This is a genomic window from Sphingobacterium zeae, from assembly GCF_030818895.1.
In the GTDB taxonomy this organism is placed as follows: domain Bacteria; phylum Bacteroidota; class Bacteroidia; order Sphingobacteriales; family Sphingobacteriaceae; genus Sphingobacterium; species Sphingobacterium zeae.
Genome location: NZ_JAUTBA010000001.1, coordinates 1,903,159 through 2,018,501 on the forward strand (window position 1 = coordinate 1,903,159; position 115,343 = coordinate 2,018,501).

Sequence of the window (115,343 nt, forward strand, 5' to 3'; positions counted from 1 at the left end):
TATTTCAAAAAAGTTATAATTATACTTTTTAAAAAATAGCTGAATCCATGCCGCAATAAATACACCCATAATGAGGTTTGCATAACCATAATGCCCCTGTACCCACGCAAACAGTACTCCTGTAGTGGATGGCTTAGCTTCGTTGTAATGGACATATTTGTCTTCAAGATGGAAGAAGTGCGTGATAATGGAGTATATCAACGAAGTCACAATAATGAATATAATCGGTTTGACTAGCCGACTTCGATTTTCCGAAATGTATTTTTTTACATTTTGGCCGGGAGTGATAATAAGTTCTTTGATCGTATATAATATACCCCTTTCAAAATGAAGTACATGCTCAATTTCATGAGTAATGTAATGTGCGTCTATTCTTTTGAGAACCGCTGGCTGTCCGCAGTCTGGGCAAAATTTTGAAGCAATGGTAGTTCCGCAGTTTTTACAGTTCATATATCAGTGATTTTTGAGTTAATTGAGCTGGCGAGATGTATTTAGTAGACGTGCAAGAGTTTCCGTATTACTAAAGTAAAACATTGCAAAAAAAAATTAATACGGTTTAAAAGTAGACAGATTAATAGGAAGAGCATCTTGTTTGGTATTTATTTATTTTGCGCGTTTCATTTGGTGTCGGTTGTTATATCCATCAAAAATATTGGAGTTTATACTAAATTGAACTACACCTGAGTGTAGTTTTAGAGTTACTTATGAAAGTTTTTTCTTAGAATCACTAATTACCGTAAGGATGCCATGTTCTCCAAGGAAGTCAAGATTTCTTTGATTGCTAATAATTTCATAAGCTTTTGTTTTTAAATAACTATTGGGGAATACTGTAGCATAGCTCATCTTAAAAAATCTATTTATATATTTGTAGGCACAGTAGAGGGGAGCAAGTGCTTCTATCACGACTGGTTTACAAACAAAGTTAGGATCTAATACCTATGAAAAGTCACATCCCTATCGACGAAATTGCCGAACTATTACTTCGTGTTTCTAATGGAGATGAACAGGCCTTTCGTACTATTTTTGAAGATTACAAAACTCCTATCTATTCTACTATTTTTAACCTGAGTGACGACGAATTCATGGCTGAGGAAGTCCTGCAGGATACTTTTATTCGACTTTGGAACTATAGGAATAAACTCATCGAAGTCGATAATTTTGATGCATGGATCTATCGTGTAGCAAAAAATGTATTTCTGACAAAGATTAAGAAAATGAGTCCGTCACAAGAGCCTTTCGACCTTATCCTACACGATATCTTCGCCACCCCCAAGACCTATAATGATATCGAATACCAGGAGTTGGAAAAAGCATTTGAACAGGCCATACAGTGCCTATCTCCGAAACAACGGATCACTTACCAACTGGTGAAGATCGAAGGCCTTTCTCGTAAAGAAGTTGCAAAGATACTTGACGTCTCGGCCGAAACTGTTAAATGGAATCTGGATGAGTCTGTTAAAAAAATAAGATCCACAATGACCGAAATGCTAAATGACCTCCCATTAGCGCTCATTTTTTTCTATTTGCAAAAAAAATAAATTATTCTCCCCCCCAAAAGGAGCTCTGCGAAAGTCATAGTAATAAAGGGATTCAGGTTTTGAAATTTTCCGGTCCCCAATTATATATGCCCTATGATTGATAATGATAGCTATATAGACTTGTTGATACAACGTTGTTTGGATCGTACAGCGACTGCCGAAGAGCGAAAAGTGTTGATGCGAGTATTGAAATATACAGACAATGAGAAGGTTGAAGAAAAGATTGTTGCTGCATTTCAGCAAGAGCAGATCAGGTTAGAGCCGTCGGATTCTGTTTGGACAGCGATAGTACGGCAGATGGCTAAAGAGGCTCCGATAACACCTATTCGCAAAAATAGTGCTGTATTGCAGTTTGTGAAGTATGCTGCTGCTGTATGCGTGTTTTTAATGATTCCGTTATACTTTTTCAGGGATGCTTTGCCGCCTGCTATTACTAAGTTAAATTTAGGACACAAGGTAAACGAGATTTTGAAAGATAAAACTCTAGAGGCTACTTCGGAAGAACTTGGCGATGAAATTCAGTTGCTTCTCTCTCAGGACAGGAGTGTAAATTTATTGGGTCGGGACTCTGCAGCACTTGCCAATGCCGAGAAATCTATACATATAATCCATAGCGATAACAAGATTAGCTATACACTCGAAGATAGCGCCTCCCACATCATGGCTGGTACTACGATATACCATACGATCAAAGTGCCTTATGGTAAACGTTTTTCTGTTAGGTTGATTGATGGTACCACGGTATTGCTTAATTCAGGCACAGCGTTGCGATACCCTATTAATACCCCGCATAAAGATATGGATTTGTATTTATCTGGAGAAGCCTATTTTGATGTTGCTAAATCGCAGAATAGAAAGTTTAACGTACACGTGCTCGGTAATCGGCTTAAGAAGGAGCATATTGTTCAGGTGTTGGGCACACAGTTCAACATCAGGGCATTCCACAATGAGAAGCAAAGCGTAACTACCTTGTATGAAGGCTCTATTCAGGTGTCGGGACTCACAGCAGTCCCTTTGCACCTAGAGCCATCAAAACAAATTGAGGTGGATCAGCACTTTGTCATATCTGCTGCAGATATGGAGCAGAGTTCGGCTTGGAGAAATAATGTGTTTTATTTCGACAATACCCCGCTAGATGAAGTCTGCCTGGAATTGGAACGATGGTATGGTATAAAGTTTACCTATCGAAAAAATAAAGAAACAAAAAAATTACTTGCTCAAATATCCCGAAATAAGAGTCTAAAAGAAGTACTGGATATGTTGGCCCAAACCTATGATGTTAAATACGAATTCCGTGGAAAGGAGGTTATCTTGACAGATTGACACTTACCAAGTAAATAAAAAATTATGGTTTTAAAAACCAATAATTTTTAACCCTAAACTATAAAGAGCTAACCAGTCTTTACTTATACTATTTATGAAAAAATTTTTTAGTAACACTAGACATAGATGCTGCCTGTTGTTTTTTTGCAGCTTTATTTTCGTGACCAATGTCTTTGGACAACAACCAAAGATAACGATTCAAAAGAAGGGCATTACGGTAGATGAACTTCTTAATGAACTTCGGAAGCAAAGCGGACTTGATTTTGTATCGCTAACTTCCAAAATCAATCATTTCCAAAGAATTGATGCAAATTTTAAAGATGAACCGCTCTATCAAGTGCTGGACAAATATTTTAATGTTCGATCGGGTGTAGTATATGTATTTAAAAATAACAGTATCATTTTGATGGATGAGCAGAAGGCCAAGATGCGCAGAATCAGCGGAGTAGTACACCGCGAAGACACAGATCGTGAGATGGCCGGTGTTTCGCTCACTTTTACCGATAAGGCAATTAAGGCTAACACAGATCTAAATGGAAAGTTTATAATCCAAGTACCTGAATATGCCAAAGCGCTGGATGTCTCTTATTTAGGATTTAAAAAGAAGACAGTGCCGCTAACATCGGCGACCAGTTATGTCATTCATTTATCGCCCACCCTCCAGGAGCTGGATGAAGTCGTCGTGACAGGTATATTCAACCGTTCTGCCGAAAGTTTTACCGGAGCCACTACAACCGTTAGTGGTGAGGAAATAAAAAAAATTAATACCAATTCGGTACTAGCTGCAATATCGGCTATAGATCCAGCCTTTAGAATGGTGGCCAGTAATCAATTCGGTGGGGATATAAATCGCCTTCCAGACGTACAGATGCGCGGACAGAACTCGTTTCCGAACCTCAGTGGCGAGCTTTCCAACAATCCAAATGAACCTCTTTTTATATTGGATGGATTTCAGGTCAACCTGCAGCGTGTCGTTGATCTCGATATGAATCTGATCAAGTCGATCACACTGCTGAAAGATGCGTCCGCTACCGCTATATACGGTTCTAGGGGGGCCAACGGTGTCATGGTCATTACCACAATACCTCCAGCGGCAGGGAAAGTACAGGTAACCTTTACAAACGATTTTAGAATAGCCGCACCTGAATTGGGTGTTTACAATCTGTTAAATGCCAGGGAAAAGCTGGATTTCGAAAAGCGTGCAGGCTTTTACACCAGCACCTTCAACATCGGTCAATTGGGCAAAGATGTACTGTACAATTCACATCTTAAAAATATTCTGGAAGGTGTAGACACTGACTGGTTGAAAATTCCAACTCAGATTGGGCGTAGTAACCGTTCTTCCTTACGTGTTCAGGGAGGTGATGAAATCTTTCGCTATGGATTGCAGTTCACTGCTGATATGCAAGAGGGAGTAATGAAGGGACAGGATAGGGATAATTACAGTGGGCAGGTCGACCTGAGTTACAATGTCGATAAGTTCCGCTTTATGAACTCCCTGCGTGTGTTCCAAAATAAGGCCAATGTTTCTCCCTACGGAAATTTTAGCGATTATGTGAAAGCTAATCCCTATTTTTCACCGTATGATGCTGAAGGAAATATTCCATTATTGCTAGAACAAGTTTATTATCACGAATCATACGAACCTTATACGACGATAAACCCTTTATACAATACGACCTTACATTCTGTCAATAAATCGGCATACTTTGGTGTGACCAATAATTTCTCTGTGCGATATAATATTATTCCTGGATTATTTGTGGAGTCTAATTTCAGTATTACAAAGCAGCACGATGATGCTGATCAGTTTTATTCTGCACAGGATTCCAGGTTTGCCTCTATTGCCGAGCCAAGTCGCCGCGGATCCTATACCGCCCGGACAGGGAAGTCTTTTGGTTATGAAAGTTTGACCACGGCCAATTATAATGTGCAATTCGGAAAAAGTCAGATCTTTTCGATGCTGGGGTTCAATGCTAAAAATGCTACAAGCGAATTTTACCAGATTGTAGCAGAAGGATTTCCGTACGACCGTCTGGACAATTTGCTGTTTGCCAATCAATACCAGATGAATGGCCGACCCACGGGCGATGAAAGTACGACACGCAATATCGGTCTAGTATATTCAGGTAACTATAGCTATGACAACCGTTATCTCATGGACCTTTCGGTACGTCGGGACGGTTCTTCTCAATTTGGCACAGACAGACGCTTTGGTACATTCTGGTCTGCGGGTTTAGGATGGAATATTCATAATGAGCGTTTTTTCAAAGATAGCCCCATTATTAACAAACTCCGCCTAAGGGCAAATTACGGAAGCACCGGATCGCTGAACATTCCAGCATATGGTGCTCAATTTAGGTACAGTTTCGGTGTCGGTTCTTCCTATTACGACCAGCTCGGAGCTATACTGAATAATTTAGGGAATTACGACCTGAGTTGGCAAAGTGTCTATAAGTTAAATATTGGAATGGATGCATCGTTGCTGAACCAACGTTTAGATCTTCGAATGGAGGTTTACAGAGACGATACGAAGAATGCTTTAACTTCGGTTACACTGGCCCCTTCGACCGGTTTTAGCAGCTATTCGGAAAATCTTGGCGAGCTACGGAATACCGGTATGGAATTCTCTGCGCGATATGCCATTATCAATCAAAAGGCAAAGGGTGTAATGTGGTCGGTCAATGTAAATGGATTCACGAATAAAAACATACTTAAGAAATTGTCCAACAAGTTGAAGACGGCTAATGAAGATCTGAATACGGCAAATTCGGGTCAGATTTACCCGAATGTACTGTTGGAAGAGGGCCAGTCTATGAATACAATATTTGCGGTGCGCTCCCTAGGAATTGATCCTGCCACAGGTACTGAAATGTTTTTAAAAAAAGATGGGACGACTACTTACGATTGGGATATTAAAGACAAGGTTCCGGTGGGGATACAGCAGCCGAAATGGAACGGTAACTTTGGATCTAATCTGATCTATAAAGGGTTTGAGCTGAATTTAATCTTTAACTATCAATTTGGTGGGAAACTCTATAACTATACCTTGGTAGACCGGGTCGAGAATGTGGATATTGCGCAAAATGTAGACCGACGTGCCTACGAACTGGGATGGTCCAAGCCGGGGGATGTGTCTCTCTACAAACGTATCGTGGCTACACCCAATACTACGAAAGCTACCTCACGGTTCGTTCAGGATGACAATAACCTGAAACTGACCTCTGCATCTTTAGGGTATAATTTTTATGGCAAGGCATTTCTAAAAAGATTGGGTTTCAATTCCCTTTCTATTACAGCATTGACAAATGATCCGATATGGTGGAGTTCTGTCCAGCTCGAAAGGGGTACGGACAACCCATTCGCCCGCAATTATTCACTATCGCTTCGCGCGAGTTTCTAAATAGAAGAGATTATGAAAATATATGTATTTTTACTAGCATTAACGACTATTTTGTCTCTCTCCAGATGCAGCAAGTATCTGGATGTTGAACCTAAATCCTCCGTTGCTGAGGAACAGATGTTTGCTTCTGAAATAGGGTTTGAACAGGCTTTAGTAGGGGTATACTCCCAACTCAGTAAGCAGAGCATGTATGGAGACCGGCTCTCCCTGGGTTTTGTATCAGCCTTGGCACAAAATTATACCCAATCCAGTTCGACAGCACCTTATTATGAGACACGTTCGTATAATTACAACAGCGACGAGGTCAGAAATATCCTTAGTGAAGTTTGGAGCAGCTCGTATAATGCTATTGCAGGGCTGAATAAAATTATCGAAAAGTCAACTTCTAACAAATCTGTTCTTTCTTCAAAAGGATATAATTTGATCCGTGGGGAAGCGTTGGCGTTACGGGCTTATATCCACTTTGATCTTTTCCGTTTGTTTGGTCCCGACTATCAAGTTGGAAAAGGACAAAAGGCTATTCCCTACGAGACGAAGGTGGATGCTTTTGCCAATGTGCCCGGGACATCGGAGCAGGTATGCAAATTGGTATTAAGCGATATTGCAGAAGCAGCAGCTCTACTTAAATCCGTCGACCCGGTTTTTGAGGATGATACCGACCTGAATACCCGTCGTATCCGATTAAATTATTATGGGGTCAAAGGATTAGAGGCTCGTGTTTACATGTATATGGGAGACAAACCTGCCGCAGCTAAAGCTGCTCAGGAAGTAGTCGATGGCGCGAAGTTTCAATTTGTCTCCAATACCGCAGTTAGTGCAGCGGCCGGATCGAAAGACAGGTTGTTCATGTCGGAGCTTGTATTCGCTCTACGCTCAAGGGATATTCTTAATTGGACACAACAATATTTCAGATTCTATATAAGTTCAGGAAGGGGCCTCACACGTACTTTGGCCAATATAAACACCTTGTATGAGAATTCGACCACCGATGTCCGTAGGCTCTACTTATTCGAACAAGATCAGAGTATATTGTTTCCTTCCAAGTTTTGGCAGACTTATACACCTGTGACGGGAGAAGGATTGACCTCGTCTCAGCGACGCGATCAACTGATACCACTTATACGTCTGTCGGAAATGTACTATATATTGGCAGAAGCTGCAACTAGTCCGGCATCTGGGGCGGTTGAATTGAACAACGTACGCTCTGCCAGGGCAGTAAATAAGCTACCAGAAGACGGGTCGGTTACCGATACACAGCTACAGAACGAAATTCAGAAGGAATATCATAAAGAGTTTTATGCCGAAGGACAATATTTTTTCTATTTGAAGAGAAAAGCAATCACGCGTATGCCTTTTATGTCATCTGATGTCCCACTATCTATTTATAAATTGCCTGTTCCTGACGTGGAATTGGAGTATAATCCTACTTATCAATAAGCCTATGAAAACAATACAATATTTTATTTTTGCTGGACTACTGTTCGCATTGATGGCCTGTAAAAGACAGGATACAATCTTGTTCGAGGGCGAAGAGCGTATTTCATTCTTTATCGGTGAGTATGATGTTGATTCGACCAGTTACACTTTTGCTTTTGACCCGGTGAAAAAAGAGCGGGATACCATTTACCTCAAAATGCGTATACAGGGCAGAACGCACGATAGCGCTAGGGCGATTAAAGTTAAACCAGGTGCTGGTACCACAGCTGTATTGGGGGAAGATTTTCTTTTTCCGGAGGTAATACTTCCAGCAGATTCCATTACCATAAACTATCCGATCATATTGATCAATACCCCGAAAATGGAAGCGCAAGCTTTACGAATCGTGGCCGAAGTCGTAGCCTCCGACGATTTCTTACCGGGTGGTACTGGACAGGTTATCGATGGTACTAAAGCCATTAATTCGTACAAGATCTGGGTGTCTAACAAGCCTGAAAGACCAGTTTACTGGGACGATGCGGAATACTACTTCGGCTCTTTTTCTGCAACCCGTATACGTTTTATGATTAGCGTATTAGGAATCTCCGATTTTTCGTATGATGCTATAGGGGCCTATGGATCGTATACTTATCCCGTAATTCTACGCAATGCTTTAGCAAAATACGAAACGACGAACGGCCCTTTGATCGATGAGTTTGGGCAACGCGTAACTTTTTAATTCAGCACACAATGATAGGAAATAGATTTTTAAAATATACTATAGGCTACTTAAGACTTGGTCTGATAGCTTTACTTATGCAGGGCTGCTCCTCGTTTGAACAGGATTTTGATATAACACCAATTGGTGAAGTGAAAATTCTGATGGACAAGAGCGAATACGATGTGGTACAACTGGAAAAAATACATATCCCGGTTACACTAACTGTGCCACCGGGGAAAATGGGGCGGTACACCTATCGCTGGAAAGCAATGACCAACGAAGCCATCTACATATTGTCGGATAAAAAGGATTTGGATACCATCATTAATTTGCCACCCCAGCAGTATAATATTCAATATACGGTAACCGATCTTGATAACGGTCTGGAATTTAACAAGCAGCTGTTTTTGAATGTAAATGGTGCTTTTTATGAAGGTTGGCTGGTTTCTCATAATCAAGGCGGCAAGGGCAAACTTACATTTATTCGGGCTGACGATGTGGTTTATCCGGATCCGGTAGGACAGGCAAATAACCTATCCTTTCCAGAAAACTTAAAGGCGACGTTTTACACCCAAATACCTTATAAGGCCAAATACGCATCGATAGCCAGCTTTACTGGAACAGAAATATTTCGCTTTGATCCAAATACATTTAAATTGACGGGCAAAAGTCAGGAAGTTTTTATGTCTCCAAGTGGTTATGATCGAATAGCTTGGGATAGTGGGTTAGGTGGTATAGATCAGTATTTCATTAATAAAGGTGAAATTCATGTTGGTATGGGAAGTTTTTACCCCGACGATATATTAAAGCCTTATACACCTGGCCTTGGTGGAGATTACGACTTGTTTCCTGCCGTTATTTCTTCAAACGCCCGAAAAACTTTCTTTTACGACAACAAGTATAAGCGATTTATGGAGATTCCATATTTCGGGCGGGAAATAACTCCTGCAGCCAATAGTTCAAACACAACTTTGAGCATAATGGATATGTCAAATGTAGGCAAGACTATGATAGCTGCCGAGAAAGGAAGGACTAGTTATAGTTCTGGTGTGTTTTATTTTGTATTGGAGGACAACGAAGGACGTTATGTGACGGGGATAAATAATTCGGATCCAAGTTTGTTCCAGAAAGTTCTGGATAGTCGCTGTCCTGAGTTTAGCAAGGCGAAACTGTTTGCGGCATCTGGCTTATTTCAGCATATGTATTATGCGGTAGGTAACAAAATTTATCTATACAATATAGTGGCTAATACCGCCGAGTTACTCTATAGTTTTCCAGGCTCTCAAACGATTACAGACATCGAGATTAAGCAAAAAACAAGTAGAACGCTTGCCGTAGCGACCTTGGATGGTACTACTGGCGCCCTTAACCTTTTTGATATAAACGATTTAGGTCAATTTGTTGATGGAACCCCAAAAAAGGTTTTTGGCAATCTTGGCCATATTGTCCATATAAGTTATAAATAAAATCATGAAAAAAATCAGCATTATACTAGGTCTAGTTGCACTGTTGTGTACAGCACAGGCACAGAATAAAAAAGCAGTTACGCTTCAGGAACGCCTGGCTGCTTTAACGGAGATAAAAGATACCAAAGCATTGCAGTCAGCTTTAAAAAAATTGGAGCGAAGTAAAGAAGAAGCCGACAGAATGGTGGCGTACTGGTATTACTATGGACAGAAAAATGAAGAAAAGATAGACGCGGTTCAGCAGGCAGTTATGCGAGATTTTCCGAACGGTCAACTTTCAATTCAGGAGAAGTTAAAAGAAATTAATAGCATTAAGTCGCTTGCCGAACGCGACTTTCAATTTCAAGCGCTTTTGAAGGAGTATCCCAATGCTCCTGTAAGTTTTGATATGTACAACATGGCCAATGCCTATGCTGCCGAAGGGAATGTTGAAAAGATGATCCAATATGCTACGTCTTATGCGGATAGAGCTTTGGACCGAAACGGCAACCATTTGGATAAAGCATGGGTTTTATCCAACTGTGCGCAAATTTTGAGCAGGAGTAACCCCCAAGCCGCCCTACCATACCTCGAGGATGGTCTTGCCTACCATAGATCCGATCTTTCCAAACCAGAGTTGGGAGATACCGAGCAGATCCGAAAGGAACGCCGTCGTCGAGGAGAGCAGGCATATTATATTTTGCTTAGTAGCTATGCCGATGCTTTAGGAAGAGCGGAAAGAGCAGCCGAAAGCTTACAACTCGTTGCAGCCGTGAGGCAAGAGTTGATGCTCAAACCGTCGACGGAGCAGGGTAATCTGGAGATTATGGATGGAGCCTATTTAAATGCCCTACTGGCCAACAAAAAATATGCAGATGCGCTTCCGTATCTCGAAGAACAGTATATCAAAGGTCATACTGGCGTTGTAACTGTCGATCTGTTGCAAAAAGGATACGTCGAAAGAAAAGGATCGTCGGAGGGATATGAGGAATATCAAGCTGCGTTAGACAAAACCAAAATAGCGAATGCTGAAGCCGAAATGATGAAAAAACTAGTATCAAAAGACGCACCCGACTTTGAATTGAAGGATTTAGACGGTAAAACTGTGCGACTGGCTGATTTACGTGGAAAAGTCGTCGTGCTCGATTTTTGGGCTACTTGGTGCGGTCCATGCAAGGCATCCTTTCCAGCTATGCAGAAAGCGGTAGATCAATACAAAGACGATAAAAACGTTCGCTTTTTGTTCTTGCACACTTGGGAACGAGGTGGGGGGGATGCTACGGTCAATGCCAAGAAGTATGTCATTGACAATAAATACAATTTCGAAGTGTTGATGGATCTGCGTGATCCATCAACGAAGGAGAGTGCTGTAGCGCAAGCCTACAAAGTAGACGGAATTCCAACAAAGATAATCATCGATCCACAGGGACGTATCCGGTTCGAAACATCAGGCTTTTCTGGCGACGAGGCGACCGCGGTGAAGGAACTTTCTGCCATGATTGAGTTTGCGCGAAAGAGTTAATTAAATAGAGTCTTCTAAAAATCCTTTAGGGGACTCTATTTTGTATTAACTATCGACAGCTTTTGCCCTTCCAATCAGAAGGAGAAACTACATTAGGCACTATTTAGCTACATAGAATGTTGTCCGGCTGGCAATATTTTTTTTCGAAAATCGAGCCAGCGACTGAAAATTGGAAGTAAAAAATAATAATAGATAACCTCATCATTAATAATACATATATGAAAATAAAGATAATATTAATCCAGATCGTACTTTTGTGCCCCTTTTTGGGTTTTGCTCAAAAGGAAAAAAAAGAGCATTATATCATTCATGGTCAAATTGATAGTATGCCTCAGGGAAAGCAATATGTTTATCTTTCCTCCATAGTCAGAGATCAGGAGTTCCATACCGATTCAGTACTGATGAAGGACGGAAAGTTTACATTCAGAGGCAGGGTAGACGAGCCTTGTATGGTAAATATTTACATCAATGTACCGGGACGGAAATATCCGGCTACGATGAAATTATTTTTAGAGAATGCTAAGATTAACTTGCGTGCAACTTGGGACAAGTCTGCTCATGAATATGTGAAAAATTTAAAAATTACCGGTTCTAAGGTACATGAAGAAAATGAGGATCTGTTTGATGGAGCTATGAAACGATCCGGAAGAGACAAAATTAGGGAAGCTTATTTGGAAGCCGAAAAACGGCGTGATACCGCTCAGATGCAAGCTTTAACAAGTGCAAATAGGAGCGCGCTGGAACTTTATACAAAAGAGATCAACGATTGGATAGCGGCAAATCCGCACAGTTTTGCGACGCTGCGATACAAGAGCATGATTATTCCTCCGGATGAAGCTGGATTGGATAAGTTTGAAGCTGAACTGGGCCAAATGGATTCGGTTCTCCGTTCATCTTTCCTTGCACGGACCATCTACGCCGACATTAATGAACAACGTAGCCGTCTGAAAATAGCTCCGGGAACCATGGCCATTGATTTCGTACAGCCTGACAAAGATGGAAAGCTCGTACGCCTTTCCGATTACCGAGGAAAGTACGTATTTGTTGATTTTTGGGCAAGTTGGTGTGTACCATGTCGCGCCGAAAATCCACATGTTGTAAAAGCATACAATGATTTTCATAAAAAGGGCTTGGAGGTGTTGTCTGTTTCTGTTGATGATAAGCGAGAAGCGTGGCTAAAAGCGGTAGAACAAGACCAGCTCCCTTGGACGCAAGTTTCGGATTTAAAAGGCTGGGAGAATTCTGCCAGTCGATCGTATTTGATCAAGGCAATACCCGCGAACTTCTTGATCGATCCTTCTGGGAAAATAATAGCATCCGGGCTTCGAGGTGACAATCTTCATAAAGAACTGGAGCGTGTATTCGGAAACATCAAATAATTTTTCTAATTACTTTTTATTGTTGATAAAGGCCTTTTGAACTTCGTCAACAGCTTCAAAACTCTGCTCAAGCAGAGTTTTGGATAATTTTTATTTCAAGATAAATTTGTCGTAAGTTAGTTGCTTGTTTTTCATCTCGAATTTAATACAAAGATCATATTGTATTGTGTGAATATCGGTTTATCTATTGATTTTCTGTGAGTTCTGTGCTTTGGTAGGGTAGCCAAACTGAAAAAACTGCTGCGGTAAACATATATTTTATGCCTTTTCTGTTTATTTTCTTGTCTATTTTCTTGTTTTAACTTCTTTTTCTTGTAATGCCAACTCGTCGTTGTGTTTAATGTTGTTTTTTTCGATTATTGCTGTAAATAATCTTGTATAGATAGTAGCCTTAAGTTGTCAATTAAAAAATTACTTCCAGTTATGAATCGAAAATTTAAAACGATAGCCTTCATTTCGCTATTGTTCATTACTACCGGCATCCAGGCCCAGGTAGGCAAATATGTATGGAAAGATTCCACAGAGGGTGGATATACTTATAAGTATGTGACTAACGACCCTATTCGCACCCGTTTTTACACATTAAAAAATGGTCTCACTGTTATCCTCAGCGTCAATAACAAACAGCCCCGTATTCAGACATACATTGCTACCAAGGCTGGAAGTAAAACAGATCCTAAAGATCATACCGGATTGGCGCATTATCTCGAGCATATGCTATTTAAAGGTACCGATAAGTTTGGTAGTCTCGATTGGTCGAAAGAAAAACCACTGTTGGATCAGGTTGACAATCTGTATGAAAAGTATAATCATACAACAGATGCTAATGAACGGGCGGCGATTTATAAAGAAATTGATCGCGTATCCGGTGAGGCATCTAAATATGCGATTCCTAATGAGTACGACAAGCTGATGAGTAGTATGGGCTCCAAGGGGACCAATGCGTTTACATCTTTTGAACAGACAGTATACGTGGAAGACATTCCTAATAATGTGCTCGATAAATATTTGACAGTTCAGGCCGAGCGCTTCAGGAATCCCATACTGCGTTTATTCCATACTGAACTGGAATCGGTTTACGAAGAGAAAAATATCAGTTTGGATAACGACAATAGAAAATCTATTGAAACTATTTTTGCAGCCATGTTTCCAAAAAATAATTATGGTAAACAAACTGTTTTAGGTTCTGTAGAACATCTTAAAAACCCTTCACTAAAAGCAATACGCGAATATTACAATACGTATTATGTGCCTAATAACATGGGGGTGATTATGTCCGGTGATTTTAATCCCACCGAGGTTGTTCAACGTATTGACAAGGCATTTTCCTCCATGAAACCCAAAGCTGTTCCGGCCTACACTTTTGATAAGGAACAGGCTATTACGAGTCCCATTACTAGAACTGTCATGGGACCGACAGCAGAATATCTGCTTCTGGGGTTCCGTTTTCCAGGGGCTGCCGATCCTGACGCACAAATTCTGAATCTTATGGCCAACGTGCTTACCAATGGCTCCGCAGGATTGATTGATTTGAATCTGGTTAAATCGCAAAAGTTATTGGGTGCAGGTGCATTTCCCTATGTATTGAAAGATTATTCCATGTTGATTCTTCAAGGGAATCCAAGTTCAGGTCAGAGCCTTGATGATGTGAAGAGCCTATTGCTGAGTGAGCTCGACAAATTACGAAAAGGCCAATTTTCAGATGATCTGTTGACCTCTATCGTGAATAATGAAAAGAAAGCGCAGATCAAGTTATTTGATAATTATACCAGCACTGCTGAGCAACTCATGTCAGGCTTCACATCGGAGGTTGATTGGGCAAAAGAATTGGGATATACCGATCGTTTATCAAAAATTACAAAAGAAGATATCATACGTTTCGCTAATAAGTATTTGTCTGATGTCAACTATGTTGCTGTCTATAAACAAAAAGGGCAGGATAGCAAAGTGGATAAAGTAGTCAAACCGACCATTACACCAATTACTGTTAACCGAAATGTTGAATCTGCCTTTTTGAAGCAGATCAACGCGATGCCTGAGCAGGATATCAAACCTAAATGGATTGATTTCTCAAAAGATATGTCAACAGCTAAATTGAAAGATCTAGAAGTGTTGGCCGTTCAAAATAAAAATAATGAGTTGTTTAGCCTTACCTATCATTTTGATTTTGGAAGCTGGGACAATAAATTATTAGGCCTTGCAGTGGGATATTTAGAGTTTTTGGGCACCAAAGATAAGAGTAGCGAAGACTTTAGTAAGGCATTTTACAAATTGGCATCAGACTTTTCAGTCTCTTCAGGAAATGAGGAAAGTAGTGTTTCTGTTTCCGGGCTAAATAGTAATTTCGCAGCAACCGTAGACTTGTTGCAAGACCTTATGCACAATTGTGTAGTCGATGAGCAAGCATTCAAATCTTATATTGAACGCGTCAAAAAGTCGCGGGCTAATGCCAAGGAGAATAAGGCGGCCATCATGGAAGGATTAAAAGCTTATGCACGTTATGGCGGCAAAAACCCATTTAATTATACCTACACCGACCAGGAACTAGATGAGCTGAAGGCATCTGACCTCGTAGCTGTCTTACATAATCTGGCGAACGCTAAACATCGCATATTATACTATGGTCCGCACAGGGTGACTGATCTGGTAAAAAACCTGAAGCCTTTAAAACATCATGATTTGCCTTACTATGCGATTAAGAAAGGGATGAAATTTGCGGAAAAGCCAACAAGCGATAATAAAGTTTTGTTTGCGCAGTATGCGATGAAGCAGGCAGAAGTTTTCTGGATCCGTAATTCAGGATTGTTTGATAAAAACCAAATACCCACAGTGGCCTTCTTCAACGGTTATTTTGGAGGCGGTATGGGAAGTATTGTTTTTCAGACGCTACGGGAGTCCAAAGCTTTGGCCTATACTACTTATGCTTACTATGGACAGTCTCAGAAAAAGGAAAATCACGGTATGGTGGGGGCGTATATAGGCACGCAATCCGATAAGTTTAAAGATGCAGTTGGTGGTATGAATGAACTTTTGAATGAGCTGCCGGAATCGAAAATTGGCGTAGAATCAATTCGTACCAATTTGCTGAAATCATTGGCAAGTGAACGAATTAGTGGGGCAGGAATTCTTTCAAGCTATTTAGCCGCACAAAGACGTGGACTTACAGAGGACTCTCGAAAAATAATTTTTGAGAAGCTTCCTCAGCTGACATTTTCAGATCTCAAATCATTTCATATCGAAAATATCAGTCGTAAACCTTATGTCTACTGTATTGTAGGGGATGAAAAGGACTTAAATGGAGACATGATGTCTGGATTGGGAAATGTCAAAAAGTTAACTCTTGATGAAATATTTGGATATTAATCCAGGTAAAAAAAATGTTTAATGTTTAATGTTTATTGGGGCACATTCTTTGGAATGGCCCCTTTATTTATCTTCATCAGCACTATGTTATGACCAGCTAAAATAGTTACGTTGCCAACTCAAAGCCCAAGATTGAAACGATTAGATGCCGCAGTTCCTTATAACTAGTGCAACATAGTTATAAATGATTTAAAACAAAATCATATCTGCTCTCGACAGAACCGATCGGTACAGTGATTACCTCATATCCCAGATTTATATACGTTTCTTTCATATTACGATAGGTATTAACGGACTCTTCCCAGCTTTGCTTTCGCTCCATATCGGTTTCATAAATTTCAGCCCATGGTGGTAATATGAAAACCTTTCTATTATAAATTGTATCCTTTACAGTTTTAATTTGGTCATCAGTTATAGGTATATTTTCCATTTTCATGTAGCACAACGTATCTGCCAATCCACGATCAAAAAAGACGGTTTTATCGCAAGTAACATTAAAAATTTGATTATAAGCTTGTAGCGATTCCTTAAACATCAGTTGTGCATAGATATATTTGTTTTTCCAGGGGACACCATCACCATTTTTACCCACTTGATCTCTAATGATGGCTCGAGCAGATTCAGGAACAATTAAAAATCCCTTTGTATGAAGATAGTCAACTAATGTTGTTTTGCCAACACCGGGGCCACCTGTGATAATATATAGGTTCATAAATGTCGATTGGATTTTTATTTCATATTATACGCTGTCGAAGAACATTGCGGCATTATTCAAGTATTTTGCCATCAATCTAATGATTTTATTTCTTAAATTAGACCTATGAATACTAATTTTATAACCGTTTTAACTCTTTTAACCATCCTTTTATCATCATGTTCTGGTACCCGAATTGCCACGATGAGAAAATCGAAGATGGAGCAGCTTGAACTTGGAATGTCTAAAGTACAGGTTGTTACTATTCTTGGGCCATCCTATTCAATTTCTCAGAAGGAGGCAAGTGACAAAGATACCATAGAAGTAATTTCTTACAGAAATATTCCTTTTGATGATGAATTCTATTTATTTCGGTTCAAGAATAATAAATTGGAGAAATGGCATCGAGAATTTCAGCCGATATACAAAGAAGTAAAGCCCTAGATTTTTATAATAAAAGTTATTCCTGATTTTAATCTCGCGATATGCCCATATTGCCTAAGCTAGAGGTGCAAAATTTTAAAAGGTTTTATAGCTTTCTTTTCCTTAGCTTTGTCGTTTACCAAGAATTGAAAATAGCCTTCCATGGATAATATCATCGCATCTATACGTAAGCATTTTGATGTAAGAGATGAGTCTTTAGCATTACTGATCAGTGGTTTAAAAGAACTGAATGTACCCAAAAAGACCATGCTGATACAGCCAGACAGAAGTGATAAAAATATTTACTTTGTAGAGAACGGAATCGCCAGGGCCTACACGATACGCGATGGAAAAGAAGTTACTTCTTGGTTTAGCAAAGAAGGGGATTTAACTAAATTGTAAACATCGAATGATGTATACGAATAGAAGGAACAATGATACCGTTGCTCCTTCTTTTCGTTTACCCTACTCTACTGAGCACATCCTATTTAAGGCATCAATACAGCATCTATCACATGGATTACCCCATTCGATTGATTGACGTCAGCAACCGTTACTTTTGCGCTATTACCTTTTGCGTCTTTTACATATACGTCTTTCCCTTTCATCCAAAAAGTAAGGTTGCCACCTTGGACTGATTTGGTTACATAAGTTCCTTTGCCATCCTTAATTGCTTGAACGATCTGTGGCGCGTTCCATTTCCCAGGAATCACGTGATAGGTCAATATTGAAGTTAATTGCGCCTTGTTTTCTGGCAGCATTAAATTATTTAGAGCCTCTTTGGGTACTTTAGCAAAAGCATCATTCGTAGGAGCCAAAACTGTAAAAGGACCTGGTCCCTGTAAGGTTTCCACAAGGCCTGCAGCCTTTACTGCAGTAACCAACGTTGTGTGATCTTTAGAATTGACTGCATTCTCAATAATGTTTTTGGAAGGATACATCGGTGCACCACCTACCGTAACAGTTTTTTCCTTTGTTTGAGCGTGGCTCATATAAGTGCTTCCCAATAATGTTGCTGCTGTGGCAGCCGCCCATAAGATTGATTTCATTTTCATGATCTTTATTTTTTATATGTGGTTTAAAACTTTTATACGATCATTTACGACAAAACGGAAAGTTTGGATTGCGGTGATCGATAAAATTTAAAACAATACGTAGCAAAAGAACACTCTTCTTAGCTCTGATTTTTTTAACTAGGTAATCGAATTAGCATACTAAACTGGACAACCATAGCTATTCCCAATAATTCAAACCTTTATGAATTTGCTGGTGTTTATGTGATGATAACCATTTTGCATGGCATAGTAAATAATAGATGCATCTAAACAAAACATCAGAGATTGTGAGAAGATAATCAAAACGATATTACTCAGTCCTTAAAGTACAGTTATGAAGAATAAAAAACAGAGTTTTTTCTACAGGAACAGCCTGTCCATCGTTTTTATTGCTTTATTTTTTTTAGCGTTCGGCGCCCAAGCTTTTTTTGGATGGAGAGAGCATAACGACGAGTTAAAAGAATTGGGAGGCCAAGAAATTGGATTTTTTGCTTATTTGGAAACTGGTCATTTTTTCTCAGCAACATGTGAGAATTTCCAAAGTGAATTTTTACAGATGGCACTTTATGTGATGCTTACGATTTCACTTCGACAGGTGGGATCAGCGGAATCAAAAGATCCAGAAAAACCTGAACAAGTCGATCGGATGCCCGACCCGGGACGTGAAGGGGCACCTGGTCCAGTAAGAAAAGGTGGTTGGCGTTTAACGCTTTACCAGCATTCCCTTTCAATTGCCTTTATAATCCTATTCATGTTGAGTTGGGCCGGTCATCTGTACGGTAGTTTTAACGACGCTAATCTTCAGGAATCCCTTCGTGGCAGAGCTGAAAAAAGTTTAATTGATTTTATCGCAGAGCCGCAGTTCTGGTTTGAAACTTTTCAAAACTGGCAAAGTGAATTCTTATCGGTTGCATCTATTGTATTGTTGACGATCTTTCTTCGTCAAAAGGGATCGCCAGAATCAAAGCCAGTAGATGCTGCGCATACGGAAACGGGTAAAGGTTAAGTGTTTGCAATACCAAAACTTTCATTTAAGTAGTGGACGCAACACTTCATAAAACATGACGTGAGCAACACATAAGTTATCCAAATTAAGTTTTGAAAAGGTTTTACCACTACTCATATAATTTGTAACAATGGTTTAACTTGCATACTGACGACCGAACAGCGGAGTGGCTGTGATACGATAAAGGCGATAGATCGAGCTATGTCTTCGGCATATAACATTTCCATCGCTCCGATTTTTTCACGCTGCTCTTCGGGTGGATAAGGCTGCATATCGGTTCCAACTGATCCCGGTTCAATAAGGGAAACCTGTATACCCTTCGGATTAACTTCTTTGCGCAAAGATTCGGTAAATGCTTGAATACCGCCTTTTGAACAGACATAAACGGAACTCTGTGCCTCTCGGACATCTGCACTCATCGAGCCTACATTAACGATATGCCCTGATCCGTGGGGTTCCATCCTGTACAGGGCCGCTTGTGAACAGCTCAGATAGGCAAGAACATTAATACGTAATAAATAGGCCTGGTCTGAATAGGTTCCCTCGTTAACCGATTGATAAGCGACGGCGGCATTGTTTATCAATACATCCAACTGATCATACATACGGTCAAACTCCTGAAAGAGAGCCTTTATTCCATCTTCTGTAGCCAAGTCCACAACAATGCCGTTTAACGAGCCAGTACATGTAATCTTATTGAAATCTTCCAGCGTGTCCTCCAACTGGCGTTGGTGATGACCGCATATGAAAACATGATTTCCCATTGAAGCAAGCAATAATGCCGTTGCACGTCCAATACCTGTCGTACCACCGGTTATTAATATATTTTTATTCTTTATCCATTGTGGCAGGACAGAATTTTCATAATTTGTTTGATCTTTTATCATCATTTTATAATTAGTGACTATTTATTTTCAACCGCATCAGGGGAACGTTTGCTTATCTAAATTCGTTTGATACAAGCTTTTAAGGCGTATTTGTTCACTTTTTTGCGTATTTACCGATAAAACGATTCCTCCATAGAATGGTTCATCCCTAACAATAATTCATCGTAATTATACACCTCTGGGGCTTGATATAAGACATCCCGCCTTCAGAATAATCAAAAGTACTATGACACGAGACGGAATCAATAGAAGTTTTTGGCAAAGCGCTGAATCCCCCAACCTTTCATCGGACTTCATCGATCTAGCCTTTGACACCATTATCGTTGGAGCAGGAATTACCGGCGTTACTTTAGCAAAGGAATTACAAGATAGGGGTATTAAGTGCCTGCTTTTAGACAAGGAAAATCCCGGATTCGGTACCACGGGCGGAACTACTGCACATATCAATAATTTTTACGATGCTTCCTATAATGAGATTATCGATAATTTTGGAGAAACAGCAGCGCAACAGCTGCTTCTCAGTACATTTGATACCGTAGATTACATCAGAAATAATATTATTAGAAATAGAATCGGCTGCGATTTTTCTGTATGCGATTTTTTTCTGTTCAGCGCAGAGAAAGAACAAAACGAGCAACTTGATCAAATTTATGCAGCCCATCAACAAATTGGATTGAAGACATCTCGGGTAAATTCGATCCCCTTTAACGTACCTTTTAAAAAAGCGATTCGCATCGAAGGACAAGCCCAATTTCATCCGATTAAATATATTGACGGGTTATTGTCCGCCTATATCAACGGAGGTGGTGCCCTCCTGACCAATCAAATTATTGAGGATTATGACAATGATGAAAACAAAATCAGCATAAAAACAAAGGATAAAAGAATCTTTACTGCCAAAAATTTGGTTTGGGCAACGCATACACCACCAGGAAAAAATAGATTTAATTTTCTATTAGCGCCTTACCGAAGCTATGTCGTGGTGCTGAAACTTTCCGAAGGTTCACCTAAAGCCGGGCAGGCTGCTGATTTGTATGATCCTTATCATTACTTTAGATACCATCATGCTGAGGACGGGCAATATTTAATCGTTGGTGGGTTCGACCACAAAACTGGAGATGAAAAGGATACGGAGAGACATTTTGATGACCTGAAACAATGGGCTGATGAGCATTTTGATTATGATGAATTGGTTGCGCAATGGTCGTCACAGTATTATGTTTCAGCAGACGGTTTACCTTATATCGGAAGAATGCCAGATGAGCGCAATGTTTACATCGCTACGGGTTACGGCGGCAATGGAATGACTTTCGGCTCAATGGCATCTTTGATCATTCCCGATTTGATCGAAGATAAGGAAACCCCTTTATCCAAATTGCTGTCGCCTGCCCGGGTGAAACCGATCGCAAGTGCTAAAAGTGTGGTCTCTGAAGGGGTGAATGTGGTCAAGCATTTTGTTATGGACAAGCTTTCGCCAGAGACAATAAAAGAGCTAGATGACATTTCCAAAGATGAAGGGAAAGTTGTACGTTTTGAAGATAAGGCATTGGCAGCCTATAGGGATAGGGAGGGTACATTATTTTGTTTAAATTCAGTGTGTCCACATATGGGGTGTACGGTAGCCTGGAATCCTTCAGAGCATACATGGGACTGTCCGTGTCATGGATCCAGGTTTGATGTCAACGGCAACATGTTGAATGGGCCTGCGACCAAAGGTCTATCTAAAGTCGATCTACATTTTTAATACAAACCATAAACTATTCTTGATCGTATAAAATGTTCAAAATCGCTATCTTTCGTGCACTTCACTTGGGGGATCTCCTGTGCTCCATACCGGCGATAGGCGCGCTAAAATTTAATTATCCAAACGCAAAACTTTACTTTATTGGCCTGCCGCATATGCGCGCATTAATGAAGCGTTATGATTGCATTGACGAATATATTGATTTCCCGGGGCATCCAGCGCTTCCGGAAATACCATACGACCCTAATGAATTGGCCCGGTTCATCCTTCGCATGCAAGCGGAAAATTTCGACTTGCTCGTCCAGATGCAAGGAGATGGAACTATAGTTAACGATTTTTTAACACAATTCCGTGCAAAGCGATTGGTCGGATTTACACCGTTAGCCGCTGTAGGAGATTCGGATTGGCTTACCTATCCGAACCACCTACACGAGGTAGAGCGACATTTGGCACTCGTCCGTTTTTTAGGTATTCAAGTTGTATCGAGCACGATGTACTATCCCATGTTTCCAGCGGACTGGGCAGCGTATGAGCCCATAAAATCCGAAATGGTACCACCATTTGTTATCGTGCACGTAGGAAGCAGGGACGAGGCGAGGCGTTGGCCGATCGAAAATTTTGCCCATTTAGCCAGGCACATGTACAATAAGGGATATCAGATTATATTGACAGGAGTACCCGCCGAGCGAATACTGGTGGATAAACTACAGCGTTTACTGGAATTTCCCACAGTCAATCTTTGCTCCAAGCTGGATTTAGGTATGTTGGGCTGCCTGCTAAAAGAGGCCTCTTTGTTACTTTGCAACTGTACCGGCATTTCGCATGTCGCTGCGGCATTGCAGACAAGGAGCGTTGTCATTAGTATGGACGGGGAACCAAAGCGCTGGGGGCCGCTCAATAAAAAGCTGCACACCACATTTGACCTAACTGTACCCGTCGCCATGGCACAGATTGAACGTGAAATCAACCGTCTTCTTCCATGAGCTCCTTTTTAGGGCCGCTGCGCCCAAGTAAGGCCTGAAATTTTTTAAGAATGACAGCGGTTGTCAAAGGAACAATTTTAGAATCTCGGTTCTGCTTATCCACAAAGATATTGATGGTGTTTTTTGACCTGGCCGAAGGGCTGACTGGATATAAGATAAAATCGGAGTCACGCGACCAGGGAATATGTTGCGGATTAGTCTGCGCATATAGGACCAATGTGGGCCTTTGTAAGGCGCAGGAAATGTGAGCCACACCGGTATTCACCGTAATTACCGCATCTGCCTGCTGCACCACTAGCAAAAGATCGCGAACGCTAGTCTTCCCAATGAGATTGACCAGTTTCGGCGAGCTATCGACAGACGAACAAGATCTTAGGTACCCATTATTTTCCTTACCGACCAATACCACCTGGAAATTCAGTCCGAGCAGTTTTTCGAGGAGTTCCCGCGCTACTTCAATAGGTATGCGACGCTTCTCTTCAGAGACATCATAATTGAGTATTACACGTTTGAGATCAGGCTTTGGAAGAAAGATTGATAATCTGCCGGAAGGCATTTTTAAAGTCGGCAGGCAACTACTTAGATGGGAGATACCCAAGTATTTCACTAATTCAAGATCCCTTGTGATTTGGTGTTTTACCTGAAACAACGGCTCTTTATCGGGAACCCAGTGCGTGAGCAATGAATAGGGATTTTCACGCATATACGCCGCGCGCTTCGGAATGCCGGCAAGATAGGCTAATAGAATCGCTGCCATTGGATTCTGGCTATAAACATTAAATATGATACAGGAGTCAAATTGTTTTTCCTTAATGTTTGCGACCAACGCCTCAGTGCGGGCGGCGGAATCCTGATTGCTTAACTTCATCCATGGTGCATCGTATTGTATATATGCATCTACTGTACCCAAAAAAGGAATAATAGGAATAGCCATTTCAGATGCTAAAAGTGTAATTTTACAGTGCGGCATATTCGCTTTTATCTGCTGTAATGCGGCATTGTTCATAATGAGATCTCCCATGTTATCTAATCGGATGATCAGCATATTTTTACAATCTTTCCATTTGTCCATATTAGCTGATTTTCTTTAAGAGTTGGCTGCTATTTTCCTGCACGCGTTGTATGATATTAGTTGTCGATTGTTGGTGTACATGCGGAATAAAGACAAGTTGGGTTCCTAGTATTTGAAGCAGCCCCATTTCGGGCATTTCTTCGCTTTCATAAGCCTCACCTTTAACAAATACATGGGGTTTCACTTTTTCGAGTACCGGAATCGGGTCGTCGGAGAGTTCATCACCAAAGGGGACAATGTAGTCGACAGCCGATAAAGCGCGCAGCACTTCGATACGTTCGTTTAGGGTATTTATCGGTCTGGAGGCTCCCTTTAACCGGGCAATGCTTTCGTCTGTATTGATACCGACAATCAGAATATCGCCTTGCGACTTGGCCTCACTGAGGTAATGTGCATGGCCTGCATGAAAGATATCAAAACATCCATTTGTAAACACAATTTTATGGTCGGCGCGTAGCTTATCGCATACTGATCCGAGGCTGCTGAGATCCACGATCACCTTATCATCTTTATGGCTTAGCTCCTGGGCAAGCTCTTCGCAACTACAGCTTGCCGTGCCACTTTTATGAATACCGATTTGAGCGGCTTTGATACCCAATCGTATGGCAATATCTTCTTCCAGTTTGTTATAATAAGCCAGACAGAGCACAGTCAGAAAAGTATCACCGGCACCGGAAAAGTTTCCTTCGTTTAGGGCAGGTACGGGATAATGTTTGGGCTCTTCCTCTTTTTTAAATAAGATTACGCCATCTTTATCCAGGGTGAGCGCTACCCAATTTGCCTTCGAAATAATACACAGACTTTCGGACCATTCTAACGCTTGTGTTACGCGTTCGTTTTGCGGTTTATGTCCCAAAATTTTACACGCCTCCTCATAATTTGGCTTAACCAGATCGGGGCGCAGACAGTTATACCGGTAATAATCTTTGCTGTCTACTGCGATAATTTTAGGATTTTTCTGCTGCTCCTGATAAAGCAACTGAATCAGTTCGTCGGGAATGTTGCCTTTGTCATAGTCCGCTAGAAAAATAATATCGATATGCCGTAGCATTTTTTTTACATCTGCTAGATATTTTTGTAATAGATCAGGGGTAAAATGATAGACACGGCCAATGTCATAACGTATGAGACATTGATTTTCTCTTCGTAGGCGGGTCTTGGTGAGTGTCTGACAGTTAGGATTAAATAGGATGTTGCTGGTATCTATCCCTTGTAACCGCAAGTCACGGGCAATGGTCTGGGCACTGTGATCGTCGCCAAGCATAGTCACTACAGAAACTTTCGCGCCCATGTTGCAGAGATTCGTGATCACATTTCCGGCCCCGCCGAGGCAGCACTGTACAGCATTGACATCCAAAACCGGAACAGCAACATCGGGCGCAAGCCGGTTACACTCGCCGTCCAGATAAATATCCAGCATACAGTCCCCTAAAACAAGAACTCTGGGATTGTTGAATCCTTTTTCGACCAACTTACTTAATGTTATTTCATTCATAATATTCTTTTTCTAATGTGATTACCTGAGTCAATCCATAAAAATTGTCCGTGATGAAATCGGGCATAAATTTCGGGTCTTCCATGCGGTCTTTTTTGCGTTCCTGCTGACTGCGATCCACCAAAATAGTTTTGCAGCCTGCAGCTCTGCCGGCAGCGACGTCATTCAAAATATCGCCTATCATCCACGATTTTTTTAAATCGATATGAAGCTCCGCCGCTGCCTGATATAACATTCCCGGTAGTGGCTTGCGACAAATGCATTGCATATCGCTAGCTCTGTCGCCATGTGGACAGTAATAAATGCCATTCAGGTGGATACCCTCAGTCATAAGCTGTTTTCGAAGCTCAGAAAAAGCGATTTCCAACTCTTCTGCCGTAAAATAGCGCCGCGCTATACCCGACTGGTTGCTAACGACAATGAGTTTATATCCATTTTTTTGCAGCATCCGCAACGGTTTAAATATATCGGGGTAGCATACAACCCGCTTGGGGTCTACATTGTAAGGCACATCTTTAATGAGCGTTCCATCCTTATCTAAAAACAGTGCTTTTTCCATTGGCTATGCAATCAGTTTTTTTTGTATTAAGATACGCTCGTTCCCTTCTGTTTGGGCAACCATTTGCTGTTCTACAAGTGCACAGAGCTGATGGATTATATGGAGTTGAACTTCCTGAATTCGTGCTGTATTATCCGATGGCACAATGAGGTTGTGCTCGCCGTACTGCATTGCTTCGCCACCGTCCTTTCCCAATAAGTTTACACAGACAATGCCTAATTTATTTGCTTCTTTTAGTGCATTGATAATATTTACCGAATTTCCACTGGTACTGAGACATATCAGCATATCGCCAGGTTGCCCAAGCGCCTGAATTTGCCTCGAAAATACCGTGTCGTAGCCAAAGTCATTGGCCCAGGCGGTCATGACCGAAACGTCAGTATTGAGCGATATAACGGGATATCCGGGCCGTTGTGGTATTTCGAATCGCCCCACCAGTTCAGCTGCAAAGTGCTGGCTCTCTGCTGCGCTTCCCCCATTACCACAGATCATGATTTTTCTATTACTCTGTAGTACCGATACCATTTTAGCCGATAATCGAGCAATCCCGCTAGCCATAACTTCTGCTGCCTTTTCAAAGGTTCTTGAGGAGCCTAGGAAATTCTGTTTTATCTGATGAATTGCTTCTTTTTCAGTTGTATTTGGCATACATTGTTCATAGAGTCTGGCAATACTTTCACTAACAGTTTTCCACGTGAAAGATTTGACATGGCGGAGTGCGTTGACGGAAAATTTCATGCGCTTACGGTCATTGCTTATCAATTCGACGATGACCGAAGATAATTGTTGTGGTTGTTGCGGGGATACAAGTAAGCCAGTTTCCTCATGGCGGACGGTGAATGATATTCCGCCGACGTCGGCACCAATCACTGGTGTGCCACAGGCCATAGATTCTAAGGGGGTAATCCCGAACGGTTCGTACCAGGGCGTCGTAATGAAGAGCTCACTTGCAGCATAGAAATATTTCAGTTTATCACGATCTTTTTGTCCCGTAAAAATGACTTTATCTTTGATGTTGAGTGCGTTACAAAGATGTTCCAGATGTTCGTATTCAGTACGGTCATCCGGTGAATCAAAGTTGCCGCCCACAACCAAAAGCCTAAGTTCAGGTAGTGCATGTTGCGCATGTGAGAAAGCCTCAATCACGTTGTCGATTCCTTTTCGTCTCACCATTCGGCCAAGCTGTAAAATATAGGTGAAGGTAGGGTCAAGGCCCAATTTTCCCTTTGCTTCGGTACGGTCTACTGGATAAAAATCAGTAGGATTGTAACCACAGGGGATAATTTCTATCTTATCCTGCGGAGCCTGGTAATGCTGAATAAGATCTTTTAAGTCGTTTGGACATTCGGCTATAATACGCTCTGCCGCCCAAATAATATCTTTTTCAATTTTTTCACGGATTTTCGGAAACTTATCGGAGCAGCCCTGATGCATTCTACGCACGGCGCCTAAGGCATGAAAGGTCATAACAAAAGGTATTTTTAACTGTTTTTTTACCTGCATGGCCACCATTCCCGAGAGCCAGAAATGCGCATGGACCAACTGGTAACTCAGCTGATTATGCTGAATAAATGCAATCATATTGGCGGTAAACTCTTCCATATGATCATAGAGTTGTTCCTTGGGCAGTTCCTGCATTGGCCCGGCTACGATATGAACAACACGAACATTGGGCTTCCAATAGACGATCTGTTGTTGCTTAGGGTTTTCAGCTCTGGTATAAATATCAACCTGATGACCCATTAGAGCAAGCTGGGTGGCTACTTCAGCCACATAAACATTTTGGCCACCACTATCTTTGCCGCCTAGCGTGGCGAGCGGCGAGGCATGATCACTAATAAAAGCTAGCTGTTTTTTCATTATACAATATATTAGTTAATTTTTTTGTTGATTAAATATTCCCATTGTTGCGTAAAGCGGGTGATATCAAAAAGCTCCTGTGCTTTATGTTGTGCATGCGCACTTAACTGTTGCGCATGAATCGGATCGCATAGCAACCTATTCATCTTGCTGATTAGCTCATCGACATCTAGCCCGATATATCCGGTTTTTCCATTTTCGATGACAGTCGATAGCTCCGTCGTGGCTAATCCAATTATTGGGAGACCTACCATCATTGCTTCGCAGATGGCTAAGCCAAGGCTTGTGTAACGTATAGGATTAAAAAAGAAACGATAATCTTTAATAAATTCAGGCAACCGCGGATGCAGCACTTCGCGAATGCCATAGGGCGCGTTACCCATACCGATGAGATCTAATGGTACCTGCTGCTGTACACGTTCAAAGATATCGCTACCTAGCATGCGTCCGCGAGAAGGAAGATTATTAATAACGACGATCCCTTTTTTTAGTCTGCCATTGTACGTAACGCCGTGCGTATCCACGCCGTGGCTGATTACACGGACATCTGGAATGTTGGTCTTCCACATGAGATGGTTAAAATGCGTCACATGGACCAATGTGACTGCCGGATTCGTTACGGGATGGATTTCATCACAGGGATGATGCCATGGCGGATCGTGTTCGATGTAAATCTTGGGCAATAGCTGCTGTAATTCTGACAAGATCATGTATTGATCTTCCAGGTAATTTTCATCACATTGAAACAATATCAGATCGAACTCAAGGTGACGCACTTCATTGGCAGGAACTTCGACTACATTGTCACCAAAGGGAAACGTGCTGCCTCTTCCGACATACCGGGGTCCTCTTTCTGGTGTGTAAGGGATGTACAGCGTATAATCTCCTTGTGACAAATAATATAAATAGGAGCCATGAATATGCCAAGTCAGGATACGGGGTTTTTGTGCCATAATTATTCTGTTATTCAACATTTCCTCGTGCGTACTTGTCGGTGACAATCATAGATAGAGGCCATGTGTTCTCAACCTTTGTCTGATGAACGGGTGCAAGAACAACTTAGTTTAATGGACTAATACCCAATCGTATGTACGAACTACTTTACTATTAGTATTAATCCTGTGAATTTATTTCATGGGACTAAGGGAAATTACATCAAAAGGAAAATTGTTAAAGGACTAATGCGATACATTATATCTAATCCAAAAATGTCCAAAGGATATTAGAGAGTCTCGAGGTTCGTGGACAGCATGATCACTTTCAACGTATAGCTAACATAGATTTAGGTCAATTATAATACGAAAGACATCGGCAGATTAAGTGGTATTTATGTAGTTGTTTACGTAAACAGTAATAGTACCACAGACGACCGATTTTTACCCAAAATTTATCTCAACACAACCATTCCTTATTTTGTACTGTTCAATCTCCGAATGGTTTAATATAAACTGATAGGATATGAAAAAAATTAGTATATTAATATTGACAGTCCTCGGACTTTGGGGATGTGGCAATAGTAGCAACAAAGGAAACCAGGCAAATGGAAGCTATGATTCATCGACTAGCGTCGATGAAGGGCAGACAGGTGTACGTACGGGTGACTCTCTAAGCAGTGACAGTACAGATTCTTTACAAAGACAACCTTCTCCCGCCAAACCAGATTAAATGATTTGCTTTTACTGAGACTAAGTTTTTACCTGAGCTTAGTCTCCATTTTTTTGTTTCGATGTAGCGAAAGAGTAGCTTGCTTTAAATCGAAACATAATCGAGGATAAGTCGAAATATACAATTTAAGGATTTTAGTACATTTATTGCTGTGATGTTGGTTTCGTTTTAGTTATAATTACTTTTTCATGTTTTAATGCTTTTATTTTATTATATAATTTAGGAAAATATATTTTGTTTTATAGCGTTATTGTTAATAATAAACAGATATAGATGTGTAAAATACTTTTAGTTGATGACCATGAAGTGGTTCGTAGCGGAATCAGGCTATTACTTGAGTCTAGCCCCAGCTTTTACATCATTGGTGAAGCAGCCAGTGCAGAGGACGCTCTTTTATTTATAGAACAGCAGGATAAGCCCGATTTTATTTTATCAGATATCAACATGAGTGGTATGGACGGAATTTCCTTAGTTAGGATAATGAAGAAAGTGTATCCGCACATCAAGATAGCCATCCTTTCCATGATAGAGGAAATTGATAAAGTAGCCGAAGCATTTGATGCTGGTGCAGATGGTTATTTATCGAAGAGTACCGAGATTCAGGAACTCTTATTTGGTATAATGCACATGTACGAAGGAAATAAATATGTTACGGCCTTTTTGAGTGTACGTATTTTGGATGGATACCGCAATTTTGTGCCAAATCGTATCGACAGGGCTGCGGTCGCCGATCATTATGGTATCACGGAGCGAGAAATTGAAGTATTGATGCTAATATCAGAAGGGCTTACTAATAGTGAAATTGCAGAACGGATCTTTCTAAGTACCCGTACAGTCGAGGGGTATCGCCAGCATCTGATGGAAAAGACAAAAACCAAAAACACAGCCGATCTCGTCCGCTTTAGCTTTCAGCATATGCTATTACAATAATCCAGGGATACAAAGATTTAAAACCAGTTTTAGTCTTTTGCCCCCGGATCTAATTGCTTAGTGGGTTGTAATTCTTACCAATCCAGTGCCAGTTAATTCGTAAAAACCGCTACTTAATTTATTCACAGGTATATAGGATGATTTTACCTTTTGTTCCACTGTAATTTTGGTTAACATTTCCTTTGAAAAACCCAGCAGACTCATATGGGCCTTGAGCAATGCACTGCCCTCCAGCCTGAAAGTTACCGAGTTTTTTCCGATTCGGAAGTTTGAAATTGGATAATTTATAAATACAGTGCCGCTCAGATTTCCCACTTTGAAGTATTGTCGCGGTATGACGGCGAAGGCCAAGCCAGCGCCATATACTTCCTGCCCAACTTCACCGCTTTTCTCCCAGCCGTCATGTATATCTTCAAGTGGAATCCATAAATCCTTTTGAATTTCGCCCGTTTTGGTATTTTCGGCAATCATTTCTTCCGGGAGAAGCGGAGGGTAATAATACGCCAGTCTGCCTGTTGCATACTTGATAAATTCAGGGATCAGTATTCTTAGGGCTGGTAAAATTGTTATATCTGCTGCCGCCTCAAGATAATGATGCAGGGCAGCAAATACTTCCAGTTCTTCGTATGCTGCTGTGTATGGCGCATCTTTCAAAGGAAATACAGAGAAAAAATACGGAAAATTTTTGCCGTACCCATAACTGCACTCCCACAATTGGCAATTTTCGAATATGCCGGCGAGGCAGCAATAGCTCAGCTCTAAGTAATGAATATCCTCGGTGATCTTATACATTTCCAAAAAGGCACTTGCAGCGAATGCTGTATTGTTGGCCTGATAGAATATATCAAAGGCTAGGCCATCTAAGCTTTTAATTGCTCTGCTTGCTTCCAAAAGAAATCGTTTTTCTTTTGTCAGCTGCCATGCCAGGAGCATAACGTGCGCATATGATCCCGGAACATCCTTTTCGCCACCTTCGCCCGGAGCCGTTTCGGCTTTTAATACTTCTAACGTTGTCATTTTATAAAATACAGGCCATTTATAGTTAAAATGCCTTGCAACCTTTATTGCATAATCGATCGAACCCAAAAAGAGTTCTTTAGCCATCTTATCTCCCCGCAATGCCAGTCGCGCTAGGTTTAACAAGGGATGGTGAAGGTACCAGGAGTCCATTACCATTTCACTCTTTTGCTCCTCGGAATGATCCAAGTCTTCTGTTAACGAGGGGTGCCACCTGACCAAACTCCGTATAGACTTATCATAAAAAGATGGGAGACCATCTGAAAGTTCTTCCAGCATGGGGTGGTGCTCTCCAGTCCAGGCAAGGTATTCATGCAAGGGTAGGATAACGGCAAGCTGTACCATGATCTCTGCAGGAGTTTTGTAGTCACCCACATAAGCATTCAGATAAGGGCTGCCGTCCGTTTGTGTCCAGCAACCCTTATTGTTAGAGATGTTATCGAGTATTTTTTTAGCTGTCGGCAACCAATTATGTTGGCTAGGTTCGGGCTTAGGTAAGAGCAGGTAGACTGATGCGAGCAAATCAAGGTAACTTTCAACGACTTCATTGTCACTTTCAGGTATATTTTCATCCAGCTGAACAAATGCATCCGAAATAATATATTCTTCATTGGCTGACAGTGGCTTTTCTGCATTGACAGGAAACTGGAATCCGAGCTCAGGCCATTCGCCCCCGACTGTTTCCCGAAGGGATACCTGTGTTTCTTGGCAGTAAGGGGACATGGCTGTCAGATTCTGGAAGTAAAACACAGAACCGGCTTTTGGCTTTGTCATACTAAAGTAGAGCTGTCCCGACCGCGAGCCTACCTGCTTGGTATGTACTTTTCCTGCTGTATTCTCCGTCTTACCATTTTGAGTCAAGGGAATAATATCCCGTGGCCAGAAAGGGATGAGCAGCGGTAATTTTGTTCGTAGAGTGGTGGTGTAACGAAAGACGGCACGCTTACTTTCCGGAAAGAACAGAATGATTCGATAATAGGCAAGCCTAGTTGAAGCAGTGATCAGTATCTCATCAGGTGCTTCGGAGATCGTCACTTTTTCAAACCGGCTATTCATTCCAAAGGCAAGTCTAAAGGCAATCTTTGCACCTTTTGGCCAGATAGCTACGAGCCAAATCGAATCACCTGCATTATGGATTTTGAGTTTGTACGCTTTTAAATCTATTTCAAAAATTGGCATAGCGTCTGAAATATCGGACTGGACAGTTGCTGTCCATGGAGTGACAGGATTTATCATCATGCTAATTTCTTAATTGTATAATGTGCTTGTTTTATACATGAAGGCGGGTAACTTGGCAATGGTTTTAATAATCGAATTTTATGTTAAAACTACGTTTAAAAATGTATTTTCCCTGTTTTTCGCGGAAAGGAATAAATAAGTTAGAAGTTGTTAAGATTTGTGGCTAGAGATAGGAAGCGTTTATCTGAGCAGCTATGGAATTAAGGACGGCGGCTGGAGAAACCTTGATGGGCATTCTACGTAAAACAGTAAAATAAAAGCCCGAATTACCGGGCTTTTCAGATTCATTATGCAGACTCGTTTACCGAAGAGACGGCTATCTCTGTTAGTAACACATCGGTTTGTTTTTCCTCATCAAGTGTTTGTTGGAGCATTTGCTCTGCTTCAGTATGATTCATTAGTTTTGCAAATGTAACCAGGCAGCCATAGCTCGCAATTTCATAATGCTCAACTTTTTGTGCAGCAGAAATAAGTGCCGCATCTAACGCTGGATCGCCTTCAAAATTTTCGATGATTTCATCTGCTTCCTCCAGTAGGCCTTCCATAGCTTTGCACTTTTTGGCGCGTGCACGAATGCCCAAAACTGAGAATACCTCTTTAAGTCGCTCGATCTGCCCTTCAGTTTGGCTGTGGTGTTCCTCAAATGCTTGTTTCAATTGTTCGTTTTCTGCTGCTTTGCTCATTTTCTTTAAACCTTTTAAGAGCTGTTTCTCCGCGCCCAGAATATCTTTTAATTCGTCTACAAATAACTCATGTAAATGCTCATTTGGCATTTGTTCCTGATTTTGATTCGATTTTGCCATAATTCTTTTTTGAAGATGTACATGAGTCGTGAGAAGATCGTTTTTAAAATTCTCAATTTTGAATGATCGGTCATCTTACTGCTATGCATACATTGACGTTTTACAAAACGTGCGAATGAGTTTTGTTTTCGTGCATAATCAATATCCCCTTAGATAGAAACTCGGGAATTTTATACACAAGTATTTCACTACTATTTTTTAAATGCAACTAAATTGCTTTTATAGATTATTGTAATTACTTTTGTACTTAAATAGAAGACAATGAATATAATTCCGAAAAACTTTGAAGATTGGAAATGGTGTATTGAGACGCAATGTGGTATTCCCTTAACGGTAGAATTTGCCAAAAGCCGACTGGCTATCTATAACGACTATTTAAATACGGAAACGCAGCGTTTTATAACTAAGTATGGGGAAGAGCATCTTGAGAATATCAAAGCGTGGATGAAAATAATTGCCGACATAGAGGAGGATACAACTAAAATTTAATTTTGATCAAAATGAAAAATAAATTACCGGTTACAGTCTTAAGTGGCTTTTTAGGTGCTGGCAAAACATCATTGTTAAATCACGTGCTACATAATAAGGAAGGTAAGAAGGTTGCCGTGATTGTAAATGATATGAGTGAAGTGAATATAGATGCGCAGTCTGTTGAGCGTGAAAATGTTCTTTCTCGTACTGAAGAAAAACTTGTTGAAATGAGTAACGGATGCATTTGTTGCACATTAAGGGAAGATTTGATGGTCGAGGTTGAGCGCTTAGCAAAAGAAAATCGGTTTGATTATCTCTTAATTGAAAGTACAGGAATATCCGAGCCAATTCCTGTTGCTCAAACATTTAGCTACGTTGATCCTAACAATGGCATTGATCTTTCATCTTTTAGCTATATTGATACAATGGTCACCGTGGTCGATTGTTTCAATTTTTCCAAGGATTTCGGTAGCGCAGAAACTTTGTTAGATAGAGAATTGGCTGATGATAATATGGATAATAGGACAATTGTAAATCTATTGACAGATCAAATAGAGTTTGCAAATGTTATTGTCTTAAACAAAGCGGATCTTGTATCTGAGGAAACAATAGGAACTTTAGAAGCAGTTATTGGTAAACTCAATCCTGGGGCCAAGCTAATAAGAACTCAATTTGGACAGGTCGATCCTACAGAAATTATGGGTACTGATAGGTTCGATTTTGAAGAAGCATCTGCATCAGCAGGTTGGTTAAAGGAGCTTGAGGCAGATCATGTTCCCGAAACAGAAGAGTATGGAATTTCATCATTTGTCTTTCGTTCGCAGCGGCCCTTTCATCCACAGCGGTTACATCGCTATTTAAATGAGCATTATCCCCATAATATAATCCGCGCAAAGGGCCTTTTTTGGTTAGCGTCTAGACCCGATACGGCAATTAGTTTTAGTCAGGCTGGTGGAAGTGTCCGTTTAGAAAGCGCGGGCTCTTGGTGGAGTAGTATGCCCGAAGAAATGCGCTATCAATATCCGATTTATCACGAGGTAAGGGCTGATTTACTAAAGCGTTGGCATCCAGAATGGGAGGATCGTAAAAATGAATTAGTTTTTATAGGACAACATTTGGAGAAGGATAAATATCTTCAGGAGTTGGAAGCGTGTTTGCTGACCGAAGAAGAAGCTGATGATTGGCGCTTCACTTGGTGGAAGGATGAATTTCCTAAAAATCTTTAAAAATACTATCAATATTACCGCTATTTAAATCCTGGAAGCTTGTTCTGTTTTTAAGAACATATTGGCAATCTACGTGGATTCATTCCGAACTGCGGATGGAATACCGATGAAAGACCATTACCTAAAATTTAGCACAAGTTAATTGATTTTGAACATGCTCTAAACATGTTGTATATTTAATTTGTTTAACATGCCCGAAATACATAAAAATGAAAATTAAACCGAATTATAGATTTTACAGTCTCCTTGTTTTATTACTGTTCTCGGTACGGTACTTACCTGCCCAGGCTACTCGTGCCGATTACAATTATTTTATGGAGGAGTTTCAAAGACTTTTTAATGAAAAAAAATCAGACGAGATTTACGGGCAATCGTCCGCCACTTATCAATCTAAAATTTCAAAAGAAAAGTTTTCGTTGGGAATGCGGAAGTTTGTGGCAAATGTGGGCATGATGCAATATTTTTCTTTTGTTGATTCTACTAACAACGGGTATAATTATACCATTCAATTTGAAAACTCCGAACAATTATTTTCTGTTCTGCTTGATAATGAGAAACAGGTTCGAAGGATGAATTTTAAGGAACTGCCATTTTTCATAGAAGATAAGAATTTCAAAGCAGAAAGTAATAATCCGTTAAAAGACTCCATAGATTTGCTGGTGGAAAAAATCGTCAGGCCTTATATTCAAAAGGGTGCTGCCACAGGTATTATGTTAGCGGTAATTGATGGAAAGCGACAAAGAAAATATAGTTATGGAGCTATTGCTAAGACAAGTAAACAACTTCCAGATGCTTCCAAAAGTATTTTTGAGATTGGTTCAGTTACAAAAATTTTCACCTCACTTTTATTGGCGAAAGAAGTAGTTGATGGCAATATGCAATTAGAGGATCCGATCAGTAAATACCTGCCAGATTCCATTCCTCGTTTAGCATGGGATGGTCATCCGATCACACTTGTGCAATTATCAAATCATACCGCTGGATTTCCTCGGCTCCCGGATAATATTTTTACGACTAATGCCGTTCCAGCAGATCCTTATAGTCATTATAAGGTTGATTCACTCTTCCATTTCCTTAAAAAATATCATGTTTCGTCTCAGACCGGAGTCAGATTTTCTTATTCAAATTTAGGCGCTGGGGTTTTAGGTGTAGCATTAGAACGTCATAGTAACAAAAGTTTTGGACAATTGGTCATTGATAATATTTGTTTGCTCTTGGGAATGAAAAATACATCACTAAGGGATACCGACGTGGTACAAGGATACGATGAAAAAGGCAGGCCAACGTCGTATTGGCACTTGGAATCTTTGGCGGGGTCTGGTGCCATAAGATCTACATTGGACGATATGATTATTTTTATGAAGGCACAGTTAGGCTTCAAAAATAAACTGACAAAGGCCATTCATTTAACTCATCAGCTGACTTTTGCAGATAAAGATCAGGTAATGGCATTAGGGTGGCGTGTTAAAAAAGCTGGAAGTAAGGCGATATTTCATCATTCTGGAGGTACAGGTGGATTTAGGTCTTTTGTGGCATTTGATGATAAATCTCAAAAAGCAATTATTATTCTGTCCAATGTTGCCTTGGATGTTACTGCTGTCGGATTTTCGATATTTGAAAATTACCTAGACCAATCTCCTATTGAAAGATAATGGCTTGCGCAATAATCAGAGACGCATTTTCAAATTTTTAAGAAGGCCTCGGTCTATAATTGAAACCTAGCGGCCATTGCTGCGTTGCCGGTACATTTATTTTTTCGAGTTTACACCAGTGTTTGAATATGGACTTTGTCGTTACCTAGTTTTAGAAATCAGCAATAATGATCTTTTTCATTCCCATCATTTTTTTGAATGCGCCCGGTCTTTTGTTGAGTCCCGCCCAATTTTCAGGAGAAACCTGCCAGCTTAATCCGAATTTGTCTTTCAGCCACCCGCAAACGCTCTCCTGTCCTCCATCCGATGTAAGTGCTTCCCAATAGTAGTCTATTTCAGTCTGGTCTTTACATGGGATCATCAGGGAAATAGCCTCGTTAAATTTGAATATTGGTCCGGCATTGATCCCGATGAGGCGCATTCCCAGAATCTCAAACTCAACGGTAAGCACCTTTCCGGCAAAATCCTTCTGGAAATCAGCCAGTCCTTCGGCTTCCGAATTCGGGTAATACGTAATATTGATTATTTTTCCATTTTTGAAAACCGATAGGTAATATGCTGCGGCTTCCTGTACGTTGCTGTCAAACCAAAGGTTTGGAATAATCTTTTGCATAGCTTTATATTTTTGGTTGTTGTCACCCTATTGGAATTTAGATAAATTATAGTCTTGTAAATTTAAAAGATTTGTTCTTCGATTGACTTGGCATAGGATAAGAAATAGAACTGCATATTTAACGCATTGCATCTCGTTAATAGTCTAATAAACAGGATGATTTTTGGAACAAGGTTTTAACCCAACTATATTTCAACTATATTAGCTGAAGGGGAGGTAATATAAATGAACTGGCTTGTCGGACCAATTTTAAATATCAGTAAGTAATATGAATAGACAAATTACGCAAGACAACTTAAAAGACAATACGTTCTTTTGGTATACCTATATTAAATATTTCAATGGGTACGATGACATCAACGAGATCAACATTGACGAAGCACTGGAAGTTATCGGAATTGACAAAGAAAAATTAGCTGAATGGGAAGAACAATTTTTTTCAATAGATAAAGGCGGAGAATCTTTAAAATTTATCGGAGGAAATTTAGAGGAAGATATCACTTTCTTAATTGAATTTCAAGATCATGAAATTATATTTTTTCTTAACGACATTTACTTGGGGAATTTGGGAGGACATTTTGAAGCATGGTTTCTAACTTGGGATGAACTTTTATCACTTCAGCAGTTTGAACACTTATTTCTGCTTATGTTACCAATGACAGCAATTGAAATACATCAAAAAGACAATGCGAAACAGATTATACATGACCATTTAAAAACAATACCAAAGTTTGAACAAAGTGCAGAATATATTTCTAAGTGTATATTAAATGGACTTGTAATTGAAGAGCTCTTTTATGAAGTCGATGAAGTGGGCACCGTAAACAATCAAAATCATAGTGTTCGAAATATTCGAAAATATCCGAGATATCGAGAAAACGTGGTTGAATTAAATAAAGTCTTGAAAAAATTGTGACACTTAATGTTGCAAGTCCTTTTAAACAGTCCTTTTAACTAAATCAACGAATTTATTGATTTGTATTATCAATAGGAGCCAGACACTTTTTTGAACTCCTGTAGAGATTTTTATTTTGGCTAAAAGCTATGTCTTAATAGCTGTATATAGTATATTTGGGTTGTTCTCCCTACAACGTGGCAGAAAACTAACCTACTATTTGTTATCACAAAAAAATGACCAATTGAAAATACAGTTTTATATACCAGAAGATGAAACGTTAAGGAAATACATCGAGGGCTACTATTTTATTGCTGACGATGCTTCGGAAGGAATTGAGGAATATTTTACCTTTCCTAATAACTATTGCATTGTTTCCATAAATTCTGATTCAAGCGTTACATTTAGTGAAAATCAGATTTCAATTATTCCTTCTGCAAAAAAAAACATCTATGCTAACTTGATTTATAACTATACCACACCAATAACAATACATTACGAGCGGCCCATTAAAGAAATCACTCTTTATTTTAAGCCGCTTGGAATTAACCGTTTTTTGGATAATTGGGAGATTATGTTTTCTTCTTTGCAACCTGTGGATTTTGTATCTCATTATGATGATTTTGAGAGGGAAATGAGTCGTATTTTTCATATTTTTGAGAGGCAGATTCAACGAAATGAATTTGAAGCTTATTGGCTTTCGAAGTTTAGATACAAAGATTTTCGAAAAATTGAAAATATTTTGGTTGATCTTGAATCTAATATGAAAATCGCAGACATCGCCCTAAAAAATAATATATCAAGAAAGCACCTTTACAAATTGATATACAAACATCTGGGAAAATCCCCCATGGATTACCGGAAGATATTTAGATTTAGGAATACAATCGATAGCAAAGGAAGAGTTAGAAATTTAACAGAATTGTCCTATAAAAACGAATTCTACGATCAGCCCCATTTTGTAAAAGACTTTAAGGCCCTGACCAAATCGAGTCCGAATTCTTTCTTTAGAAGTGTAGATATCGAAATAAAGAATATTTGGCGCTTCATATAGTCGGTAACATTTTTACAATTTTTAATCTTTTTTTCATTGTTACTTTAAGCTACATTTTGACAATATAAACCATGAAAAAAAGAATATCTGAGTTTGCCTTAATAATAGTGTTGTTATTGATCGCACTTCCACTTTTCTCCCAATTATCGTCTCAAAAGATAGACTCCCTTATGGAAGAAGCTTTGGTTAAATTGAATGTCGCAGGGGCCTCGATTGCAGTTGTGAAAGATGGCCAGGTGATACATCAAAAAGGTTATGGTGTTGCTTCAATTAGCACGAAGGAAAAAGTAACCGAATATACCAACTTCCAAATAGCATCCAACACCAAAGCTTTTACTGCTGCTGCGCTTGCAATATTGGTAGATGAAGGAAAGATAACCTGGGATGATAAAGTGAAAGATTATATTCCAGAATTTAAAATGTACAATGATTATGTGACCGACAATTTTAATATCGTTGATTTACTGACACATCGTAGCGGTCTTGGACTTGGCGCGGGAGATTTAACATTTATTCCCGATGGAGCTGACTTTACAGTGAAAGATCTGTTTGGTATTTTCCAACATTTTAAACCAGTTTCTTCCTTCCGGACAAAATATAATTATGACAATTTATTCTACATCATTGCTGGAGAAATTATTGCCAGGGTGAGTAAGATGAGTTACGAAGGATTTATTCAAAAGAGAATCTTTGATCCTTTGCAGATGAATTCTTCATTTGTCGGAGATTCAAATATTCATAATGTCAAGAATCTGGCAGCACCGCATTCTGCGGCAACCGGTGAATTAAAAAAGATAGACCGGTTTGCTATTGGAATGATTGGACCAGCCGGCGGAATATATTCAAATGTGTCAGACATGTCAAAATGGATGTTAACACAGCTTAATAAGGGGCGGTATGGTGATGATCTAAAAGCATTATTATTTAGTTCTGCCAGTAGCGGAAAGATGTGGACGATTCAAACAGTTCTGCCCAACTTTATTTCAGAGCGGTACAATACGCAGTTTAATGGATATGGATTAGGTTGGGTGTTAAATGATATGAGAGGTCATCTTACTGCTATGCATACCGGTGGCTTACCCGGAATGTTATCACAGGTGATGTTAGTACCGGATATGAAGTTGGGAGTTGTTGTTTTGACCAATACAGAAAGCGGGGGCGGGGGGCTGGCATTTGCTGTTACTAGAGCTATTATTGACAGTTATTTCGGCTTAGATGATGCGGAGTGGATCGACAACAGAGCCCGAAATCTCTCGCGTCACATTGGTGCAACAGATGCGGTAACAAAGAAAGTTTGGGCACAGGTAGATTCTTTGAATGGTATCAAATACAATCGTCAGAATTTAATGGGTATGTATAACGATAAATGGTTTGGACAAATGGAAATTTATGAGAAGAATGGTGAGCTTAGAATCAGGAGTTTGCGTTCGCCAAAATTAAATGGCCGCATGTTCTTTTATGATAAAAATACGTTTGCCGTGAAATGGGATTATCAAGATATGAATTGTGATGCGTTTGTGATATTTGATTATGGTAAAAAAGGTAAAGCACAATCATTTAAAATGAAAGGAATATCACCTTCAATTGATTTTAGTTTCGACTTTCAAGATCTAGATTTAAAGCGAATAAATTAAAGCAGGTGCATAAGATGCTTTAGTTGTTAATCCCAGTAGGTAATAAAGGTATTGATTTTGATATATTTAGCAAATATGGAGAAATAATCCTATTCGTCTGGAATAATAGGTAGCAAAAATATTTTAGACATGCCTACAAAATAAATCAATGATTAGCGTAAATTAGAGCTATTCAATGGTTAAATCCCTTATATATGTGTTTGCTAAAATGTAGTAAGAATATCTCCGTGCTTATTGTTTTATTTGCTTTTCTCGGCGATACAACATTGGTAGCGCAAGAAAAGTTAAATGAGTATTTTGATCATCTTTTCCGAAATAATAAAATGATGGGAAGTGTAGCGGTACTGCACAATGATAGTCTATTTTATACAAGTTCAATAGGCTATGCCGATGTTGATTCTAAAAGAAAAAACGATAGCAGTACAAAATTCCGTATTGCATCCAATACAAAAACTTACACGGCTGTTTTAATTCTCAAGGCTGTAGAAGAACAAAAACTACGTTTGGATACCCATCTTTCTACATTTTATCCCCAAATTAAAAATTCAGAAAAAATCACTATAGAGCAATTATTGAAGCATCGTAGCGGAATAGCTAACTTTACTGAAATCGATGGGAACGAAATATGGGAGCAGGAATTTCATACAGAGGCAGAAGTTTTTACCTATATTAAGGATTTGAAGAGCAATTTTGAACCAAATACTGCCTTCGAATACAGCAATACGAATTATGTGCTATTAGGGTTTATATTGGAGAAAGTATATCAGAAGTCTTACGCTACACTGTTAAATGAAAAGATATGCAAACCACTTAAACTTACCAATACCTACTTCTCTGCAGAGACAGATCCCAATAGACATGAAGCGGTATCGTATAATATTCAAAATAAATATATTAAAAATTCAAATGTAAATTTTTCCAATCATCCCGCTAGCGGTGGTATAGCGACTACAGCTGTAGAACTTAATCGATTTCTTTCAGGACTGTTTGAGGGTAAATTAATCTCCAAGGAGAGCCTTGAGTTAATGTTACCCGAGAGTAAGGGGGAATACGGAATGGGAATAGAAAAAGCACTATTTAAGAATCCAATAGGGTATATTCACGGTGGTAGAATTGAAAATTATTTCTCGGATTATTGGTATTTTCCCGCGGAAAAGCTAGGGATCGTGACTTTGTGTAACGCGGTTAATATTAACCTAGGGGAAGTCCAAAATACACTCATTCAATATGTTTATGGTAGAGATCCCATCTTACCCGATTTCAATAAAACAAAAGACCTGACTGAGGATAAGTTTCGCAAAATAGCAGGAACCTATCGATATAAGGAGGGGAGTCAAACAATGACGATTTCTTCAGATGGCAAGAATTTGATCGGTCAGTTATCAGACAATGGACAGATGTATGTTCCTTATCGCTATAAGTCAGACTATACATTTGTGTATGATGATGAAGGTAGCATTTTAGAGTTTATGCCCGACGAACAACGCTTGTTGTTGAAAGATGGAGACTTGGTGCTTGAATTTACGAGAATATAAAGATTCAATTTGACATTTTCAGATAGAAGACAAAACAATTTTTAGGGAAAGCGGCGTAAAATTATATAGCGTCGTGAAGGAAAAAATGAACCGGCAGGCATACGGTATCTGGCAAACGATGTTGAATGTGGCATTGGTTCGAGCTGCGGTTATTAAATATCAGAAAGATCATAATTTCAGCGCCGAAGAAATCTCAAAAGAAACCAATGGACAGCTAGATAGGGGATTTCTTTGGATTGAAAAACTTGTTTAAATGAATTCTCAGAATTGCTACAAATATGTTTGCTTTATTGGGCATGAAGCTATTTTTAAGTATGGACAAGTTTTAACAATTGTAGAACCTTTCTCTAAAAATACTTGTGATTTTCTATTTCAATTTTTTAACGGATTTATTTTCTACGAGCGACCTCATTTGTGTTACCGCTACTTTATTCAGTTGCATAAGCCGTTCATTTTGTGGTACTCCTTGTTGAATTAATAACGCGTTTATACTTTCCATGTTGCTTAGCACCACCAACTGTTCTATAATCGCGTAGTCTCGAATATTGTCCTTTTTGTCGGGATTAGTATCTCTCCATTGTTTGGCTGTCGTTCCAAATAGTGCGACATTCAATATATCAGCTTCGCTGGCATAAACGGAATTCACTTGCTGCTTGGTAATTTCGGCTGGAATGAGGTTTTCCTTTATTGCATCAGTATGGATGTGATAATTTACTTTGGCTAGTGTCCGTTGTAAATCCCAATTTAATTTTAAACGATTGTTTTCTTCATCTTTTAGACGCTGAAACTTCTTTATTATGTAAAGTTTAAACTCGATTGAGATCCAGGAAGCGAATTCTAGTGCTATGTCCTTATGAGCAAAAGTTCCCCCCTATCTTCCAGCTTTAGAAACTATACCAATTGCATTGGTATTTTCTATCCAGCGTTTGGGAGTCATCACAGAACTATTGAGACCAGCTTGTTTTCTAAACCCGTCGAATTCGACGGGTTTAAAATTGGGGTTATATATATATTCCCAAAAACCTAAGAGTTCAATTGTATTGCGATTTCTCATCCAGTTTTTAATTAAATCGTCAGTATGTGCCGAATCTTTGTGTCTGGCAATATTGGTAAGCGATATGTAATCATTTTGACGTTCTTGATACAGGAGAATATCTACTCCCTGTACATTAAACTTTTTATTCTTTGCCATACATTTAGATTTGATAAATTATTATTTGTCAGTTTGAGAAAACTATACGGAATAATTGGCTATTACAGTTTTTATTTTACTTGAGTAAATATACTAAAAAAAATAGTAAAGTATGGGCCGATGTATATATGGTATCGATTCTAAATGACCATATCAATTCTCATATTGTGATGGGCTTGGGCTCCAGTATTATTTTATTTTTAATACGTGAGATTCTTATACTACATGTTTTATCATTTCCTGATTTGAGCCTATTAGTTCGGCATAACTACATTAGCTTTGGAAAAGTCAATGTTTTTGTACCTATCTTTCATTTTCTTGTCGAGTATGACCTTATCGTTCGTGAATGAAACAGGAGGGGTTTTAAAATGCCAGGTTCCCAGATAGTTTAATGAGTTTTCTGTAATCTTAAAAGTAAAGCGTTCTAATTTGTCTATACTTATCAGGCCAGCATTTACTTTATCTTCAAAACCATCTGTTGTATCCGTATTCTTGAAAATATATTCTGTATACATTTTGCCACCATACCACTTACTATTGGTCCACCAATAGTTTAGAATAGCGTAGTTACCCGGCTCAATGGTATATATGAAGGTGTTTTCCTTTGTTGATTTGAATGTTGGCTTCACCCTAAATGCTTTCGCCACTTGACCTGCCGTTTACATTATCTTTCTTGCCGATGATTATTAGCGGATAAAGTTCTTTAGCTCCTTTTGCACTTAGGAAGAAGTTAAAATGATCAATTAAATAATTTCTGTTCTTGACTCGCGCTCCAAATTCACCCAATGCTTTGTTATAGCTTATCGTTTCTATGCTGTAAAGATCGTCCATAGTCAAAGGACGTAATAGAACTGTATCGTTTTCAAGGATCAAATCAGACGAAAAGAAAGTTTCTAGAGTCATTTTTTTAAAATCTATAGTAATATTTTTTTAATGAAGTTAATTTAAAACAAGTTCCGTATAATTATCGATTATTTTGTGATTGCTTTCAACGGTTTTCTATACAAAGCTAATATAGAGAAAGTTTAAATATCTAAAGGTTTGTCCTTATTTTTCTTTCGAAGTAATCTATCCATTACTTTTTTTATTCAATTAATTTTTTATATCGTAGAATTGTCTGTATTTTGCAGACGAGATTTAGCCTATTTGATCCGATGAATTGTAATCATGTAATTAAGCAAATTACTAGGAGGCAGACTATAGCTTTCCTATGTAGTATTCTTATATTTATAACAGTTTCCTGTGTAAAGGAAGAAACCGTAGTACCTCCCGACAATAATCCCACAGAGGTCGTCATTTTGACACCGGAGAGTAATTCAGGCAATAATTTGATCCTAGCAGCTGAAGTCAGATATTTGAACAATAGCGATGCTATTCAGTCGCATGGCTTTTTAATTGAAAAATATAGCGACGAGACTCCCGTAAAAAAGGAATATGCCATTACCACAAGTTTACAATCAGGTCGTATTACTTTTAAAGTTCCCGACCCTGAGCATTACAAAGAAGGTGATTATTATACTTGTAAATACTTTGTTCGGACGGAAAAAGGGCTTTATTACAGTCAACCCGCTAGGTTTTTGGTAAGTAGCCTTAGGGTAAAGCCCAAGGAAGATCTCACAGTTGTCGTAGGGGAGACCATCACTGTTGATGGCGAGTTTGGCGATGCTGAAAAAAATTACGGTTTATACTACGGTTACGTACCATCCGAAGAGCAGAAAGTGCCATTTGAACTTATCAATTCGGGCAAAAGTATTCGTTTCAAAGTCCCGGCTGGAATAGAGCAGGGCAATAATGCGACCTTTAGATTAATTGGCAAAGAAAAAAATAGCGGACAATTAAGCGTTATTGTCGCTCAAGGTTTTATTCTGGCGACATTAGTTCCCCCTGCGATGTATACATACTATGTCGATGAAAATCTTCAGTTACCCTCATCTATAAGAGAATATAATGACAATGCCAGGCTGCAAGTTTTCGTCGGTAATGTTTTTTTGAAGTACTCCAATTACTTGAGACTTTATGACTTTGTTAAAAGTCAGAAGGGTAAGACTTTTCCGATAGGGTACACGAATGGGCGCGACACGATCACCTTTCCACAGCCTTTGCAGCTTAAAGAAGCTGATCCCGATGAGTTCAAGATGATCCCAGAGTATGTTCATCCGGGGACTAATTTTGAAGTAGTAGGGCCAGATCCTGGTCGATTTGATTTTTATGGTTATGCTACTGTTGGAAATAAGAAAGCCTATTATTTACTTCGGGATAATACATCAAAAAAGGGGGAGTTAGCCATAGACGATATTCCAGACGGTGAGTACTCCTTGGAAATGAAAAATAGTTTCTTCAGCTATACAAGCAACAATAAAATTAAAGTAAAGAGCGTACATATCAGTTCAAGCAGTCATACGGAATGTTATGCTGGAGATAAAATAAAGTTAAAAGGTACATTTATACTAAGGCGGTCTTATGGATTGCGTATTGATCCGGCTCAAGAAAGCTATTTTTCAACCTGTAATACGTCGGGTGAGATCATATTTGAAGTACCTCCTACCAAAGCCGGAAATTACCAAGCTCAGGTGACATATCTCAGCGAGATGGGACAACAGAAAAATTACTATTCCAATGCTATTCCATTGCAAGTCAAGGCTACTGTAATAAATTCGGTCTCTCCATTACGTGCTACAGCAGGAACCCTGATTACGATTGAGGGACATGGATTGAATGGATACAAAGTGCGAATTGCTGATAGGGAGATTCAACATACACTATCCCAGAACGATAAAATACAGTTTAAAGTACCGGATGATCTACCAAAAGGTAAATACCGGGTGAACGCCAGATTTTTTAATTATGTCATTGAAAACGTTGTTTTCGCTAGTGATTACCTTGAAATACTTTAATCGCAAAAAATAAATTATGAAAAAGACCAGGTCTATATATATAGTTGCATTTTTTTTGCTTTGGCTATCTATAAGCAGTTTAAGCATTTTGGTTGGGTGCAAAAAGAAAGAAGTCATCGAGCCTGTCGATTACAGTCCCATTCAACTGGAAACCACTACATTCAGTGATTTGGAAGATAAAACGGTTACCTTAAATGGACATATAGCTCGATTAAATGGGATACCTGTGGAGGATTACGGATTCTTAATCCAAAAGGTAACCACCACAAACGGCGAGAAGGAAACTGTTGTCAGCTTGGGAAAAAAAGCTACAGTCGGGAATGTTACATTGAAATACCAGCACAACAGTAATTTTGAGTTGGGAGATCGTTATCAGTATACTTTGTATGTCAAAACAAAAAATGGTTTCTATCGTGGCGAGCCCAATACGTTTGAAGTGGATGGAATTAAGATCAATCTTTTGGAAGATAAGCTTGTGCCTAATAACAATAAAGTAACCGTTACTGGTGATTTTCAGTTCCTCTCCGAAAATATAAAGTTATATTATCAGAGCCAATATCAGGGTGAGCATGTCATACCCTATCAAGTCGGTAGTGATCGAAAAAGCCTTAGTTTTATTTTTCCAAAATCTGATAACTTCTATCATGGAAATAAGGTGTCTGTTTTTTTACGTGTTAAAGATCAATCGGGTTTTGCAAGCAATAGGACAATAGCTAACATTGAAGTTTTAGGTGTAGCCAATCCACCCGTAAAAACTAAGTTTTATCTAAACGAGCCTATACCCATCACGGGCAACGCAATAAAATGGGATGGAATGCCTATGTCGGCGCCATTTTATATGCTGATCAATGGAAAAAAAGTTGAATGCTATCACCAGGTCAATTTATATGAAATTGAAAGCCTAAAAGGAGGCAAATTTCAATTGGGCTTCCATAATGGGAAGGATTCCGTTATTTTCAAAGATTCCATTGAATTGATCAGACCGCTTGGTAGCAATATCCATTTTACAAAAAAGGTGATCCATTCTCCTTCCTTAATGAGGATCGATGGGATTGATATGTATACCTATCTCATGAATCCAGAAAAAGCTAGTTATTATCTAGGTAAACATAGCATCGCCCATTTTTTTGATAGCAGTACCGGGAGTATAGAGACATTTACCGTACGCGATGTCCCAGATGGCGTTTACACTTTTGGATACAGTAGCCCTTATTATTCAGTCAGTTCTACGGAGCGAGTAGAGGTTAGGACCTTGAAGTGGAATACACCAGCAGATTTGACAAAATTTGTTGGTGAGCCATTTACGATTACAGGCAATTTCATCGAGGGGCAGACTTATTCGGTTATCGGAAATGGAATTTACGAGTATCCTGTTGCTCGAGACGGTAAAATACAATTTGCTTTGCCAGGTTATATCATTGGCAGTACAGAAATTCAGATCGGTTATAGCGTAAATTACAATTATAATGAGAATTATTATTCACCCCAAAAACAGCAGTTATATATTCGCAATTTTGAAGTCACTAGTATTAGTCCGTTAAAAGGGTATCCCGGTGATGTCGTCACGATTAAAGGTCGGGGGCTCAGCCAAATAAATGTGACCATAGGTGGAGCATATGCTACCAGCGTTTTTCGAAGTTCTGAAGAACTTCGATTTATCGTACCGGCATTTGCATCCAGAGGAAAAAGCGAAGTTATCATGACGATGCACGACAAAACCATGAAGTATAAAGATCTTTTTGAAGTTTTATAGCTCGCTGAATCCCCAGAACTTGCTTACTCCTGCAGATCGGGAAAGTTACTAATGTGCTTTGGAAATTACATCAATTGTGTCTAGGGCTTTGAGGTCATCACAAAGCTCCGGGCACTATATTAAAGCATTTCATTAACCTGAGAAGCGAGTGTAGTTTTACTATTTCCTTCTTACAATTCCCAATTCTCCAACTTCGTTTTGCCTTTGAAAAAATCTATTGAAAACCGAAATAATTCTTCCGAATATCCATTGTAATAAACGATATATTTTCCATTTCCAGCTAACTTCACATAGCTTGAACTACCTGTGTCATAAAAGAAAGGTCTTCGATACAGTTCTTTTGCATTGAGGTCATAACAAACGATCCAAGTCGTATATTGTTGGTCCCATGTAATCGCATATATCAACTTGTTTTTCGTATCAGATTGCCAATAGTTGCCTTGGATGGGTTGACCTATTGGTGTTTTTGTTTTATAGTTGATCAATTGATTTCCTAAGAACGTCAGAAAAGCCATTCCATTTTTGTTGAAGACAACCTCTTCCGGAATAACATAAGGGGATTGCGGATGATCATTTGGCTGCGGGGTGAATTGAATCTCCTCTAATACCAATAGCATCTCCCGGAGGATAACCCTCCTTATAAAACGTATGTATCAGATCTTTGGTAAATTTGTTTTCAGTATAAGTCTCAGGTTTTTCAGTTATGATCAATCGATTGATGTAAGTGTCATGGTTAAATATCGCTTCCAGTATTTCCGCATAGTCTTTTTCAAAAGCGGAATAATTGAAAGTTTTTTCTTGAGCTTTTGCTTTAGGAGTTTTTTTAGTTGTGCTTTGACAAGCTAAAGCAAGAAATAAAACGGGTATTAAGAAGTATACTTTCATAAAATGGCGCGAATGATTTAACAGATGATGTCAAAATGTTTTCTTTTCCATAATGCAATTTACTAAATTCATTTATCAGGTTTTTATTTGTGACCTTATTGGTAAATCATTAAATATGAAAGCAGCAATTTTTCTTTTTTTCATTATCGTACTAGTCTCTTGGGATCGGATATATAGGTGTAAATAGCGGTAGGATAGAATTTTGTGTTGGTCATTTTTCTGCTGATATCCCAAATCAAAATTGTTATAAAAGAGTCGCGGATGAATAGCACCTTCCAATTATAAAATTAATACACTTAGAGGTATGCTGCAATTACCTCTTTTGTTTTTTCATTTCTTCTATCTCTCGCTTTAGCTGGTCTCGACCTTGTTTCTTTGAAAATTCTTGTTCCGTTGCAGAATAATCGTACTTGAATAGTCTAGCTTTCATCTTAGTATTATTGACAAAAATACCAAAGTCTATGTTTGCTATCGTAAGCAAACCAAATGCTTCATAGCTAGGCTTACTATAAGGCGGTTTGGATATCCTCTCAAGTGAAGATTTTGATACCGTTGCCTATTCAGTTTCGAAAATCGAAGACCATTCGATTCGGATGATTTTTTCCATTTGAATATTATGCTGAGAATTCAAAAATCAATTTTTACTTAATAATATCCGAAATCTCCATTTTATACGTAAATGCATATAATTTTAAAATAGTCTGCTTAGTTGTATGCTTTTACATATAATGGTGTTGCTTTTTTTTGTTTTATACGTTTTTGCATATAGTTATATCGTATTATTTGATATTATATGTTTTTGCATATAAATGAATATATTTGTTTAAATTTATTATTATGATGACATTAGCGGATTTTGTAAAATCAAAGAGAAAAGAAGTCAACCTAACACAGGAAGAATTTGCTGAGCGAGCTGGTGTGGCATTAACCGTAGTCCGGAAAATCGAGCAAGGAAAGGAAAACCTAAATTTGGAAAAGGTGAATCAAGTTTTGAAGATGTTTGGACATACTTTGGCACCGGTTAGCTCAAGAGAAATAACGAAATCAGAAAATAAAAGAGATTATGAGGCGGGCAGATATATATTATAAAAATGATTTGGCAGGTAAACTTACTGAAACGGATGAAGGACAATATATTTTTGAATATGATGAGATGTACATCAAGAATTACCCAAATCAGTTCCTGACTTTCACAATGCCGGTTGTAGAAAAACCATATATTGATAAAAGATTATTTCCTTTTTTTGAAGGGCTGATTCCAGAAGGCTGGTTATTAGATATTGCTTCCAAAAATTGGAAACTGAATCGAAATGACCGGATGGGATTGCTTTTAGCCTGTTGCCAAAATTGCATAGGAGCGGTAAGTGTGCAACCAATAATACATGATGAAAATGAAGAATAAAAATTGCTTGTACTGTTATCGGGAATTAAATGCAGATACAGAAGGTGACTTTCATGAAAGTTGTAGCTTGGAATTTTTCGGGACCAAACAGCAACCTGTTTTTGAATATTCCATGGAACAAATGGGGGAACTAGCAAAGAATATTGTCGAAAGAAGTGTCGCAGTTCCAGGAGTGCAACCAAAATTGTCTTTATCTGTAGTTAATGATACACTTAATGATCCTGACAGAGGGCGTTTGACAGTCATAGGAGCTTTGGGCGGTAATTATATTTTCAAACCACCTTCCGAAATCTTCCCTGAAATGCCGGCGAACGAACACGTTACAATGCGAATTGCCGAAGCATTCGGGATCAATGTAGTGAAATCAAGCTTGATTAGGATGTCTTCCGGGGAATTGGCCTATATTACCAAACGGATAGATAGGACAGACACCGGAGAAAAAATCCATATGCTGGACATGTTTCAGATTACGGACGCTTCCGATAAGTATAAAAGTTCCATGGAAAAAATAGGGAAGGCCCTAGATGAATATTCAGATAACACCCTGTTAGATAAGAGTTATTTTCTGGAATTGGGGGTGTTTAGTTTTTTGACGGGCAATAACGATATGCATCTGAAAAATTTTTCAATGATCGATGGTGGTAATAGTTGGAAACTAGCTCCTGCTTATGATCTTTTAAATGTCACAATATTAAATCCGGACGATACAGAAGAACTTGCGTTAACTCTTGAAGGAAAAAAGAAAAAGCTTAAGTGGCAGAATTTTGAAAATTTAGGTAAAACAATGGGATTGAATACTAAACAGATATCTAATATGGCCCGGCGTTTTCTGAAAAATAAACCGTTGGCATTCAAATGGATTGATAATTCATTTTTATCTCAGGATTACAAGGACCTGTATAAACAACTGCTTGATCTTAGATATGAGATTCTTAACATGTAGAGAAGAAATTCCTTAAATTATGGATTATTTGTGGGATTTACACACATCGTTTCACTTCGATAATTAGCACGCAAATAATAGCGCCACATTTTTATAACAGGAAAACTTATGATAAAGTATTTCAAAGAACAGCGAGTACCATTTTTTATTGCTTTGGCCTATGTTGGAATAGGTACCTTGTCGGTATGTTCGATTCTTACTGGTGATCCGTTTTATAACGAATGGTTTGTTGTCGGTACGGTATTTACATTTCCGGTATCAATTATAAGTTTTGCATATCGCTATGCGGAAGGAGATCTACTTTACCCTGTATTTATCATTCAGGCAATTATGTTTGTACTTACTTTTTCTATTCTGAGCCATCTATTAAAGGTAAAGAAATAAAAAAGAGCAGTTGAAAATGACGATGAAAAAGCGGTGATAATCTCTATAGCAACAGTGTGATATTAAAATATACATCGCTGTAACGCATAAAATTTTCATAGCTCACACCTAGCGACAATCCCTTCGTAAATGTCCGAATCCCCTATTATATACTGTTTATGTCCATCATAAAAGGCTTGGCAAATAAATATAGCAAAAGTTTGAATTGTTTAAGTGATTATTGATCTTTATATAGATAAATCTTTGATAAGCCAATAGCAGTGAATCCTTCCGGTCCGATATCTGGAGATTTCGGAGGCTTTGATCATATTATTTCGGAAATTACTGATCAATGAAATCGAAATCTCCATGTTAGCTTCGGTATTGTCCGTTTAACAAAGTTTATTTTGCAGCCAGTTTTAGCTGCATACGTTCATAGATCACTTTATCAGCAAGACTCAGTTCAGCTAGATTACGCTGTACAAATTCCCAATAACGATCTTTCTTTGTTAATTTTCCATTCCGTTGATAGACCAGTGCTAAATACATTGCAGACAATAGTGTTGAGCTGTTTACATAATTGAAATCCATTTGTGGGGATAACATTTCCTTGCCCCGATCCCATTCTTCATTTTCGACCAGAATACAGCCCCAAGTGTGACGGATGGGATCGAGTTCGGGTAGCAGCTGAAGTGCCTGTTGTCCCATTGTAGTAGCCTGTTCTATATCACCTTGCACTAGATAGATATTAGCGTAGAGATTATAAAGATAGCCTGCTAAGCGTTCAACTTCTTTTGCAGGCAGCTGATTTTCTACTTCCTTTAGATCGTGTAATGCCTCATCATAATCCCCCAGGTTAAAATGACATATTCCAATATTAAACCGGATAGTACAGGTAATAGCTGGGCCGGATTCTGTAGCAATTTGCAGGCATTGTTTATATTGTGCCAATGCTTTCTCATATTGCTGCGTTGCCACATAATCATCTCCTTCCAGACAGAGATCTATAACCTCGTTGCTCGTTTCTTTTTTGTATTTACCCAGTAGTATGTTTAGGATAATCCGTCCGTCGAAATCCATTGGGAAGCCATTTATTTTTCTTCTGAATGGGGTCAGGTTCCCTAGACCTACCAGCAATTGCAGATAACCAAACCATAGGCTGAAAGCAATCGTTTTTGAAAAATCCATCGAGAATGGTACTACGGTTATTACGATCAAGCCAATAGCAATATTGGTCAGTGGACCACCTAGGACGCCTACAAATGTTTTAAGTCTGTAATATTTGTCATCCTTGATATTGAGCATGACGTAGCCACTCTGAAATTTGGAATACAGATTCAGCTTACTCTTAAAGAAATGTGTACGCATCAGCAGGTGTCCGGTGCCGATGACAATGCGTTTTGGATATTCACCGACTAGCCGTGTGAAAAACCAATGTCCCCACTCGTGTATGATCAAAGAAATAGAAAGCCCCATGAGATAAAAAGCATAATTTATTCCCATCATACCTAAAAAATTAAAGGGCATCGGTAGGAATAATGCAACGGTTCCAAGAACTAGGCTCATCCAACCATACTTGGACATGAATGCGAGTAGTAATTTTTTGATCATTAGAAAGGTTTATATTACAGCAATATCAATTTTATATGCTTTTTAAACTTATAAGTAAGTTTGGTAAATAAATATAGCAAAAGTTTGATTATAACCATCGCCAAGATGTCATATGTAACCAATCATACTTGAATAGTCTCGCTTTTATCTTGATGTTATTGACAATAATACCAAAGTCAATGTTTGCTATAGTAAGAAAACCAGCACTATCTCCATCAATTTCAAGCTTCCGGTAACCATAAAATGGCGTCCTGAGATATTGCCCTCGCATGAACAACTCTATACTTTCATAAAATAGCGCGAATGATTTAAAAGATGATGCCAAAATGTTTTCTTTTCCATAATGCAATTTACTAAATTCATTTATCAGGTTTTATTTATGACCTCATTGGTAAATCATTAAATATGAAAGCAGCAATTTTTCTTTTTTTTATTATCGTACTACTCTCTTGTAGTTACTATACCGGGGAAATGATAGGAACTTACAGCCCTGATAACTATACAAACACCTATGATACTATTCAGCTAGGGACTAATAATATATATTGTCGCAGGGTGTATGATAGGAATAAAAAGCTGGTGCTGAAAACTAAAGGAAAATGGAAAGTAGATCACGATTTGATAGTCTTTGAACCACCTTATTTTTGGAATTTGGATAGAGATTTAGTGCAGTTTCCTGAGCTTTTAAACGATACAATAAGTAATGGGATTGGATATATAGGTGTAAATAGCGGTAGGATAGAATTTTGTGTTGGTCATTTTTCCGCTGATATCCCAAATCAAAATTGTTATAAAAAAGTGGGAGATTAATAGCATTAAATGCTTATTTCTTCATCTAATAGTAACTTCTCGCTTCTTTTTCAGCCTTGTATTGGCAATACTTGTAGCTTTATTTTGCAGTGAGAAGAACTTTTTACGGGTTAGAAGATGAATTAATTAGGTTCATTCCATTGAGGTATACCGATAAACATATCATTTACAAATTTTTCTGTATACCGCTGCATTCCAGTTTCCTCCTTATCAAAGTAGGTCTTTATTTTTGAGCATACTTTAGGGTTGTAGCATAACTTGACGCGGAAGTTTTCGATCCATTCTGCCCGTATAACAATGGTAATTAATTTTTTCGTATCTCTGGACAATCCGATTACGGTAATATCTTGGCACATCCCAGCATACCAATCAATAATATACACTTTGGTGCCCGGGCTAAACTGTTTCGTGCCATAGCGGGTTTCTATTTTCCCTTGACCATAGCTAATTTCCTGTTTGATGTTAGCTACCAATGTCCATAATGGTATAGGTTCTAAATGATCCATATTTATTCAGCGCTATTGTAGATATGACGCCATCGGTGTCTGTCGAAATGTTTTAGTTTTCAATGATAGTGACGTCAAGTCATCAATAATGATTTCATCTATTTGAAAATCGGTGATTATTTTTTCCTGAATGTTTGCATAATCTAAGGAGTCAAATATTTCGCCTGAGAGGATATCGAAAATATATAATGTACCTCCTGCGTACGCATTTTGGCCACTTTCAGGCATAAATCCATGAATACAACCTAAATTGCTCTTAGTTGTTATGATATTGTAACACCAAATTCTCTTATCTTTTTTTAATTTGGAAAAATTTATTGACCATATCGGTTTCACCATGTTGTCGTGTGTAAAGCAGTGCAATGAATTTTTTTGTCACTTATCAATAAATAGGCTTGGGTATTATCAAATTTGATCCAACTCGTACCGCCTACATTTTCAAGTTTTATTTCATCGAAACAGTGATTGTCAAAGTGATACCTCAAAATAGATTTTTTCTCTGTTGGAATATAAATAATATTGCTTTTAAGGTGTAAATCTGCATTGTACAGACTTTTGTCGACTTTATCTTTTTTGAAAACTACCTCACCGTTTTTAATATTTACACAACATAATCCACGATAATATTCAAGTAAAAAATAGTTAGATGATTTATCTATTATGCTTCTATATCCCAGGAACTTTTCTGTAGAAAAGAGTTGTTGTTTAGTCTCAATGTCAAAAGCTGTAATTGTCGTTTTATTTGCATTTCGTATTGTTAGCCAATTTTTGGAATTCAAAAGTATAATATGGCCATTAGGGGCAAAATCTAAGAGGCGGAATTCTTCAAAACCAAGATTATTTAGAATATTTAGGTTTGAATCTGTCAAGATTAAACCTTTTTTATCATCCTCTATAATAGCCTTATTAATTTGTATTCTATTAATAACTCTTTTATTTTCGATTCTCATATTGCAATGCTCTAAGAGTCTTGTTGTTATATTTTATAATGCTTGAGATTCTTACATGACATGTTTTGTCAATTCCTGATTTGAGTTTATTAGTTTGGTATAACTAGATTAGCTTGTGAAAAGTCAATGGCTTTGTACCTATCTTTCATTTTCTTGTCGAGAATGACCTTGTCATCCGTGAATGAAACAGGAGGGGTTTTAAAATGCCAGGTTCCCAGATAGTTTAATGAGTTTTCTGTAATCTTAAAAGTAAAGCGTTCTAATTCATCTATATTTATCAGGCCATCATTTACTTTATCTTCAAAGCCATCTGTTGTATCCGTATTCTTAAAAATATACTCTGTATACATTTTGCCACCATACCACTTACTATTGGTCCACCAATAATTTAGAATAGCGTAGTTACCCGGCTCAATGGTATATATGAAGATATTTTCCTTTGATGATTTGAATGTCGGCTTCACTCTAAATGAAAAAACCTCCTTTGTTTCTGTATTGATCAAACGTATGTCCTGCGGAAAACCTCCACTGCTGAATCCTAATCGTTGGATGAAATTACCATAGATAATTGCTTTTCCACGAGGTATGCCGTCGTTACTTGCGACATCATTAAGGTGTTTAAGATCTTGTGCATTAATCTGCATTGATAAAAAAACTAAGAATACTGTTATTATACGTTTCATTTCTAAAGCTGATATTGGCTGAAAAATATTTCTTGCCGACTTTAATTTAGATTAACTAGCTAGCCATAAAACTATAATAAATACCCCATATTTTATGTATCAATTATGAAATTAACGATTATATAACACACCTATTTTCTCAATGAGTTCTTTGCATTTACTTTTTTCATCCATTTAGTTTGATTTAAAAATCGAATCCCAATTCGGATAAAATCCGTTCCGTGATTATTCATAAAATACCTCATCAATTTATACTGTTCAGTATCCTGGTATGCAATTAACTTTATTCCATTTTCAGCTACCTGATAGATGTCAGCTTCGGGATATGCCATTCCCGCATTTCAGCACTAATTCTTCCTGCAAACGCATCCGGAGATTCATTCGTGTCGTTTATTTTAAATCTTAACGCATGCGACATGTAGTTGTTTGCCTTTGTATACTATTTCGTTTTAAAGTTCGTGAAACTATTTCCTTTATAACGATGCACTCCATTTAAAGTACCAAACCATATACTTCCATCGTTAGCTTCCGTGATTCCAAAAATCAGGGCTTCCCCCGATCTGATTATCTCGGGAGGCGTGGAGGAATCCGATAACGATTTTGAATTGTAACGGGAGAGAATCCAGCTTTTTGTCTTTGTGGGCGGTTGTGAGACATGTTTGAAGTCCCTATTGACAATACTATCCGAACTAGTCCAGATATTCCCATTTTTATCTTCATAGATATAGCCAACAAACTGACGCGTATAATTTGTAAATGTAGTACCGTCGTAGCGCCATAGTCCGTCATTTCCCCCGAGCCAGATATTCCCATTTTTATCCGCTATTATCGAGCGGACATTTTTAAACGATTTACCTTCATGCTTGAGGACTGTGTATGTTTTACCATCATAGACGCAGGCATCATCACTTGTTCCAAACCATAACTTTCCTGTTTTGTCCTCCATAATCGAGTTGACGCTGTTGCTGGATAGTCCATCTTTTGCAGTAAAATTTTTAAAAGACTTTCCATCATATCGGCTAGCTCCAGCATCTGTGCAGAACCAAACATGACCGGCCTTATCCGCATAGATTTCAGTGACCTTGTTACCTGCAAGACCGTCTTTGGTCGTAAAATTGCGGAAGGATTTTCCATCATAATAATACACGCCTGAACCGATCGATGTCAACCAAAAGTTTCCTTTTTTATCTTCCAATACTGCGAAAAAACGGGCAGTACTGACGTCAGCTGTTATATTGGTAAACGATTTTCCATCGTATCGAAAGACACCCTTCCATGAAGCAATCCAGATATTGCCCCTCCGGTCTTGCTTTACCGTACGGACGATTCCATTTGGAGCCTGTGTAGTGTCTGTACGATTGGATAAAGACCTTGAATTATTTATCTTTTGTTGTTTCTGGTTGATCTCGTTACAAGAGCTGGTTAAAAAAGAGAGCAGCAGTAAAATGGAAATGGTCATTGCATTGTTCATATTTTATCAAAGTTGGTTGAGCGAAAATACTTTGATATCTTTATAGCTGACCGTTCAGGATTGTAAATTAAATTGTAAACTTTGTAAATAATGTCCGCTTATGCGATTTGATTTCAAAAATCTTCCCAGTAGAAGACGTAGATACATTATTGGACTAACATTCGTATTCCTATCTATCGCATTGATCGGTCTGGCATTTAGTAAGGACGAGAGGAGTAGCTTTGATGAAGCCAAAGCAGAAATTTTACTCCGTAAACTTGGACACCAGCTGCTCTTACAATCGGGGGATAGTTCATCAAGGGTCCTTCCTATAGAGCGGATTACAACAGATGAATATCGGATTAGATTTGAACAGCATCTTACCTTTCAGCCTGATTCTCTCTTAAATACAGCGAAAGACCTGCTGGGCGAAGATCCTTTCACACGCAATTATATTGTCAACGTTCTTAACTGTGCATCGAATGCTGTAACCTATGGATTTGCTATCGCTGGAGATGAAGAAGATGATATTGTACCTTGTTTAGGAAGAGAGCAACCTAGTGGCTTTTATGCGATTGACATTAAATTCAAACCAATAGAACATAGAGAGAAAGAAGTGTATATATTGGGTAGTCTGTCAGCGTTGGCTTTTATCTGTTTTGTTGTTTTTAGGCCACGTGCAATACAAAAAGCACCCAAAAGTGATCAGCCTGTAGAAGTATTCCGTTTCGGCTCGGTTCAATTTGATCCCATGAAAAGTTATTGAGGATAAATAATGAATGCATAGATCTGACTCGGACGGAAGCAAGGCTAATGCACATTTTTGCACGATCTCCTAATGAGATGATAATTAGAAGCAGGTTGCAAAAAGAGATCTGGGAAGATGAGGGCGTGATTGTGGGGCGCAGCTTGGATATGTTTATTTCGAAACTCAGGAAAAAATTGGAAACAGTTCCCGATATCAACATTGTTGTAGTCCGTGGCAAAGGCTATAAGCTTGAAACTAGATTTTAATGCAAATTGTTTTGAACCCATCTTGCTGGTAGTTCTTTTCTTTTCGTTTGTCAAAATAAAAAGAGCGATTGAAAATAAAGATGAAATAATATGGATGCAATGTCTTGAATAGATTAACAATTAAAGCAGTAAGTCAATGGCTAGCGAAATAATAAAGAGGAAGATTAGTTTAACACAATCTGAATTATTTAAAAATAGTATAAAGCTAGATTTGGATGACGCTCATCTTGATCTACATAACGACTATGGCTGCATTAGATTGGTATATAACGGAACATATAATGAATTTCGCCTTACTTTTAAACGTGTCACTCTAGAAACTGATGTTAACTATAATCTAGTTGATGTAGTGTTTATTGATGCCGTTATGGATACTTGCCTATTTGTTTTTGAGGAGGAGGTTTATAAACGCTACTGGTTCAATATGGGAGAATTTCTAAACAATACTAATAAGATATTGATGGATTTTCGACAAACTTAGTTGGCGTATAGTCAATTTTAATGAAAGAAGAGGTGATAATCGCATAAAAAATCTTATTGTAAAACAAATGAGAAAATTATTGAGTGAGTTATGCGATGATACTATAGCTGCACAACGCCTTAGGATCTTGCAAGGAATTTAGCTATCTCAAACATTTGAGATAGCTAAATGTTCAGCTAGGATGGGCGTTGAAAAATTTAAGCATAGTGGAAAGTGCGTTTTTGGAATGCATCTTCTCGCCATTTTCCAGGGATTTTCGGGTGGCATTTACCGACCTATTATACATGTTAACTTCGAAATCTGAAATAGCCTCCTGTATAGTTTGATAAGTCGCGTTGGTCAAACATTCGCTTAACTCCAACGCGTCCAGCATGGCCATATTTGCTCCTTCTCCTGCAAATGGAGGCATCACATGGGCCGCATCTCCTATCAGGGTTAGGTTGGATTTTGTTTTCCACCGCTGTTCGGGCATCGAATAGATCAGACGTGGAATAAAAGGAGTATATGCATGTTGAATCAATTCATGCCAGAGCGCATTCCATTCTGGATATGCTGTTTTAAACCATTCTAGAATCTGAATATTATCGGAAAAATCAAGACCGCTTTCTGCCGCCCAATTTTCATTTGCTTTAAAACTCGCATAAAATCCAATATCCCCATTTGCTTTCTGGCCGAGCAATATATTTTTAGTATTTCCAAAGGCCATGATTTTACCTCCTTTTACCAGTGCATCAATGTGGGGGGCATATTGTTTGGCAACAGTTCCTTCCAGCATAATCACTCCTGAATAGACGGGTTTGATAGGGGTGAGATAGGGGCGTAACCTTGAATTGGCGCCGTCTGCTGCGATAACCAGGTCAGCATAGACAGAAGAGCCGTTTTTAAAATGAATCGTCCACCCCTCATTATGGGGCTCCATTGAAATAAAATGACTGTCCCATACTACCGTTTCCGGTAGAAGAGCATCCACCAGCATATTCCTTAAGGGACCACGATCTATTTCCGGACGGAAATATTCGGAACCAAAAGCTTCATCAGGTTTTGTGTTATGGTCACTGTAAAGAATTTCTGCCTGTTCATTCATAATAAGCATTTTATCAGCTCCCGGACGAAAAACTTCTTTAAATTGTTTCAGCAAATCAGCTTTCCGTAAAGCTGCCAGTCCTGAGTTTTCATGCATGTCGAGGGGCGATCCCTGGACTCGTGCATTTTTATCAAAATCTCTTTCGTATACTTTTACATGTAAATTTTTTAATTGTAAAAGTCTTGCCAGTGTAAGCCCCGCGGGGCCTGCACCTACGATGGCTATTGATCGATTTTTAATCAGCATTGTCTCTATTTTTACAATGCAAAATTATTTTCCTTTCAACACTGATAATAGTATAAATCGGTCATTTTGATTTTTTAACAATTCTTTTGGCACTACTCCTGAGAATTTTTTTATTTCTTTAATAAAATGATTTTGATCAGTATAGTTCAGCTCAGGGAAGAGCCTTCCTTGTGCAATGTGCTCCAAAGATGCCCTGAAACGTAAAATAGTCGAATAGGCCTTTAACGATAACCCAAACTGTTTTGAAAAATAGCGGTTGATCTGCCTACTGTTCCATTTAACTTTTTCGGACAGTTCTTGCACGGTCATCTCTCCTCTATACCGATAAATAAGATCAAAAAGCTTACATTTTCTTTCATCCGCTTCTTTAGGGAGTAAATTCTTTATTATCTGTGTTGCTTTGTTACAGCAAAGCTCAAAATTCTGTAAGTCTTCGGCTTTAAAACCCCAAAAATTGTTTGGAAGTGTTTTGCCGGTGTTCAGTAGCGCTGCAATCGAAGTGTCTAAAATATATTCCACTGCGAGTGGCTTAAAGCTCACTACAAAAGCGGTTGTGTGGGGCAATATATATCTTTCCTCTGGGTAGGTTTCCAAGCCCATAATCATCGTGTGGAACGGTTCCGCCGAGGACTGAAAAAAAAGAAGATCAACTCGACCATCGGGAATAATGACTACTTCTTTTGGGTTGTCAGACTTGTTTTGAAATGTTCCCAGATTTTCGACAAATTTAGCGATGTCCTTATCAGGTTGGATGAAATTGCAATAGAAGTCATTGTCCATAAGGATGGTTATAAAATCTTTCAGTGATTGAAAATACAAAAAATAATAAATACCATAAAGATTCTAAGCATAAGTTATATTGAGCTCTTTATCATATGCCTTAAGTCTGAGTCAACATACCAAGAATCCGCAGGAGTGTTATTATGGAGTGATAAAAATTGAATACTTCTAAGTATAAAGGGCTTAGAAATCGGTTGAGCATTTTCTTATACGCTTAAAGGACCAGCCGTATCGGCGCAAGTTCAATATACCCCTACGATCACAGATCCTTACAATATTCCAGATAACTATGAAGAGAACGTCACTGTTCCTTGGCAAAAGACAGTCAGCTTGATAGATAACGTAAAAGGCGCGGGTTTCCGTTGCAATTGTTTTCTGTTCGTTTAAATTCGTCTGACCCAAGTAGCGGTTCCGTGGCTTTTTGGATTACGCTCCAAACTGCTTTAAATGGTGGTTGAAATGTTTGTATATGAACTGTCCTAATTGGGCTCTGGACATTCTACCAAAGAACCAATGTACAAATGTATCTTTTTCAAATGTTTCATATTGCTCGATTAATAATTTCCAATTTCGTTTCTCCATTTCTAAATCATGTATGTCTTCATTTACGATAAATACAGCGGATGTGGGTGCGTTTTTGCCAAAACTTGTTGTTTCATCTTTCAATATCCCCTTTATCGCATTTTGACCAAACATTCGCCCTAAAAATGAATGCGTAACCTTTATGGATCCTTGGTAATATTGTTCACATAATATACAATGCCTGACCATTTGCGTTACTGTCATTTTTCCCCAAAGAGCATCGCTGTCCTCGTGTAATAAATTAATTCTTTCGATGACCGCTTCTCTTATGTTTTTCTCAAATATTGATTTCATATTAGGAACATTTATCTATTCTATATGGATTTTGATCATTTGCAGTCTTACAAATCTAACAGATTTGTTCTTCGATCGACTTTGCATAGGATAAGAAATAGAATTGCATATCTAACGCATTGATGATAAGATTTGTTTAAAACTCATCATATTTCCAGTTAGAGGAATGGATAAATAAGACACCTTTCTATTTTAATTTTCTAACAGCCTTATTTTTTACGAGCGACTTCATTTGTGTCACAGCTACTTTATTCAGTTGCATAAGCCGTTCATTTTGTGGTACTCCTTGTTGAATTAATAACGCGTTTATACTTTCCATGTTGCTTAGCACGACCAACTGTTCTATAATCGCGTAGTCCCGGATATTGCCATTCTTATCAGGATTTGCATCTCTCCATTCCTTAGCGGTCATTCCAAATAGTGCAACATTGAGCAGATCGGCTTCATTTGCATAAACGAAACTCACTTGCTGTTTTGTAATTTCTGCTGGAATGAGATTTTCCTTTATTGCATCGGTATGAATGTGATAATTTACTTTGGCTAGTGTCCTCTGTAAGTTCCAGTTTAATTTCAAACGATCATTTTCCTCATCTTTTAGACGCTGAAATTCATTCACTAAGTAAATTTGGAATTCTGGACTTAGCCACATCGCAAAATGGAAAGCAATATCTTTATGAGCAAATGTCCCTCCATATCTTCCAGCTTTTACTATCATCCCTACAGCCTTCGTTCGTTCAATCCATTGGCCCACAGACATAATGAATCTATTTGTCCCTGCTTCCTGTTCAATTACCCCGAATTCGGGGTAATTAAAATCGGAATTGTTTATCTTCTCCCAAACGCTCAGATACTCTAATGTATTTTTATTAGTAATCCATTTTCCAATTAGGCCAACCTGCTTTTTTGTGGCTTTCAGCATTATATTTATCCCATAATATAGGGTATTCCCAATAAGGATATTTGCCTGGTGTTGGAATGTCCTTATTGTTATATCCAATTTCTATTACAGGTATTAATTCGAGTGCCATTTTGTGTCTATTGGATGTTGTACTATACGATAATCTCATAAAGGTATATTAAATATTGTAGAGAATTATTTGGACTAATTAATGTGTCAATTAATTATGTTAAAAAAAATGCTTTTGATACAACCTTTTTAATATCTTTGGTGAGTAACTTCATTTTTATGAAAAGAGCTATTTTTTACCATTGTGCTCAGCTATTTTTCTTAATTCTAATTTTATTAATTGGAGGATGTTCCAAGAAGGAGAATATTGCGAGCAAAACCGATGAATATATTGATCAGGCAGAAATATTAAATCCTTTGAATCTTGTTGTAAGTGCTGCAAACAAAGATTTAATAGAGTTATCTTGGGATAAGGTGAACAGTTCGCATTTTAAGCCAGTATCCTATGCGATATATGTAGATAATAAGCTTGTAGCGAAGGATCTTAGTATAACAAAATACAGCTTAATTAATTTGCTTGGCGATACAAATTATAAGATCCGTGTAATCGCGAGGTCCCAAACGGGCATAACACAAGAACAAAGCATAGATGCAAAAACTGTTGGAGGCAGTACAACTAACGGAAGTACCTATGTTGAATACAAAATTCATACGCAATCACGTATAACAGGCAATAATAGCATCCGTCTTCTGGAAGATGGTGGACATTTAATCTGTACATTTTTGCAGCATGAGGGTGGAGATACAAATTTTAAACTGATTGTATATCGTACAAATAATAAAGGCCAGATTATTTGGTATCGCTTGATCCAGGATCTAAATTATTATGATTTACCACCACATGTAGTGTTGCCTTCTAAGCTAGATGAAGCTTTCATTATTGTTAAACACGATATTTATGTCATTGATCAGACGAATGGTAAACTGAAATTGGAGAAGCCCGTTTCGATAGATTTGTCTCCGAATGATTACGTTTCATCAGTTCAGTTTGACGCGTCACATAACATGATCATGGGTACAGGTGGTGGAGAGCTGTTAAAGGTTACTACCAGCGACTTTAAAGTTGTTTGGAAACGTAAAAATAGCTCCGTTGGCATTTCTTCAATTCAGTTAGACAATGCGCAACAGATCTATTATAGTTTGCTTGATTCGGAAGCAACAAAAATTAAGGTGCAAAAAACAGATCGGGACGGTAATGTGCTGGCTACTTTTGAGTTTGATGGAAAGCTTCCTGGCGATTACGAACGTCAATACCATATGCCTATTTTACTGAAAGATAAAAATGATATTTTTTATCTCTGGGGTTTTGACTTCTATTCCTATTCGTTAAGGTATGTCAAATTTGATAAGAATGGCAATGTCAAGGCAAAATTGGGTGAATACGTCAATTTAAAGCCAGCAGGAGCTTTTTTTGATAATGATAACAATATTGTGGTCTATGGACAGCAAGAGGGTGGTGGAATATCCACTTATGGTACAATAAATAAGTATGACAGTGATCTGAAGCTCTTATCGACTTTACAATATCCTAATTTGGAGATGCATATGTTTAAAAATATGACCCAAAATGTCGATAATTCATACAACCTGTTTTTCTATTATATACAAACCTGGTCCTATGAAAATTTGAATTTCATTTATATTAAAACAAAATCAAATGGGCAACTTTAACAAATACCTTTGTCTACTGGGGCTTGTTTTTCTTATGTCGGCCTGTAAAACTGAAAAAAATGAGGTTTTTCCAAGGATTATAAACGAGGCCATCACTAGTGTCCGGGATAAAGAAATTTCAATGACCTATCAGATTTCCAGTCTAGGATATACAAAATCGGGCGTCAGGTACTATAAAAAAGATAATCCCAGTCAAGGAAAAAGTGTTGAAGCTGTTCGTGAAGGAGATATGTTTCGACTCACATTGAATGAACTGGATTCCGAATCTACTTATATTTTGGTGCCTTACATCGAATATAACGGCAACACAATAGAATCTGAGCGTAAAACTGAAATAACCACAACTGCTCCATTCCCAGAAGATTTCACGCTATTTTGGCCTACACCTGTGGCAACTTATGATGAGACTGGCAGTTTTACCACTGTTGTAGAAGGAAAGAACCTCCAGAATATCAATTTGCGGGATCTCAAATTTCTTAATTGGAAGGACACATTGCACATGGACTATCCGCAAGCGACAAAAAATGGAACTTATCAAATCAACCTGTCGGGGTATTATCCGTACAGAGATGGTAACCATATGATGCGCGTTCTCTACAAAGATAAAGAGATTATTGGACAGGCTATTGATTTTGTTTATACTGGAAAAGCCTTGTCCTTAAAGCTGAAAAAAACGTCGTTGAGGACTACTTATGCATCTATCTGCAATAATCAAATTTATTATTTTGGAGAAAATTCAGTTTCATTATTTGATCCTGAAACAAGCAGATTACAAAATATTGCTCATATTCCGGATTCCATACGATTTCTTCCTGCAAAATCCGTCTCCTTAAAGAATAAGATATTTTTTGTGTCACAACCAGTAAGCCATATACTACCTTCATTGGAGCCGGATGTTTTCCATGGCAATGAGCTTCTTTGTCAGGCTTTTGATGTTGAAAAACGTGAGTTTTCAAAGTATTATTTTAGCCGGCCCCAACTTAAAGAATCGCACGGTTATAATAATCATGGTATCTTTGTGCACAATAATACGGTCTACCAAACCTACACACTTACATTGAATTCGCGAGGCATAAAGAACATCGTTGCCAAGTATAATCCAGAAAAAGACAAATTTGAAGAGATTGCCACTTTCGATATCAATTTTACTAGCGAATGTTTTGTCTCAGTCAATGGCAAATTATATGCACTTGGAGTTTCAAATGTATTTGACCAAGGCTTCAATATCGGGTATACTCTAGCAGTATATGCTGTTGATGCGGGCACTTTTAAACTCACCGAATTATATCGTGCTGGAACAACCAATCAAACCTATCCTTATGCGCCAGTAGGTGCCATAAATTATGGGGGGGATATCGTATTGGCACTAGACGTTAATAATTTTATGTTATACAACGTAGCAAAAAACACGCTTAATACAGTTCATTTAAGCAGTGATGTAGACCATATGTATTTTGGGGGGATGTTCATTTATAAAGACAAGTATTACCTCAATACGGATTTAAACTTTTTAGAAGGCACGATTTATGAAATGTCCATTCAATAAAATTGCTGTAAGCTTGATGTTTGGGGTTCTATTATTCCTGATCAGCTCCTGCAAAAAGGAAACCATATACAACGAAATAGATGCTTTTGCACATATTCAAAATAAAGTTACTTTAGATAAAGGCCAGTACATACTGTCTTTTACACTTGCTTCGTATCCATATAGTAAAGTTGAAGTATATGTACACGATGATCTTGCTGTTATGTACAAACAGACCGGAGGAAAAATCTACAATGCCGTGAGTCAAAGTAACAATAAGTATAGTGTATTCTTTTCCCCTTTAGAAAAATCGAAAAAATACTATTATCAACTGATTGTTAACGACAGCAACGGGAATACAGCGCGTTCAGCAACTTTTAATTTTACAACTCAACCTTAATATCCATGTATAATAAGTCTACATTATTTTGGTGTTCATTTCTTTGTGTTTTTTTTGAAAGCTTTTTATTTGTAGCCTGTTCAAAGAAGGAATACCAGGATGTCCTGAAAACAGTATATGAACCTAAGGTCGAGCCCACTGAACTATATGACGAATTCACCGTCCAGCTAAAGGGTAGTGCCTTACAAAAAGGAGAAACTGGCAATTGGAGTATAACTAAAGGAACAGTGGTAGAAGATTATGTGAAAATAGATGATCCTAGTAACCCTAATTCATTATTTAGGGGAATACCAGGTGAGGAATATGAACTTACATGGACAGTAACACGTGTCACTAATAGTAATACGGCCACAGTGAATGTTAAAATACCCGAGTTACATATCGAGATTAAAGAAAATACACCTTCATCTTTTAGGACGATACTTCACTTTGCAGTGGATCCTAAATATAAAGGTAAATGGTCTTTCGATAAGGCTTATGGTCACCTACATAGTACATATCACGACGGATGGGCTAGACCAGTAGAAGAAAATCCTACTATTGAACTGCATGGTTATTCGAATACCAGCTACCAAGTTACCTATACGATGACTTATGCTGGGAAAAATTATCAGTTTACCAAAAAAGTACAAACCGGCGAATATCAGGAAGACGAGGCATTAAATGAATTGCAAATGGGGCGCGGTGGGCGTGTTGTTGAAGATAAGGACGGGCACATTATTGAAATGAATATGCAGGCTTCAGGTATAGCACATCGTTTTAATGATCCGGGCTCTTTTCCTGCGCTTAAGGCATTTAAATATCTGAGGAAGCTTATTTTAGGTGGATCTTCATTGAAAGATGTTCCGACTATTTTCGGCGATCATTACCTTGCTCTTGAAGAACTTAGTCTGGATCGGGTAGGCTATTATCTTACCATTCCCGATAATTTTGGCAATCTAATCAAATTGAAATCATTTCACCTCACACCGATGCGAACCCCCGATTTGGGATATACCGTGGTATTGCCAAGAACTTTTGGAAATTTAAAGTCGCTCGAAACCCTTATTATGCGGTATGTCGGCGATGTAGATTTCAACGGCACGTTGGGTAAACTGGTCAATTTAAAACACCTCGATTGCTTTGTTACTCAGATCCCTTCAGACTTTGGAAACTTGACTCAATTGGTTTCTACAGAAATTCTAGCTCAGCAAGCCTATATCCCGTCAAGTTTGAGTAAATGCCATAATTTGAGGTTCGCACGGTTCAGTTTCGTATATCCGGGATCATCGCCAGTCACACTGCCATCCGATATTGACAACATGGTCAAGTTAGATACATTAGAAATTTATGGAGAAAGCAGGCTTCAGCAGCTGCCACAATCTTTTGGTAACCTAAAGAGCTTAAAACAACTTTGGATTCAAGGAGAAAGCTTGCAATCTATTCCTGATAATATTGGAAATTTGTCTAATCTTAGATTCTGGTTAGTGGGCGGTAATTTTAAAACTTTACCGGCTTCGATAGGTAACCTTAAAAAATTAGAAGATCTTTGGCTTTCCCCATCTGTGGAGAAGCTTCCAGATGAGTTCGGCGGTTTGAGTAGTTTATCCTACCTGAATATGGAGAATAGTAAACTGACAACTCTACCGGAAACATTCGGAAAACTTAAGAGCCTGAAGGAAATCAATGCAAGGGCATCTTCGATTACTGGTTTTCCAAGCAGTTTTGGACAATTGGATGGTCTGCTAAAACTGGATTTCAATTATAGCAAGCTCAAGAAATTTCCTGTAGAGATTTGTGCTTTGAAGGCCGTGAATAACGTTATTTTGAACGGTACAAATTTGGGTCGACTTCCCGATGAAATTTATTCCATGCGCTCAGGGGTGATTTTTACGCTATATCAATGCCTGAATATGGACTATGATCAATTAAAGGAAATCACTGCGAAAAGAGATGGTCTTGTATTTTATTATTGATAAACGGAGCAATTTCATATGAACATGTATACCTTTGGAAGTTTAGATTCTTTTCAACTAAGTAAGGCTAGATAGATCTAGGTTGCCATATTCAGTCTTGAGCAATTTTAATTTCTTGTTACGTTCTTTCTCTAATTGAAAAATTGTTTGGGAAGCATTTATATTTAATCCTATAGAATATAATTATTCGTGTAGCGAATTATAAAAGTGAAACGTTAAGAGTATTAATAATCCAAATCAATTATGAAATATTCTCTAAAAATGAAAAACTTAATACGCAGTTCAATCAAAAAAATATCTGTATTTTTTACCCTACTATTATTATTTGGGTGCAAAAAGGACGAAAAACAAAGGTTTAACTTTATTCTTACACCAACCGAAGTAGAGACACGTTCAAATTATGTAGGATATATTTCCATCACTAGTGGAAATGGAAGTTATACGATTAAGGTTAAAGATGAAGAAATCCTCGATGCAAATTTTACCACGACAACTAATGCTCCTTTTGGAGCCATAAGTTTAAATGGTAAGAAAAAAGGAGAGACTGTTGTATCAATAACTGATAACATCGTTCAAAGCACACGAGAAGTTAAAGTGAAAATAACAGATTTCTATCTCCCTTTAGTAATCTCAAAATCAAGTCATCCCACTTTCAAGGATCAAATGCGGATATTTCTGGTGAACAATGAGAAAAAAGATGCTTATTTCTTTTTCGAAGAAGGAGACAAGTATAATTTAAAACAAAAGGGTACCTATAAATTCATTTCGGAAATGAAAGGGGGAACTAAAACGCCGTTTCTGTTGTTATCCTATTCATCAGACGAGAATGGAAAATTCACAGATACTGGAAACATACCTACCGAACACAAATTTGATCTAACAGGAAGCAATAGTCGGTTTTATGATGCTGTACATTCATCACTTGGCGTAAATTGGGAATTACCGTCATTTCCAACTACCAAATCATCACCTACAACTTTAATATTTACTACGATGAAAGAAATTGATACTGATTTTAGCTTGGAGGCTTATTTAGGTTTTTCAAGTTCGCTGGATTTTATTCCAAATGGTTATTTGGATTAGATTCTTATAACGAATGGTTTGTTGTCGGTACGGCATTTACATTTCCGGTATCAATTATAAGTTTTGCATATCGCTATGCGGAAGGAGATCTACTTTACCCTATATTTATCATTCAGGCAATTATGTTTGTACTTACTTTTTTTATTCTGAGTCATCTATTAAAGGCAAAGAAATAAAAAAGAGCAGTTGAAAATGACGATGAAAAAGCAGTGATAATCTCTATAACAACAGTGTGATATTAAAATATACATCTCTATAACGCATAAAATTTTCATAGCTCACACCTAGCGACAATCCCTTCGTAAATGTCCGGATCCTTTATTTATACTGTGTATGCTCATCATAAAAGGTTTGGCAAATAAAATATAACAAAAGTTTGATTTGTATAAGTGATTATTGATCTTTATATAGATGAATCTTTGAGAAGCCAATAGAACTATGCGAAATATGAAAAGAAGACTTACCTCTGCAGAAATAAAGCTGATCTCCTATTTGGTGCGGGACACGCCGGAGGGAGTCGGCATTATAACTTCATTGGAAGGCCTATTTGTTGAGGAAATGGACGATGGTGGAATGGGCAGCCTCCAAGTAATTATAGAAGGAGAGGATCATAGGCGTTCAGGCGGTGTGCTAGCCGATATGGATTCTCACGATGTCGACGGAATGTATTTGCTTATCTCTGTTATCGTGGATACTGACGATAATTTTTATGAATTAGATATTTTCAAAGGTGATTTTTCTCCTTTGATACAGTTACCTGGTGTATCAATAAATTTATGATGCGGTATCTAAACAAAGATGAAATTCAATCCAGATTGAGATTAGGAAAATCAGTGGAGCAATGGTTGGGTGTTGTTCAGGAAGCAGATCATACCATACTCAGATGGTTAAGCATTGATAAGAAAAGCGACGAAAGCTTTTCTGTGGCCTATTTTGAATCCTTTGATGAGGGGAATGAAGACCTCTTGGACATCTATGCGTTTTCGTTGGTTGATCCAGATGAGCCATTTGGTGTGATACATACTTTTTCTTCAGTTGCTGATGCGGTAGCATTTGCAGAGGCGACCTACAAAGCCTCTCCTAATAAATATATTTTAGCAGGAGTAATTCAGGAAGAATATAGATATTATATTAATCGATAATTTTGAGTTAATGAGAGCCTTACTAATAATAGATATGCAATTGGGGAGTTTTATACCCTGTTCTTTACTCGCGCTCCAAATTCACCCATTGCTTTGTTATAGCTTATCGTTTCGATGCTGTCAAGATCGTCCATAGTAAAGGGGCGCAATAGAACTGTATTGTTTCAAGGATCAAATCAGATGAAAAGAAAGTTTCTGGAATCATTTTTTTTAAATCGATGGTAATATTTTTTTGAACAAGGTTAATTTAAAACAAGTTCCGTATAATTATCGATTATGCAATGAACACACTACTATTTTATTTGATTAACGCTTGTGATTAGAGAAAAGAGACGTTATATGGCCTATTGGTCCAAATTATTTGTTTAATATGGAGATACGAAATCTATACATCAACATCTGTATGAATAAATATTTTTTTAGGGATACCCTAAGAATTTGTATATTGGATATCAGAACCATATAAACCTTCTAGGTGATATTTTGTCCTAGAATAGTTAACTTTGTATCATGGCTACTACAATACCGGTGAGAGAGAATATGATAACATGGGCGTTAGACCGTGCGGGGTATGATTTAGCCAAATTTTCTTTAAAATATCCAACACTAAATGTAGAGCGTTGGTTACAGGGAGAAAAGCAACCTACAGTAAAACAGCTAGAAGATTTTTCTAAAAAAGTACATATTCCTTTTGGTTATCTCTTTTTACAAGAGCCACCAAATGAGGAGATTGATTTTCCCTTTTTTCGCTCTGGTCAAGCTCGGCCAAATTATACGGTCAGTCCCAATGTTTATGATACTATTCTAGAACTCGGAAGACGGCAGGATTGGTTGAGAGAATATCTTATTGAATTAGGAAGTGAGCCATTGGATTTTATAGGCAAATTTAATAATACAACGACCGTTAATGCATTTGTCAATGATCTGAGAGCTAAATTGGGCCTGGCTGAAAATTGGTATTTGGCTTGTAAGACCTGGGAAGATAGTCTTACAATGCTGATGGATGCGATAGAGAAAATCGGGATTATTGTTGTTCAGAATGGCGTAGTCGGAAACAATACGCACCGTCCCGTACCTGTAGATGAATGTAGAGGTTTCGTTTTGGTAGACGAGTACGTACCATTTATGTTCATCAACAATACAGATGCTAAAGCTGCGCAGTTATTTACATTAATACATGAGTTGGCCCATATCTGGTTAGGTAAAAGTGCCGGTTTTAATCAGGATCAATTACTTCCTGCAGGCGACGATCTTGAATTAATTTGCGATCAGGTGGCGGCTGAGTTTTTGGTTCCCAAAAAGGAATTGCTTTCCCAGTGGAAAAATATCCAAGATATTCAGCTGTTAGCGACTCGCTTTAAGGTAAGTACTATCGTCATAGCGAGGAGGGCGCTTGATTTAAATCTAATTACCAAACCCCAGTTTTTTAATTTTTATAATAACTATATGGAATGGGCTAAAGCAAAACAGGATAGTAAAGGCTCTGGTGGCGATTTTTACAGAACCACTAAAAGGAGAGTCAGTCCGATCTTTGCCAGTTACGTTGATAGTGCAGTGAAAAGTGGAAGATTGACCTATAAAGATGCTTTCAAGCTAACAGGCCTCTTTGGCGATGTATATACCCGATTTATTAACCAAAATGTAATGGGAAGCTGATGAAACAGTATATTTTGGATACAAATTTCTTCGTGCAAGCACATCGGGCGCATTATCCTTTCGATGTATTTCCAAGTTTCTGGTCCAAAATACAAGAACTGGCTGCAATTGGAAGAATAGTCAGTGTTGATAAAGTCAAAAAAGAACTTGATCATAATAAAGATAAACTAAGTGACTGGGTATCGGATAATCTTCCTGATAGTTTTTTTCAGCCGTCGTCAGAGACAATTGAAGCTTATTCACGTATTGCTAATTGGGCTTATTCAAAATCAGGACATTATAAACAAGCTGCATTGAATGAATTTTTAGATGCCGATGAGGCGGACGCTTGGTTAGTCGCTTATGCTTTGACAGATGTCACTAACCGTATTTTGATAACACACGAAGTAAGTCAGCCTGAGGCTAGAAGTAGAATAAAGATTCCCGAACCGTGCAATGAATTTGGGGTAACATTCAAAAACACGATCGCAATGATGAGGGAAATCGGAGTGAGCTTTTAATTATAAAACTTATATGATAGGTGTTAATTACCTGTTACTCTTAAGTTAGTTAATTAAAATTTCAGTCCTAATACTATTATTTCCTCATCAAATGAGTTTACTTCCCAAGAAATCTGAATTAGATTGCTCTTATCTCCCCACGACCTTATAATTTGCCCTTTTTCATACTTTGATAATTCCGTAAGCCTTTCCCGATTGATAATTTCAATTGAAGGCCCAAATGCCTTCGTGCATTTATCTATCAGCAATTGCAACTCTGCATACATAATACCATTTCTGCTATCTCTAGATCTAAACAATTGAATAGTCATTTCGTCTAATTCTACTTGAATTCTGTCGAAATAATTAAAAAACGGATATAAAGATTGGACTATTTGTCTTTTAGAAAAAATATAGTTATCAACTACTAACCCTGTTTTCAAAGAATGTTTTAGCCCCAATTTAAATGAATTTAAATCATCTTCATTTTTCAATAGAAGACAAGCTCTACCAATAAAATCTTTCGATGATAAAACTTGAGTTTTAATACCATGTAGTTTATATGTGATAAATGATTTAACTTGCACGCCTTTATCATCCGTAATAAAATAATCAGTGAATGATGCAAAAAACGCGTGAGCTGCATCGTGATATAAATCCATATAGCTATTTGCTTTTACTTTTCTTTTTTTCCAGTCTTTTCTTCTGTAACCCCTAAAGTTTCGAGTCCAACATATGTATTTATGAAATTGGTATATAAATCATCTTTATCAAAACCAGAGGCAATCATGTCGACTAACTCCATAAAGGATTTTTGGAATCCAGTTTCTTTCATCTTCTGATCAAAATCAAATGAACATTTGTCGTAACTATAGCCATCCCTATTTATAAACGAAGCAAGATGTTTCTGGTGGTTTCTAAATGCTTTTGAGTCTGTAAGTGAGGAACCGAAATTTGGTAGTAATTTAATTATATCTAAAAGCGTTTTTATGTCCTTGATATTACCCAATTTATCTTTCAAATCTACGGGCAGATTTTCTAGATTGAAGTCGGATAAATCTAATAAGGGAATATCGAAAAGTGGTTTTATCAAATTAAATACTCGTTATCTTCTGTGTTTAAAAGGTTATTAATATAATCAACTGGGTCTTTGAGGTAATTTTCTTGTGCAGCAAAGTCATGACTATTGTAAGCTTCGGTAGGAGTTGCTAACAAGAAATTGATCTTTTTATAGATATGATAACGACAAATATAATTGTTGTTGACATACCGCTCCATTAATGTTAGATCTTCATTTCGATAATGCTCATTTGATTTTGAGAGATCGTCGAGATGTGCTTCTGAGAAAAGAAATAAGCATATGTCACTTAAAGACTCCATAGCATCGTATACCTCTTTGTTGAATTGGTTAGAGGTACTTTTTGCTTTTCTAAAGATATTACTGTCACAATAAATTCTCATTTCTTTGGTATTATTTATATGGTCAATATTTAGTAATTCAATTTAATTATAATTCTAATATGAAGACCTGTCCCCTCGAAAATCAGATATATTAATGTATTTTAGATGATGAAGTTGTGGCTAATTTGGTTATTGGAATATGGGAACAGATTCAAAATTTAAAATATTTGATAAATTTTCTAAAGATTTGACTGGAACTCTTCAGAAGTTTCAATTGAGTTTTACAGACGAAAACGGTGATAAAATCGATCTTCACGATCATTATATTTGTCCTTTATCTTTAAGAGTTTACAGTCGAAAGGACATCGATAAGCTTTCAATTGAGCACGTTCCCCAACATAGTTTAAATGGTAAACCGTTAATCCTGACTGATAAAGAGTTCAATAATAACGATGGTGGAACCAAAGATAAAAAGATACTTAATTACTTTAAGTATAGAAATTTTCAGGATGGAGTTGGACCAATAGATGCAAAATTTTATGTGCCTGATATAATTAATGGTGCACTATCTGGCAAACTATATAATGGGCCAGTAAAAGATGGAAAAGTGGAAGTTAAATTCGGTTTTCCAAATAAAACTGTGAATATGTTAAAAGAGAGAGGGCCTATAGAGAATTGGTCTGGGGTGAAGTTGAGGTTTAAAGTTGATTATAGTCCAGAAATCAATAAAAGTGTGTTATTAAAAGCAGCATATCTGATCGCATTTTCCAAGATCGGATATCGTTTATTGTTTAATTTTCAAGGTATAAAAAGTAATTCTTACTGGCTTATAATAAAAGAACTAAAAAAAAGCAGTTTGTGCAGACTTTCCATTAATATTTACTGATACTTTAGGAATGAATATGCCTGACAATATCGGAATTGTAGAAAATGAAACATTTAAATTACTAGTGACAAAGGTTTGTTATAATTTGGCTGGTAAGGAATATATTTACCATATAATTCTTCCCCATCCGGACGATCAGAATCTCAATCATTTGATCGATTTTAAAAATATTTATATTAAGCAGGAACAGATGATGAAGGTAAGAAACTTGAATGTGGATTATTTACTTGATTAAGAAATACAAGTTTGGTTATAGACTTTAAATTATTTGGAATTTATATGTTTACTAATAACAGTAATGAACGTGAAGTATTGTCTTCACTTGTTAACTGCAAATTCGAGATTGACTTAGTATTCGTAAAACTGAATTGTGATGGGACTGAGATCAGCGGCAAGGGCGTATTATATATAAAAGAAGATGGACAGTTCTATTTAAAATTTTTTAACGATCATTATTTTGGAGATGGAGAAAGGTTTGAACATTTGCTTTCTCTGCCAATGAATAAGACACCTATTTACAGTTTTGCTGGAAATGATGAAAATGATAAAAAATATTCTTGTAATTATCTCTTCTCGGGTTCGCCTGTTTTAAACGTCACTGAATTCAAATTAAGCGGGAAAATTGAGATGGATTTTCCTTTTAGCTATAATTCAAAAATTGTATTTTCTGGAGAATATAACTTACCAATGGATAGAATTTCCCATACCAAAACTACACTTAGTGAAGACTTATGGTATACTGATTATAATCATGTTTGGGAAATTCCGTTGAGGGAAGGCATTACAATTATCTTTAGCAAGTTTAATAGTTATACGGAGGCAATTTTCGTAGGTAGAAATGCAGATCAAGTAAATTATGAGTTTTTAGAAAGAGTTGTGTCAACATTTGATTTTATGACAGGTAAAGAGACTGAACCTATATTAATGAATGTTGGAAAAGAATGCCATTGTTATTATGGACGCAAAAACATGCTACCAGCAGATTCTAAATTTATGTCACCGCTTTCGATGTCCCATAATAGAGGAGATGAGTTTACTAAGAGTAATCATACTGAATTATTTAAGTCATACTTTAATTTCATGGATACTCAAGAAGGAATAATATTACCAGTTATCCACAAAAGGATTGTTTCATCTAGTTGTAGTTATTTATTTGCAATGGGACTTGTGCTAAGTGTTCAAATAGAAAATCTTTGTAAAGAATTCTACTATGATTGGTATGTCAAAGATGAGAAATATACTACAGAGGTGAAAGAAGCCATACAATTTTTAGAAATGCAGTATGGTTGCAAATTTCAAGCTGTTATTGAACGATTAAAAAGTACAATTCCTTCCTCTAATAAAAGGTCCTTGAATGTGAAAAATATATTGAGGAATCTATGTGCTAAAGGAATTATCGATAAAGATCTAATTGACTCTTGGATTTGGATTAGAAATAATACTGCACATGGTGAAAACATATCTGGTGATACTTGGTCAAAATTCTTGGATAAGTCTTTTTCATGTATCAATTTATATTATATACTCATCTTTCGAAAAATTGGATATTTAGGTCATATGCGTTACTACACGGATGCTCATAATAGTAAGATCATTGAATTAAACGTTTAGATTATTGTATTGTCAGTTTACCTAAATAATTACAAATTACCTTCTTCTTTGTTCTTCAAGAAGTTTATTATACTTCTCTAAAAGTTCAAAATATTTTTCTTTCCAGGAATCTTTTTCTTTGATTAATTTTGATTCTTCTATACTACTTGCGCCTATTTTCGGAAGATTTTTACTTTTAATCCATTCACTAAATTCCGGTATTTCCTTAGCGAAATTATAGTCCATGACTTTCGCATACTTATATAGAACTCTAAAAGGCAAGTCACTTCTCGAAATGTGTTTATAGTACGTTGATTGTGATCCATAACCAGCCAATCTTATTAATTCGACCTTTGGCAAAGGATGATTGGTTGCTATATTATCTAAAATTTCTCCGACGTGTTTTTTGCTCATTGTACTAGATTTTTCCAAGTATAAGAACTCGAAAAACGAAGATACCCAAGATCTAAAGCAAAATAAATACTGAAAAATACGTCATTATATTTTGATATTGCGTCTTTTTGTGTTATATTTGTATCATTGTACTGAATTATTAACGATAGGAAGCAATTTGCTCTCTATTTTGAACTTAATTTAAAGAGTCTCGTCAACAGAAACTAGCACTTTTTGAACCGAAACGAGACGACAGGAGTACACCTTGCCCATAAAGAAATCTGTAAATATTGTATATTTGCATTTCTTCAGGGCTGGTTTCCTGTTGGACGTTGTTTCGGGGCCTGTGCTAGTGCCTTGTTGATACTGAAAACAGGAACCGCCCTGTCGATGTTTTAGAGGCTCGTTTAACCAATAAAACGAGGATGAAAAAACAGCTTTACAAAAATTTGAAAAATTCCCCCGAGTAGCTCGGTACGATTCAGCCAGAGATGATCTGGTCACATCAGCTATGGAATTCGAGACGCCCAATTATTTACCTAGTGATACTCATTCAAAAGAATTCTAGCTCCTCCAATTAATCAATTTTATTACACATGGCTTATGGCCTGAAAATGTAGCTGATTCAGTCGGACTGGAATAGCTATGCCTTAAGCTCGCCATTAAAAATCTAATGAATGAAATCCAATTATGCTCACCTAATCCTATTGGATATGGTCATCTATGAGACGCACAGGGAAGAATACGACCCCATTCAGAATGTACAGAATTTCTGGGAGAAATATTCTTTGAACACGATCCTTGAACATATGGTCGCATTGCAACCTAATGTCGACAACACAGAAGGGAATTATAGTATTGATCAATTGTCCTCATTTTCAGTTGATCTTCTGCGAACAACGATAGCTTATTTTATGCTGCATATGGATAAAGTCGATTTGGGTAAAGTCCCAATTTCAACGTCGGTGAACGAAGAAGAATTACAGGCAACAAAGAGAATCTTCGATTTCTTCCAACGCGCATCCGAATCCAATACCAATTCCTAAAATAATGAAAAAATTAACATTGCATTTAATTCGCTTTTTAAAGCCATTGAAGAATACAACATTGCTTCTGACATGCATTGCTGTATTTCATATGTTTAGTTTATCAGCTCAGACGCCCCGCAACGACAGCGGGGCCGATGGGCTTTATATCAATGACCAGGTTCCCGAAGCCTTTTACAATGAGCTGCACCAGATGATCGACTGGTCTACCGGAAAGATCTATAACAAGTCTTTAGATAAAGATAGAAACAAACTTATCATACTGGATTTTTGGGCACACTGGTGTATGCCATGCCTTGGTTCCCTAAAAAATATGAATGAGGAGCTGGTCGGTAAAATAGATACTACGCAGGTAGCCATCATACCCGTCACGTATGAAGGTAATGCCGAAATTCAAGCTGTTCTGAACCGTTTTGCTTGGAAACATCAGTCTGTGATCAACGATTCGATCTTGTCCCGCTACTTTCCACACCAAGCTATCCCACATATGGTCTGGATCTATAAGGGAAAGGTAATAGCAATGCCACGAGCAAATTACGCCACGTTGGAAAATATCAATATGCTGCTTGCTGGAAAAATGCCTTCCGTCTATAACGAGACTGATATCAAGGTAATAGATCCTAATCAGCCTCTCTTTCAGAAGCATAATGCTCCAGCAGCTGTACATTATCAAAAGGATAGCTTTAAAGTTGGTGGCTATGCCGAGGGCTATGCGCAGGTAACTTTTAAAACAGTAAAAACGCCTAATGGTTGGCTCTACTATGGTATCAATATTCCCATCGATCAATTGCTTGTATTTGCCTATCAGGATCTGTTGACTGACAGAATGGATCTTTTAAAAGCGATAAAATATGAGGTTGGACCTGATCTGAAAAGTAAGCTTAAAATTGGACGCCCCAAAATGTATAATAATGACTTTGCTAAAGATTCGATCTATGGTGACTGGCTCAGGAAAAACAGTAGAACCGTTGAATTTCGCGCACCAAAGGGGATAGGAGAGAAAGAAGGTTTAAATCTGTTCCGGCAATACTTAGCTGATTATGCGCTAGCTGAATATCAGCTTGAGATCAGTATTGATCAATCAAAACAATATAAAGTCCCAGTGTTAAAATGTATCGGTAAACCTAAGGGGACAATAGCACTGCTAACAAAGAAAGCGAAGCCTTCTGATCCTGCTTATCGTTATTTCAATGGCCAATATGGAGAGCTTAAATGGTTAGACTATATCAGAACGGGTTTGCCAAGGCTCCCCAATAGGTTGTTTGATGATAATCGCATAGTCGATCAAACTAATTTGCCCAAAGAGCTGCTGGTCCATATGCAATTCCCTACGAATCTTATCGGTAAAGGATCGATGGAATATGTACAAAGCGAACTGAAACGGTACAACCTAAAACTTGAAGTCGGTTTTGAAAAAGTCCCGATCCTCCTGCTCAAGGAAGTTAAAAAACATGCCAATTAACCTTTAAAACAAATGAAAACTATTTTCTATTTTTTTATACTACTATCGTTTCCATTGCTAGCAAGTGCACAGCAAACCCGAAAAATTAGGGTGCTTGACAGCAATGATAGGCCTATCCCAAATGTCAATATTCGGTTGATGCCACAAAATAAGGTGTTAAAGACTGATGACCTTGGTTATTTTTCTTTTGTACAGGATGGGCAAAAGCAGATTGAAGCCTCCGCAATCGGATATAGTAGGCAAATAGTCTCCCTGCTGTTAGATCCGGCAATTGCTGTGATACGCCTGAAAGCCACGTCGGTACAGCTAGATGAAGCCATCGTCAACACAGGATATTATCGTTCGGATAAAAGAAATTTGCCAGGCTCCTTTGTACAGATTGATCAGAAGTTGCTGCAGCGCAACCCCTCTCCAAACATTATAGAGCGACTCGAGGGTATTACCAGTGGGCTTCAATTTGACCGAAGGACAAATTTTAATGAAAACACCATCAAGCCTTCACTGCGACTGCGGGGTGTAGTCTCAATTGAATCTAGTTCAGAACCCTTGATTATTTTGGATAATTTTCCCTATACAGGGGATCTAAACCAGATCAACCCCGATGATATTGAAAATATAACGGTGCTTAAAGATGCTTCTGCAGCAGCAATCTGGGGAGCTAAAGCTGGTAATGGGGTGATCGTACTGACATCCAAAAAGGGGATTAATAATACACCTTTGAAGCTAACCTTTTCAGCGAGCAGTATTTTAAAGGATAGGCCTGATTTATTTTACAATAGAAACTATATCCCCTCCGCGGATCGTGTCGATCTTGAACAAACGCTCTTTGATCGTGGTTTTTACAACCGGGCTAATCCGACTTTACTGCCTGGTGTAGCCGCGCTCAATTTTAAATATAAGGATGGTCTGATTGATCTGTCCACACTGGAACAACAGAAAGAGATCCTGCGGAATAGAGATGTACGCGAGCAAGCTCAAGAACACCTTTACCGGATGTCCTGGCTGCAGCGCTATAATCTCCAGCTTAAAGCTGGTGGATCAGATTTCAATTACCTGCTTTCTGCGGGCTTCGATCAAAATAACCTCAATATCGTGGGGGATCGGGATAGACGCTATACCTTTTCATTGAATACGGAATATAACCTGCTCAAAAAACTGGTACTCAATACCAATATCCGGTTAAATATGAACCAGTCCATCCATAATGGTTACTCGCTCAGCGACCTGAACTATACGCGCAATTTGGATGGTTATACAACCTTTGAGGATGGTGATGGAACGGCGCTTCCCATTAATTACCGCTACCTGTCTTCCTACGTAGAGAGTGCTGAGAAGAATGGCTTGCTTGACTGGTCTTTTAGTCCTATAAAAGATCGAAACCAACAGGATCTGAATGCGACAAACCGGAATCTATTGTTAGGGACAGGCCTTTCTTATGAGATTATCTCGGGATTGAACTTATCGCTCAAATATCAATTTCAGCAAGGAATTAACACAACTCGTAACCTATACAAAAAGGATAGTTACTTGGTACGCGATCTGGTAAACAGATTCACACAAGCGGACGGTACTTATATCATTCCTTTGGGTGCCATATTGGATCAGAACAATGGGAGCGACCAGTCGTACAACTGGCGTGGCCAGCTAAATTACAGCCGTAATTTTCTGAAAAGACATCAGATCAACGCATTGGCAGGAGCAGAGCTGTCCGAGAACAAAACCATTGCCGAAGCTGGAAGCCGTCTCTATGGTTATAACAGCGACAACCTGAGCTATCAGACAAGCTTCGATTATACAAAATACTATCCTGTCCGCCCAGAGGGCAGCGGCTTGATTCCGACCAATACGGCAACAACAATGGAATTGACAAACCGCTATATCTCTTACTACGGCAATCTGAATTATGTATTTGATAAGATGCACACCGTTAGCCTGAGTACCCGATGGGATGCCTCCAATTTATTTGGAGTTAAAACAAATCAAAAAGGTGTGCCGTTATGGTCCATCGGCGTCAATGAGGACCTCAAGAATTCCCTAAAGTTAACGCCAAACTGGATTTCTAGGCTCAACCTGCGGGCTAGTTATGGGGTGACAGGAAATGTGGTCAACAAAATCAGTGCTTTGCCAACGGCTTATGTGGCAACTTTCGTCTTCCCAAATTCATTGCCGAGCGCTACTTTATCCAGTGCAGGAAACCCCAGTTTAAAGTGGGAGCGGATAAATATCATTAATCTGGGACTCGACTTTGCTGTGCTGAACGGAAGAATTCGCGGAACGATTGATTATTATTCAAAAGATGGAAACGATCTGATCGGCGAATCTTTTTTGGACCCAACAACCGGAATCTTTACGTCAAATGGTGTGTCAAATGTTGACAATAGGATCAACTATGCCAATATGATTACCAAGGGGCTAGATCTCAATCTGAGCGCAAACATTATACAGGGCAATTTTAGATGGGATGCTAACCTATTGTGGAGCTATACGACTAATAAGGTGACCAACTACATGGCAAACAGTGCGGTCAAAACGAGCAGCTTTGTATCGTCTCCAAGACCTCGGGAGGGGCATTCGTTGGACGAAATATACGCGTACCCTTTTGGTGGACTGGATCCGGCTACTGGAATGGTACTAACCCCGCGTGGAGACAAGGATTATACAGGTTATTTTAATAGCATCTCTATAGACGACCTCATTTTAGTAGGGCGAAGTTTTCCGCCATATCAGGGAAGTATACGCAATACATTTACTTATAAAAACTTTGGTCTGAGCTTTTTGATCCAATGGAAAAATGGCTTCTATTTTAGACGGAAATCCATTGACTATGCGAAGCTTTTTCAAAATAGCATTGGCAATATCGACTACCTCGATCGTTGGCAAAAACCGGGGGATGAACACACAACGATAGTACCTGCTTTACCAAGCGATGTAAACGCCAATCGGGATAGTTATTATGCAAATGTAAGTCCATTGGTAGTCAGTATCCGGCCTATGAACTACAGGTCTGCTGATTTTTTGAAGTTCTGAGGATATAGATCCTTTAAGTTTTTATGGTTTATTGACATGATGTTTTCCAAGGTATGCTTTAACCACTGGAAAGGGTTCACCTCATGCTTTTTACAGCTAGCAAAGAATGAGTAGATCATCGCCGCACGCTGTGCTGCTTCATGGCTTCCTGCGAAGAGGTAGTTTTTTCGTCCCAGTGCAACGGGGCGAATGGCATTCTCGATAAGATTATTGTCTATGTGCAGATTTCCATCATACAGGTATGCTGATAGCGCATCCCATCTAGCGTATGCATACGCCATAGCTTTACCGATCTGACTTTTAGGCAATGTGCTTTTTATCTCTTCAAAGATCCATTTGCCCAGCTCGTTAATAATAGGTAAGGATTCGGTCAATCGAAGTTCTTTGATCTGCTCTGCGCTTAGATTTTCGTGTTTGGCTTTCCGCTCAATGGCATAAAGCTTCTGGATCATTAGCAATGCCTTTTCAGCTCTTGCTTTATCATTATCCAATGCTTTTTCAAACTCACGGCGTGCGTGCGCCCAACAGGCCAAGTGCGTCACTTCCTTCTTTTTGCCATACTTTTCGTATACAGTATAGCCATCGGTCTGGAGATAACCCTTAAAGTTTCCAAGCATAGGCACAGCGGCAATGCCACCACGGGTAGGGCTATAATCAAACAGCACGGTTCCCTCCAATGGAGCGTGGTACACCCAATAATAGCCTTGATGGGCAGCGCCTTTTTTATCGCTGTCCAATACTTTTATTGGGGTTTCATCAACCTGTAAATAACCCTGTGATTTGGTCTGGAAGACGAGTTGTTCATAGAGTGGTTCCAGTTTCTCCAAGGCTTGTCTGGCCCATCCTTCGATTGTTGAGGAAGCTATCTGTATATTTTCTCTGGCAAAGATCTGTTTCTGTCGGTATAGCGGGAGATGATCTTGATATTTACCGGTAAGGATCATCGCAAGCAGGCTCGGCCCAGGGATTCCTTTGTCGATTACACGCTCGGGAAGCTCGGCAATGGCCACGGCAGATTTATCTTTGGCAGCATATTTATAACGGATGTAACGTTTGATATAGAACCTTGCAGGTTCGCATTCCAATTCTTCCGTAATTTCTTTACCGATATAAACCATTTGGGATAGATCACCTTCGGGATGGATTTCAACCTCTTCTACAGGGAGGTGGGCAGGTAATTTAGCACGTCCTTTATGATTAGGTCGTTTACGTACATACTCGATCTTTTCTTTGATTTCCTCCTGTTGCTGTATAACTTCGGCCGGCGCTGCTTCAAAGGGAAGCATGGTCTGATTTGGATCGCCTTCGAATCGCTCACGCTTCTGCCCGAACTGCATACGCTTGTACATAGCGAGTTGGGACTCTAGGTAATCTATCTTTTCATCTCTTTCAACAAGGGCTTGGTCACGACTGGAAATGACCTTGATAAGGTCTTCTTTTGAGAGATTTTCCAGTGCTGTTTCCATACCCTAAAGATACGGAATTACCCGCGCTCATGCAATTAAATGCCGCTTTTAAGGCAAAGTAAAACGTCTTTTTTGAATACTTTTTACGACCTGTATCCCCTCAATCATCAGCACCAGATCACTCCATGACAACTCTCCGTTTTTTATACTGGGCGGTACGAAAGTACCGCTCTCCAGCCGTTTGTAATACAGCACAAAGCCACCCTTCTCCCAATGTAACAGCTTCACGTGCGTACGGCTACGGTTTAGGAACACAAAAACCTCCCCACTGGTAGCTTGCCGCTGCATTCCTGAACTGATCAGTCCACAAAGTCCATCAAAAGACTTCCTCATATCGCAAAAACCATCATAAAGATAAAACCTATGCGATGAGCCTAGCGCAAACATCAGTACAGACGGATCAATTGAGAGAGAAGTCCAAGATCATTTTCTACCTTTATACGTACACCATTGGGATAAATTACCTCAACTTCACTTTTTCTGCAGGCCTTGTCGATGGATATAAAACTCCCCGCAGACGAAACGTTTTCTTTACTGCGCGAATACCAATAATAAAAGGTGGCCTCATTTATCCCTTTTTCTGCGCAGTATCGTTTCTTGCTTATACCGCTTTGTTGCCAGTCTGCTATCAGGGCAAACATCTGTATTCTTTTTTCTTCTTTGCTCATTTAGCAAAGCTCCGCATTATACATCGCTCAGAAAATATGTACTTGGTAGGGCGGATACGGTAGTCAAGGGCGACTTTATCAAGCTCTCTGATATTCGTCTGGATTATAACTTCGCATTCAAAAGCGGGAGGGCCGCCAATATGGGATTATTTGCGCAGTACAATGGTGGGTTGATCCTATATCGTTCCAATAAATTTGGCATTGATCCGGATGCGGTCAATTCAAGTTATCCGATTCCCAATGCATATTCGATAGGTATTCATTTAAATTATTAAATCATGAAAAGACTTTTGAGTTTACTTTGTCTCTTATTTTTATGGGGTTGTAACCCCGGTTTTTTGGATGTAAAGAACAACAAATCGCAGTTAGTACCATCGACTTTGACCGATTTCGAAATGTTGCTCAATAAGTACACGGTTATGAATACATCCACGGGAAATGGTCTAGGTATTGCCAGTGGTGATGAAATCGCTGTTGATGATAATATCTGGCTGGCATTGAAAAAGCTACAGGATAAAAATGCCTATGTCTGGAGCAAAGATCTTTTTGAAGGTGAGGATGTGCCCGATTGGAACAATCCATATCAGACGGTTTTATATGCTAACCTTGTACTCGATGGATTGCAAAAATTGAAAGGCAAAGAGCAGGATGAAAGCACGCGACTTAAACTGGAAGGCTACGCCCTATTTTTTAGGGCGAAATCATTTTTTACTTTGGCAATGCATTTTGCTGCTCCGTGGGGAGATACTGACAACGAAATATTTGGAATCCCATTGCGGCTGGATTATGATCCGACGTTAATTTCTAAAAGGGCAACCGTAACAGAGACTTATGCACAGATTGAACGTGATTTGCTGCAAGCGCTAGATCAATTGCCCAAACAGGTGCCTGTATTGTATCTACCCAATCGGGCGTGTGCTATGATCATGCTTGCCAGGGTATATCTCGTTAAAAGTGATTATGAAAAAGCATTGAATTACGCCAATATGGCTTTAAACGAAGGGTATTCATTATTGGACTATAATAGTATTACACCTGGTGTTAGCTATACTTTCCCGGCAAGTGGAATAGGCAATAAGGAGTTTTTACTTTTTGAAAATGTTAATCAAGTTGAATATTTTTCCAAAACAAAATTGATCGTTCCGACCTCTTTTGTCGATTTGTTCGATAGTAATGATCTGCGCAAAAGCTATTTCTTTACTAAGGTTGGAAACCTGTATCAATATAAGGGATCGTATCTTGGTTCTGCTTCACTCTTTACAGGAATAGCGCTTGACGAAGCTTATCTGATCAAAGCAGAATGCTTAGTGCGTTTAGGAAAAGTCAATGATGGATTGCAGGCCGTTAATGAGCTCCTAAAATATAGGTACAAACCAGGGGCAGCACCCGAGTATAAAGATATGACGCAGGCTCAAGCATTGGCACTAGTGCTGTTGGAACGGCGGAAAGAATTGTATCTAAGAGGACATCGCTGGTATGATCTAAGGAGGCTCAATCGGGAAGATAATCTTAAGATAGACCTAAAGCGGACGGTGAATGGAATAGAGTATAGTCTTCCAGCAAGGGATAGGAGGTATACTTTTCCAGTTCCTGAGGAAGTCATTATAAAATCTGATGTGCTGCAGTTTAAACGGTAAAAAATAGGCTCCATCATAAATTTGATGGAGCCAATAATCAAGACATGAAAAACAAAATTATGATGTATCTATTGTTCTGGTTTGTAGGTCAGATCACTTGTGATCTGAACGTTCGACAATTGTGATGCTTCATCAACTGTTAACCCTGATAGGTCGTGATTATCGGGGTTTTCAATAAAGCGTGCACAGCGCATGTCATCGGGAGTTGCGTTACATTGACCCGACAAGGTTGGATCTGTAATTGCACTTCCTAATACATCATCACTTGGATTGGATGCATTTGTTGTAATCTGATACCAAGACGATGACACTTTTTTCTCAGCATTTTTAAAACTGTTAAATCCGATAAAGGATGCCATTGCAACGACCACAGCTACTGCGGCTTTTGCATTAAATTTTAATGTTTTCATACATTTAGTGTATTTCTGTTTTTTATAATTGTGTTTTCCCCTTTCGATAGGCTATTACGGCCGATCTAGGACGAGAAGCCCTCAGTCTTTTGGCAGACGCGCCCTTCTGCTGAACCAGCCTTGGGCTCAGCTTCCGCTGTAACAGCTATTGCTAATTTCTTTATGAACCTAACTTCGTCATCAATTTCCTCTGATGCGAAATCCTTATCTTTCTATCAAGTAGCAAGCCTGCAATACATGCTATCGCGATCAGTCCGTTGACCCAAAGATGTGCCTTCCAACTGATCGGAAATTCGAGGACACAATCGCAGGGTATACTTCCCCAGGTATCTCGTAAGCCCAAGATCACATAGCTTGAAAAAACAAACATCAGAATGATCGTAAACCAAAAGCCCAATCTTTTAGTTCCTTCAAAAATAAAGAGGGTGCCTGTAGCTAACTGTACGGCGGGTAGGATATACGATAGCATAATGCCATACCCATTGGCAAAAGGTTGTTTGATCATCGAAGTACGGAATTCGGTATAGGTAAATACCTTTTTCGATCCCACATAGATCCATAGACACAGCAAAGCGTAAGTCAATACCTGCAACACAAATTCCTGCGGATGCTTCCTGATGTACGAAAGCACCCCAGTAAATTTGTGCCCTAACCAACTACGTGACCTTACGTTTTGAACTGTATCCGCTGCTGTGCCTCCATCATGCTGTAAATATCTTCCGCCTAGTGCCATAATCTATTTTGTTAATCGCTTACTTACATTAGTAAGACTAAATTACAATCATATAGACCCCTCGCGTTAGGCCAAACTTGATTGATCGATAGGCCAAGTTTGATAAGGGCAATTTATAGATAGCCTTGATATTCGGTCAATAAATAAGGATATCCCTTTGGAAATTCACCATAGGCATGGAGGTAGGCGAGCACGATGGGGCACACTTCGCGCAGGTTAAACATTTCGATGATGGCCGGTAGGTCGAGCGGATCAATCGCCGAGCTATCGTAGGTACGGAGTATAGCATTGATATCTGCTTTAACCGATTCACGCCGCTGCTCTTTTTCGTGGGCGTCGAGGTTACTGAATAATAATTCTTGATATACGTTTTGAAGATCGACAACTTGTAAAATCTCATTGTGCCAATAATCGAGCTGAAAGCCATGTTTTAGCAAAATCCGAAATAATACTTCCAGACAATAGTGCAGTTCCATCGCCTCCATGTAGGGCGGCGAAAAGGTAAATACCATCAAATCCGCCCAGTTTTTATCAATTTCTCCATTCTCATGCGCCAATTGGATCACCAGATCTTCCATTGTCATTTCATCGAAATAATACATGTCGCCGTCATGATTCTGATAGAGGTTACTGACAAAAGTGATTTCAGTGAGAATGCAGGAAATTAAGTAAAATAGCTCTAAGTAATCGTAGCCAATCGGTGGAAAGCAGATGTATAAATAATCATCAAGGCTTAATTTTTCTTCGGGCTGATCCACATGCGCGCTAACATCAGAGGAGGAGTCTGTCTCCCATACACTTGCGCTATCACTTTCCAGGTAACAGTCATAAAATAGCTGCCGGCTGTCCATGAGTTCCTGATGAAAGCTGCTTTCCTCCCAACCGCCAGGCGCTAACCGGCTCATCAGCTGCGGCAAAGCATCGTATGCATCTTGAAGGATGGCATGGGTAGTATTAACATCCAGTGTTTTTCTTTCTATAAAATTCATAAGAAAGTCGGTTTAGTTTGATTTTTTATCGCGTCTTTGTTCGAGTTGTTGTTTAAACAGAGCGCTCGTCAAACCGGTCATCTTTTTAATAAATCGGTTCATTTCGCTCGGGCCACTAAATCCGACTTCATGAGCAGTAGTGCCCAGCTTATCGTGCTCCACAATAAGCTGCTCAATATAATCGAGAAGCAGCAGGTTGCGGTAGTCCTTCATACGGATACCGTAAAATTTGTGGAATTCGCGGCTGAGCTGTTGCGCGTCTGTCAGAAACACTGCAGCTACTTCTTTGATCAGCGCTTGAGCACCGCGCTGCAGGATCATGATATCCAGTAGCTGTCGGCAACGCACTGCAAGGTGATTGTTTATGTCATTGTCAACCAGAAGCTTGAACCGGCTTAGATCGATCAGAAAAATCAGGTGTTTGAGCAGGATATGCTCGTTGTTGAGCGTATTGGGGTTGAGTATACTGAACAGGATACACAGGTATTTGACAGTAATGGGGCCCACACGAAAACCCACACTTTTGAGCGAAGTAGTTGACGCCTCTTTTTTTGCCTGAACCAAGTGTTTGAGAAATGAAAATTGTTGAATGGCCGGCGGCCTGAACATACCGGCATCCACGACAAAGCCAACCAGTATATGATGGCCTATAGGTAAATGTAAACGATAATGGCCCGATGCAACGTATAAATAAGCGCCCTCAGAGGGACAAAGCTCAAAACGGAATGCCTGATCCAGCCTTTCCCCACAAATCTGCACCTCGTCCAATAGCGGATAGATGACATGAAGATCGTGCATGTAAACCTCAATCGTCAGATCGGTCGACTCGTTGATCCAGTACTCGTATGCGTAGAGATAAGCATATCGGCCGTCAAAAGTTTGTTCGCTGATCTGATTGTGTATGGATCGCCAATGCCTCTCCTTGGCATGGCGAATGGGGTAACTTAATGGATGTGGAGGATCATCAACGCGCTTATATTCTTTACTGAATACAATTTTGAAGGTTTTTTTCATCTACTAACAACTAGTTATTATATGATTTTATGAAGATCTACTGTAAAGACCAAATAAAATGGTACATAACGGTATTTTTCATGCAAATGACCAAAGTGTAGGGTAGATGACATTTTCAGATTGCACCTGACAGATTTATGCTGTCGTTGTCTTGCAGTTGACCATTTGTACAGTATGTACATTTTTTTTTGAAATCATTTTTCTTTGACGACATCTTTGTTGCCATTGGATCCAATAGAGAGTTTTAAAATTTCTGGCCGGGGAGGGTACAGCCCAAGGCCAGAAAATGGTTCAACAAACGATACGATGAAATGGAGTCAACATGTGATTAAATGTGAAGAGGTATAGATATGCAGCCCTATACCGAATGGGGAGTGTGCTTTTGCGAAAGAAATCACTCCCTTAATTAACCCAATTGATGTCGGCTATGTGAAGGACATACGTAACCGAAAAAAACACGGTATTTTCAGCGGCAATCCTGTAATTTTCTGTTTGTCGTAATATCACCTTCCTGTTTTGAGTCTCAATTAATAATATTTTTGTTTATATTGAAATTAAATAAATATTTTAGGTAAATTTATTTTTCTAAACCTTTTTAAATTATAAAACCTTTGTTTTAATGAAATCGCATGGATAAGTTAAATTATAGACTATTGATCGTTGATGATAATCCAGACTCGTTGGTGTATATTTTAATGTCATTGAAGGAACTTCCTTTTATCAATGACGACATCAAAATTGTTCAAAAGCCCATAGAAGCCCTCAACTACCTAAAAGAAAATGAGGTCGATGTGTTGATGCTAGGTATGGATCTTGGCGATAAGGAGATTGATGGGATCAAATTGGCCAGTTTGATTCCCAATCCTCCCGTCATGGTTGCCTGTTCAGCACATACAGATTATGTATTTAAAGCAAATGAGGCTGGTTTTTACACCTATTTCAGTAAAAAGATCAGTTTTAATGTATTGAAGGCCAAAATGGAAGATGTGGTCGAAAAGGTGGATAAGAAATTGCAGGAACAAAGTAGAGAAGTGAAAAGTTTAACGATAAAAGATCTCAATAACGATACGATTCAAATAGACGTTGACCAGATTTTTTATGCGCAAGTAGACAACGATATAATCGATATTTATTTGGAAAAAGATAAGTATCAAGTTAAAGGAAGCCTAGGAGGGCTGCAGGCTAATCTTCCAGCAGCCATGTTTGCACGCCCTCGGATAAATACCTTGGTCAATCTTTCCAAAATTGACCTCTTGCGTTCAGGTGAACTTCATTTTGTCAAACCAAGAAATGGTTTCCCTATTGCGGTGACCCGATCTTATAAAGATAATTTTCGGCATCAATACGAAGTCTATAGACAGAATAATAAATAAAAACCGGTAGGGCTGCGCCATTTCATGGCATCAATCAATGCAATAATTTATGTTACAATTGAATGAAATCGTACAATTGCTGCGAGAAATTAACGACAAGCTGTCCTGCAAAGCCTACCAAATCATGCCAAATGAAGGAACGCAGATAGGCTGGAATGTGGACGAACTGATGACTCGTATGGCTGTGGTATCACGCCTCGGGATCTCCGAACGTACGTACAACCGCTGGGTAAAATCGGGAGTACTCAAACCCATTTGCCTGGGCAACAAGCATTATTACCGCGAACAGGACCTCCAGGATGCGATTAAGCGGAGCATAAATCGAGGTATGATCTAACATTGTTTTTTAAGGCTGATCTTTGGGAAAAGATTGGCCTTTTTATTTCGAGTGCACGCAGTGAACCAAGCTAGTCGCTGCTTCCTCTTTGGGATTACGTTGGGATTAGACCGCCCCTCGGTTGCCTATTCTATGGTATTTCGCTGTTATCTGTTTGCTTACCCTATACCATTTCCTTGCTTATTCTTTGCCATTTGTTTGCTTATTCATTGGTCTTTCTTTGCTGTTTGGTTGCTGTTTCTTTGCCTATTGCTTGCCTATGAATAGCTTTTTTACGGCAACTTACAAGCCGTTACCTGGCCTTAATGCTAACTAATTAACCTACAAATGGTCTCAAATTAACCTCAAGCAGGTAAATAACGATCAATTCAAAAGCAGGCGAGTCTGTATGAAGATCGCTCGAAAAGCACAACGTTTTCCATCAAAATGCTGGATTTGATGTCGTCGGAAATGGCATTTTCAGTCAAGTGACGTCAGATGGCGCCATAAAGCAAATTCCTTTCATACACCGCTTTACCTTAGTACCATGATATCAAAGTAGTGGCTGCCTGCAGCGCCACTTTAGGGTTTAACAATTTAAAAAAATAATAACATGGCAAGATTTGTAAAAGGGATTCACGGATCCTATAGCGGAAAAGTTAGGAATGTCGTCGGAAGTTCATGGCGAGGAATAGATTATGTACGTTCGTTACCAAAAAAGAGTAGCAAGGCTTCGTCAGAAGCGCAGCTGGCACAGCGGATGAAGTTTGGGATGACGACCAGTTTTCTCAAGTCCATCAAAGATATCCTGATGCTTGGGTTTTCAGACAGCAAGCTAAGGAACAAAACAGGCTATAATGCGGCCTTTCAACAGCTGATCAATCATGCTTTTCGGGGCAACTACCCGGATTTTACGATAGACTTCGCGGCAGTCAAAATTGCCAGTGGTAGTCTGGCAGCTTTGGTTGGTTTGGTCGTAGGTGAGGTGGCGCCTCGTGTGCTAAACCTGACCTGGGATCCGATCATCAATCGTTTTAATGCCTTTGACGACGATCAGGTGCTGGTCATCCTGTACGATGAAGAGGACAACCTTTTTTTTGCGTACGAAGGTGCGACAAGATCGGACGCAGCGATAGATATCGCGTTGCCGGATAGCTATACTGGAAAGAAAATAGTGGGCTGGTCTTTTAATATCCATCGGGATGGGCTAATAACCTCAACCAGCCAATACTTAGGGGAGTTTGTGTTGAACTAGCTGCATCTGCATAAAGGGAGGCTGTTCGGTCAGGAGCGCCTCCCTTTCATCCTTAACCCCGTTTACTATCAACAAATTAAAAACAAAATAAATGGAATCCATACAAAAACAACTGGTCTCGGATATCGAGGATATCTATTGGCCGCTAACAGGAAGACAGGTGCTTGGCATTGTACTGGTAGGTCTCCTCATATTTTTTATCTCAGCAGGGCTTTTGCTACAGGCGATCGATCCTACAGCCGGGGTATTGGATCTTGGTATCCTCTCCGTGCTGCTCTTTGCCGTACTGGCTGGCGCGGCGGCTATTTATTGCTGCTGCTGGCTCCAGGAAATCCTGTGGCAGCCTTTTAAATTCTTTCGGGAAAATTTCAGTTTTCACTTTAATCAATTGACATTATGGCAACAATGCATTATTTATTTTTCGGTATTCTTTCTGTCGCTATTCTCGTTCTTAGCCGTTTTGGCAATACTGCTGTAGCTGACAAGAAGCGGTCAGGCAGTTATGCTGAGCTCCGAAGTACCAGTTCTGACCTGGAGCGGGACAATGACCCATCAGTGAAACGATACTCCAGTTCGGGTATACGCGCGCGTATTGTGGATTTTGCTGTAAAGGATATTGGCGTGCGCGAGGCCACAGGCAACAACGATGGCAGCAGGGTAGAGGAATACCTCGCGTATGTCGGAATGGGAAAGGGGTATGCCTGGTGTGCGGCTTTTGCCTCCTGGTGTTACGGCAAAGCTGGATTAGCAGCTCCGCGGAATCCCTGGAGCCCGGCACTTTTTCCGGTGGCCCGGCGTTATACAGCCCAGCAGATCGGGCAGGGGAGTGTTCGCCAGGCAGATCTTTTCGCTATCTATAGCTCCAGTCTCCAACGTATCAACCATGTGGGGATTGTGCGCAAAAAAAAGGACAATTGGATCGTGACTGTGGAAGGGAATGTAGGTAATCAGGTCCTTTCAAAGCGGCGTCCTGCATCCACTATTCATGCGTTTTCAAATTGGCTGGACTGAAAGGTGGTGATATGTTGAGGTATATTTACACGCGATTATTTTTTTCTATAGTCTTCTTGTTATTTTGTTCCTGTAAACTTTATCAAAGCGAGCGGAAAGAAGCTCTGCGGGAAGAACAAACGCAGTCCAATTACAAGCAGCAACTCGATATTTGGTACAGCGGACAGAGAGATAGCCAATCGCGGCATTGGCTTTTTTTGACGGATAGCAGTTTTCGCTTTCATCCCGATAGTGGTTTGATCGGTCAAAAGGGGCAGTTGGCCATGCTGGAATCTCAGGTAAAGATAAGTAATAAACAGGGGGCTTCTACAAACAGCAGCGCTAGCCGCGTAAAAACGCTGCAGCAACAAAGCACAGAAAAATGGAGCGCATGGGCATTCCCCAATCTATGGCTCATCGGATTGCTATTAGTGGCATTTGCACTGGCTTGGAAATTTCGAAACTTTTTTAAAACATGATGTTGCTTGCAATCATCGATGGGAAAACATAAATTCCGGGGATAGACAATTTATTTTTTAGGCCAATCAAGAGTTTTCGTCAGTAAACAAGAAAGCCGCAAAGAATATACATCTTTACGGCTTTCTTTAGTTCAGTGCTTTTAACGATAATGAAAGGTCAATAGCCAGCGTGCATTTATTTTTTTAATTCCGGAAGCTGAACGATCTTGATGACGTTTTGGTCACTGATATAGCGTTTGGCAACAGCTTTAACTAGCGCTGGGGTCAGCTGATCGCGCATCGATGCACGTTCAAAAATACGGTACATATCATCGCCATTGTACAAGTTGCTGTACAGGTAATTCGACCAGAAATCATTTGTCTTCAGCGCGGATTCGTAGTTTAGTTTGTCATTCGCTTTGAATTTGTCGAGATTGGCAACAGAAGGTCCTGCTGTTTTTAATTTCTCAATTTCCTCAAGCGAATACTTCGCGAGTTTGTCCGCATTGGCCACAGAACAGCTAAAGGCTACAGTAAGCGTATACCGTGCGTCCGGAAGCTTACTATAGTCCATCTGGATCGATGGCGAATACACACCACCTTCTTCTTCACGTAGTCGTTCCAACAAACGGATATCCAAGACTTCCCGAAAGGCCTGCAAAGCCATATTATTGGCCTCACTATAGTCATACGGGCCCGAGAGCACAAGATAAACCATCGCTTTGTCTTCTTTGCTTAGCGCCAGCTTTTTCTCGATCTTTCCTGCAGGAATGTGGATGTTTAAATTACGGTAAGCAGGTACCTTGGATGATATGTTGGGTAGTCCACCAATGTATTTAGCAAGTAATGGCTTTATTTTTTCAATATCAAAGCTGCCCACAAAAGTAAAATTGAACCCCGAAGCATTGGCAAAACGTTCTTTGTAGATTTCCAAAGCACGCTGAGGATTGATCTGATTGATCTTTTCCATCGTTAAACCCGTGCGACGAAAATTGTTGCCCGACAGGATGGCCATGACCGAGTCTTGGAATACAGCGTCTCCATTCTTGTCGCGGTCTTTAAGCCCGTCTTTGGCATTGGCCAAGATACCCGCAACAATAGTGGTGTCCAGGCGAGGTTGTGTAAAGTACCCGTACATCATTTGCAGGGCAAGTTCAAGGTCTTTGTTGTTGGCATAGCCGCTCACGCCCTGGGCAGTCTCACTGATAAATGGGGATGCCGAGGCCGTCCGTCCGGCTAATGATTTTTCAAATTGGTCTGCAGTATAGTTGCCCAGCCCACTGGCAGCAATAAGACCAACGGCATTGGTCGCGCTCTGAAAATCTCGATCATCGTAAAGTGATGTTCCTCCATAGGAATATCCCTGAAAGGTGATCTGATTGTTTTGGTAGTTGGTCGGTTTTAAGAGTACCCGGATGTTGTTGCTCAACGTCAAGGTCGTGGTTCCTAACCTGCTGTCTTTTTCTTCTTTAACAATCGTACCGGACTGAGCTTCCCGTTTGAGCAGTGGCAGATCGCTTGTTTCTTCTGTAAATGCCGTCTGTTTTTCTTTGGACAACGTAGCGATCCAACTGTTGATATCGGCCTCTTTCGGTAGATTTGCTTTATCCGATTCAGGTGCAGTCACAATAATATCGCGGTTGCTATCAGTTAGATACTGTTGCAAGAGCTGCTGGATATCCGAAAGGCTGACCGCCGGAAGCATTTCGCGCGTCAATTTCATCTCATGATCGATACCCGGAGAGGCTACACCATTCAGAAAATGCTGAATATATTCCTGTACATATTGTTCGGATGCAATCTTGTCCTTTTCTTCGAGCATATTTTCCATTTGGCTCATATAGGTATCCTTGGCGCGTTGTAGTTCTGTGGCCGTAAAGCCATATTGTTTCGCCCGCAAAAGTTCACGCCACACAGCGTCAAAACCTTCTCTCAGACGACCTGGTTTGGCCGTGAGTTCGATCTGAAATACATCTAGCCCACCCATAAATCCACTCAATGATGCGCCACAGCTCAAAAAGGGGGGATTGGCCATGCGAAATAATGGACTATACCGCCCCGCCATCATGCTGTTAAACAAGGTCTTGATCAGGTTGTGCTTATAGTCGGCGAGGTTCTGTAACTTACGCTCGGGGTGTTTGATGCTGATCGCAACGGAGGTTGCTGTAATTTCTGGATCTGTCACCACCATAAATTGGTTCTTGCCCTGCAGTGGAATGTTGTATGTTTTTCGCGCTGTCGGCTGCAAAGGATTTTTGAGCAACGAAAACTGTTTTTTCAGCGTTCGCTCGGTCTGGTCGACATCGATATCACCCACCACAATAACGGCTTGCAGGTTGGGGCGGTACCAGCTTTTGTAAAAATGTTCAATTTCCTCATAAGGGAAATGCTGGATGACTTCTTCGGTACCAATTGGAATACGCTGGGCATACAGGGAATGATTGAGCGCGACAGGTAAAGTCTTGTCCTGGATGCGCTCGCCCAGGCTCTTGCCGGCACGTTTTTCTTCTAATATCACGCCACGCTCTTTGTCGATTTCGCGATGGGTCAGACTGATACCCTGTGCCCAGTCTTGAAGAATCTGAAAGCCGTTGCCAACAAGTTTGCCATCATTGGAAGGCAGCTGCAGTTGGTAAACAGTTTCATTGAAGCTGGTATACGCGTTGATATCGGCACCAAAGCTGATCCCATTTTTTTGCAGGTAGTCAACCAGGCTGTTGTCGGGATAGTGCGTCGTACCATTGAAGGCCATATGCTCTAGAAAATGCGCTAGCCCACGCTGCTTTTCGTTCTCCAGGATAGATCCGACCTTGTTGACCAGATACATATAAACACGTTCTTGGGGTTCGGTATTCTTACGGATGTAGTAGGTGAGTCCATTGGCCAGTTTACCATAACGGACGCTTTTGTCAAAAGGTAAAGCGGTGGTATCGGCTTCGTGTTTTGTCCATACGATTTCCGTCGCTCCGGGGGTGCCACTGCTATGGGCAAGCACCGGACTAAAACCTAACAGCGAAAGGTAGAGCAGTCTTTTTAAATGCATATAATTGTGATAAAATTGCGAATTAGAATATGTTTTTTAGTGTTTCATAAAGGGCGTCGCCGCGTAGGTTGATGCCGATGATTTTCCCTGTGGGATCCAAGAGGTAATTGGAGGGGATACTTTTGATATGATACGCTGCGCTCACCTGACCATCCGGATCAACTACATTGGTCCAGGTCATGCCATCGTCCGACACGGCTTTTTTCCAGCTGCTGAGCGCGAAATCTGTGGATACACCCAATACTTCAAACCCATTAGCTTTAAAAGCATCGTAGGCTTTTGCTACATGTTCATTTTCCACACGGCAGGGTACACACCAGCTGGCCCAGAAATCAACGAGTACATATTTGCCCCGAAAGTCGGACAGCTTCACCTGATGACCGGTAGTATCGGCCAATGCAAACGCTGGTGCGATATCACCGATCTTTAGATTTTTAAGATTGGCAAGCTGCTCTTGGACCTCCTGGCCCAATGGCGAATCTTGAAGGGCAGGCGTAAGTTTGTCAAACAGCTCCGATACCAGTTGCTGATTGCTGGAATCTTTCAGTAGTGCCTGTAATTTAAAAAGGCTGAGTACATGATCCGTATGCTGCTGCACATAGTAAACCTGTGCTGTCTGTAGTGCCGCAGACCATTTGTTGAGGTTCGCGTCAATGGTGTTGATGGTTGTCCGGGCGGGCGAGTCCATGCGAAAGCTATCCTGAGCGAAGGCGTTCTCAGCCTCGAAATAGGCAGCCATCAAGGTATTGATGCTGTCGAGTATGATTTCGTTTGCTTTGTCAAAACTTCTGGCTTCGGTATTGAGTGCTGAGCCAGCAATCTCCGCTTGATTGAGCTGACCAAACCGGGCCCGAATGTTAATCTTGCCCGGGTGGAGATAAAAATCCAATGTTTCAGATCGTTCCCCCGCAGCATCCATGTAAAATAGGTTCGCGATTTCGGGTCCTTCGGAAGTACCTGTAAAGCGAAAATGACCTTGTTCCAGCCGGGCAGAATCAAGCGGGAGATCGGAACCAAAACGTTGCAGAAACAGTTTTCCCTGTTGATTTTTTGGTACGCCCGCAAGCGTTCCCTGAAGGTGGTAGGTTGCTTTTTCCTGCGCCTTAACGAAGCATATAGAATAAAGAAAGGCAAAAGCTAATAGCGTAACTCTCATTGTATATCGTGTTTAGTTGTTATATCCCGGATTTTGCGTTAATTGCCTGTTATTTTGAAGCTCAACGGTCGGTAAAGGGTAGAGCTGGGCAAACGTCTTCCAGGTGGTCGGTTTTGCTTTTTTCATCACATTATCCACTAGTCCCAAACGTTTGAGGGTAAACCAACGGTCGCCCCATTCGAAACAGAGTTCGACACGGCGTTCTTGCACGATCGCTGCACTGACCTGAGATTTGGTTAAACCATTGGATAAATCCGAAAGTCCCGCACGCCTGCGTAAGATATTGATATCATCAACAGCGGTTGGCAGACCAAGTTCCAGACGTGCCTCGGCACGGTTGAGGTACTGTTCCCCCAGACGCAACACCGATGTATACTCATTGTTGGCAGATCCGGCTTCGCCATCCGAACGGTATTTATTGATCTGATAGCCGTTTACTGTTTCTTCAAAACGAACAAAGTTTTCTTTCCGTTTATCGTTCTCCTCAAAGGCTTGCAAAAGACCCGTTGGATCTTCAGTCACGCCAAAGCTTGCAAATTCTCCTTTTATACCGACGCCAATGGAGGCGCCCATACTGTTCCACAGTTGTAAAATCTGTTCGGGATTGTTTTTGGTGAAGATATCCATTGGCTCAGCCCCATCTGCACGGTCAAATTGGCCCAGTTGGAACAACTGCGACTGTGCGATCACCTGACTGGAGGCCTGTTCAGCTTTTGTCCAGTCTTTGGTAAATAGGTATACGCGCGACAACAGGGCCAATGCAGCCCACTTATTTGCCTTCACGCGCTCGCCCGGATAATCCGAGCCTAAAAGCTGGCTGGCATTTTCCAGGTCCTGAATGATCTGCGTATACACTGCCGCTGCCGTTGCGCGCGGTTTGAGACGTTCTTCCGGGTAATTGGTCGTCAGCACCAAAGGAACATCGCCATAGAGATTGACCAAAAAATAGTAATTGAGGGCACGCATAAATTTAGCTTGACCAATAGCTTCATCTTTGCCCGCTTGTGTCATGCCCTTGGATTGCCCAACGCCTTCAATGATTGCATTACTAACCCCAATGATGGAATATAGATTTCCCCAAAAGTCATTGGTCTGCGCCGAAAAGGGATTGAGGTTGTAGCTGTACATAAAACTATAGCCTGGGTTGAAGCTATTGACACCGGGTATCAACTCGTCAGAAGATAATCCCGTGTTCAGTGAAAGATCATTTTGATTAGCAGCAAATCGCCCATACATCCCGACCACCACACTGTCGGCCATGGTGTCATTCGCATAGATTTGGTCGGTTGTATAGATATATTTTGGTGTCACCTCCAGCAGCTTGTTGCAACTGCTTGTAGCTACGGCAACAGGTAAAAGAAAGCTGAATAATTTAATATAGTTGGTTTTCATGTCCGTTGTCTAAATGGTTTAAAATGAAGTCCGTATTCCTAGCGTAAACGTGCGCAGCATCGGCATGTCCACGCCGGTTTCTGGATCTGTACCCTTATAACTGGTGATGGTCAGTAGATTGGCTCCAGTGGCATAGGCGCGTAGGTTTTTAAGTTTTAGCTTCTCAAGCATTTTACCAGGGATCGAGTAGCTTAGTGTAATATTGCTTAAGCGGATGTATGACCCGTCCACAAAATTGGCACTCGATGAATTGTAGTCCGACATGGTACTAGAATTGGTCGTGTAGGCCGGAAACTTAGCTTCCTGACCGGGATGCTGCCACCTGTCCAATACGGTGATAGGGGCATTGGTTAAACTTCCCGCGCTCGTAAAGGGGTAATTGTAGATATGCTTGTTCTTTTTGAAACTAAAAAATACGTCAAGATCAAAGTTTTTGTAATTGAACGAGTTGCCCAAACCACCAAAGAATGTCGGAACACCAGAGGCCAGTGGGACATGGTCATCTGGATAACTGATAAAACCATCACCATTGACATCCCGAAATTTCGGCTGTCCATTCTCCGGGTTGATGCCTAGATATTCATACCCCCAGATCAGATTTAATGGTTTGCCAATTTGATATAAGAGGCTATTGGATGAGCTTGCAAGGTTGGGATAAGACAGGAGTTTGTTGCGGTTGATGCTCATGGTAAAGTTGGTCTTCCAGGTGAAGGCCAAGGTGTTGATTGGTGTGGTCTGCAGGCTAAATTCCCAACCGCTATTCTGTACATTGGCATCCAGATTTTGATTGACCGAACCAAACCCAACCTGCGTAGGAAGCCCATAACCCACGAGCTGATTACCAGATCGATTGCGGTAATAATTTACTTCAAATATAATACGGTCTTTTAAGAAACCTAGTTCAGCAGCTAGGTCAAGCTTTCTGTTAACTTCCCAATGGTAATTTGCATTGAATGGATTTTTTGGCAAGTATCCCTGTCCCTGATAATTGTCGAATATCCGTTCGTAATTGACAAAATAGGAGTAATCGCCAATATTGTCGTTACCGGTTAGCCCGTAGCTGCCGCGTAGTTTGGCAAAACTTAAGCCAAACTGGTTGTCTTTCAACCAGTGTTCTTCAGTGAGGATCCAGGCAGCGCCGACGGACCAAAAATTCCCATACTTTTTTCCTGGACCGAAGCGGGAAGATCCGTCACGTCTGACGGTTGCGTTGATCACGTATTTTTGGTCAAATGTGTACCCTAGACGGGCAAATCCGGAAAGGAAACGGTACTGGAATTCCGATGGCAGTATATTAATAATTGGCGCAGCGTTGATATCTCTAATCTGGCTGTCGTCCAAATAGCCCGTGCCATTTTTTGTAAGTGCCGAATTGACTCGGTTAATGTAAGTTCCACCGAGAAGGGCACGGAATGAACTGCGCCCCACGGTCAGGTCGTAATTTAGCTGTGGCTCAAAATTGAACGCAGCGGTGCTGGCATTGGTCAGGTTATTGTTGCCCGGTATGTTATCTGCCGGATTGAATGACGCTCTTGGATTGATGGCAAGCTGGTTCATTTTCATGCGTGTGTAGCCGGTATTGACTTTGGCGACCAGATTGGGTAACACTTCGTAGCTTAACGCAATATTGCTGATGAGGTTTTTTGTTTTATTTTCGAGTGTACGTTCCAATGCGGCGACGGGGTTGTCAAAAGCCCAGTTTAGTTTCCCATCTGCATTGTATAGCGGATAATTCGGAGGCAGAGTCAGGAAGTTGGTAAATGAAAGTGGGATGACCTCATTTTTATCTGTTGCAAAACTTGCCGACAGGGATGCTTTAAATTTACCGTCGCTACTGTTGTAGTCAAGATTGCTGCGAAAGTTACCAACGGAAAGACCGTTTTTCTTTTGGTAAACGGTGTTTTCACGCCTAAATCCACCGCCAAGGAGGTAGTTGAAACCCGAAGAGCCACCCGATACCGATAGCTCGGCATTGGAAGTATGGGCCACATTGCCAAAATATTCCCTTTGCCAATCGTGGTCTTCGGTTTGGCTCCATTTCAGCAGATCAGGATAGTCATTGGGCGTAAGTTCAACACCGTCGTTTTTTGCAGCTTCACGTCGCATTTCCAGATATTGAGCGGTATTGAGCATTTTTACATAATTCCCAATAGAAGCAAAAGTATGGTAATAATCGGCGCTGATCGTCGGACGGCCTACCTTACCGCGTTTGGTGGTGATCAGGATGACGCCATTTGCACCTCGGGCCCCGTAAATCGCTGTGGCATCAGCATCCTTAAGCACTTCAATACTGGCGATCGAGGCAGGGTCGATACTTTTGAAAGGACTCTCACCTAAATAGGACTTAGTGACGCCGTTAGCACCGATGTAGGCAAGTGAATTGCTGTTGAAAGGAATACCATCAACAATATATAGGGGTTGTCGCGCTTCCCCATCTGGATTGACAGTATTGATGCCACGGATCTGCACTTGAGTCTGTATGCCGGGAAGCCCATTTAATGTATTGATCAGCATACCCGGAACCCGGTTTTGAAGGGCAATGAGCGGATCTGCAGTCGGTGTTTTCTCAATGGTGGCCGCTGTGACGCTAGCCGTCGAACCTGTATTCAACCGCTTGGATACCTCTTGTCCATACGACAGTACGCTGACTTCATCAAGCAGGTTTTGTGTCTGCAAAAGCTGCATGTTAATGATGCTTTGGCTTGTGGCTACAGCGAGTTGCCTTTCTTCGTAACCAACCGAACTGAAAACCAAGGTATCGGTATGATTCGTTCGCTCAATCTTAAAAGCGCCTTTATCATTTGTAAAGGTGACTTTGTCATTGCTTTTGTTGTAGACGGTTACCAATTCTACCGGGCCGGATTTGTCCCGTACAGTTCCGTTCACAAAAAGCTGTTTGGTAGGTTGCTGTTGTTTTTGATGCTGTTGGTCATTTTTCTCCCGCGGAAGAATGGTGATCTCTCTTCCAACGATTTTAAAGGTGAACGGTAAATCCTTAAAGGCTTCTTCAAGAACATCACGCAAGGCTTTATCCTTTGCCTGAACTTTGACAACTGTATTGAGGTCGATCTGATTGCCTGAAGCAATGATGTTATAGCCTGTCTGTTGTCGGATCGTTGAAAAAAGTTCTTTGAGCGTAGGTTTGCCCTGATAATTGAGCTGTTGACCAACGACTGTGCTGCCAACGAGAAGCGACGTGACCAAAAGCAAGTTTTTTAGACGATTCATCGAGTCTGTGATTTAGGTTAATGTGTTTAGATTTCAGTATTAAAAAGGCTTCGTTATTTATTTTTTTTGGACAACTATTTTGCCGTTACGATAGTTAAAGTTTAATTGACCGGTGCTTTCCAAAAAGGTAAGCGTCCTGGTCAACGATTGATTTTTGTCGATAGAGCCCCAAAACACAAGCTGTTGCGTAGCGGAGTCTTCGTATTCAAAATCTACATTGTACCATCTCGAAAGTGTAGCCAAAATGGCACCGAGCCGTTCGTTGTCAAATAGGAAATATCCTTTCTTCCAGGCCGTCGCTGCTTCGATATTGGCCGGTAGAATCTGGATCGATGTCTTAGAGATGAGCGATCGCTGTCCGGGTACAAGCAGGCGTTGATTTACATTGACCGAACCTTCAAGCAGCGTAGTTTCCACAAACTCGTGGTTGTCGTAACTGTTGATGTTAAATGTGGTGCCCAATACCTGAACTTCCTGGTTTCTGGATTTTACGATAAAGGGTTTATGTGGATTTTTGCTTACTTCAAAATAGGCTTCTCCTGTTAACGAGACTTCCCGCTTGGCGGCAGAAAATTGCATTGGATAGCTGAGTGTCGAAGCAGCATTCAGCCATACTTTACTTCCATCCGGCAAGTTGACTTGATATTGACCACCCCTGGGAACTTCAACGGTCAGTTCGCGCGATTGCAATTCCATGTCGCTGATAGGCGAACCATCTAGATAGACGGCTGTTCCGTTGACGATCTTTACACCCGATTTGCCCCCGTTGAGTGCGATGCTTGATCCGTCTTCCAATTTCAGGATGGCCTTTACTTGTCCGGGTTTGAATTGATCTATCACCGCTAGGGTATCGCGATGGGACTGTCCACGCGGGATAAAGAGTAAAGCAAAAGCGATCAGTAGGACAGCAGCTGCAGCACTGATCCAAGCGGCCCTTTTGTACAGTGACCTACGCGAGGCTGGCTTTGCATCAAGCTGCTGTTGGATTTGAAGGAGTATGGCATTTTTACGATCTTCCTTTGTGGCGCTATCCAGTTCCCATTCCACAGCTTGCTGCGCTTCGTACCACGATTCTATCAGCTGGTTTTCCTCCGCTGAACTGATACCGAGTTCGTAATTCAATAAGATTTCCGCAATGTTTTTCTGTTCCATGAGCGCCATTGTTTATAGTATAGTTGCACCAAAACGTATTTGGTGGTAGATAAATAGTAAAAAATAATGAAATTTATTTTAAGTCGATGAGAAGGAGGAGCAGAAGCGAATAGAGCCCCTGTTTCTTGAGGTTATTTCTCAGAATGTTCAGTGCGTTGCTGATCTGTTTTTTGACCGTTTGGTCAGAGATGTCCAGACGTTCTGCAATTTCCTTATAACTAAGTTGTTCCTGTCGGCTCAATAGAAATACCTCTTTCATTTTTGCTGGGAGCCGTTCAATTTCACGATCAATAATCTGCTGCAGCTCTTTACCTTGCTGCTGGTCGCTCAATGAAAATCCGGTTATGTCGATATATTCCAAAATTGATGCAATCAGTTTTTTTTGATTGCCTTGCGTGCGGTGATAGAAAAGAGCGCTCTTGCGGGCAGCCCCATATAACCAGCCGTGAATATCCTGTATTTCGGACGATTGAGTTTTGTTCCAGAGATTGACGAAAATATTCTGCAGGAGATCTTCTGCATCGGTCTGGTCTTTCACCAGTTTGGACAGGTAGATGAGTAGGGGATCCCAATAGGATTTAAAAATAAGGTCGAACACCTGCCTGTCACCCTGCTGTAGGCGCTGAAGGATATATTTAGATTCGATCTCATTTTTAAGATTCACGTTAGTCGTAATAGGTGATGACAAACTTAGATAAATTTGTGATTATTTGCAATAAAAGGTCCCGCTCGATTTTTCATGCCAACCTGTTTAAAGCGAACATTTTTGTTCTTGCTGTTTCATTCCAATGGCTCCATCCGGATTGCTTTATTACCCTCATTCTTTCTGGGTGATGGCAAAAAATAGCTCAATACTCTTCTGCTTTAATCTAAGTTTTTGAAAATTTCTAAAAAGTTCTTTTGCTGATAGTGGTACTTTTGAGCCTTAAATTAATTTAGATTATTGCATTTTTAATTTTCCTTATAGCTGTGCCGCTGAATGTATTCAGTGGGGCTCAACCCATACATCTTTTTGAATAGCGTAGTGAAATGCGTCTGATTGGTAAATCCGAGCGAATAAGCTACCTGAGAGATATTCATTTTTTTCTCCAGCAGCAACTTTTCAGCTTGCTGTAACCGGATATTACGAATAAATTCACCGGTCGAAATACCCGTAAGCGATTTCACCTTACGGTGCAGCTGTACACGGCTCAATCCTACTTCATTGGCTAGAAACTGTACATTGAACTCCGAATTCTCCAGGTATTGGTTCACTGTTTTAACAATACGTTCCATCAGCTGCTCATCGCTAGACTTAAAGCTGATGGTTTTTATCTTACCTTCCTGCTGCTGCGCGCCCGAAAACTTTCCTTTAACTTTCATGCGGTTTTTGATGAGATTGTGTATAACAAGGTGAAGCTCATCCACCATAAAAGGCTTTGTCAGGTAGGCATCTGCGCCGCGACCTATGCCTTCCAAACGGTCTTCCTGATTGGTTTTGGCCGTTAGTAGCACCACGGGAATATGGTTGGTCGTGCTATTACCCTTGAGCTTTTTGACCAACGTATAGCCATCCATTAACGGCATGGCCACGTCGGAAATAATCAGGTCGGGCTCCTCAGCAAGGGCGAGCTGAAACCCCTCGCCACCATTTTCGGCAAGCAGTACTTTGTAGGATGGTGAAAGTTCCTGCTGCAGATAGTGTAAAATGTCGCGGTCGTCGTCAATGACGAGAACTTTATAGCCTGTTTTTTGATAATCGTTCTTTGGATGTTGGTGAGTTGCCGAAATTGGGCGGTTCTCGTGTTTTACCGTCAAGGCATCAGTTGGTCTGACAGGAGCAAGATCTTCCTGCCGAAGATGCTTGTTGCCCATCGGAAGACGGATCACAAAAAGGCTGCCGCTGCAGTCACTTCTATTTTCGGCATGTATCTGTCCACCGTGCAGTTCAACCAGCACTTTGGTCAGATGTAGACCAATGCCCGAACCCTGTCGCTGATAAGTACTATGCGCAGTAGACTGGTAGTACCGCCTAAAAACATCGCGAAGATCGCTTTTGGCGATGCCGCTACCCGTATCACTGATAACAAGTTCTAAGATTTCACTTCCCTTTTCCCGTTGTTGAACGGCTAGGGAAATCGCAATTTGACCACCACGCGGAGTAAATTTAAACGCGTTGGAGATCACATTATGCAGTATTTTTTCAAAGCTGTTGACGTCTATCCAAATTGGAATATCGTCCGTATCGCTGTTTACGGATAGCTGGATCTGATGACTAAGCGCCTGATCCTCAAAAATGCTGATGATCTGCTTCACATAATCTACAGCATTGATTTGGCAAAATGTGAGATTCATGTGCCCGCTTTCCAGCTTTCGGATATCAAGCAACTGATTGACTAGACTCAAGATGCGCTGTGCATTGCGATTCATGTTCTGCAGCGTGGATCGGGTTTGTGGATCTGCTGCATTTTTCATGAGCTTATCAATCGGACTCATGACTAACGTCAGCGGAGATCGGATCTCATGCGATACATCAGTAAAAAGCTGTAACCGGAAAGCATGCAGACGTTCGAGCCGCCGCTCATGCAGGTATTTACTGATTAGGAATATAATACCGGTCGCAAGTAGGATATAAACGAAGTAAGCTAGTCCACTTAAATACCAGGGCGGTTGGATATGCAGCGTCACCTTGAGGCTTGGCGAGTAGATGCCGAATTTGCAGGCGCGTATTTCCAATTCATGCTCCCCCGAAGAAAGGTTGTTGTACGTAATCAGGTTTACTCCCGGAAGCGTAGCATTCCAGCTTTTGTTGATGCCTTTAATGCGGTATTCGTAATGCACATTTTCTGGACTGTTAAAATCCATCGTAGATAGTTCAAAAGTGAAACTGTCGTCGTTGCTATGGAAGAAAAATTGATTTGCAACCATCAGGTCATCTTTATAGATTACGCTTCCACTGGGTGCCATGCCAGGCTTAATGGGCTGGTTCTTGACATAGAGATTGGTAATGAGTACCGGATGTGGATAGGTCTGCAGCTGTATCTTTTCTGGAAAAAATGACGTAATCCCCTGCCGCCCGCCGTAGTATATTTTTCCTTGAGTATCCTGAAAATGCACACTGCGGTTGTAGGACCGATCGACCAAGCCGTCTCCGGTATAGTAATTGACAATTTTACCTGAACCGGCATTGAGACAGTTGATACCCTTGAATGTGCTACACCAAATATTTCCTTCCTTGTCACCGCCTAAGCCAGTGATCACATTGCTGGATAGTCCGTTATTAGTCGTGTAAATGCTGACCGATCCTGATTTCTTATCGATTTGATACAGGCCGTTATAAGTGCCTGCCCAGATGTGACCTAAATGATCGTCCAATAGAGAGATGGTTATCTGTTCGGATAATCGATGGGCTGTATACTGTTGAGAGAAACTCTTTGTGGTAGGATCAAAACAGCTCACGCCCTTATGATGCCCAAGCCAGATAAGACCATCATCGGCGCATAAGACGGTAGCAATCCAATCATTGGCTAAGGCGCCCTTCGTTGAACTGCTGGTATTCATACTATAACTTTGAGCAATTTTCGTATCGAGGTCGTATTCCACAAAGCCCGATCCGAATGTGGCAATATAAATCTTATTGTTTTTGCCTAAGGCGAAAGATTTGACCTGTCTGGATGGGCAGATATCCCTGAGGGTGGATTGTCCTGCTATAGGATCAATTTGTCCAAGGCCTTTATCATATGAACTGAACCAGATCGTACCGTCCGAAGCCGCTTCCAGTTTATTGATATCCGCTATGGTGTTTATTTGTTGATGTGAAATGCCTTGACGGTCAGTTTTAAAAACGCCTTCTCGCTCCACGGCATACCAAATATTACCTTGGCGATCACGCGTAATGGCACTGATGATGTTTTGATCGGTTTTTTCCCGGCCTGAGATACGCCAAAACTCAAACTGTTTGCTTTGTACGGGGATAAAAACCAGGCCCCGTTGAAACCAGCCCAGCCAAAGATTATTTTCTCGGTCCTGCAGCAGCGCACGTATCCGTGCATGTCGGTAGTCATTATCCAAATTAGGTAGTTCAGCTTGTGCAGCAATCAGTGGCTTTTTTTCCAGATCCAGATACCATAACCCATCACCCTCGGTACTGATCAGCAGATGGTTTTTGCGGCCTTTTGATAGTTGAATCTCCGTTACGGTAGACTGCAGTTTCGACTTGTATTCAACCGCTTCAAATGTATTGTTTTGCGGATCATAGCGGCTAATCTTTGAGGGCGACGCGAATAGGAGCTTGCCGTCATGTTGCTGCATGATGTCATAATTGCCGCCCTTCGGCATCGGAAGCAGATCCGAAACGATTTGCCTTGCCCGCTTCTGGTCGGCAGAAACCTGCGAGACCCCTACACGGTCAATAGCTACCCAAATCCTGTTCATCCGGTCTTCAAATAGACTGCGGGCAAACATGCCGCCAACCAGCGTATTGAGTCGCGGTAGCGATAGCGCCTCTCTACGGCTAACCTGAATGTCGAAGATACCCCAGCCTGATGTCGCTACCCAAATGTGACCATCTGTTTTATGGATGATATCTGTAATGTGCGGTGCAATCTGATCGGGAAAATGGATCCGAACAAATTGGTCACTATTTTCATCGTAATACTGCAGTCCATTATTGCAGCCCACCCAGAGTCTTTTGTCGCGGTCAAGATAAAGGATGATGATATTATTGCTCGATATGGATGTGCTGTCCTGCACATCGTGTAGATACTGTACAAAACGGGTACCGTCAAACTTGTTGAGCCCATACTCGGTACCTGTCCAGATATAGCCGTGTTTGTCCTGACTGATACTGGTGGTCAGATTGGATGAAAGTTCGCCAAAGCCATAATCCCTATTGTCATAGATGCGCGTGGCCTGTCCATGGGCATACCCTATAAAAGCAAAAAGTAATAAGATTGTCGAAAAAAGATCCCTTCGCATTGGTATGATTGGTTTATGCTTTTGAAGATACATATTATTGCGCAACCCTAAAAAGAAAAAAAAGCTTATGGCCCAATAAACCCTGTTTTACATGCAGATGTAACAAATTGAAATAAATATGAAACGTCAATGCAAAGCGTTGCAACAACGGCCAAAGGGAAAGTAACAGGTACAAATGCGACGGTTCATTAAGAGTACTACCTTTAGATTGCTGAAAATGATCATCATGCAACATTCCTCCCTGTGCTGTTACAGCATTGGGACTGGAGGTGCTGTATGTGCTGAATTGAGGAAGGGAAAAAACCAATTATAATGGAAATCATCATGTTTACTCATCACCGCTATTGGCGAGTGTTTTTGGTCGCTGTGCTGATCTACTGCTGTGGAGGCAATGCCTATGCTGTGTTGTCTAGTACCAAAGATACGGTGGCACGGGATTTTATAGTCCGCGAGTCCGGTCCCGGTTTCCTGGCTTTAGTCAATAATGGGGTGCCTATACCTATGCTTGTCGATCCGCAAGATCACAAGGGTGTATTGCGGGCTTTCGAAAATCTAAAAAAAGATTTTATACAGGTTACGGGGCATGGTCCCAACCAGCAAAAGGACGGGCGCTCAAACATCATTATCGGTACCTATGGCAAATCGAGCCTGATTGACAGTCTCGTGCATAAAGGTCTTTTGGACAGCAGTACGCTTGCCGGAAAGCGGGAAAAATTTGTGATGACGGTGGTCAATGAGCCATTGTTGGGCATTGATTCAGCGCTGGTTATCGCCGGCAGTGACAAACGGGGTACAATCTACGGCATTTATGAACTGTCGGCACAGATTGGCGTTTCGCCCTGGTATTACTGGGCAGATGTGCCAATCCGCAAAGCAACCGCATTGTACGCCAAGCCAGGCCTCTACACACAGGGGGAACCAAAGGTCCGCTACCGAGGTATCTTTCTGAATGATGAGGCACCAGCATTAAGTGGTTGGTCCAAGGCGACATTCGGTGGATTTAATGCAGACTTTTATGAAAAGGTATTCGAACTGCTATTACGTCTGAAAGCAAATTACCTCTGGCCTGCAATGTGGGGGAGTGCTTTTTATGATGATGATCCAAAAAATGGACCACTGGCGGATGAAATGGGTATCATCATGGGTACGTCGCACCACGAGCCGATGGCTAGGGCGCAGGCGGAATGGAAACGCTACGGCAATGGTGGAGCCTGGGACTATGCTAAAAATAAAGCCGGGTTGCAGAAGTTTTGGCGTAGCGGTATAGAACGTGCACGAGACTGGGAGTCTATCCTGACCATTGCCATGCGCGGTGACGGCGATGAACCGATGAGCGAAAAGCAAAATGTCAGTCTGCTGGAGCAGATCGTCCGCGATCAGCGACGTTTGATTGCGGAAGCCACAGGACGGACGGCAGCCGAGACACCACAGCTGTGGGCTTTATACAAAGAAGTGCAGGACTATTATGATAAAGGCATGCGCGTGCCGGACGATGTAACGCTACTGCTTTGTGATGATAATTGGGGTAATGTACGCAAGCTGCCCGAACTGAATGCTTCGCCACGAAAGGGTGGTTATGGCATGTATTACCATTTTGATTATGTGGGTGCCCCCCGCAATACAAAATGGATCAATGTATCCCAGATACAGCGGATATGGGAGCAGATGAACCTCACCTATAGGCATGGCGTAGACAGAATATGGATCGTTAATGTCGGCGACCTCAAGCCCATGGAGTTCCCCATTTCATTTTTTCTGGATATGGCCTGGGATCCCGACCGGTTTAACGCCAATAACCTGATGGACTACACCCGCGAATGGTGTCGGCAGCAGTTTGGCGAAGCGTATGCCACGGAAGCGGCCAGCATGATCAACCGCTATACCAAATATAACCATCGGGTTACCCCCGAACTGCTAAACGAACGCACGTTTAGCCTCACACATTATAACGAATTTGACAGTGTTGTCAACGATTACAACAGGTTGGCCATGGAAGCCTCGCGACTCTATTACTTGCTGCCAGATTCCCTAAAGGATGCCTTCGATCAGCTGGTGGCTTTTCCAATAAACGCCTGCGCGAATTTGTATGAGATGTACCATGCTAAAGCGATGAACGACTACTATTACGGAAGGAACGATCGCAGGGCAAATGACTGGGCCGATAAGGTAAAGGCTTGCTTTCTGCGCGATTCACTTTTTACCCATCATTACAACCATTCCATTGCCAAAGGGAAATGGATCCACATGATGGATCAGGTGCGCATCGGCTACAGCAGCTGGAATGAACCGTCTAAAGCTATTATGCCTGCTGTCCACTACTTGCCGGATACTGCCGTTCACCGTTCGCCGAAGGTATTTATGGAGACCGACGGCTATATCGCAATGGAGGCCGCTAGCTATGTTGTCGCAAGCAGTGCACCGGGGGTACAATGGGTTGAGATTCCAGATCTGGGAAAGACCGTGTCGGCCATGACAACACAACCTGTTACAGCTAACCTCGGAAATAACACCGCCCTAGAATACAAGATTCGCGTAAAAGAAAAGCGAGAAGCAAAGATCATAGTACTGCTGTCGCCTACGCTCAATTTCAATGGAAACAGTGGGCTGCGCTATGCGATTTCCATCGACGGCGGTCCCGAAAAACTGGTCAATTTTAATGGACATTACAAGGGCGAACTGGGACAGTGGCAGGCACGCCGTATCATTGAAAGTGTTTCGGTACACAGCTTGCTGCCGGGAGAGCATACCCTTCGAATCCGCTTCTTGGATCAGGGAATCGTGTTGCAGCGCATACTCATCGATTTTGGGGGGCTGAAACCCTCTTATCTCGGTCCGCGGCAGAGCGCAATAGCGCAGTTGATCGACACGGATAGTAAATAAATATGAATAAAAAAAATTGTAGTCATGGAAAACAACGCACATTACTTACTTATTAAATTCAGGCGTAATCTGTACGGATCAAGAGGTGGACGTAACGAACAAATAATTGAAATTGCATATCCTAGTACGGTTGGTATGCTAGCAGTGGAGGGAAGCTGATGGGACATGTGATCCGATATGGGGTCTGCCTATTGTTAGCCATGTTGTGCTATCTGGTAGGTCAGGCAGAAGATGGTAGCCGACTTTGGTTGCGCTACACCAAGGTCGCCGATAGGGAAGCTGCACTGCGCAAAATTCACTGCTCACTCCGTGATCCTGTGGCCAATACCGCAGTCCAGGAGTTACAGCACTACTGGCGCAAAGGTGATGTAGCGCTCGTGCTGGATAAGAAATGGCCAAAATACCAGCCGGACGGATATCGTATCCGGTCGGTAGCGGGCAAGACGATTATTCGTGCAGGCAGCAGTACCGGCCTGCTCTACGGAGCTTATCACTTGCTGCGGTTACAGCAGATTGGGAATGAGGTTACACAGCTAGATATCGTTGAAACGCCGAGTTACCACTTGCGCATGCTCAACCATTGGGACAATCTGGACGGTACAGTTGAGCGGGGCTATGCCGGGTACTCGCTCTGGAAGTGGGACGAGTTACCTGCAATAAAGTCGCCTCGCTACGTTGAATATGCCCGTGCAAATGCCTCCATCGGTATCAATGCGGTTGTGCTCAATAACGTTAATGCGTCACCACTGATCCTGCGCCAAGACTATATAGAGAAGGTAAAGGTGTTGGCAGATAGCTTCCGTCCTTACGGTATCCGCGTGTTTCTATCCATTAATTTTTCGGCACCGGCGATTCTGGGAAATCTTCCGGATTCGGATCCGCTAAATCCCGCTGTGGCACGTTGGTGGAAGGACAAGGCAGATGCAATTTATAAGGTCATACCTGACTTTGGTGGCTTTTTAGTGAAGGCCAATTCAGAGGGACAACCTGGACCACAAGATTATGGTCGGACGCATGCCGATGGCGCCAATATGCTGGCCGCTGCGCTGAAACCACACAAAGGGTTGGTCCTGTGGCGTGCTTTTGTGTATAATCCCTCGGCCGAGGATCGCGCCAAACAGGCTTATCAGGAGTTTGTGCCACTAGACGGCAAGTTTGAAGACAATGTGATCCTACAAATCAAAAATGGCCCCATCGATTTCCAGCCGCGTGAACCGTTTAATCCATTGTTTGGAGCGATGCCAAATACTAGCCAGATGGTCGAATTTCAGATCACCCAGGAGTACCTCGGGTTTTCTAATCATCTGGTATACCTCGCTCCGCTGTTTAAGGAGACGCTCGATGCCGAAACCTACACACGAAAAGAAGCGAGTACGGTGGCGGGACTAACGCAAAAAGGGCCGAATCCACGGCTATCGGCGATTGCGGGTGTTGCCAACATCGGCGAGGACCGCAATTGGTGTGGTCACCACTTTGCCCAAGCCAACTGGTACGCCTTTGGAAGGTTAGCTTGGAACAGCGGCTTATCCAGCGATAGCGTGGCGCGGGAGTGGCTCGCTTCAACCTTTTCGCCAGATATGACCCTCATAGCCCCACTGTCGAAGGTGATGCTGGAATCGCGTGAGGCGGCAGTCAACTACATGATGCCGCTGGGTCTGCACCATATATTCGCTTTCGAACACCACTATGGTCCCGAACCCTGGGGCGATATTCCCGGTGGAAGACCCGATTGGATGCCTTGGTATTACCATAATGCAGATTCGCTCGGGATCGGATTTGACCGGACTGCTTCGGGCAGCAATGCCGTTGCACAGTACCATAGCCCCCTCAAGGAGCAGTTTGCAGCGCTGAGCAGCTGCCCTGAAAAATATTTGCTCTGGTTTCACCATGTACCCTGGAACTACAGCATGAAAAATGGTCGCTCCTTATGGGACAACCTGTGCTATGCCTATCAGGAGGGTGTGGATCAGGTACGATATGTTCAGCGTGTATGGGATGGTCTTGAACATAAGGTGGATGCGGAACGCTTTAAGGACGTGCAGGCAAAATTAAAAATCCAGGCAAAGGATGCCGTATGGTGGCGCGATGCCTGCCTGTTGTATTTTCAGACTTACTCCAAAAGGCCCATTCCGCCTACCCTGGAGCAACCGGTGCATAGGCTGGACGAATTGAAAAAAATTAAACTAAATCTTAAACACCATAATTAGCTCCGCTAGATTAAATTATTATCGCTATTCATCGAAGTGAAACCGCCAGAAAACCAGTATTGGCCGTTGGCGAACAGAAGAACGTAACAAATTGAAATGCTTTTGTTACATATTTTAATTGTTGTAAATACACTTAAAAGTATGTTTGTACTCAGATAAACCAAATTATAAATAAACCAATCATGTTAAAGCGGAAAGGGAAAATCATGCTGGGCATGTCCGTCGTTATATTGGCGACATTAACGGCATTCAGTACAAAAGAGTATAAAAGAAAACCGCAGAAAGATCGTCTTTCTGGTCCTGTATTTTCGGATTTTGTTTACAAAGGTGAAGACGCAGTTTATAAGGAAAACCCGTTAAAGCCGGGCCAGTTTTATTCACCTATTCTTCAAGGCTGTTATCCCGACCCGAGTATCACGCGTAAAGGCGATGATTACTACCTGGTGAATTCCTCTTTTTCGATGTTCCCCGGTGTTCCGATCTTCCACTCGGTCGATCTGGTCAACTGGAAACAGCTGGGGCATGTCCTCGACCGTGAATCGCAGCTAAAAGTAGCGACGTCAGGAATTAGCGAGGGAATATATGCCCCTGATATCGTGTACAATCGGCACAACGACACATTTTATATGATTACGACACAATTCGCTTCGGGCATCGGAAATATGGTCGTGAAAACCAAAGATCCCAAAGTTGGAAACTGGTCCGATCCAATCAAGCTGGATTTTGATGGCATTGATCCGGCACTGTTCTTTGATGATGATGGTAAAGCCTATGTGGTGCACAACGATGCGC

The 115,343-nt window shown here is 40.1% G+C and carries 106 protein-coding genes and 1 pseudogene (2 of these 107 only partly in view); 61 read left to right on the forward strand and 46 right to left on the reverse strand.

The annotated features are described in order from the left end of the window. Nucleotides 1–450 carry the 5' portion of a DUF3667 domain-containing protein gene (locus QE382_RS07910; protein WP_293884857.1) on the reverse strand. The gene continues 264 nt to the left of window position 1, outside the view, so 450 of the gene's 714 nt are visible here — the first part of the coding sequence; its start codon is at nucleotides 448–450; the stop codon falls past the left edge of the window. A gap of 488 nt (nucleotides 451–938) precedes the next feature. Here QE382_RS07910 and QE382_RS07915 point away from each other — a divergent pair, with 488 nt between their 5' ends. The 9 genes from QE382_RS07915 (at nucleotide 939) to QE382_RS07955 (ending at nucleotide 16,110) form a co-directional block, all read left to right on the forward strand. After that, nucleotides 939–1,538 carry an RNA polymerase sigma factor gene (locus QE382_RS07915; RefSeq protein WP_307185398.1) on the forward strand — a complete coding sequence of 200 codons (600 nt, stop codon included), beginning with the start codon at nucleotides 939–941 and terminating at the stop codon, nucleotides 1,536–1,538. Between the two features lie 93 nt (nucleotides 1,539–1,631). Beyond that, the gene (locus QE382_RS07920; RefSeq protein WP_307185399.1) at nucleotides 1,632–2,861 is read left to right on the forward strand and encodes a FecR family protein; all 1,230 of its coding nucleotides are present in this window, start codon (nucleotides 1,632–1,634) and stop codon (nucleotides 2,859–2,861) included. Between the two features lie 94 nt (nucleotides 2,862–2,955). After that, a complete protein-coding gene (locus tag QE382_RS07925; protein ID WP_307185400.1) occupies nucleotides 2,956–6,264 on the forward strand; it encodes a SusC/RagA family TonB-linked outer membrane protein in 3,309 nt (1,102 codons plus the stop codon). 12 nt (nucleotides 6,265–6,276) lie between these two features. Further along, entirely contained in the window at nucleotides 6,277–7,701 is a 1,425-nt protein-coding gene (locus tag QE382_RS07930; RefSeq protein WP_307185401.1) for a RagB/SusD family nutrient uptake outer membrane protein, read from the forward strand. Nucleotides 7,702–7,705: 4 nt separating this feature from the next. Then, complete coding sequence (locus QE382_RS07935; RefSeq protein ID WP_307185402.1) at nucleotides 7,706–8,419, forward strand: DUF4843 domain-containing protein; 714 nt, start codon at nucleotides 7,706–7,708, stop codon at nucleotides 8,417–8,419. An 11-nt stretch (nucleotides 8,420–8,430) separates the two neighbouring features. Beyond that, nucleotides 8,431–9,867 carry a PKD-like family lipoprotein gene (locus QE382_RS07940; protein ID WP_307185403.1) on the forward strand — a complete coding sequence of 479 codons (1,437 nt, stop codon included), beginning with the start codon at nucleotides 8,431–8,433 and terminating at the stop codon, nucleotides 9,865–9,867. 4 nt (nucleotides 9,868–9,871) lie between these two features. Then, a complete protein-coding gene (locus QE382_RS07945; protein ID WP_307185404.1) occupies nucleotides 9,872–11,368 on the forward strand; it encodes a TlpA family protein disulfide reductase in 1,497 nt (498 codons plus the stop codon). 218 nt (nucleotides 11,369–11,586) lie between these two features. Then, nucleotides 11,587–12,747, forward strand: coding sequence for a TlpA disulfide reductase family protein (locus QE382_RS07950; RefSeq protein WP_307185405.1), 1,161 nt, complete (start codon nucleotides 11,587–11,589; stop codon nucleotides 12,745–12,747). A 423-nt stretch (nucleotides 12,748–13,170) separates the two neighbouring features. Beyond that, a complete protein-coding gene (locus QE382_RS07955; protein ID WP_307185406.1) occupies nucleotides 13,171–16,110 on the forward strand; it encodes a M16 family metallopeptidase in 2,940 nt (979 codons plus the stop codon). Nucleotides 16,111–16,288: 178 nt separating this feature from the next. Here QE382_RS07955 and QE382_RS07960 read toward each other — a convergent pair whose 3' ends face one another. Then, a complete protein-coding gene (locus QE382_RS07960) occupies nucleotides 16,289–16,822 on the reverse strand; it encodes an AAA family ATPase (RefSeq protein ID WP_307185407.1) in 534 nt (177 codons plus the stop codon). A 186-nt stretch (nucleotides 16,823–17,008) separates the two neighbouring features. Here QE382_RS07960 and QE382_RS07965 point away from each other — a divergent pair, with 186 nt between their 5' ends. Together QE382_RS07965 and QE382_RS07970 are read left to right on the forward strand one after the other, a co-directional pair. Then, nucleotides 17,009–17,248: a hypothetical protein gene (locus QE382_RS07965; RefSeq protein WP_307185408.1), complete on the forward strand. Its 240-nt coding sequence runs from the start codon at nucleotides 17,009–17,011 to the stop codon at nucleotides 17,246–17,248. 141 nt (nucleotides 17,249–17,389) lie between these two features. Beyond that, nucleotides 17,390–17,629, forward strand: a complete 240-nt coding sequence (locus tag QE382_RS07970) for a cyclic nucleotide-binding domain-containing protein (protein ID WP_307185409.1) — start codon at nucleotides 17,390–17,392, stop codon at nucleotides 17,627–17,629. A gap of 86 nt (nucleotides 17,630–17,715) precedes the next feature. Here the strand turns inward: QE382_RS07970 and QE382_RS07975 are convergent, their stop codons facing one another. Beyond that, the gene (locus tag QE382_RS07975; RefSeq protein ID WP_307185410.1) at nucleotides 17,716–18,282 is read right to left on the reverse strand and encodes a fasciclin domain-containing protein; all 567 of its coding nucleotides are present in this window, start codon (nucleotides 18,280–18,282) and stop codon (nucleotides 17,716–17,718) included. 334 nt (nucleotides 18,283–18,616) lie between these two features. Between QE382_RS07975 and QE382_RS07980 the strand changes: the two genes are divergently transcribed. Then, nucleotides 18,617–19,288 (forward strand): DUF6766 family protein, encoded by a 672-nt coding sequence (locus QE382_RS07980; RefSeq protein WP_307185411.1) that lies wholly within the window; start codon nucleotides 18,617–18,619, stop codon nucleotides 19,286–19,288. A 113-nt stretch (nucleotides 19,289–19,401) separates the two neighbouring features. On the opposite strand, the gene QE382_RS07985 is transcribed toward QE382_RS07980, so the two are convergent. Further along, the gene (locus QE382_RS07985) at nucleotides 19,402–20,178 is read right to left on the reverse strand and encodes an SDR family oxidoreductase (protein ID WP_307185412.1); all 777 of its coding nucleotides are present in this window, start codon (nucleotides 20,176–20,178) and stop codon (nucleotides 19,402–19,404) included. Nucleotides 20,179–20,401: 223 nt separating this feature from the next. Between QE382_RS07985 and QE382_RS07990 the strand changes: the two genes are divergently transcribed. Next, a complete protein-coding gene (locus QE382_RS07990; RefSeq protein ID WP_307185413.1) occupies nucleotides 20,402–21,919 on the forward strand; it encodes an FAD-dependent oxidoreductase in 1,518 nt (505 codons plus the stop codon). A gap of 32 nt (nucleotides 21,920–21,951) precedes the next feature. After that, nucleotides 21,952–22,902 carry a glycosyltransferase family 9 protein gene (locus QE382_RS07995; protein WP_307185414.1) on the forward strand — a complete coding sequence of 317 codons (951 nt, stop codon included), beginning with the start codon at nucleotides 21,952–21,954 and terminating at the stop codon, nucleotides 22,900–22,902. Here QE382_RS07995 and QE382_RS08000 read toward each other — a convergent pair. The 5 genes from QE382_RS08000 to QE382_RS08020 are packed head-to-tail and all read right to left on the reverse strand — an operon-like array spanning nucleotide 22,883 to nucleotide 28,841. After that, nucleotides 22,883–23,974, reverse strand: coding sequence for a glycosyltransferase family 9 protein (locus QE382_RS08000; protein WP_307185415.1), 1,092 nt, complete (start codon nucleotides 23,972–23,974; stop codon nucleotides 22,883–22,885). The genes QE382_RS07995 and QE382_RS08000 overlap by 20 nt on opposite strands. A 1-nt stretch (nucleotide 23,975) precedes the next feature. Further along, a complete protein-coding gene (locus QE382_RS08005) occupies nucleotides 23,976–25,469 on the reverse strand; it encodes a PfkB family carbohydrate kinase (protein WP_307185416.1) in 1,494 nt (497 codons plus the stop codon). Further along, nucleotides 25,462–26,028, reverse strand: coding sequence for a D-glycero-alpha-D-manno-heptose-1,7-bisphosphate 7-phosphatase (locus QE382_RS08010; protein ID WP_307185417.1), 567 nt, complete (start codon nucleotides 26,026–26,028; stop codon nucleotides 25,462–25,464). The genes QE382_RS08005 and QE382_RS08010 overlap by 8 nt, the downstream gene beginning before the upstream one ends. A gap of 3 nt (nucleotides 26,029–26,031) precedes the next feature. After that, nucleotides 26,032–27,888 carry a glycosyltransferase gene (locus tag QE382_RS08015; protein ID WP_307185418.1) on the reverse strand — a complete coding sequence of 619 codons (1,857 nt, stop codon included), beginning with the start codon at nucleotides 27,886–27,888 and terminating at the stop codon, nucleotides 26,032–26,034. 11 nt (nucleotides 27,889–27,899) lie between these two features. After that, entirely contained in the window at nucleotides 27,900–28,841 is a 942-nt protein-coding gene (locus QE382_RS08020; protein ID WP_307185419.1) for a glycosyltransferase family 4 protein, read from the reverse strand. Nucleotides 28,842–29,346: 505 nt separating this feature from the next. Here QE382_RS08020 and QE382_RS08025 point away from each other — a divergent pair. Further along, entirely contained in the window at nucleotides 29,347–29,553 is a 207-nt protein-coding gene (locus QE382_RS08025) for a hypothetical protein (RefSeq protein WP_307185420.1), read from the forward strand. Between the two features lie 273 nt (nucleotides 29,554–29,826). Beyond that, nucleotides 29,827–30,483 carry a response regulator transcription factor gene (locus tag QE382_RS08030; protein ID WP_307185421.1) on the forward strand — a complete coding sequence of 219 codons (657 nt, stop codon included), beginning with the start codon at nucleotides 29,827–29,829 and terminating at the stop codon, nucleotides 30,481–30,483. Between the two features lie 57 nt (nucleotides 30,484–30,540). Here QE382_RS08030 and QE382_RS08035 read toward each other — a convergent pair whose 3' ends face one another. Both QE382_RS08035 and QE382_RS08040 read right to left on the reverse strand, forming a co-directional pair. Then, nucleotides 30,541–32,739: a hypothetical protein gene (locus QE382_RS08035; protein ID WP_307185422.1), complete on the reverse strand. Its 2,199-nt coding sequence runs from the start codon at nucleotides 32,737–32,739 to the stop codon at nucleotides 30,541–30,543. 287 nt (nucleotides 32,740–33,026) lie between these two features. Next, on the reverse strand, nucleotides 33,027–33,542 hold the full coding sequence (locus QE382_RS08040) for a YciE/YciF ferroxidase family protein (protein WP_307185423.1): 516 nt from the start codon (nucleotides 33,540–33,542) through the stop codon (nucleotides 33,027–33,029). Nucleotides 33,543–33,803: 261 nt separating this feature from the next. Here QE382_RS08040 and QE382_RS08045 point away from each other — a divergent pair, with 261 nt between their 5' ends. The 3 genes from QE382_RS08045 to QE382_RS08055 all read left to right on the forward strand — a co-directional run bounded on the left by QE382_RS08045 (nucleotide 33,804) and on the right by QE382_RS08055 (nucleotide 36,891). Beyond that, nucleotides 33,804–34,031, forward strand: coding sequence for a hypothetical protein (locus QE382_RS08045; RefSeq protein ID WP_307185424.1), 228 nt, complete (start codon nucleotides 33,804–33,806; stop codon nucleotides 34,029–34,031). 11 nt (nucleotides 34,032–34,042) lie between these two features. Further along, nucleotides 34,043–35,239, forward strand: coding sequence for a GTP-binding protein (locus QE382_RS08050; protein WP_307185425.1), 1,197 nt, complete (start codon nucleotides 34,043–34,045; stop codon nucleotides 35,237–35,239). A 209-nt stretch (nucleotides 35,240–35,448) separates the two neighbouring features. Then, nucleotides 35,449–36,891 carry a serine hydrolase gene (locus QE382_RS08055; RefSeq protein ID WP_307185426.1) on the forward strand — a complete coding sequence of 481 codons (1,443 nt, stop codon included), beginning with the start codon at nucleotides 35,449–35,451 and terminating at the stop codon, nucleotides 36,889–36,891. 151 nt (nucleotides 36,892–37,042) lie between these two features. Here the strand turns inward: QE382_RS08055 and QE382_RS08060 are convergent, their stop codons facing one another. Next, on the reverse strand, nucleotides 37,043–37,504 hold the full coding sequence (locus QE382_RS08060) for a VOC family protein (RefSeq protein WP_307185427.1): 462 nt from the start codon (nucleotides 37,502–37,504) through the stop codon (nucleotides 37,043–37,045). Between the two features lie 268 nt (nucleotides 37,505–37,772). Here QE382_RS08060 and QE382_RS08065 point away from each other — a divergent pair, with 268 nt between their 5' ends. The 5 genes from QE382_RS08065 to QE382_RS08085 all read left to right on the forward strand — a co-directional run bounded on the left by QE382_RS08065 (nucleotide 37,773) and on the right by QE382_RS08085 (nucleotide 42,875). Then, nucleotides 37,773–38,420, forward strand: a complete 648-nt coding sequence (locus tag QE382_RS08065) for an Imm19 family immunity protein (RefSeq protein ID WP_307185428.1) — start codon at nucleotides 37,773–37,775, stop codon at nucleotides 38,418–38,420. A 223-nt stretch (nucleotides 38,421–38,643) separates the two neighbouring features. Beyond that, nucleotides 38,644–39,453, forward strand: a complete 810-nt coding sequence (locus QE382_RS08070; RefSeq protein WP_307185429.1) for a helix-turn-helix domain-containing protein — start codon at nucleotides 38,644–38,646, stop codon at nucleotides 39,451–39,453. A 71-nt stretch (nucleotides 39,454–39,524) separates the two neighbouring features. Next, nucleotides 39,525–41,087, forward strand: coding sequence for a serine hydrolase (locus QE382_RS08075; RefSeq protein WP_307185430.1), 1,563 nt, complete (start codon nucleotides 39,525–39,527; stop codon nucleotides 41,085–41,087). 194 nt (nucleotides 41,088–41,281) lie between these two features. Beyond that, complete coding sequence (locus QE382_RS08080) at nucleotides 41,282–42,622, forward strand: serine hydrolase domain-containing protein (protein ID WP_307185431.1); 1,341 nt, start codon at nucleotides 41,282–41,284, stop codon at nucleotides 42,620–42,622. A 73-nt stretch (nucleotides 42,623–42,695) separates the two neighbouring features. After that, nucleotides 42,696–42,875, forward strand: coding sequence for a DUF4932 domain-containing protein (locus QE382_RS08085; RefSeq protein ID WP_307185432.1), 180 nt, complete (start codon nucleotides 42,696–42,698; stop codon nucleotides 42,873–42,875). A 114-nt stretch (nucleotides 42,876–42,989) separates the two neighbouring features. On the opposite strand, the gene QE382_RS08090 is transcribed toward QE382_RS08085, so the two are convergent. From QE382_RS08090 to QE382_RS08105, 4 genes and pseudogenes are all read right to left on the reverse strand, one after another. Further along, nucleotides 42,990–43,268: a hypothetical protein gene (locus QE382_RS08090; RefSeq protein WP_307188056.1), complete on the reverse strand. Its 279-nt coding sequence runs from the start codon at nucleotides 43,266–43,268 to the stop codon at nucleotides 42,990–42,992. A gap of 138 nt (nucleotides 43,269–43,406) precedes the next feature. Next, nucleotides 43,407–43,814 (reverse strand): annotated as a pseudogene (locus QE382_RS08095) (KilA-N domain-containing protein); the annotation flags it as partial. 254 nt (nucleotides 43,815–44,068) lie between these two features. Then, the gene (locus QE382_RS08100; RefSeq protein WP_307185433.1) at nucleotides 44,069–44,461 is read right to left on the reverse strand and encodes a hypothetical protein; all 393 of its coding nucleotides are present in this window, start codon (nucleotides 44,459–44,461) and stop codon (nucleotides 44,069–44,071) included. Next, nucleotides 44,445–44,717 (reverse strand): hypothetical protein, encoded by a 273-nt coding sequence (locus QE382_RS08105; protein ID WP_307185434.1) that lies wholly within the window; start codon nucleotides 44,715–44,717, stop codon nucleotides 44,445–44,447. Before QE382_RS08105 ends, QE382_RS08100 begins: the two co-directional genes overlap by 17 nt. Before the next feature lie 251 nt (nucleotides 44,718–44,968). Here QE382_RS08105 and QE382_RS08110 point away from each other — a divergent pair, with 251 nt between their 5' ends. Together QE382_RS08110 and QE382_RS08115 are read left to right on the forward strand one after the other, a co-directional pair. After that, complete coding sequence (locus QE382_RS08110; protein ID WP_307185435.1) at nucleotides 44,969–46,708, forward strand: IPT/TIG domain-containing protein; 1,740 nt, start codon at nucleotides 44,969–44,971, stop codon at nucleotides 46,706–46,708. A 16-nt stretch (nucleotides 46,709–46,724) separates the two neighbouring features. After that, nucleotides 46,725–48,461: an IPT/TIG domain-containing protein gene (locus tag QE382_RS08115; protein WP_307185436.1), complete on the forward strand. Its 1,737-nt coding sequence runs from the start codon at nucleotides 46,725–46,727 to the stop codon at nucleotides 48,459–48,461. Nucleotides 48,462–48,631: 170 nt separating this feature from the next. Here the strand turns inward: QE382_RS08115 and QE382_RS08120 are convergent, their stop codons facing one another. Then, entirely contained in the window at nucleotides 48,632–49,078 is a 447-nt protein-coding gene (locus tag QE382_RS08120) for a hypothetical protein (RefSeq protein WP_307185437.1), read from the reverse strand. Then, nucleotides 49,032–49,346, reverse strand: a complete 315-nt coding sequence (locus tag QE382_RS08125) for a hypothetical protein (RefSeq protein WP_307185438.1) — start codon at nucleotides 49,344–49,346, stop codon at nucleotides 49,032–49,034. The genes QE382_RS08120 and QE382_RS08125 overlap by 47 nt, the downstream gene beginning before the upstream one ends. Before the next feature lie 837 nt (nucleotides 49,347–50,183). Here QE382_RS08125 and QE382_RS08130 point away from each other — a divergent pair. From QE382_RS08130 to QE382_RS08145, 4 genes are all read left to right on the forward strand, one after another. Further along, on the forward strand, nucleotides 50,184–50,435 hold the full coding sequence (locus QE382_RS08130; protein ID WP_293884898.1) for a type II toxin-antitoxin system Y4mF family antitoxin: 252 nt from the start codon (nucleotides 50,184–50,186) through the stop codon (nucleotides 50,433–50,435). Next, on the forward strand, nucleotides 50,410–50,748 hold the full coding sequence (locus QE382_RS08135) for a HipA N-terminal domain-containing protein (protein ID WP_307185439.1): 339 nt from the start codon (nucleotides 50,410–50,412) through the stop codon (nucleotides 50,746–50,748). Before QE382_RS08130 ends, QE382_RS08135 begins: the two co-directional genes overlap by 26 nt. Beyond that, nucleotides 50,738–51,691 carry a HipA domain-containing protein gene (locus tag QE382_RS08140; protein WP_307185440.1) on the forward strand — a complete coding sequence of 318 codons (954 nt, stop codon included), beginning with the start codon at nucleotides 50,738–50,740 and terminating at the stop codon, nucleotides 51,689–51,691. Before QE382_RS08135 ends, QE382_RS08140 begins: the two co-directional genes overlap by 11 nt. Before the next feature lie 108 nt (nucleotides 51,692–51,799). Next, nucleotides 51,800–52,075 carry a hypothetical protein gene (locus tag QE382_RS08145; protein ID WP_307185441.1) on the forward strand — a complete coding sequence of 92 codons (276 nt, stop codon included), beginning with the start codon at nucleotides 51,800–51,802 and terminating at the stop codon, nucleotides 52,073–52,075. Between the two features lie 381 nt (nucleotides 52,076–52,456). On the opposite strand, the gene QE382_RS08150 is transcribed toward QE382_RS08145, so the two are convergent. Next, complete coding sequence (locus tag QE382_RS08150) at nucleotides 52,457–53,665, reverse strand: tetratricopeptide repeat protein (protein WP_307185442.1); 1,209 nt, start codon at nucleotides 53,663–53,665, stop codon at nucleotides 52,457–52,459. Nucleotides 53,666–54,070: 405 nt separating this feature from the next. Between QE382_RS08150 and QE382_RS08155 the strand changes: the two genes are divergently transcribed. Beyond that, nucleotides 54,071–54,475: a hypothetical protein gene (locus QE382_RS08155; protein ID WP_307185443.1), complete on the forward strand. Its 405-nt coding sequence runs from the start codon at nucleotides 54,071–54,073 to the stop codon at nucleotides 54,473–54,475. 122 nt (nucleotides 54,476–54,597) lie between these two features. On the opposite strand, the gene QE382_RS08160 is transcribed toward QE382_RS08155, so the two are convergent. The 4 genes from QE382_RS08160 to QE382_RS08175 all read right to left on the reverse strand — a co-directional run bounded on the left by QE382_RS08160 (nucleotide 54,598) and on the right by QE382_RS08175 (nucleotide 58,085). Continuing rightward, nucleotides 54,598–54,981 carry a hypothetical protein gene (locus QE382_RS08160; protein ID WP_307185444.1) on the reverse strand — a complete coding sequence of 128 codons (384 nt, stop codon included), beginning with the start codon at nucleotides 54,979–54,981 and terminating at the stop codon, nucleotides 54,598–54,600. A gap of 332 nt (nucleotides 54,982–55,313) precedes the next feature. After that, nucleotides 55,314–55,931 (reverse strand): hypothetical protein, encoded by a 618-nt coding sequence (locus QE382_RS08165; RefSeq protein ID WP_307185445.1) that lies wholly within the window; start codon nucleotides 55,929–55,931, stop codon nucleotides 55,314–55,316. A gap of 89 nt (nucleotides 55,932–56,020) precedes the next feature. Beyond that, a complete protein-coding gene (locus QE382_RS08170) occupies nucleotides 56,021–56,614 on the reverse strand; it encodes a hypothetical protein (protein ID WP_307185446.1) in 594 nt (197 codons plus the stop codon). A 439-nt stretch (nucleotides 56,615–57,053) separates the two neighbouring features. Further along, nucleotides 57,054–58,085: a ligand-binding sensor domain-containing protein gene (locus QE382_RS08175; protein ID WP_307185447.1), complete on the reverse strand. Its 1,032-nt coding sequence runs from the start codon at nucleotides 58,083–58,085 to the stop codon at nucleotides 57,054–57,056. A gap of 100 nt (nucleotides 58,086–58,185) precedes the next feature. On the opposite strand from QE382_RS08175, the gene QE382_RS08180 reads away from it, so the two are divergent. The 3 genes from QE382_RS08180 (at nucleotide 58,186) to QE382_RS08190 (ending at nucleotide 59,559) form a co-directional block, all read left to right on the forward strand. Next, nucleotides 58,186–58,830 (forward strand): hypothetical protein, encoded by a 645-nt coding sequence (locus QE382_RS08180; protein ID WP_307185448.1) that lies wholly within the window; start codon nucleotides 58,186–58,188, stop codon nucleotides 58,828–58,830. A 47-nt stretch (nucleotides 58,831–58,877) separates the two neighbouring features. Further along, complete coding sequence (locus QE382_RS08185) at nucleotides 58,878–59,078, forward strand: winged helix-turn-helix domain-containing protein (RefSeq protein ID WP_307185449.1); 201 nt, start codon at nucleotides 58,878–58,880, stop codon at nucleotides 59,076–59,078. A gap of 136 nt (nucleotides 59,079–59,214) precedes the next feature. Further along, complete coding sequence (locus QE382_RS08190) at nucleotides 59,215–59,559, forward strand: hypothetical protein (protein WP_307185450.1); 345 nt, start codon at nucleotides 59,215–59,217, stop codon at nucleotides 59,557–59,559. 172 nt (nucleotides 59,560–59,731) lie between these two features. Here the strand turns inward: QE382_RS08190 and QE382_RS08195 are convergent, their stop codons facing one another. From QE382_RS08195 to QE382_RS08215, 5 genes are all read right to left on the reverse strand, one after another. Continuing rightward, on the reverse strand, nucleotides 59,732–60,889 hold the full coding sequence (locus QE382_RS08195) for an FAD-dependent oxidoreductase (protein WP_307185451.1): 1,158 nt from the start codon (nucleotides 60,887–60,889) through the stop codon (nucleotides 59,732–59,734). A gap of 24 nt (nucleotides 60,890–60,913) precedes the next feature. Then, nucleotides 60,914–61,669 (reverse strand): helix-turn-helix domain-containing protein, encoded by a 756-nt coding sequence (locus QE382_RS08200; RefSeq protein WP_307185452.1) that lies wholly within the window; start codon nucleotides 61,667–61,669, stop codon nucleotides 60,914–60,916. A gap of 426 nt (nucleotides 61,670–62,095) precedes the next feature. Next, nucleotides 62,096–62,545: a DUF1569 domain-containing protein gene (locus QE382_RS08205; protein ID WP_307185453.1), complete on the reverse strand. Its 450-nt coding sequence runs from the start codon at nucleotides 62,543–62,545 to the stop codon at nucleotides 62,096–62,098. 187 nt (nucleotides 62,546–62,732) lie between these two features. Continuing rightward, nucleotides 62,733–63,464 carry a KilA-N domain-containing protein gene (locus QE382_RS08210; protein WP_307185454.1) on the reverse strand — a complete coding sequence of 244 codons (732 nt, stop codon included), beginning with the start codon at nucleotides 63,462–63,464 and terminating at the stop codon, nucleotides 62,733–62,735. Beyond that, nucleotides 63,412–63,612: a hypothetical protein gene (locus QE382_RS08215; RefSeq protein ID WP_307185455.1), complete on the reverse strand. Its 201-nt coding sequence runs from the start codon at nucleotides 63,610–63,612 to the stop codon at nucleotides 63,412–63,414. Before QE382_RS08215 ends, QE382_RS08210 begins: the two co-directional genes overlap by 53 nt. A gap of 119 nt (nucleotides 63,613–63,731) precedes the next feature. On the opposite strand from QE382_RS08215, the gene QE382_RS08220 reads away from it, so the two are divergent. From QE382_RS08220 to QE382_RS08260, 9 genes are all read left to right on the forward strand, one after another. Continuing rightward, nucleotides 63,732–65,183, forward strand: a complete 1,452-nt coding sequence (locus QE382_RS08220; protein WP_307185456.1) for a hypothetical protein — start codon at nucleotides 63,732–63,734, stop codon at nucleotides 65,181–65,183. Next, nucleotides 65,170–66,729 carry a lactonase family protein gene (locus QE382_RS08225; RefSeq protein WP_307185457.1) on the forward strand — a complete coding sequence of 520 codons (1,560 nt, stop codon included), beginning with the start codon at nucleotides 65,170–65,172 and terminating at the stop codon, nucleotides 66,727–66,729. The genes QE382_RS08220 and QE382_RS08225 overlap by 14 nt, the downstream gene beginning before the upstream one ends. Next, nucleotides 66,710–67,108 (forward strand): Ig-like domain-containing protein, encoded by a 399-nt coding sequence (locus QE382_RS08230; protein ID WP_307185458.1) that lies wholly within the window; start codon nucleotides 66,710–66,712, stop codon nucleotides 67,106–67,108. Before QE382_RS08225 ends, QE382_RS08230 begins: the two co-directional genes overlap by 20 nt. Before the next feature lie 5 nt (nucleotides 67,109–67,113). Next, entirely contained in the window at nucleotides 67,114–69,063 is a 1,950-nt protein-coding gene (locus tag QE382_RS08235) for a leucine-rich repeat domain-containing protein (protein ID WP_307185459.1), read from the forward strand. A gap of 261 nt (nucleotides 69,064–69,324) precedes the next feature. Continuing rightward, on the forward strand, nucleotides 69,325–70,146 hold the full coding sequence (locus QE382_RS08240) for a hypothetical protein (protein ID WP_307185460.1): 822 nt from the start codon (nucleotides 69,325–69,327) through the stop codon (nucleotides 70,144–70,146). Nucleotides 70,147–70,593: 447 nt separating this feature from the next. Further along, nucleotides 70,594–70,926: a DUF6984 family protein gene (locus QE382_RS08245; protein WP_307185461.1), complete on the forward strand. Its 333-nt coding sequence runs from the start codon at nucleotides 70,594–70,596 to the stop codon at nucleotides 70,924–70,926. Then, nucleotides 70,923–71,288, forward strand: coding sequence for a hypothetical protein (locus QE382_RS08250; RefSeq protein ID WP_307185462.1), 366 nt, complete (start codon nucleotides 70,923–70,925; stop codon nucleotides 71,286–71,288). The genes QE382_RS08245 and QE382_RS08250 overlap by 4 nt, the downstream gene beginning before the upstream one ends. 510 nt (nucleotides 71,289–71,798) lie before the next feature. Continuing rightward, nucleotides 71,799–72,944, forward strand: a complete 1,146-nt coding sequence (locus QE382_RS08255) for an ImmA/IrrE family metallo-endopeptidase (protein WP_307185463.1) — start codon at nucleotides 71,799–71,801, stop codon at nucleotides 72,942–72,944. Continuing rightward, complete coding sequence (locus QE382_RS08260) at nucleotides 72,944–73,444, forward strand: DUF4411 family protein (protein ID WP_307185464.1); 501 nt, start codon at nucleotides 72,944–72,946, stop codon at nucleotides 73,442–73,444. The genes QE382_RS08255 and QE382_RS08260 overlap by 1 nt, the downstream gene beginning before the upstream one ends. Before the next feature lie 53 nt (nucleotides 73,445–73,497). Here the strand turns inward: QE382_RS08260 and QE382_RS08265 are convergent, their stop codons facing one another. From QE382_RS08265 to QE382_RS08275, 3 genes are all read right to left on the reverse strand, one after another. Continuing rightward, nucleotides 73,498–74,085 carry a hypothetical protein gene (locus tag QE382_RS08265; protein WP_307185465.1) on the reverse strand — a complete coding sequence of 196 codons (588 nt, stop codon included), beginning with the start codon at nucleotides 74,083–74,085 and terminating at the stop codon, nucleotides 73,498–73,500. A gap of 14 nt (nucleotides 74,086–74,099) precedes the next feature. Further along, nucleotides 74,100–74,444, reverse strand: coding sequence for a hypothetical protein (locus QE382_RS08270; RefSeq protein WP_307185466.1), 345 nt, complete (start codon nucleotides 74,442–74,444; stop codon nucleotides 74,100–74,102). A gap of 68 nt (nucleotides 74,445–74,512) precedes the next feature. Next, entirely contained in the window at nucleotides 74,513–74,884 is a 372-nt protein-coding gene (locus QE382_RS08275; protein WP_307185467.1) for a hypothetical protein, read from the reverse strand. Nucleotides 74,885–75,023: 139 nt separating this feature from the next. Here QE382_RS08275 and QE382_RS08280 point away from each other — a divergent pair, with 139 nt between their 5' ends. The 3 genes from QE382_RS08280 to QE382_RS08290 are packed head-to-tail and all read left to right on the forward strand — an operon-like array spanning nucleotide 75,024 to nucleotide 77,321. Beyond that, complete coding sequence (locus tag QE382_RS08280) at nucleotides 75,024–75,710, forward strand: hypothetical protein (RefSeq protein WP_307185468.1); 687 nt, start codon at nucleotides 75,024–75,026, stop codon at nucleotides 75,708–75,710. 16 nt (nucleotides 75,711–75,726) lie between these two features. Beyond that, nucleotides 75,727–75,945 (forward strand): hypothetical protein, encoded by a 219-nt coding sequence (locus QE382_RS08285; RefSeq protein WP_307185469.1) that lies wholly within the window; start codon nucleotides 75,727–75,729, stop codon nucleotides 75,943–75,945. A 44-nt stretch (nucleotides 75,946–75,989) separates the two neighbouring features. After that, nucleotides 75,990–77,321, forward strand: a complete 1,332-nt coding sequence (locus tag QE382_RS08290; protein ID WP_307185470.1) for a hypothetical protein — start codon at nucleotides 75,990–75,992, stop codon at nucleotides 77,319–77,321. A 36-nt stretch (nucleotides 77,322–77,357) separates the two neighbouring features. Here the strand turns inward: QE382_RS08290 and QE382_RS08295 are convergent, their stop codons facing one another. After that, the gene (locus QE382_RS08295; RefSeq protein WP_307185471.1) at nucleotides 77,358–77,714 is read right to left on the reverse strand and encodes a hypothetical protein; all 357 of its coding nucleotides are present in this window, start codon (nucleotides 77,712–77,714) and stop codon (nucleotides 77,358–77,360) included. A gap of 656 nt (nucleotides 77,715–78,370) precedes the next feature. On the opposite strand from QE382_RS08295, the gene QE382_RS08300 reads away from it, so the two are divergent. Genes QE382_RS08300 through QE382_RS08310 form a run of 3 tightly spaced genes read left to right on the forward strand, consistent with a single transcriptional unit; the run spans nucleotide 78,371 to nucleotide 83,228 of the window. After that, nucleotides 78,371–78,739 (forward strand): hypothetical protein, encoded by a 369-nt coding sequence (locus QE382_RS08300; protein WP_307185472.1) that lies wholly within the window; start codon nucleotides 78,371–78,373, stop codon nucleotides 78,737–78,739. Between the two features lie 4 nt (nucleotides 78,740–78,743). Then, entirely contained in the window at nucleotides 78,744–80,201 is a 1,458-nt protein-coding gene (locus tag QE382_RS08305) for a TlpA family protein disulfide reductase (protein ID WP_307185473.1), read from the forward strand. A 12-nt stretch (nucleotides 80,202–80,213) separates the two neighbouring features. Beyond that, nucleotides 80,214–83,228 (forward strand): SusC/RagA family TonB-linked outer membrane protein, encoded by a 3,015-nt coding sequence (locus QE382_RS08310; protein ID WP_307185474.1) that lies wholly within the window; start codon nucleotides 80,214–80,216, stop codon nucleotides 83,226–83,228. Here QE382_RS08310 and tnpC read toward each other — a convergent pair. The 3 genes from tnpC to tnpA are packed head-to-tail and all read right to left on the reverse strand — an operon-like array spanning nucleotide 83,198 to nucleotide 85,362. Further along, complete coding sequence (gene tnpC, locus QE382_RS08315) at nucleotides 83,198–84,694, reverse strand: IS66 family transposase (RefSeq protein ID WP_307185126.1); 1,497 nt, start codon at nucleotides 84,692–84,694, stop codon at nucleotides 83,198–83,200. The genes QE382_RS08310 and tnpC overlap by 31 nt on opposite strands. A gap of 48 nt (nucleotides 84,695–84,742) precedes the next feature. Then, nucleotides 84,743–85,081 (reverse strand): IS66 family insertion sequence element accessory protein TnpB, encoded by a 339-nt coding sequence (gene tnpB, locus QE382_RS08320; RefSeq protein WP_307185127.1) that lies wholly within the window; start codon nucleotides 85,079–85,081, stop codon nucleotides 84,743–84,745. Further along, a complete protein-coding gene (tnpA, locus tag QE382_RS08325; protein ID WP_307185128.1) occupies nucleotides 85,081–85,362 on the reverse strand; it encodes an IS66 family insertion sequence element accessory protein TnpA in 282 nt (93 codons plus the stop codon). The genes tnpB and tnpA overlap by 1 nt, the downstream gene beginning before the upstream one ends. 140 nt (nucleotides 85,363–85,502) lie before the next feature. On the opposite strand from tnpA, the gene QE382_RS08330 reads away from it, so the two are divergent. Together QE382_RS08330 and QE382_RS08335 are read left to right on the forward strand one after the other, a co-directional pair. Next, nucleotides 85,503–85,637, forward strand: a complete 135-nt coding sequence (locus tag QE382_RS08330) for a hypothetical protein (RefSeq protein ID WP_307185475.1) — start codon at nucleotides 85,503–85,505, stop codon at nucleotides 85,635–85,637. A 3-nt stretch (nucleotides 85,638–85,640) separates the two neighbouring features. Further along, nucleotides 85,641–86,999: a RagB/SusD family nutrient uptake outer membrane protein gene (locus QE382_RS08335; protein ID WP_307185476.1), complete on the forward strand. Its 1,359-nt coding sequence runs from the start codon at nucleotides 85,641–85,643 to the stop codon at nucleotides 86,997–86,999. 68 nt (nucleotides 87,000–87,067) lie between these two features. On the opposite strand, the gene QE382_RS08340 is transcribed toward QE382_RS08335, so the two are convergent. The 4 genes from QE382_RS08340 to QE382_RS08355 form a co-directional block, all read right to left on the reverse strand. Further along, nucleotides 87,068–87,409, reverse strand: a complete 342-nt coding sequence (locus QE382_RS08340) for a hypothetical protein (RefSeq protein ID WP_307185477.1) — start codon at nucleotides 87,407–87,409, stop codon at nucleotides 87,068–87,070. Nucleotides 87,410–87,569: 160 nt separating this feature from the next. Continuing rightward, nucleotides 87,570–88,142, reverse strand: coding sequence for a MauE/DoxX family redox-associated membrane protein (locus QE382_RS08345; protein ID WP_307185478.1), 573 nt, complete (start codon nucleotides 88,140–88,142; stop codon nucleotides 87,570–87,572). 113 nt (nucleotides 88,143–88,255) lie between these two features. Continuing rightward, nucleotides 88,256–89,131: a hypothetical protein gene (locus QE382_RS08350; RefSeq protein ID WP_307185479.1), complete on the reverse strand. Its 876-nt coding sequence runs from the start codon at nucleotides 89,129–89,131 to the stop codon at nucleotides 88,256–88,258. Between the two features lie 12 nt (nucleotides 89,132–89,143). Continuing rightward, entirely contained in the window at nucleotides 89,144–90,145 is a 1,002-nt protein-coding gene (locus QE382_RS08355) for a helix-turn-helix domain-containing protein (protein WP_307185480.1), read from the reverse strand. Nucleotides 90,146–90,774: 629 nt separating this feature from the next. Between QE382_RS08355 and QE382_RS08360 the strand changes: the two genes are divergently transcribed. From QE382_RS08360 to QE382_RS08385, 6 genes are all read left to right on the forward strand, one after another. After that, nucleotides 90,775–91,518, forward strand: coding sequence for a LytR/AlgR family response regulator transcription factor (locus tag QE382_RS08360; RefSeq protein WP_307185481.1), 744 nt, complete (start codon nucleotides 90,775–90,777; stop codon nucleotides 91,516–91,518). Between the two features lie 49 nt (nucleotides 91,519–91,567). Further along, nucleotides 91,568–91,855 carry a helix-turn-helix domain-containing protein gene (locus QE382_RS08365; RefSeq protein ID WP_307185482.1) on the forward strand — a complete coding sequence of 96 codons (288 nt, stop codon included), beginning with the start codon at nucleotides 91,568–91,570 and terminating at the stop codon, nucleotides 91,853–91,855. Between the two features lie 592 nt (nucleotides 91,856–92,447). Further along, complete coding sequence (locus QE382_RS08370; RefSeq protein WP_307185483.1) at nucleotides 92,448–93,089, forward strand: DUF6266 family protein; 642 nt, start codon at nucleotides 92,448–92,450, stop codon at nucleotides 93,087–93,089. A gap of 91 nt (nucleotides 93,090–93,180) precedes the next feature. Beyond that, complete coding sequence (locus QE382_RS08375; RefSeq protein WP_307185484.1) at nucleotides 93,181–93,567, forward strand: hypothetical protein; 387 nt, start codon at nucleotides 93,181–93,183, stop codon at nucleotides 93,565–93,567. After that, entirely contained in the window at nucleotides 93,486–94,100 is a 615-nt protein-coding gene (locus QE382_RS08380) for a CHAP domain-containing protein (RefSeq protein WP_307185485.1), read from the forward strand. Before QE382_RS08375 ends, QE382_RS08380 begins: the two co-directional genes overlap by 82 nt. An 11-nt stretch (nucleotides 94,101–94,111) precedes the next feature. Next, the gene (locus tag QE382_RS08385) at nucleotides 94,112–94,558 is read left to right on the forward strand and encodes a hypothetical protein (RefSeq protein WP_307185486.1); all 447 of its coding nucleotides are present in this window, start codon (nucleotides 94,112–94,114) and stop codon (nucleotides 94,556–94,558) included. 175 nt (nucleotides 94,559–94,733) lie between these two features. Here the strand turns inward: QE382_RS08385 and QE382_RS08390 are convergent, their stop codons facing one another. From QE382_RS08390 to QE382_RS08420, 7 genes are all read right to left on the reverse strand, one after another. Further along, complete coding sequence (locus tag QE382_RS08390; protein WP_307185487.1) at nucleotides 94,734–97,580, reverse strand: M16 family metallopeptidase; 2,847 nt, start codon at nucleotides 97,578–97,580, stop codon at nucleotides 94,734–94,736. A 22-nt stretch (nucleotides 97,581–97,602) separates the two neighbouring features. Further along, on the reverse strand, nucleotides 97,603–98,736 hold the full coding sequence (locus QE382_RS08395; RefSeq protein WP_307185488.1) for a TlpA disulfide reductase family protein: 1,134 nt from the start codon (nucleotides 98,734–98,736) through the stop codon (nucleotides 97,603–97,605). Between the two features lie 12 nt (nucleotides 98,737–98,748). After that, complete coding sequence (locus QE382_RS08400) at nucleotides 98,749–100,128, reverse strand: RagB/SusD family nutrient uptake outer membrane protein (protein WP_307185489.1); 1,380 nt, start codon at nucleotides 100,126–100,128, stop codon at nucleotides 98,749–98,751. 18 nt (nucleotides 100,129–100,146) lie between these two features. Continuing rightward, nucleotides 100,147–103,356 carry a SusC/RagA family TonB-linked outer membrane protein gene (locus tag QE382_RS08405; RefSeq protein ID WP_307185490.1) on the reverse strand — a complete coding sequence of 1,070 codons (3,210 nt, stop codon included), beginning with the start codon at nucleotides 103,354–103,356 and terminating at the stop codon, nucleotides 100,147–100,149. A 57-nt stretch (nucleotides 103,357–103,413) separates the two neighbouring features. Further along, nucleotides 103,414–104,508: a FecR family protein gene (locus QE382_RS08410; protein WP_307185491.1), complete on the reverse strand. Its 1,095-nt coding sequence runs from the start codon at nucleotides 104,506–104,508 to the stop codon at nucleotides 103,414–103,416. Between the two features lie 73 nt (nucleotides 104,509–104,581). Then, on the reverse strand, nucleotides 104,582–105,196 hold the full coding sequence (locus QE382_RS08415; protein ID WP_307185492.1) for an RNA polymerase sigma factor: 615 nt from the start codon (nucleotides 105,194–105,196) through the stop codon (nucleotides 104,582–104,584). Nucleotides 105,197–105,459: 263 nt separating this feature from the next. After that, the gene (locus QE382_RS08420; RefSeq protein ID WP_307185493.1) at nucleotides 105,460–109,464 is read right to left on the reverse strand and encodes a hybrid sensor histidine kinase/response regulator transcription factor; all 4,005 of its coding nucleotides are present in this window, start codon (nucleotides 109,462–109,464) and stop codon (nucleotides 105,460–105,462) included. A 312-nt stretch (nucleotides 109,465–109,776) separates the two neighbouring features. On the opposite strand from QE382_RS08420, the gene QE382_RS08425 reads away from it, so the two are divergent. The 4 genes from QE382_RS08425 to QE382_RS08440 all read left to right on the forward strand — a co-directional run. Beyond that, nucleotides 109,777–112,344 (forward strand): glycosyl hydrolase 115 family protein, encoded by a 2,568-nt coding sequence (locus QE382_RS08425; RefSeq protein ID WP_307185494.1) that lies wholly within the window; start codon nucleotides 109,777–109,779, stop codon nucleotides 112,342–112,344. 24 nt (nucleotides 112,345–112,368) lie between these two features. Beyond that, complete coding sequence (locus QE382_RS08430) at nucleotides 112,369–112,503, forward strand: hypothetical protein (protein ID WP_307185495.1); 135 nt, start codon at nucleotides 112,369–112,371, stop codon at nucleotides 112,501–112,503. Nucleotides 112,504–112,544: 41 nt separating this feature from the next. After that, complete coding sequence (locus QE382_RS08435) at nucleotides 112,545–114,551, forward strand: alpha-glucuronidase (RefSeq protein ID WP_307185496.1); 2,007 nt, start codon at nucleotides 112,545–112,547, stop codon at nucleotides 114,549–114,551. Nucleotides 114,552–114,733: 182 nt separating this feature from the next. Continuing rightward, nucleotides 114,734–115,343, forward strand: partial view of a glycoside hydrolase family 43 protein gene (locus tag QE382_RS08440; RefSeq protein WP_307185497.1) — the 5' end (the start) only. 1,130 nt of this gene lie beyond the right edge of the window; only the first 610 of its 1,740 coding nucleotides appear in the window; it begins with the start codon at nucleotides 114,734–114,736; its stop codon lies beyond the right edge, outside the window.

Coding starts and splice junctions, on each gene's coding strand:
- QE382_RS07915 (WP_307185398.1), top strand. CDS start 939: ATGAAAAGTCACATCCCTATCGACGAAATTGCCGAACTATTACTTCGT.
- QE382_RS07920 (WP_307185399.1), top strand. CDS start 1,632: ATGATTGATAATGATAGCTATATAGACTTGTTGATACAACGTTGTTTG.
- QE382_RS07925 (WP_307185400.1), top strand. CDS start 2,956: ATGAAAAAATTTTTTAGTAACACTAGACATAGATGCTGCCTGTTGTTT.
- QE382_RS07930 (WP_307185401.1), top strand. CDS start 6,277: ATGAAAATATATGTATTTTTACTAGCATTAACGACTATTTTGTCTCTC.
- QE382_RS07935 (WP_307185402.1), top strand. CDS start 7,706: ATGAAAACAATACAATATTTTATTTTTGCTGGACTACTGTTCGCATTG.
- QE382_RS07940 (WP_307185403.1), top strand. CDS start 8,431: ATGATAGGAAATAGATTTTTAAAATATACTATAGGCTACTTAAGACTT.
- QE382_RS07945 (WP_307185404.1), top strand. CDS start 9,872: ATGAAAAAAATCAGCATTATACTAGGTCTAGTTGCACTGTTGTGTACA.
- QE382_RS07950 (WP_307185405.1), top strand. CDS start 11,587: ATGAAAATAAAGATAATATTAATCCAGATCGTACTTTTGTGCCCCTTT.
- QE382_RS07955 (WP_307185406.1), top strand. CDS start 13,171: ATGAATCGAAAATTTAAAACGATAGCCTTCATTTCGCTATTGTTCATT.
- QE382_RS07960 (WP_307185407.1), bottom strand. CDS start 16,822: ATGAACCTATATATTATCACAGGTGGCCCCGGTGTTGGCAAAACAACA.
- QE382_RS07965 (WP_307185408.1), top strand. CDS start 17,009: ATGAGAAAATCGAAGATGGAGCAGCTTGAACTTGGAATGTCTAAAGTA.
- QE382_RS07970 (WP_307185409.1), top strand. CDS start 17,390: ATGGATAATATCATCGCATCTATACGTAAGCATTTTGATGTAAGAGAT.
- QE382_RS07975 (WP_307185410.1), bottom strand. CDS start 18,282: ATGAAAATGAAATCAATCTTATGGGCGGCTGCCACAGCAGCAACATTA.
- QE382_RS07980 (WP_307185411.1), top strand. CDS start 18,617: ATGAAGAATAAAAAACAGAGTTTTTTCTACAGGAACAGCCTGTCCATC.
- QE382_RS07985 (WP_307185412.1), bottom strand. CDS start 20,178: ATGATGATAAAAGATCAAACAAATTATGAAAATTCTGTCCTGCCACAA.
- QE382_RS07990 (WP_307185413.1), top strand. CDS start 20,402: ATGACACGAGACGGAATCAATAGAAGTTTTTGGCAAAGCGCTGAATCC.
- QE382_RS07995 (WP_307185414.1), top strand. CDS start 21,952: ATGTTCAAAATCGCTATCTTTCGTGCACTTCACTTGGGGGATCTCCTG.
- QE382_RS08000 (WP_307185415.1), bottom strand. CDS start 23,974: ATGGACAAATGGAAAGATTGTAAAAATATGCTGATCATCCGATTAGAT.
- QE382_RS08005 (WP_307185416.1), bottom strand. CDS start 25,469: ATGAATGAAATAACATTAAGTAAGTTGGTCGAAAAAGGATTCAACAAT.
- QE382_RS08010 (WP_307185417.1), bottom strand. CDS start 26,028: ATGGAAAAAGCACTGTTTTTAGATAAGGATGGAACGCTCATTAAAGAT.
- QE382_RS08015 (WP_307185418.1), bottom strand. CDS start 27,888: ATGAAAAAACAGCTAGCTTTTATTAGTGATCATGCCTCGCCGCTCGCC.
- QE382_RS08020 (WP_307185419.1), bottom strand. CDS start 28,841: ATGGCACAAAAACCCCGTATCCTGACTTGGCATATTCATGGCTCCTAT.
- QE382_RS08025 (WP_307185420.1), top strand. CDS start 29,347: ATGAAAAAAATTAGTATATTAATATTGACAGTCCTCGGACTTTGGGGA.
- QE382_RS08030 (WP_307185421.1), top strand. CDS start 29,827: ATGTGTAAAATACTTTTAGTTGATGACCATGAAGTGGTTCGTAGCGGA.
- QE382_RS08035 (WP_307185422.1), bottom strand. CDS start 32,739: ATGATGATAAATCCTGTCACTCCATGGACAGCAACTGTCCAGTCCGAT.
- QE382_RS08040 (WP_307185423.1), bottom strand. CDS start 33,542: ATGGCAAAATCGAATCAAAATCAGGAACAAATGCCAAATGAGCATTTA.
- QE382_RS08045 (WP_307185424.1), top strand. CDS start 33,804: ATGAATATAATTCCGAAAAACTTTGAAGATTGGAAATGGTGTATTGAG.
- QE382_RS08050 (WP_307185425.1), top strand. CDS start 34,043: ATGAAAAATAAATTACCGGTTACAGTCTTAAGTGGCTTTTTAGGTGCT.
- QE382_RS08055 (WP_307185426.1), top strand. CDS start 35,449: ATGAAAATTAAACCGAATTATAGATTTTACAGTCTCCTTGTTTTATTA.
- QE382_RS08060 (WP_307185427.1), bottom strand. CDS start 37,504: ATGCAAAAGATTATTCCAAACCTTTGGTTTGACAGCAACGTACAGGAA.
- QE382_RS08065 (WP_307185428.1), top strand. CDS start 37,773: ATGAATAGACAAATTACGCAAGACAACTTAAAAGACAATACGTTCTTT.
- QE382_RS08075 (WP_307185430.1), top strand. CDS start 39,525: ATGAAAAAAAGAATATCTGAGTTTGCCTTAATAATAGTGTTGTTATTG.
- QE382_RS08080 (WP_307185431.1), top strand. CDS start 41,282: ATGTGTTTGCTAAAATGTAGTAAGAATATCTCCGTGCTTATTGTTTTA.
- QE382_RS08105 (WP_307185434.1), bottom strand. CDS start 44,717: ATGACTCTAGAAACTTTCTTTTCGTCTGATTTGATCCTTGAAAACGAT.
- QE382_RS08110 (WP_307185435.1), top strand. CDS start 44,969: ATGAATTGTAATCATGTAATTAAGCAAATTACTAGGAGGCAGACTATA.
- QE382_RS08115 (WP_307185436.1), top strand. CDS start 46,725: ATGAAAAAGACCAGGTCTATATATATAGTTGCATTTTTTTTGCTTTGG.
- QE382_RS08120 (WP_307185437.1), bottom strand. CDS start 49,078: ATGCTATTGGTATTAGAGGAGATTCAATTCACCCCGCAGCCAAATGAT.
- QE382_RS08125 (WP_307185438.1), bottom strand. CDS start 49,346: ATGAAAGTATACTTCTTAATACCCGTTTTATTTCTTGCTTTAGCTTGT.
- QE382_RS08130 (WP_293884898.1), top strand. CDS start 50,184: ATGATGACATTAGCGGATTTTGTAAAATCAAAGAGAAAAGAAGTCAAC.
- QE382_RS08135 (WP_307185439.1), top strand. CDS start 50,410: ATGAGGCGGGCAGATATATATTATAAAAATGATTTGGCAGGTAAACTT.
- QE382_RS08140 (WP_307185440.1), top strand. CDS start 50,738: ATGAAGAATAAAAATTGCTTGTACTGTTATCGGGAATTAAATGCAGAT.
- QE382_RS08145 (WP_307185441.1), top strand. CDS start 51,800: ATGATAAAGTATTTCAAAGAACAGCGAGTACCATTTTTTATTGCTTTG.
- QE382_RS08150 (WP_307185442.1), bottom strand. CDS start 53,665: ATGATCAAAAAATTACTACTCGCATTCATGTCCAAGTATGGTTGGATG.
- QE382_RS08155 (WP_307185443.1), top strand. CDS start 54,071: ATGAAAGCAGCAATTTTTCTTTTTTTTATTATCGTACTACTCTCTTGT.
- QE382_RS08160 (WP_307185444.1), bottom strand. CDS start 54,981: ATGGATCATTTAGAACCTATACCATTATGGACATTGGTAGCTAACATC.
- QE382_RS08165 (WP_307185445.1), bottom strand. CDS start 55,931: ATGAGAATCGAAAATAAAAGAGTTATTAATAGAATACAAATTAATAAG.
- QE382_RS08170 (WP_307185446.1), bottom strand. CDS start 56,614: ATGAAACGTATAATAACAGTATTCTTAGTTTTTTTATCAATGCAGATT.
- QE382_RS08175 (WP_307185447.1), bottom strand. CDS start 58,085: ATGAACAATGCAATGACCATTTCCATTTTACTGCTGCTCTCTTTTTTA.
- QE382_RS08180 (WP_307185448.1), top strand. CDS start 58,186: ATGCGATTTGATTTCAAAAATCTTCCCAGTAGAAGACGTAGATACATT.
- QE382_RS08185 (WP_307185449.1), top strand. CDS start 58,878: ATGCACATTTTTGCACGATCTCCTAATGAGATGATAATTAGAAGCAGG.
- QE382_RS08190 (WP_307185450.1), top strand. CDS start 59,215: ATGGCTAGCGAAATAATAAAGAGGAAGATTAGTTTAACACAATCTGAA.
- QE382_RS08195 (WP_307185451.1), bottom strand. CDS start 60,889: ATGCTGATTAAAAATCGATCAATAGCCATCGTAGGTGCAGGCCCCGCG.
- QE382_RS08200 (WP_307185452.1), bottom strand. CDS start 61,669: ATGGACAATGACTTCTATTGCAATTTCATCCAACCTGATAAGGACATC.
- QE382_RS08205 (WP_307185453.1), bottom strand. CDS start 62,545: ATGAAATCAATATTTGAGAAAAACATAAGAGAAGCGGTCATCGAAAGA.
- QE382_RS08210 (WP_307185454.1), bottom strand. CDS start 63,464: ATGCTGAAAGCCACAAAAAAGCAGGTTGGCCTAATTGGAAAATGGATT.
- QE382_RS08215 (WP_307185455.1), bottom strand. CDS start 63,612: ATGAGATTATCGTATAGTACAACATCCAATAGACACAAAATGGCACTC.
- QE382_RS08220 (WP_307185456.1), top strand. CDS start 63,732: ATGAAAAGAGCTATTTTTTACCATTGTGCTCAGCTATTTTTCTTAATT.
- QE382_RS08225 (WP_307185457.1), top strand. CDS start 65,170: ATGGGCAACTTTAACAAATACCTTTGTCTACTGGGGCTTGTTTTTCTT.
- QE382_RS08230 (WP_307185458.1), top strand. CDS start 66,710: ATGAAATGTCCATTCAATAAAATTGCTGTAAGCTTGATGTTTGGGGTT.
- QE382_RS08235 (WP_307185459.1), top strand. CDS start 67,114: ATGTATAATAAGTCTACATTATTTTGGTGTTCATTTCTTTGTGTTTTT.
- QE382_RS08240 (WP_307185460.1), top strand. CDS start 69,325: ATGAAAAACTTAATACGCAGTTCAATCAAAAAAATATCTGTATTTTTT.
- QE382_RS08245 (WP_307185461.1), top strand. CDS start 70,594: ATGAAAAGAAGACTTACCTCTGCAGAAATAAAGCTGATCTCCTATTTG.
- QE382_RS08250 (WP_307185462.1), top strand. CDS start 70,923: ATGATGCGGTATCTAAACAAAGATGAAATTCAATCCAGATTGAGATTA.
- QE382_RS08255 (WP_307185463.1), top strand. CDS start 71,799: ATGGCTACTACAATACCGGTGAGAGAGAATATGATAACATGGGCGTTA.
- QE382_RS08260 (WP_307185464.1), top strand. CDS start 72,944: ATGAAACAGTATATTTTGGATACAAATTTCTTCGTGCAAGCACATCGG.
- QE382_RS08265 (WP_307185465.1), bottom strand. CDS start 74,085: ATGGATTTATATCACGATGCAGCTCACGCGTTTTTTGCATCATTCACT.
- QE382_RS08275 (WP_307185467.1), bottom strand. CDS start 74,884: ATGAGAATTTATTGTGACAGTAATATCTTTAGAAAAGCAAAAAGTACC.
- QE382_RS08280 (WP_307185468.1), top strand. CDS start 75,024: ATGGGAACAGATTCAAAATTTAAAATATTTGATAAATTTTCTAAAGAT.
- QE382_RS08285 (WP_307185469.1), top strand. CDS start 75,727: ATGCCTGACAATATCGGAATTGTAGAAAATGAAACATTTAAATTACTA.
- QE382_RS08290 (WP_307185470.1), top strand. CDS start 75,990: ATGTTTACTAATAACAGTAATGAACGTGAAGTATTGTCTTCACTTGTT.
- QE382_RS08295 (WP_307185471.1), bottom strand. CDS start 77,714: ATGAGCAAAAAACACGTCGGAGAAATTTTAGATAATATAGCAACCAAT.
- QE382_RS08300 (WP_307185472.1), top strand. CDS start 78,371: ATGAAATCCAATTATGCTCACCTAATCCTATTGGATATGGTCATCTAT.
- QE382_RS08305 (WP_307185473.1), top strand. CDS start 78,744: ATGAAAAAATTAACATTGCATTTAATTCGCTTTTTAAAGCCATTGAAG.
- QE382_RS08310 (WP_307185474.1), top strand. CDS start 80,214: ATGAAAACTATTTTCTATTTTTTTATACTACTATCGTTTCCATTGCTA.
- tnpC (WP_307185126.1), bottom strand. CDS start 84,694: ATGGAAACAGCACTGGAAAATCTCTCAAAAGAAGACCTTATCAAGGTC.
- tnpB (WP_307185127.1), bottom strand. CDS start 85,081: ATGTTTGCGCTAGGCTCATCGCATAGGTTTTATCTTTATGATGGTTTT.
- tnpA (WP_307185128.1), bottom strand. CDS start 85,362: ATGAGCAAAGAAGAAAAAAGAATACAGATGTTTGCCCTGATAGCAGAC.
- QE382_RS08330 (WP_307185475.1), top strand. CDS start 85,503: ATGGGATTATTTGCGCAGTACAATGGTGGGTTGATCCTATATCGTTCC.
- QE382_RS08335 (WP_307185476.1), top strand. CDS start 85,641: ATGAAAAGACTTTTGAGTTTACTTTGTCTCTTATTTTTATGGGGTTGT.
- QE382_RS08340 (WP_307185477.1), bottom strand. CDS start 87,409: ATGAAAACATTAAAATTTAATGCAAAAGCCGCAGTAGCTGTGGTCGTT.
- QE382_RS08345 (WP_307185478.1), bottom strand. CDS start 88,142: ATGGCACTAGGCGGAAGATATTTACAGCATGATGGAGGCACAGCAGCG.
- QE382_RS08350 (WP_307185479.1), bottom strand. CDS start 89,131: ATGAATTTTATAGAAAGAAAAACACTGGATGTTAATACTACCCATGCC.
- QE382_RS08355 (WP_307185480.1), bottom strand. CDS start 90,145: ATGAAAAAAACCTTCAAAATTGTATTCAGTAAAGAATATAAGCGCGTT.
- QE382_RS08360 (WP_307185481.1), top strand. CDS start 90,775: ATGGATAAGTTAAATTATAGACTATTGATCGTTGATGATAATCCAGAC.
- QE382_RS08365 (WP_307185482.1), top strand. CDS start 91,568: ATGTTACAATTGAATGAAATCGTACAATTGCTGCGAGAAATTAACGAC.
- QE382_RS08370 (WP_307185483.1), top strand. CDS start 92,448: ATGGCAAGATTTGTAAAAGGGATTCACGGATCCTATAGCGGAAAAGTT.
- QE382_RS08375 (WP_307185484.1), top strand. CDS start 93,181: ATGGAATCCATACAAAAACAACTGGTCTCGGATATCGAGGATATCTAT.
- QE382_RS08380 (WP_307185485.1), top strand. CDS start 93,486: ATGGCAACAATGCATTATTTATTTTTCGGTATTCTTTCTGTCGCTATT.
- QE382_RS08385 (WP_307185486.1), top strand. CDS start 94,112: ATGTTGAGGTATATTTACACGCGATTATTTTTTTCTATAGTCTTCTTG.
- QE382_RS08390 (WP_307185487.1), bottom strand. CDS start 97,580: ATGCATTTAAAAAGACTGCTCTACCTTTCGCTGTTAGGTTTTAGTCCG.
- QE382_RS08395 (WP_307185488.1), bottom strand. CDS start 98,736: ATGAGAGTTACGCTATTAGCTTTTGCCTTTCTTTATTCTATATGCTTC.
- QE382_RS08400 (WP_307185489.1), bottom strand. CDS start 100,128: ATGAAAACCAACTATATTAAATTATTCAGCTTTCTTTTACCTGTTGCC.
- QE382_RS08405 (WP_307185490.1), bottom strand. CDS start 103,356: ATGAATCGTCTAAAAAACTTGCTTTTGGTCACGTCGCTTCTCGTTGGC.
- QE382_RS08410 (WP_307185491.1), bottom strand. CDS start 104,508: ATGGAACAGAAAAACATTGCGGAAATCTTATTGAATTACGAACTCGGT.
- QE382_RS08420 (WP_307185493.1), bottom strand. CDS start 109,464: ATGCGAAGGGATCTTTTTTCGACAATCTTATTACTTTTTGCTTTTATA.
- QE382_RS08425 (WP_307185494.1), top strand. CDS start 109,777: ATGGAAATCATCATGTTTACTCATCACCGCTATTGGCGAGTGTTTTTG.
- QE382_RS08430 (WP_307185495.1), top strand. CDS start 112,369: ATGGAAAACAACGCACATTACTTACTTATTAAATTCAGGCGTAATCTG.
- QE382_RS08435 (WP_307185496.1), top strand. CDS start 112,545: ATGTTGTGCTATCTGGTAGGTCAGGCAGAAGATGGTAGCCGACTTTGG.